We start from the raw sequence: 115343 nt of genomic DNA on the forward strand, positions 1-115343 counted from the left end.
GTCCACCGCGTTGAAGCACAGATTCGTGCGGCCGCCGCAGAACCAGCGCGCGAACGGCGGGTTCGAACGGTCGAGCACCGCGTCGAACGGTGTTTCCCAATGAATGCGCGAGGCTTCGCGGCGCCAAAAGTCCTCGGGGTGGGCGATCGATTCGCGGTGAAAGTCGCGGTAACGGCGCATGGCAACCATCCTCCGTGGCGGCCGGCCGCCTGGGGCCGGCAGGGTTCGGTCCGGCTCGCGTCGCGCGTGCTGGCTTCGCGCGTGTCGGTCACCCATCGAGGGCCGGATTCACCGCAGCATAGGGCAGCGCCGCTAATGCGGACAACGCGGGTTCTCCATGATGCCGCGCTTCGCCTTATCCTGTCGCGCCCCGCACGTTCCGTGCCGGGGATCGGCGCACCCAGGCGCACCCAGACGCGCCCAATCAGGTTCCGGGCTTCACGACCACCGTGCAGGTCGTGCCCGCGGAGAGGATCATGCCGTCGGGCACTGTGTCGATGTGAATGCGCACCGGCACGCGCTGCGCGAGGCGCACCCAGTTGAAGGTGGGGTTCACGTCGGCCAGCAGTTCGCGGCTTTGCGGATTGTCGCGGTCGTAGATGCCGCGCGAGATGCTCTCGACGTGGCCCTGCAGCGTGCCGCCGCTCATCAGCTTGATCTCGGCCTGGTTGCCGATCCTCACGTGCGGCAGCTTGGTCTCCTCGAAGTAGCCGTAGACCCAGAACGAGTGGCTGTCCACCACGGCCAGCTTGGCCTGACCCGCGATCGCATAGTCGCCCTTGAACACCTGCAGGTTCGTCACGTAGCCGTCCACCGGCGAGATCACGCGCGTGCGTTCGAGATTGAGCTTCGCGGCGTCGAGCGCGGCGGTCGCCTCCTCGTACTGCGCCTGGGCCGAATTGGCGGCATGCGAGGCGTTTTCGCGGCTCTCCTGCGAAACCACGAGGCTGTCCACGTCGGCGCGGCGCTTCGCGTCGTCCTGGCGCATGGTCAGCTCGGCACGGCGCGCGGCGACGGCGGCCTGGGCCTGCTCCACGGCGATCTGGTAATGCGACGGGTCGATCTGCATGAGCAGGTCGCCCTTGTGCACGAACTCGTTGTCGTGCACGGGCAGCTCGACCACGGCGCCCGAGACGTCGGGGGCGATGTTGACCACGTCGGCGCGCACGCGGCCGTCGCGGGTCCACGGGTCGTCCATGTAGTGGACCCACAGCACGCGGCCGACCAGGATGGCGACGACGAAGATGATGGCCGTCGCGATAAAGCCGATGATGTTTCGCAGTGTCATGATGCTTCGAATCCGGTTCAACGATAGACGGCGAGACCGAGCACGCAGCACACGACCACGAGCAGGCTCACGCGAAAGAGGGAGGGGTGCCAGACGACCCGGTACAGGCCCGTGCGGGCCAGCAGCGAGTCGAGCACCCAGGTGATCGCCGCGCCCAGGATGAAGAGCAGCACGATCGCGGGAATGTAGGCGTCCAGTAACGCAACGTCACGAGGCATGGTGGGCTCCAGGGCTTGCGCCGGGATGCGCGCCCTCGCTTTCGGCCCAGCTCGCGAACGGCGACTGCGGGTCGATGAGGGCGGTACGGATGAAATGCAGATGGCTCAGGATGCGCTGCAGCTGGCGGCGTTCTTCGCGCGGCGGCTCGAAGCCGTTCAGCACGCCCTGCACCGCGTCGATGGCCGTGCGCGTGGCCGCGAGCGCGGCGGCATGGCGCGGCGCGGCCGGGCGGTCGAAGAGGGCGCTCACGGATTGGAGCGTCGCGTCGATCGCGTCGCGCCATGCCGTGCCCTTCGCGTAGCGCGGATGGGCCGGCAGCGTCGCGAGTTCGTCGCGCAGGTCGAGCGCGGCATTGCCGACTTCGAGCGTAGCGAACAGCCAGCGCAGCGTGTCGCGGCGTTGGGCCTGATCGTTGCCGGCCAGCGCGCTCAACTGGAACACGAGGTCGCGCGTGCCGCTCTCGAAGCGGTTGCGCAGGCCCGGCAGTCCCCGCCGTTCCCGCGGTTCCCGCAGTTCCGTCAAGCGTGCGCGGCACGCTTCCACCACCGCGCGGCGCAGGTCGGCGAGCAGGCGCTCGCGCAGCCAGCGCGCGGAAGGCGGCAGGAACGCCGCGAACGCCGCGGCCGTGACGCCCATCGACATCGCGAGCGCGAGCGCGTCGTTCATGTAGCTGTCGGGGTTGTACTGCATGACGTTGTCCGGGCCCGCGAGAAAGCACAGGAAAATGCAGTAGCCCATGCCGTAGCCCGCATACGGCGGCCGCGTCGTGAGGAACACGCCGAACGCGAGCGCCGGCGTAAGGGCGACGCACAGCATCGGAAAGCCGTCGATGTGCGGAAACACGCCGAACACGAGAATCATGCCGACGAGCGAGGCGAGCACCGTGCCGATGGCCATCTGGGTCGCCATGCGCGCGGGCTGCGGCGCGGAGGAGGCCAGCGCGCAGGTGGCCGCCGCGGTCAGCACGAGGGTCGTGCCGCTCGGCCAGGCGGTCGCGAGCCAGAACGCGCCGAGCAGCCCGATCACGATCGCCGCGCGCAGGCCCGCGACGCCCGCCGCGATCCCGTTCGTTTTCGGCACGTAACGGGCGATCCATTTTTCGCGCGAGTGCGTGTCCACCGCGAGCGACGCGTAGGTCGCCGTGTACTCGTGCATGTCGCGGATGAAGCGGTACAGGAGTTCCGTGGCGGTGTCGAAGTCGAGCAGGGTGGCCGTGCCGCCGGTGCTGTGCGCGTCCTGCGAGGGCGTTGCGCGCAGCTCCTTCTCCAATGCGGCGCGCGTTTCGCGCGCGCGCACAGGCAGCGTCTCGCGCCAGGCGTCGAGCTGCCGAGCGACGTGCGCCGCGTCGGCGGCCGTGAGCACCGGCTCGCCGGCCTTGGCGAAGAGCGGCGCGATTTCCCGGAAGTACGGTTCTAGCGCGTCGACGGTGGCCGAGGCGCCTTCGCTGCGCAGGCGGTTCATCAACTGGTGCAGCGCGTGAAAGCGCGTCGAGGCGCTCATGAACTCGGTGTTCAGGCGCGCGAGACGCCCCGAGCGCATGCGCGCGTCGGGTGCTTCGAACACGGCCGTGCTGCGGCTGGCCTCGAGCCCGACGATATCGGCCACGAAGCGCAGGTTGGTTGCTTCGATCTGCGAACGATCCACCTGGCCCGCGAGTGCCGCCGAAATGTAGTCGACGAACGACGAGAAACGCCGGCGCACCGTCGAGCGCAGCAGATCGCCCGTGTATTGCGGAAACACGACCGCGCTTACGAAGCCCGACGCGAGAATGCCCACCGAGATCTCGCATACGCGCGTGGTGGCCGACATGAACGCGCCGTCCGGATGCTGCGAGGCCGGAATGCCGATCAGCGCGGCGGTGTAGCCCGCGAGCACGAAACCGTACGAGCGGAAGTTGCGGTTGCGCGCGGCGCCCGCGGTGCAGATGCCGACCCAGAGCGCGGTCGAAGCGATGAAGAGCTCGGGCTGCTGCGCGAAGAGGCCGATCAGCGCGAGCATCACGACGAGGCCGACGAGCGTGCCGCAAAGCCGGTAGAAGCTCTTGGCGAACACGGGGCCGCTTTGCGGCTGCATCACGATGAATACGGTGGTCATCGCCGTGCGCGGCTGCGGCAGGTCGAGCTTCATCGCGATGGCGAGCGAGAGCAGCGCCGCGGCGATGGCCTTGAACACGTAGATCCAGACGAGGCCGTCCGTGCGCGCCCAGTCGGCCAGCGCGGCGAAGGTGCGCTCGGCGGCGGGCTGTGCGGGGGGAGAGGACGCTTGCATCGTGGCTTGCCTCAGTTGACCGCGGGAGCCGCACGGCCGGCGCCGGGCGTATTCGCGCCTTCGGTAGCCGACGAACGCGGCGCCAGCAGGGCGGCCGGCGCGAGCGGTATGTCACGAGTCTTCCTGCCGTGCGCGGGCAGTTGCTCGGCTTCGGTGGGCGTGGCGACCGCCGGATCGCGCGCCGCGTCGATCACCCCGCCGCCCAACGCGGCGACGAGCGTGGCTTGCGCAGTCAAACGCGCCGCCTGGATGCGGGCGACGCCCTGCTGCGCCGTCAGCAGTTGCTGCTGCGCGATCAGCACGTTCACGTAGTCGGTGAGGCCGCGGCGATAACCTTCCTCTGAGAGATCGAAGTTGCGCTGCGCGATCGTCACCGAACGGTGGGCATCGTCTTCCTGCGTGGCGAGCGAGCGCATGCGCACCACCTCGTCGGCGATCTCCTTGAGCGCCGTGACGATGGTCTGGTTGTACTGATCGACGGCGATGTCGTAGGCGGCCGATTGCGCGCCGAGCTGCGCGCGCAGGCGTCCGCCGTCGAAGATCGGCAGCGAGAGGGCCGGCCCCGCGGAGTAGCTGCCGCTCAGCGACTTGAGGAACTGGAAGAGCGGACCCGCGGCCGCATAGCCGCCCATCGAAACGAGCAGGTTCACGTTCGGATAGAAGTCGGCCCTGGCCACGTCGATGCCGCGCGCCTGCGCGGCCACGGTCCAGCGCGCCGCGACGATGTCGGGGCGATGGCCGATCAGCTCGGCGGGCAGCGCCGAGGGCAGGCCCGCCGGGCTCGCGAGCGAGAGCGCCGGGCGCGTGATGGCTTCGCCGGCGCCCGGCCCCTTGCCCGCGAGCGCGGCGAGCTGGTTCTTGCCGAGCGCGATGGCCTCTTCGAGCGCGTCGATCTGGCGCTCGTACTCGGGCAGCGGCGTTTGCGCCTGCGTCACTTCGAGTTGCGTGCCGAGCCCGCCCGCGAGGCGCCGCTGGGCCAGCACGAGCACCTTCTGCTGCTCGGCGAGCGTTTGCTTCGCGATGTCGAGCAGGGCGTAGTTCATCGAGAGTTCGACATACGCGCGCGTGACGTTCACTTCGAGTTCGAGCTGCGCGGCGCGCGCGTCCGCGGCGCTCGCGTGCGCGAGGTCGAGCGCGCGCTCGGCCGTGTTCTTGTCCTGGCCCCAGAGGTCGAGGTGATAGGAGAGGCCGAGCGCGGCCGTGTTGTTCCAGGTGTTCGCGTCGGCGAGCGGGCCGGGGCCGTAGAACACGTTGTCGGGCCAGTGCTCGCGCTGGACCGACATGTTGCCGCTGATCTGCGGAAGCAGCCCGGCCTGCGCGACGCCCGCCATCGAGCGCGCCTCGCGCACGCGCGCCTGGGCAGCCGCGAGCGACGGATTGCCCGAGATCGAGTCTTCGATCCAGGCATTCAGCTGCGGGTCGTTGTAGCGCTTCCACCAGTCGCTGGCGGGCCACTGGGCGTCGGTGTCGGCGGCGCGGATGGCCGATCCGGCGTCGAGTTGCGAAGCCTCGGTCTGCTTCGCCTGCGGTGCGACGCCCCCGGTACTGGCGCAGCCTGCGATTATCAACGAGAGCGTAAGAACCGTGAGCGCGGCGAGTCCTTTCGGTACCGGAGACTGCACGATTTACTCCTTTTATTGGCTATAGATCAGTGTGTGTCATTATATTTTTCGATCTATTCCCGAATAACCGGTAAAGGTGCAAGGCATTTTTACGAGATTTGAGATAATCCGTCTTACGAAATATGTAACAATGCCTCCGTCATAGAGAGGATGGCTATGGATACGCTCCAAAACATGCGGGTATTTGTGCGGGTGGTCGAGGCAGGCAGCTTCACGGGCGCCGCGCAGCACCTGAATACGACGACGGCTTACGCCTCGCGCGCCGTCTCGGATCTGGAGGCGCATCTGCGCACGCGCCTCCTGAACCGCACGACACGCCGCATCGCGCTGACCGAGGCCGGCGAGCGTTACCTGCAGCGCTGCGAGCAGATCCTCGCGTATGTGGACCAGGCGGAAGCGGAGGCCGGCGACGCGCACGCGCGGCCCTCGGGCAAGCTGAAGATCTACTCGATGACGAGCTTCGGCCAGCACTATGTCGTGCCGGCCGTGGGGCAGTACCAGCAGCTCTATCCCGACGTGAGCGTCGAACTGACGCTGGCCGCGCAGCGCATGCCGGACCTGCTCGACGAAGGCTACGACGTGGCGCTCATGCTCGCGACCGATCTGCCCGATTCGGGCTTCGTCTCGCAGCGCATTGCGAGCACGTTCAGCATTGCCTGCGCCTCGCCCGCCTACCTGGAGCGCCACGGCGTGCCGCAAACGCCCGCCGATCTCGCCCAGCACGCATGCCTGCAGATGGTGACGCCGATCTTTCCCGCGTCGCAGTGGCACTTCACCGGCCCGGAAGGCGACCAGGTCACCGACCTCGGCCCCTCGACGTTCCAGGTGAACGTGGCCGAGGCCCTGGCGGTGGCACTGCGCGAGGGGATGGGGGTGGGCGTCCTGCCGATGTACTCGGCCATCAGCGGGCTGCGCAGCGGCGAACTCGTGTGGATCCTGCCCGAATACAAGTCGCAGGAAATGAACATCTATGCGATGTATCCGTCGCGCCAGTATCTCGACGCGAAGATCCGCACGTGGATCGAACTGCTGCGCGAGACCTTGCCGTCTACGCTGGCGACCGACGAGGCTGAACTGCGCCAGTTCGCGCGCACCTAGCCGGTCGCACCTGAGCGGCGGCACGTGATCGGCCCCGCGTTGTGACAGGCTGTTACACCTGCGGCCGATCGCAACACTTCCTTACGCCCGGCTGCGCGGCGGTTTGCTAACGTAGCGGAACGCTTTTTCGCCAACGTTCAATTCGCCAGCACCCGAGGACTTCCATGGATACGCATCTGATGATCGGCATCGCCGTGATGATGGGCCTGATCGGCATCGCGGCTTCGCGCGATCTGCTGCGCATGCGCCGCGCACAGCTTCAACCGGTGTCGCTGCGCGCGCAGCGCATCGACGGCGCCGTTCGGGACACGCGCGGCGACCTGCGCTAAACGCGCCAGCCGCATTCTGCGTTGCCGCCGGCCCAACGGGCCGTATCAATCCCCCAGCTCCACCACCTTGTCCCATGCGAACGCCGGGTTTTCCGGCGCGCCGCTGCGGCGATCGCGGTAGCCGCGCGGATTGCAGACAACTTGCGTGCCATTGACCGTGTAGTCGAAGCACGTATGCGTGTGCCCATGCACCCATAGCGCCACGGGCGGGCGCACGAGCGCGTCGAGATCGTTCACGAAGCCCGCGGACACCGGATCGGTCGCGTAGCGCGCCGCAAGGCTCAGCCGGTGCGGCGCGTGGTGCGTGACGACGATCGTCTTGCCCGCGAACGGCTTCGCCAGCTCGCCCTCGAGCCACGCGAGCGCGTGGGCATGCAGTGCGAGCGAATCCGCGGGCGTGAAGTCCCGCGCCAGCGCGGCGGGGCTGCCGGGCCACGACACCTGGATCAGGCCGCGAAAGTCGAGCATCACGCGTTCGGCGGCGGCGATCGCATGGTCGCGTGCCGCGTCGTCGGCGCCGAACAGCGCGAAGTCGGCCCACAGCGTCGTGCCGAGCACGCGCCAGCGCCCCGCGGGATCGACGAGGGTCGCATTGTTCAGGAAGTGCACGTGATCGAGCGCCGAGGCCGCGTCGTGCATCGCGGTTTCGAGGGCGCCGAATTCGCCGTCGTAATACTCGTGATTGCCAGGCACGTAGACCACGGGCACCTGCGGATCGAAGGTTTCCGCCGCCCATCGCAGGCCGAGCGCGTGATTGTGAATGTCGCCCGCGAGGATGACGAGATCGGCTTCGGCGTGCGGGATCGTGTCCGGCTCGTCGTACTCCAGATGCAGGTCGGACAGCACGCGAATCTTCACGCCGAGGCCTCCCCCGTACTGCGCGGCGTGCGCAGCACCTTGCCCGGATTCATCAGGTTCAGCGGATCGAGCGCCGCCTTGATCGCCTGCATCAGCCTCAATTCCACCGCGCTCTTGTAGTGCGCCGCTTCATCCACCTTCAGTTGCCCGAGGCCGTGTTCCGCGCTGATCGTGCCGCGATGGCGATGTACGCTGTCATACACGATGCGGTTCAGCGTTTTCTCGTTTTCGGCGAGGAAGGACTTCGGATCGACACCTTCTGGCGCCTGCACGTTGTAGTGCAGGTTGCCGTCGCCGAGATGGCCGAACGTCACCATGCGCGCGCCCGGCACCGTGCGGGCGATTTCGGCGTCGGTTTCCTCGATGAAATGGCCGATGCGCGAGATCGGCACGCCGATGTCGTGCTTCACGTTCAGCCCCTCCTGCGCCTGCGCGAGCGGAATGTGCTCGCGAATATTCCAGAACGCCTGCGATTGCGCGAGGCTTTCGGCCACCACGGCGTCTTCCACGAGGCCTTGTTCCAGAGCCGCTTCCATGAGGCGCTCGAACAGGGCGCGGGCGTGTTCTTCGCTCTCGTTGTCCGAAAGTTCGAGCAGCACGACCTGCGCGTGGTGCGTCTGGAACGGATAGCGCAGCTGCGGGAAATGGCGCCCCACGAGCCGCATGCAGAAGTCCGACATCAGCTCGAAGCCGGTGAGGAGGGGGCCCGCATAACGCTGCGCCAGCGCGAGAAAGTCGAGGGCGGCATGCGCGGAGCCGAGTGCCGCGAGTGCCGTGACGCGCGCGGCCGGCTGCGGATGCAGCTTCATGACCGCAGCCGTGATGATGCCGAGCGTGCCTTCCGCGCCGATGAAGAGGTCGCGCAGATCGTAGCCCGTGTTGTCCTTGCGCAGGCCGCGCAGACCGTCCCAGATCTCGCCTTCGGGCGTGACGACTTCGAGGCCGAGGCACAGCTCGCGCGTGTTGCCGTAGCGCAGGACGCCGGTGCCGCCCGCGTTCGTCGAGAGATTGCCGCCGATCGTGCAACTGCCCTCGGCCGCGAGCGAGAGCGGGAACAGGCGCCCGGCTTCCGCGGCGCGCGCCTGGACCTCGGCGAGGATCACGCCCGCTTCCACGGTGATCGTATTGTTGTGCGGATCGATCTCGCGCACGCGGTTCAGGCGGCGCAGGCTCAGCACGGCTTCGCCGCCGGCCGCGTCGGGCGTGGCGCCGCCCGCGAGTCCCGTGTTGCCGCCCTGCGGCACGAGCGCGATGCGGTGGGCGTGCGCGAGCTTCACGACGGCGGCCACTTCGCGCGTGTCGGCGGGGCAGAGCACCGCGCGCGCGGCGCCCTGATAGCGCTTGCGCCAGTCCGTGACGAAGGGGGCGGTGTCGTGCGCGTCGGTGAGGACGTGCTGGGCGCCGAGCGCCGCGATGCAGGCGTCGAGGAAGGCGGTGGAGGTATCGGGGTGAGCCTGACTCATGATCGTTTGGGAGCGGTCCGCGGGTGCGCGCTGCTGTCGCGGACCCGGCGTTTGTCGGTGGGCTGGAAGGGTTCAGTGTGACACGGTGCGCGCGCCAGCGGTGCGTGGACGGGCAACCGGCAGGTCATGCGGGCGTCATGCGGGCGTCATGCGGCTTCGCGCTTCGCCCGCCGCGCCGCGCGCTTGAACGGCGCGACATAGGCGAGCGCGCAGACGAAGAAGGCCAGCGCGAGCGCGACCTCGATCCAGCCCAGGCGGTTTTCCGGCGCCGGGTCGCTCATGCCGCGCACGATGCCCTCGGCGAAATAGAGCAGCACCAGCATCGACGCCCACTGCAGCGTGTAGAGGCGGCGGCGCAGCACGCCGGGCAGCGCGATCAGAAGCGGCAGCGCCTTGAGCACGAGCGCACTGCCGCCGGGCCGCAGCGGCGCGAGCCGCCATTCCCAGGCGACGCAAAAGAGCGCGAGCGCGGCGAGCGTGACGAAGGCGCCGAGCGCGGCGGCGCGGCTGGCCGTGGCGGGCTGCGGCGTTGGCCTGTTCACGGCCGCTCGCCGTGCGCGAGCGCGAGCGCCGCGCGCGCGAGCCGCGCGCCAAGCGCGACCGCGAGCGCCTTCTCTTCGGCGGTGAGCCCGTGGCTGCGGCCGTCTGCGCGCGCGTGGTGCGACGCGCCGTAGGGCGTGCCGCCGCCGTCCGTGGTCGTGAGCGCGGTCTCGGTGTAGGGGATGCCCACGAGCAGCATGCCGTGATGCAGCAGCGGCAGCATCATCGAGAGCAGCGTGCTTTCCTGGCCGCCGTGCAGGCTGCCCGTCGACGTGAACACGCAGGCGGGCTTGCCCGCGAGCGCGCCCGAAAGCCACTGCGGCGTGGTGCCGTCGAGGAAGTACTTGAGCGGGGCGGCCATGTTGCCGAAGCGCGTGGGCGAGCCGAGCGCGAGGCCCGCGCATTGCTCCAGGTCGCGCAGTTCGACGTAGGGCGGGCCGTCGTCGGGGATGTCGGGCTGGGTGGCTTCGCAGACCGTCGAGACGGCCGGCACGGTGCGCACGCGCGCCTCGGCGCCGGGGACGCTGTCGATGCCCTGGGCGATGGCGCGCGCGAGTGCGAGCGTCGCGCCGTGCCGGCTGTAATAGAGCACAAGGATGGGTTTCATCGGGCCTCGTCGGTTGACGGGATATTATAGGGGTTGGGTTTGCCGCTCCCATTCCTGCCCGGGCGGCGCTTTGTTCGACGTTTTGCTTTCAGGTGCGCAGGCCGATGGACGTGTTGTCGAAAATCCGTTTCGATCTGGATGTGGTGAAGCGCCTTGCGCGCTTTGCCGCGCGGCGCAGCCGTGAGGACCGCATTCCGCAGGTCGCGGGCAGTCTCACGTTCACGACGCTGCTTTCGCTCGTGCCGCTCGCGACGGTGGCGTTCGCGCTTTTCACGGCTTTCCCGATCTTCGCGTCGTTCCAGAATTCGCTGCAGGCATTTCTTGCCGATCACCTGATGCCGGCGCAGATCAACAGCCAGATCTTCATGTATCTCAACCAGTTCGCGTCGAAGGCCAAGGGTCTCACGACGATGGGCATGATCGTGCTGTTCGTCACCTCCGTGATGACGATGATGACGGTCGAGTCCGCGTTCAACGTGATCTGGCGCGTGCGCAAGCCGCGGCCCTTCGCGCAGCGCGTGCTCGTGTACTGGGCGATCCTCACGCTCGGGCCGATCCTGATCGGCGTGAGCCTGTCGATTTCGTCGTATCTGTTCACGCATTCGTTTGCCGTCGCCACGGAGCAGCACGTCTCGATGATGTTCGCCTGGGCGCTCATGGGCGCGGCGCTGCCGCTCACCGCGCTCGCGTTCACGATGCTCTACGTCTATCTGCCGAACTGCCGCGTGGAGTGGCGCGACGCCGTGGTGGGCGGCCTTGCCGCGGCGATCGCCTTCGAGCTGGCCAAGCGCGGCTTCGGCTACTACGTGCGGCGCATTCCTACCTATACGGCCGTGTACGGCGCGTTCGCGGCCGCGCCGATGTTCCTGCTCTGGATGTATCTGAGCTGGTTCATCACGCTCGTGGGCGCGATGATCGTGTCGGCCTTGCCGGAGATCCGCAGCGGGCGCTTCGACCGGCCGCGCTTTCCGGGCAGCGATCTGCTCGACGCGCTGGAGCTGCTTGCGCGGCTCGACGAGGCGCGCGACGCGGGCCAGCCCGGCCGCACGGCGGACCAGCTCGCGCAGGTCTTGCGGCGCGACCTTTCGACCGTGACGCGGCTCCTCGGCGGCATGGAAGAGGACGAACTCGTGGCGCGCCTCGAAAGCGACGGCGCCAAGCCGCATTTCCTGCTGCTCGCGAACCCGGCGCGGATCAGCGTGGCGAGCCTGTTCGGGCGCTTCGTGATCGACCGCAAGGAGCTGGCCTATCAGCTCAATCTGAGGACGAGCGCCATCGACGCGGCGATGCTGCTGGGCGCGCTCGACAACGACAAGCTCGCGGTCTCGTTAGCCACGTTGCTGGCGGCGCGGCGTGCCCATGCGGACGCCGCCGGGGAAGCCGGGCAAGCGCACGCGCCGATGCCGCATCAGCCGGCGTAACAACAACGCCGGCAGGCGCCAGCAGGGCCGCTAAGGCGGCGGGCGGCTACAGCGAGATTCTTCCGCGGCAGATATCCGAGAACATGACCCAATCGCCCATCAGACTGTAGACGGGATGGCGGAAGGTGGCGGGCCGGTTCTTCTCGAACGCGAAGTGGCCGACCCAGGCAAAGCCGTAGCCGCAGACCACAGCCAAGGGCAGCCAGAACCAGCTGCCGGTGGCGATGGCCATGGCGACGCAGCCGATCACGCCGAGCGATCCGATGAAATGCAGCCGCCGCGACATGAGGTTCTGGTGCTCGCTCAGATAGAACGGATAGAACTCCGCGAAATTCGCGAAGTGTTCGGTGTGGGCGGTATGGCTCATGGTCTCCCCCTTTGCGCGATGGCCTCGATGGCCCGCTTCGCGCACCGTCCGGACGCCGCGCCTCGGGTCCGTGGACGCTTCCATTTTCCGGCGATCCGCGAGGCGCTGCAACCCGGCGGCGCGAGGTCTCGCGGAGCCCCCCGCCGCAAAGCAGAGCAAGCTGCCCTAGCGCCCTGATGCGAACGCGTACAGCGCGTCGAGCGTGGCGTCGGGCTGCTCGGTCATCAGGGCGTGGCCCGCGTCGAGCGTCACCGTATCGACCGGCACGCCAGCCTGTCCCAGCGCGTCGGCAATCGCGCGCGCCGCGCGCGGCGGCGTCATCGCATCGCGCCGGCCCACCACGAGCCGCACCGGGCAGCGCACCTTCGCCGCGCTCGCGAGACCGTCGGCGTAGGCGTTGCAGGCCGCGAAATCGGCATGGAAAAGCTGCGGCTCGCCGCGCGCCGAGACGCGCTCCATCAGCCGCCGGTTCATGCCGCGCAGCCAGAAGCCGGGGCCCGGGCTCGAGGGCTTCGGCGCAAGCGTGGAATGCGACCACTGGTTCACGAGCGCGATCGCCTCGGCTTCGCGCTCGCGCGCGGCGTCGAGCAGCGCGGGCGAGACCGTCATTGGGAAGGCCGTGGCCAGCAGCGCGACGCGTCGCGCGCGCTCGGGATGGCGCGCCGCGAATTCGAGCGCGACGAGCGAGCCCATGCTGTGCCCGGCCACGAACGCCTGCTGCACGCCGAGCGCGTCGAGCAGCGCGGCCAGCCAGTCCGCGAGCGCGCCGATGCTCGTGAGGGCCGGGCCCGCGCTGCGCAGGTGGCCGGGCAGGTCGACCGCGAGCACGCTGAAGCTGTGATGCGCGAAGTAGCGCGACTGCAGGCCCCAGACGCTGTGATCGTGCTGGGCGCCGTGCACGAACACGGCCACCGGCCGCGCCGGGTCGAACGGGCGACCGCCCGTGTAGGCATAGGCCGGCTTGCCCTGAACGTCGACGATCATGAGGCCTCCTTGCCGGCGGCCTGCTTCGGTATCTGCTGCGACGCTTTCAAAGCGCGCTTGAGATCGTCGATCAGATCGTCGGGGTCTTCGAGTCCGATCGAGAGCCGGATTGTCCCTTCCGCGATGCCGGCGGCGGCGAGGGCGGCGGCGTCCATGCGGAAGTGCGTCGTGGAGGCGGGGTGGATCACGAGCGAGCGCGCGTCGCCCACGTTCGCGAGATGCGAAAAGAGCGCGAGCGACTCGATGAAGCGCTTGCCGGCTTCGCGGCCGCCTTTCAGGTTGAAGCTGAACACGGCGCCCGCGCCGCGTGGCAACAGGCGCTTCGCCAGCACGTGATCGGGATGGCCCGGCAGCTCGGGATACGCTACCGACTCGACTGCTTCGTGCGCCACGAGAAATTCGACGATGCGCCGCGTATTGGCGACATGCCGCTCCATGCGCAGCGGCAGCGTCTCGATGCCCTGCAGCAGTTGCCACGCGGCCTGCGGATGCAGGCATGCGCCGAAGTCGCGCAGGCCCTCGCGGCGCGCGCGCAGCAGGAATGGCGCGACCGTGCTCTCCTCGGTGAAGACCATGCCGTGAAAGCCCGCGTAGGGTTCTGTGAACTCGGGAAAGCGCCCCGACGCCTCGAAGTCGAACGCGCCGCCGTCCACCAGCACGCCGCCGATGGTCGTGCCGTGGCCACCGAGGAATTTCGTCGCCGAGTGATAGACGAAGTCCGCGCCGTGCTCGAACGGGCGCAGCAGGTAAGGCGTGGTGAAGGTCGAATCGACGAGGAGCGGCACCCGGTGATCGTGCGCGATCTGCGCAACGGCGGCGAGGTCGAGCACGTCGAGGCCCGGATTGCCGAGTGTTTCGCCGAACAGAAGGCGCGTGTTCGGCCGCACGGCGGCGCGCCAGGCGTCGAGATCGCCGGGTTTGACGAAGGTGGTCTCGATGCCGAAGCGCCGCAGCGTGTAGTCGAGCAGGTTGTGCGAACCGCCGTAGAGCGCCGCCGAAGCGACGATGTGCGCGCCCGCGCCCATCAGCGTCGCGATGGCCAGATGCAGCGCCGCCTGGCCGCTCGCGGTGCCGATCGCGCCCGCGCCGCCCTCGAGCGCGGCGACGCGTTCCTCGAACACGGCGACGGTCGGGTTCGAGATGCGCGAATAGACATGCCCCGCGCGCTCCATGTTGAAGAGCGCGGCGGCGTGGTCGGTGTCGCGGAAGCTGAACGACGTGGTCTGATAAATCGGCGTCGCGCGGGCGCCGGTGGCGGGGTCGGGCGCCGCGCCGGCGTGCAGCGCGAGCGTGTCGAAACGGGTGTCGGGCATCGTGGCGGCGCGGCCGGCGTCGAACCGGCGCTGGATCAAGGGTCCGGCCATCGTATAACACCGTCCGCTGTCCGTGAAAGCGCCGCAGCGGCCGGGCGACCCGCGTGCGCCGTCCGTCCGGTCGGCCCTGCTCGCGCTTTTTCGTGCCGGATGGCTGCGCCGCGCGGCTTTTCCGCTCGCGCCGTTGCTTGATCCCTGCTTTCCCTGGTTGCTTTCCCGGGGTTGCTTTCTTTTTGGCGGTCTTTCCGCTAGGATCGAAAACAGGTAGGCATCTTTCCAGCATCTCCCCCCATCTACAAAGCATTTCAGGAGACACATCATGCGCGTGAGCGACATTCTCAAGGTCAAGGGCAGCACGCTCTTCACCGTCACGCCCGACACTTCGCTGCACGAAGCCGTCAACAGCATGGCCGAGCACGACATTGGCTCGCTCGTCGTGATGGAGTACGGCGACCTCGTCGGCATGCTGACGTTCCGCGAAGTCATCCTGACGCTGCACAAGAACGGCGGCAGCGTCGGCACTTCTACGATCCGCAAGGTCATGGACGACCATCCCATCACCTGCACGCCCGAAACCGACGTGAACGAAGTGCGCCGCATGATGCTCGAGCATCACGTGCGCTATCTGCCCGTGATGGAGAGCCGCGCGCTGATGGGCGTGATCTCGTTCTACGACGTCGCGAAGGCGGTCGTGGAAGAGCAGGGCTTCGAGAACCGCCTGCTGAAAGCGTATATCCGCGACTGGCCCGACGAGGAGCGCCAGCCGGCGCGCTGAATGAAGCGCGGCTCATGCCCGCTAACGTCACGTTTCGTCCATAGTATGAAAAAGCGCGCGTCAGGCGCGCTTTTTCGCGTCTGGTCTCCACGCCTTCCCTCCCATCCCGTTCCACTCGATGAGCGACCGTCCGATGTCCGCTGTCCGAAGTTCCCCGCGCGAGCGTGAGGGCCACACCTCGCACTCGCAGTTCGCCCTGCTGCGCGAGCGCCGTTTCGCGCCGTTCTTCTGGACGCAGTTTCTGGGCGCGATGAACGACAACGTCTTCAAGATCGGGTTCACGTCGCTCGTCACGTATCAGGCCGCGCGTTTTTCCGGCGTCGATCCGAAGACCGTGGCGTTCCTGATCTCCGCGATCTTCATCGTACCGTTCGTGCTGTTTTCGGCCACCTCGGGCCAGGTCGCCGACAAGTTCGACAAGGCGGTGCTCACGCGCTGGGTCAAGACCTTCGAGATCGCCGTGATGCTGCTGGGCGCGACGGGCTTCTGGCTGCACAACGTGCTGCTGCTGTACACCTGCACGTTTCTGATGGGCGTCCATTCGACCGTGTTCGGTCCGGTGAAGTATGCGTACCTGCCGCAGAAGCTCGGCACGGACGAGCTGGTGGGCGGCAACGGGCTCGTCGAGATGGGGACTTTCGTTGCGATTCTGCTCGGGACGATCGTGGGCGGCGTGGCGGCGGCCTCGGGCGCGGGGGAGGGCGTGAACGGTGGCGCAGGCAGCGGCGCGGCCCCGGCGGGCGTCGTGTGGCTCGGCGGCATCTGCATTGCGGTGGCGCTCGCCGGGCGGTTCGCGTCGGCGTTCGTGCCGACCTGCCCGTCGTCGCAGCCCGATCTGCGCATCAACTGGAATCCGTTCTCCGAGACCTGGCGCAATCTGCGCCTTGCGCGCGGCGACCGCACCGTGTTCCTGAGCCTGCTCGGCATCTCGTGGCTCTGGTTCGTCGGCGCGACCTTCCTCGCTTCGTTTTTCAACTTCGCGAAAGACGTGCTCTCCGCCGATCCCGACGTCGTCACCGTGCTGCTCGCCATGTTCTCGCTCGGCATCGGCATCGGCTCGCTGCTTTGCGAGCGGCTCGGGCGGCGGCGTATCGAGATCGGGCTCGTGCCGCTCGGCTCCATCGGCATGAGCGTGTTCGGCATCGATCTGTTCTTCGCGAGCCATGCCTTGCCGGCCGCTTCGCATCTGCTCACCGTGGGCGAATTCCTGCGCGTGGGCGCGCACTGGCGCGTGCTCGCCGACCTGTTCCTGCTCGCGATGTTCGGCGGCTTCTACAGCGTGCCGCTCTATGCGCTGATCCAGAGCCGCAGCGCGCCGAGCCACCGCGCGCGCATCATCGCCGCCAACAACATCCTCAACTCGCTGTTCATGATCGTCTCGGCGCTGATGGCCATCGCCCTCAGCAAGGCGGGCGTGGGCATTCCGGGCATTTTCCTCACGACCGCGCTGCTCAATATCGTGGTCGCGGCCTACATCTATGCGCTCGTGCCGGAGTTCCTGCTGCGCTTCGTCGCATGGGTGCTCGTGCACACCGTCTATCGCGTGCGGCTCGTGAACGTCGAGCGCATTCCGGCCGAGGGGCCGGCCGTGCTGGTCTGCAATCACGTCAGCTACGTCGACGCGATCGTGATCATGGCCGAAAGCCCGCGGCCGATCCGCTTCGTGATGGATCACCGCATCTTCCGGCATCCCGTTTTCGGCTGGGTGTTCCGCCACGCGAAGGCGATTCCGATCGCCCCCGCGCACGAAGACGCCGGGCGTCTTGCCGCCGCCTACGACGCCTGTGCGAAGGCGCTGGCCGAGGGCGATCTCGTCTGCATCTTTCCGGAGGGCAAGCTCACGCGTACCGGCGAGATCAATCCGTTCCGCCACGGCGTGACCGAGATCCTGCGCCGCTCGGCCGTGCCCGTCGTGCCGATGGCGCTGCGCGGGCTGTGGGGCAGCGCGTTTTCGCGTCACGCCGATTCGGGCCAGGAGCGTCCCGTGCGCCGAGGATTCACGAGCCGGCTCACGCTCGCGGTGGGCGAGCCGTTCGCGCCCGGTGAGGCGACGCTGGAACGGTTGCAGGACGCGGTAGCCGGGCTGCGGGGGGCGCGGCGCTGAACTTTGTAACGGAGCCGCAACCGTGGCAGGCGCTCGGAACCGGCCGCCCGGGCGTGGCGTACCGCAGGCTGGCATAATGCTGGATTCCCCGATTCACTTTGGACGACCGCCATGTCCGGCAACACGCTCGGTACGCTTTTCACCGTCACTACCTTCGGCGAATCCCACGGTCCCGCCATCGGCTGCGTCATCGACGGCTGCCCGCCCGGCATGGCGCTCACGGAAGCCGACATCCAGCGCGACCTGGACCGCCGCCGTCCCGGCACGTCGCGTCACGTCACGCAGCGCCAGGAAGAAGACAAGGTCGAGATCCTTTCGGGCGTGTTCGAAGGCACGACCACGGGCACGCCCATCGCGCTCCTGATCCGCAACACCGACCAGCGCAGCAAGGATTACGGCAACATCGCCGAGACCTTCCGTCCGGGCCACGCGGACTACACCTACTGGCAGAAGTACGGCATCCGCGATTATCGCGGCGGCGGCCGCTCGTCGGCGCGTCTGACCGCGCCGACCGTCGCGGCGGGCGCGGTGGCGAAGAAGTGGCTGCGCGAGCGCTTCGGCGTGGAGGTGCGCGGCTATATGGCGGCGCTGGGCGAAATCGACGTGCCCTTCGTGGACTGGCAGCATGTGCCGGAAAACCCGTTCTTCGCGCCGAACGCCGATATCGTTCCGCAGCTCGAGGCCTACATGGACGCGCTGCGCAAGGACGGCGACTCGATCGGCGCACGTATCAACGTGGTGGCGTCGGGCGTGCCGGTGGGCTGGGGCGAGCCGCTCTTCGACCGGCTCGACGCCGACATCGCGCACGCGATGATGGGCATCAACGCGGTGAAGGGCGTCGAGATCGGCGCGGGCTTCGCCAGCATCGCGCAGCGCGGCTCCGTGCATGGCGACGAGCTGACGCCGAATGGTTTCCACGGCAACCATGCGGGCGGCGTGCTCGGCGGTATTTCGACGGGGCAGGACGTGACGGTATCGATCGCCATCAAGCCCACTTCGAGCATTCGCACGCCGCGCCGCTCGATCGACAAGGGCGGCGAGGCGGCCACGGTCGAGACCTTCGGCCGCCACGATCCGTGCGTGGGGATCCGCGCGACGCCGATCGCCGAGGCGATGCTCGCGCTCGTGCTGATCGACCATGCGTTGCGTCATCGCGCACAGTGCGGCGACGTGACAGTGACGACACCGAAGATTGCGGCCAGCGACGTCTGAGACGGGTAGAAAGGCAAAGAAAAACGCCGCTTCGTTGTGAAGCGGCGTTTTTTTGTTGATTCTCTGCTTTACATGTTCGGATAGTTCGGTCCGCCGCCGCCTTCGGGCGTGACCCACACGATGTTCTGCGTCGGGTCCTTGATGTCGCAGGTCTTGCAGTGCACGCAGTTCTGCGCGTTGATCTGCAGACGGTCTTCGTTTGAATCGTCCTTCACGAACTCGTACACCGCGGCCGGGCAGAAGCGACCCTCCGGACCCGCATAGGTACGCAAATTCACGTTCACCGGCACCGATGCGTCTTTCAGCGTCAGGTGCGCCGGCTGGTTCTCCTCGTGGTTCGTATTGGAAATGAACACCGACGAGAGCCGGTCGAACGTCAGCTTGCCATCGGGCTTCGGATACTCGATCGGCCGGCACTGCGACGCGGGCTTGAGCATCTCGTTGTCGCGATGCTGGTGATGCAGCGTCCACGGCACCTTGCCGCCAAGGAGCTTCTGCTCGATGCCCACCATCAGCGTGCCCAGATACAGGCCCTTGCTCATCCACTGCTTGAAGTTGCGCGCCTTGTACAGTTCCTCGTACAGCCACGACTTCTGGAACGCTTCGGGGTAAGCCGTCAGCTCGTCGCCCTGGCGGCCCGCCTGCACGGCTTCGAACGCCGCTTCCGCTGCCAGCATCCCGGTCTTGATCGCCGCATGGCTGCCCTTGATGCGTGCCGCGTTCAGGAAACCCGCATCGTCGCCCACCAGCGCGCCGCCCGGGAACACGAGCTTCGGCAGCGACATCAGCCCGCCCGCCGTCATCGCCCGCGCGCCATACGACACGCGCTTGCCGCCTTCGAGGTACTGGCGGATGGCCGGGTGCGTCTTGTAGCGCTGGAATTCCTCGAACGGCGAAAGATACGGGTTCGTGTAGGCGAGACCCACGACGAAGCCCACCATCACCTGGTTGTTGTCGATGTGATAGAGGAATGAGCCGCCGTAGGTGTCGTTTTCCAGCGGCCAGCCCGCCGTATGGATCACGAGGCCCGGCTGGTGCTTCGCGGGATCGATCTCCCACAGCTCCTTGATGCCGATGCCGTAGACCTGCGGATCGGCGTCGCGGTCGAGCTTGAGCTTCTCGTTCAGTTGCCGGCCCAGGTGCCCGCGGCAGCCTTCGGCGAACAGCGTGTACTTCGCGTGCAGTTCCATGCCGAGCTGGAAGTTCTCGGTGGGCTCGCCGTCCTTGCCGATGCCCATGTTGCCGGTGGCGACACCCTTTACCGATCCGTCGTCGTGAAAGAGCACTTCGGCCGCCGGAAAGCCCGGGAAGATCTCCACGCCCAGCGCCTCGGCCTGCTGGCCCAGCCAGCGCGTGACGTTCGCGAGGCTGATGACGTAGTTGCCGTGGTTTTTGAAGTTGTCGGGCAGCGCCCAGTTCGGCACGGCCTTCGCGCCGGTTTCCGAAAGGAAAAGGAATTTATCCTCGGTCACGGGCACGTCCAGCGGCGCGCCCTGTTCCTTCCAGTCGGGCATCAGTTCGTTGAGGGCGCGCGGGTCCATGACCGCGCCCGAGAGGATATGCGCCCCGATCTCCGAGCCCTTTTCCAGTACGCACACGCCCATCTCGACGCCTTTCTCTGCCGCGAGCTGCTTCAGGCGGATCGCCGCCGACAGCCCCGCCGGGCCGCCGCCTACGATCACCACGTCGTATTCCATCGACTCGCGTGGGCCGTATTGCTCCAAAAGACTTGCGGGGGTCATCAAAGCTCCTCTTGCCATTAGAATGCTTTTTTCGGGTTCGTATTGTCGGGTAACGCTCCCTGGCCCGCAACCCAATGAGTTAAATTTAGCACGATCGTTCTATTTTATGCCAGGATGCCGGGCTGACCGGCGAAAATACGTTCTGGTGTTTCCTCATACTTGAACAGGAACCGCAAATGGGCCGTTCGATCAATCTGGAAGGCAAGGTGGCGATGATCACTGGCGCGTCGAGCGGGCTCGGCAAGCGCTTTGCCCAGGTGCTCTCGCAGGCCGGCGCAAAGGTCGTGCTGGCGAGCCGGCGCGTGGAGCGGCTCAAGGAGCTGCGCGCCGAGATCGAAGCCGAAGGCGGCGCGGCGCATGTCGTCTCGCTCGACGTGACGGACTATCAGAGCATCCGCTCGGCCGTGGCCCACGCCGAAACCGAGGCGGGGACCATCGACATCCTCGTCAACAATTCCGGCGTCTCCACGACACAGAAGCTCGCGGACGTCACGCCGGCCGACTTCGAGTACGTGTTCGACACCAATGCCCGCGGCGCCTTTTTCGTGGCCCAGGAGGTCGCGAAGCGCATGATCATGCGCGGCAACGGCGGCGGTCCGAAGCCGGCGTACCGGATCATCAATATCGCATCGGTGGCCGGGCTGCGCGTGCTGCCGCAGATCGGTCTCTACGCGATCAGCAAGGCGGCGGTCGTGCACATGACGAAGGCGATGGCGCTCGAATGGGGCCGCTACGGCATCAATGTGAATGCCATCTGCCCCGGCTACATCGACACCGAGATCAACCATCACCACTGGGCGACCGAGCAGGGCCAGAAGCTCGTTTCGATGCTGCCGCGCCATCGCGTCGGCACGCCCGAAGATCTGGACGGCCTGCTGCTGTTGCTGGCCGCCGACGAGTCGGCTTTCCTGAACGGCTCGATCATCACCGCCGACGACGGTTTCGGGCTTGCCTGAAGCAAGAAAAAGTGCAATGAGCGACTACCACCCCGTCTTCGAGATGACCATGCCGATTCGCTGGGGCGACATGGACGCTTTTGGCCACGTGAACAACACGGTCTATTTCCGCTACATGGAGCAGGCGCGGATCTCCTGGTTCGAGCAGCTGGGCGTGGCCGGCCGCAACGCCGAGGGGCAGGGGCCCGTGATCGTCAATGCGTCGATGGAGTTTCTCAGGCAGTTGCACTATCCGGGCGACGTGATCTGCACGTTGACGGTCGGCCAGCCGGGCCGCAGCAGCTTCGATACCGGTTTCGAGCTGCGCCGCACCGACGAGCCGGACACGCTCTATGCGCGCGGCAGCGCCCGCTGTGTCTGGATCGACTACGACGCGGGCAAGTCCGTGCCGATTCCCGATGCGTTGCGCGACACGCTTGAGCACGCTCCGTTCGTGAGAGCCGGCCGAACGGGCTGAACCGCCGCGTTTATCCCGCGCTCAGGCGGGGCGCTGTGGTCGCGGCCGTCCTCCGGCGCGAACGCGCCCGAGCTTCTTATTGTCCCAGCAGCCGCTGCAGCAGTTCCGTCGCGTTGCCCGTGTCGTACTTGCGCATGAGCCGGGCGCGGTAGACGTCCACCGTGCGCGAGCTGATATCCAGAATCCGCCCGATCTGCTTGCTCGTCTTGCCCGTTACCAGTTGCGCGGCGATTTCGCGCTCGCGCGGCGTGAGCTCCACCGCGACGCGACGTGTCGCGCTCAGATCCTCGAAAGTCCAGACGCCGGCGCCGTGGGGCGCCGCGCGGTCGAGCGAGCGGCCCGTCACGTGACACCAGAACAGCTCGCCGTCGGCGCGCTTCATGATGCGGTCGTCCGCGTAGCTGCCCTGCGCCGTCATGATGGGCGGGATGCGCGCGCCGATGCGCTCGAACTCGTCCGCCGACGGATACAGCACCTGGAACGACTGGCCGATCAGCGCCTCGCGCGCGCAGCGAAAGATGGCCGCCACCTCGTCGTTGCAGTCCTCGATGATGCGCTCGCGCGCGAGCACGAGACCGATGGGCGCGAGATGGAACGCGGTCTGGTAGTCGAGCGCGGCGGGCGCGAGCGGGGCGGACGTGGCGGATGGGGGTGGCATGGCGGCGGTGCGGGTATTGCTTTATGTAGTTTTGCGTATTGTGCCGTATCGGGCCGCGAGCGTACGCTTTGCACCCATCGGAGGGACGCTTGCAGGGGCAATCCGGCGCGTGTCAGGTTCACGGCAACGCCACCTCTGCGTGGATAGAATGAGGGTTTGCCGGGACGTGCCCGACGCCCGGTGCGCCAGGGCCGGAATAGCCGGGATAGCCAGGACAAAGCGGATCGACGGATTTCCATTCGAGGAAGGGACACACTGATGAACAAAGTCTATGCAAGCGCGGCCGCCGCGCTCGAAGGCATCGTCGAAGACGGCCAGACCTTCGCGGTCGGCGGCTTCGGGCTGTGCGGCATTCCCGAGGCGCTGATCGGCGCGCTGCGCGATTCGGGCGTGAAGGGGATTACCTGCATCAGCAACAATGCGGGCGTGGATGGCTTCGGCCTCGGCCTGCTGCTGGAAACGCGCCAGATCAAGAAGATGATCTCGTCGTACGTGGGCGAGAACAAGGAATTCGAGCGCCAGTATCTCTCCGGTGAACTCGAACTCGAATTCACGCCGCAGGGCACGCTGGCCGAGAAGCTGCGCGCGGGCGGCGCCGGCATTCCGGCGTTTTTCACGAACACGGGCTACGGCACGTTGATCGCCGAGGGCAAGGAAACGCGCCAGTTCGGCGAGAACCACTACGTGCTGGAGCACTCGCTCACGGCCGACGTTGCGCTCGTGAAGGCATGGAAGGCCGACAAGTCGGGCAACCTGATTTACCGCCGCACGGCGCGCAACTTCAACCCGATGTGCGCGATGGCGGGCAAGGTGACGGTCGTGGAAGTGGAGGAGATCGTCGAGAACGGCGCACTCGATCCGGATTCGATCCATACGCCAGGTATCTTCGTGCAGCGCATCGTGCTCAATGCGCACCCGGAGAAACGCATCGAACAACGCACCGTGCGCGCTTCGGCGAGCGCCTGAGAGGGGAGAGCGATCATGGCATGGAATCGTGACGAAATGGCCGCGCGCGCGGCGAAGGAACTGCAGGACGGCTTCTACGTGAACCTCGGCATCGGTCTGCCGACGCTCGTGGCGAACCACGTGCCCGCGGGCGTGGAAGTGTGGCTGCAATCGGAAAACGGCCTGCTCGGCATCGGCCCGTTCCCGACCGAAGCCGAAGTGGACGCCGACATGATCAACGCCGGCAAGCAGACGGTGACGACGCTGGCCGGCTCGTCGATTTTCTCTTCGGCGGACTCGTTCGCGATGATCCGCGGCGGCCACATCAATCTGGCGATCCTCGGCGCGATGCAGGTGAGCGAGAAGGGCGACCTCGCGAACTGGATGATTCCGGGCAAGATGATCAAGGGCATGGGCGGCGCGATGGATCTCGTGGCGGGCGTCAAGCGCGTGGTCGTGCTCATGGAGCACGTGGCGAAGGGCGACCAGCACAAGATTCTCGAAGCCTGCACGCTGCCGCTCACGGGCGTGGGCGTGGTGGACATCATCATCACCGACCTCGGCGTGATCGAAGTGACCGACTCGGGCCTGAAGGTGACCGAGCTGGCGCCGGGCGTGAGCGTCGACGAGATCCAGGCCAAGACGGGCGCACCGCTGGATGTGAGCGCCGTGGGCTGATTCGCGCTGGCCGTCGCGGTATGGCTTGCTGCACGCGGGCGGGACTTCGGTCTCGCCCGTTTTGTTTTCCGGCGTCGGTATTCGGGCGGACGCATTGGCCGCGCCGGCGCATCCCATGGCGCAAAGCCGTTTACAATCGCCCCACAGCCCTCAATGAAAACCCAGCGATGAGCGTACCGTCTGCCGTGCCGCGTCAACACCACGTCCAGTGCCTCAGCCCCTCGGGTCTGCATCGCATTGCCTATACCGAGTGGGGCGAGCCCGCCAATCCGTGCGTGCTCGTCTGCGTGCACGGGCTCACGCGCTCGGGCCGCGACTTCGACCGGCTCGCCATTGCCTTGTCCGACACGTATCGCGTCGTCTGTCCCGACGTCGTGGGGCGCGGGCTGTCGTCGTGGCTCGTCGATCCGCGCGGCTACGGCGTGGCGCAGTACGTCGCCGACATGGTGACGCTGATCGCGCGCACGGGCGTCAAGACCGTGGACTGGTTCGGCACGTCGATGGGCGGATTGATCGGCATGGCGCTGGCCGGTCTGCCCGATACGCCGATCGGGCGCATGCTGCTCAACGACGTCGGCCCGCATATCGAGCCCGAGGCGCTTGCGCGGATCGGCGAATACGTCGGCCGCGACGAGCGTTTCCCTTCGCTGCAGGCGGGCATCGATCGCGCCGCGTTGCTCGCGGCGTCGTTCGGTCCGCTCACCGCCGAGGAATGGCGCGAGATCAACACGCCGCTGCTGCACGAAGCGGATGGCGAGTGGCGCTTCCGCTACGACCCGCGCATTGCCGAGCCGATCAAATCGGTCACGCCCGAGCAGACCGGGCAGGGCGAGCAGTTCCTGTGGCGTTCGCTGGCGGCATTCAAGGGGCCGGTGCGGGTCGTGCGCGGCGCGCAGTCGGATCTGCTGTCGCGTGAAACGGTCGCGAAGATGGTCGAGGTGGGGCACAGCGTGTCGAGCGTCGAAATCGCGGGCGTGGGTCACGCGCCGGCATTCTTGTCGGCCGACCAGATCGAGGTGGCGCGGGCTTTCTTTTCCGGAGCCGGTGCCGACGCGTCATAATACGAGATTGGCCGGCGCCAGCCTTGCTCGAGCGGCTGGCGCATGCATTCAACTTCTACGGGAATTTTCATGGCAGTCATTCGTCACCACGTCGGTCCGCGTCTTTCGGAAACCGCCATTCACAACGGCACCGTGTATCTGGCAGGACAGATCGCGGAAGACACGAAGCAGGACATCACCGGCCAGGCGCGCGAGGTGCTCGGCCATATCGATCGTCTGCTGGGTGAAGCGAACAGCGACAAGTCGCTGCTGCTCTCGGTGCAGATCTATATCGCCGACATGAAGGACTTCGCGGGCATGAACGCCGTGTGGGATGCCTGGGTCGCGCAGGGTGCGACGCCGCCGCGCGCGACGGTGGAAGCGAAGCTCGCGAATCCGGAGTGCCTCGTCGAAGTCGTCGTGGTGGCCGCGCAGCGCGACTGATCGCGGTTCATTGTTGTTCGTTCGTTTTGCCGTAGCCCGTCCCGTTACCCGGCGGGCACTGTCTCATGAGTAGCGATACCCTTCCGCCCCCGCCTGCCGCGCTGCCGTCGATCGAAGACGCGCTTGCGTTCGTGCACGAGCACGCGGGCGATGCACGCCTGTCCACGGGCGAGTTGCTCGTCGAGCACGCGCGCGGCACGGCTGCGGCCGTGGGGCGCCTGAACGTCGATCCGCCCGCGGTGCTCGCGGCGGCGCTCTTCAATCTCGCGCCGCATCTCGACGATCCGGAGACGATGCTCGAAGCGCGTTTCGGCGCGGAAGTGACGAAGCTCGTCTTCGACGTGCGCAAGCTGTTGCGGCTCGGCACCGTGAGCGTGCGCGTGGCGCAGAACGCCGCGGCCGACACCGGCCGCGACGCTCAGGCCGAGCGCCGGGCCCAGGTCGAGTCGCTGCGCAAGATGCTGCTGGCGTTCGCGCAGGACATCCGCGTCGTGCTGATACGCCTCGCGTCGCGGCTGCAGTCGCTACGCTATTACGCCGCGGCGAAGATCACGCCCGCGCCCGAGGTGGCGCGCGAGACGCTCGAGATCTACGCGCCGCTCGCGAACCGGCTCGGCATCTGGCAGCTGAAGTGGGAGCTCGAAGACCTCGCGTTTCGCTTCGAGGAGCCCGCTACCTACAAGCGCATCGCGAAGCTGCTCGACGAGAAGCGCGTCGAGCGCGAGAGTTATGTGGCCGAGGCCATCTCGAGGCTTCAGCAGGAACTCGCGGCCGCGCACATCAAGGCCGAAGTGAGCGGGCGGCCCAAGCACATCTACAGCATCTGGAAGAAGATGCGGGGCAAGGACCTCGACTTCTCCGAGCTCTACGACGTGCGTGCGTTTCGCGTGATCGTGCCGGACATCAAGGATTGCTACACGGTGCTCGGCATCGTGCACAACCTCTGGCAGCCGGTGCCGAAGGAGTTCGACGACTACATCTCGCGGCCCAAGCCGAACGGCTATCGCTCGCTGCATACCGTCGTGATCGGCGACGACGGCCGTGCGTTCGAAGTGCAGATCCGCACGCAGGAGATGCACCAGTTCGCGGAGTACGGCGTTGCGGCGCACTGGCGCTACAAGGAAGCCGGATCGAAGGGCTATGGCGGCCAGTTCAGCGCGAGCGGCAGCTACGACGAGAAGATCGCGTGGCTGCGCCAGCTGCTTGCGTGGAAAGACGACGTTGCGGATCACCGTCGGCCATGGGAGGAGTTGCGCAAGGCTTCGCTCGACGACGACCACATCTACGTGCTCACGCCGCAGGCGCGCGTGATCGCGCTGCCGCAGGGCGCGACGCCGCTCGACTTCGCCTATCACCTGCACAGCGAGCTCGGGCACCGCTGCCGCGGCGCGCGCGTGGACGGTGCGATGGTGCCGCTCAACACGGCGCTGCAGAACGGCCAGACCGTCGAGATCGTCGCGGTGAAGGAGGGCGGTCCTTCGCGCGACTGGCTCAATCCGCAGCTGGGTTATCTGCACAGCACGCGCGCGCGGCAGAAGGTGCGCGCGTGGTTCAACGCGGTGGACTCGCAGGAGAACATCGCCAACGGCCGCGCGATGGTCGAAAAGACGCTGCAGCGCGAGGGCCGTACCTCCGTCAGCCTCGACCAGCTTGCGGCCAGGCTCGGCTTCAAGACGCCGGACGATCTGTTCGCCGTGGTCGGCAAGGAAGAGTTCAGCCTGCGCAACGTCGAGCAGGCGCTGCACGACGCGCCGGCTGCCGAGCCGGAGGAAGAGGCGACGCCCGAGCAGTTCACCAAGCGCGCGAGCGGGGCCAATGTGGCGCACGGTGCGTCGTCGGGTGTGCTCGTGGTGGGCGTGGATGCGCTCCTGACGCAGCTTGCGCGCTGCTGCCGGCCGGCGCCGCCGGACGGCATCTGCGGCTTCGTGACGCGCGGCAAGGGTGTGTCGATTCACCGCAGCGACTGTCCGACCTTTGTGCGCATGGCGCGCCGTTCGCCCGAACGCGTGCTGCACACCACCTGGTCGGCCGACGTGATGGGCGGGCGCGGCCAGTCGGTCTATCCGGTCGATATCTCGATCGAGGCGAGCGACCGCCAGGGGCTCTTGCGCGACATCTCCGAAGTGTTTGCGCGCGAGAAGATGAACGTGATCGGCGTGAAGACGCAGTCGCGGCGCAATGCAGCGTACATGCAGTTCACGGTCGAAGTGTCGAGCTCCGCCCAGATCCAGCGCGCGTGCGTGCTGCTGGGCGAGGTGGGCGGCGTGGTGAGGGCGTCGCGCAGGGGGTGAGGGCGCGTCGGCGGCGCCCTGCGAAATGCCGCGCTGCAAAAAATGCTTGTCAGGTTCGCCGGGACTTCATATAATCTCACTTCTTCAGGCTCGTAGCTCAGCTGGTTAGAGCACCACCTTGACATGGTGGGGGTCGTTGGTTCGAGTCCAATCGAGCCTACCAACGAAATCGAAGCAGCGTCTGAGCACCGGCGAAGCTTCAAATGCAGTAAAGCGCTAAGCGCCACGGCGCAAGAAAAGGCGAATACGGTTATGACACCGCGAACGTTTACCGAAACCACTTCGGAACGACGCTAGTCGAGGACCTCTTTCGCCCCTGCAGTCTGGTTTGAAAAGTGAATGCGGCCCCTCGAAAGCGGGGCCGCATTTTTTTTCGCCGCGAGTTTTTTGCGCGGATCTGTTCGACGAACGAAACGATGTGCCATTGCGGCACTTCTGGAGAAAAACATGGTTGCGATACGTTTGCCCGATGGTTCGGTTCGACAGTACGATCATCCCGTCACGGTCGCCGAAGTGGCGGCCTCGATCGGCCCCGGTCTCGCCAAGGCGGCGCTCGGCGGCAAGCTCGACGGCGAACTGGTCGATACGTCGACGCTGATCGATCGCGACGCATCGCTCGCCATCGTCACGGAAAAAGATGCCGACGGCCTCGACATCATCCGTCACTCCACGGCACACCTTTTGGCCTACGCGGTGAAGGAGCTGTTCCCGGAAGCGCAGGTCACGATCGGCCCGGTCATCGACAACGGTTTCTACTACGACTTCGCCTACAGCCGCCCCTTCACGCCCGAAGATCTCGAGAAGATCGAAAAGCGCATGCAGGAACTCGCGAAGAAGGACGAGCCGGTGTCGCGCCGCGTCGTTTCGCGCGGCGACGCGGTGGACTACTTCAAGAGCATCGGCGAAAAGTACAAGGCCGAGATCATCGAGTCGATTCCGGGCGACCAGGACATCAAGCTGTACTCGCACGGCGGCTTCACGGACCTGTGCCGCGGCCCGCACGTGCCGTCCACGGGCAAGCTGAAGGTCTTCAAGCTCATGAAGGTCGCGGGCGCCTACTGGCGCGGCGACGCGAAGAACGAGCAGCTGCAGCGCATCTACGGCACGGCCTGGACGAAGAAGGAAGACCAGGACCAGTACCTGCACATGCTCGAAGAAGCGGAAAAGCGCGACCATCGCAAGCTCGGCAAGCAGCTCGACCTGTTCCACATGCAGGACGAGTCGCCGGGCATGGTGTTCTGGCATCCGAAGGGCTGGACGCTCTGGCAGCAGGTCGAGCAGTACATGCGCGGTCGTCTGCGCGTGGCCGGCTACGACGAGATCAAGACGCCGATGATCATGGACCGCTCGCTGTGGGAAGCGTCGGGCCACTGGCAGAACTACCGCGAGAACATGTTCACGACGGAGTCGGAAAAGCGCGACTACGCGATCAAGCCGATGAATTGCCCGGGCCATGTCCAGGTGTTCAATCACGGCCTGCGCTCGTACCGCGATCTGCCGCTGCGCTACGCGGAGTTCGGCTCGTGCCACCGCAACGAGGCATCGGGTGCGCTGCACGGCCTGATGCGCGTGCGCGGCTTCGTCCAGGACGATGCGCACATCTTCTGCACGGAAGACCAGATCATCAGCGAGTCGATTGCGTTCAACACGCTCGCGATGAGCATCTACAAGGATTTCGGGTTCGATCACATCGACATCAAGCTCTCGCTGCGCCCCGATTCGCGCGCGGGGACGGATGAGACGTGGGACCACGCCGAGCAGGGCCTGCGCAACGCGCTGACGGCTTGCGGCCTGCAGTGGGAAGAGCTGCCGGGCGAGGGCGCGTTCTACGGCCCGAAGGTCGAGTACCACATCAAGGACGCGCTCGGCCGCTCGTGGCAATGCGGCACGCTGCAGCTCGACATGGTGCTGCCGGAGCGCCTGGGCGCCGAGTATGTGGCGGAGGACAACAGCCGCCGCCGCCCGATCATGCTGCACCGGGCGATCCTCGGTTCGATGGAGCGTTTTCTCGGCATTCTGATCGAGCACCATGCCGGTGCGATGCCGCCGTGGCTCGCGCCCGTGCAGGCCGTCGTGATGAATATCGCGGAAAGTCAGGCCGAATATGCCGCGAATCTGGCCCAATCGTTGCAAAAACAAGGGGTTAGAGCGCAGGCCGATTTGCGCAACGAGAAAATTAGCTATAAAATACGCGAGCACACGCTCGAAAAGGTTCCCTACCTGCTTGTCGTCGGCGACAAAGAGCGTGAAGCACAAACGGTAGCCGTGCGTGCCCGTGGCGGTGTCGATCTGGGCGTGATGCCTGTCGATACCTTCCTGGAGCGCCTGCGCGAGGACGTGCAGACGTTCCGGTGAGCCACTCCGGCAGCGCGGCTCTTTTTAATTTTTAGAGGAAACGTAACATCGCTACTGATAAGCCGCATCGCATCAACGGTGAAATTACTGCACCCGAGGTGCGTCTCGTCGGAATCGACAATGAGCCGCTCGGCATCGTAAAACTCGCTGATGCGTTCCGCCTGTCGGAACAACAGGACGTCGATCTGGTTGAAATTGCCCCGCAGGCTGCGCCCCCGGTTTGCCGTTTGATGGATTACGGCAAGTTCAAGTACCAGGAGGCGAAGAAGCAGCACGAGGCCAAGCTCAAGCAGAAGGTCATCCAGGTCAAGGAAGTCAAATTCCGCCCGGGTACCGACGACGGCGATTACAACGTCAAGCTGCGCAATCTCGTCCGCTTCCTCGAAGACGGCGACAAGACGAAGATCACGTTGCGTTTCCGGGGCCGCGAAATGGCCCACCAGGAAATCGGCATGCGCATGCTCGAACGTCTGCGCACCGACCTCGAAGAGGTGGGCCAGGTCGAGCAGATGCCGAAGATGGAAGGGCGCCAGATGATCATGGTGCTCGCTCCGAAGAAAAAGAAGTAAGCGTGTGCTGTGCGCGTTCGCGCGGCACGGCAGATGCAGGCAGTTGAGGTTCGAAGTACGCCGCGGCGAGATTTGCAGCCGCGGCGGGAAGCAGGTTCCGGAACGGCGCCCGCGCGCCGCACGAGCGTGCGGCAAACGGGCGCTTTTCCTGAAAGCGGCGGTTAGCAGAATGCTTTTTAAAAGCGGCCAGCTGCGAAAACAAGTGGAGTGGGTTTCGAAGGGCGGTCAGAGGGCAAGGTGTCCTGAACACTGAGCCAGCCGCACACCCATGTCCATCAAATAATGGAGTAGTCGTCATGCCGAAGATGAAGACCAAGAAGAGCGCCGCAAAGCGCTTCGTGGTCCGTCCGGGCGGTACCGTCAAGCGCGGTCAAGCCTTCAAGCGTCACATCCTGACCAAGAAGACCACCAAGAACAAGCGTCATCTGCGTGGTGCCACGGCCGTTCATGATTCCGATCTGAAGTCCGTGCGCGCAATGCTGCCGTTCGCGTAACTCAACCGATAACTCACAGGAGCTAAACATGCCTCGAGTCAAACGTGGGGTTACCGCACGGGCCCGTCACAAGAAGATCATCAAGCTGGCCAAGGGTTACCGCGGCCGTCGCAATAACGTCTATCGCATCGCCAAGCAGGCGGTCATGCGCGCGGGCCAGTACGCCTACCGCGATCGCCGCAACAAGAAGCGTGTGTTCCGCGCACTGTGGATCACGCGTATCAACGCGGCGGTGCGTCAGCACGACATGACCTACAGCGTGTTCATCAACGGCCTGAAGAAGGCGTCGATCGAACTCGACCGCAAGGTCCTGGCCGATATGGCAGTGTTCGACAAGCCTGCATTTGCTGCAATCGTCAAGCAAGTGAAGGCCGCCGTCGCCGCCTGATCGTTACCCCGTCAAACGGGTATTGCGCAGGTTCGTTGCAGCAGACATTCCGGTTGTTTCGGTGATGCTGCAACAAAAACGGGGCTCCTCACCGAGCCCCGTTTTTGTTGGTGAATCGCTACCTGCGCGCTTCATGCGCATGCTTCATGCCGTGCCTTGTCTTTCGTCTGGCGCGGCTCAAGACTCAAACACTGACGCTGAAAAGATGGGATCAATGGATCTGGACCAGATTGTCGCCGACGCGCAAAGCGCCTTCGCCGCCGCCCTTGATGTCAACACGCTCGAGAACGAGAAGGCGCGCTTTCTCGGCAAGTCGGGCGCGCTGACCGAACTGCTGAAGGGACTCGGCAAGCTCGATCCCGAGACGCGCAAGACCGAAGGCGCGCGCATCAACGCCGTGAAGCAGCAGGTCGAGGCCGCGCTCACGGCGCGCCGCCAGGCGCTGGCCGACGCGCTCCTGAACCAGCGCCTCGCCGCCGAAGCGATCGACGTCACGCTGCCGGGCCGCGGCACGGGCACGGGCAGCCTGCATCCGGTGATGCAGACGTGGGAGCGGGTCGAGCAGATCTTCGGCTCGATCGGCTTCGACGTGGCCGACGGCCCCGAGATCGAGACCGACTGGTACAACTTTACGTCGCTCAACAGCCCCGAGAACCATCCGGCGCGCTCGATGCAGGACACGTTCTACGTGGACGGCAAGGACGCCGATGGCCGTCAGCTTTTGTTGCGCACGCACACGAGCCCGATGCAGGTGCGCTACGCGCGCACGCACACGCCGCCCATCAAGGTGATCGTGCCGGGCCGCACCTACCGCGTGGACAGCGACGCCACCCACTCGCCGATGTTCAATCAGGTCGAAGGCCTGTGGATCGAAGAGAACATCAGCTTCGCGGACCTGAAGGGTGTCTACACCGATTTCCTGAAGAAGTTCTTCGAGCGTGACGATATCAAGGTGCGCTTCCGTCCGTCGTACTTCCCGTTCACGGAACCGTCCGCCGAAATCGACATGATGTTCGAAGAAGGGAAGAACGCGGGCAAGTGGCTCGAGATTTCGGGCTCGGGCCAGGTGCATCCGACGGTGATCCGCAACATGGGCCTCGACCCGGAGCGCTATATCGGCTTCGCGTTCGGCAGCGGCCTCGAACGTCTGACGATGCTGCGTTATGGCGTGCAGGACCTGCGCCTGTTCTTCGAAGGCGACTTGCGCTTCCTGCGTCAATTTGCTTAAAGAAGCCACGCATCCGCGGTTCGCGTTGCGGACGCAGCACTGAATGACGAGTGCGCGGGAACCCGCAACGCGACGGTCTCAATCTGTCTGGAACGTAAAACGAAATGCTATTTCCCGAATCCTGGCTGAGAAGCTTTGTCGATCCGAAGCTCACGACCGAAGAGCTGGCCCACGCGCTCACGATGTCGGGCCTCGAAGTCGAAGGCCTGCGCGCTGCCGCGCCGCCCACCTCGAAGATCGTGGTCGGCCGCGTGCTCGAAGTGGTCAAGCACCCGGACGCGGACAAGCTGAACGTGTGTCAGGTCGACGCCGGCACCGGCGCGACGCTGAATATCGTCTGCGGCGCGCCCAATGTGGCGCCCGGCATCAAGGTGCCGGTGGCGCTCGTCGGCGCGGAACTGCCTCCGGCCGAAGAGGGCGGCAAGCCGTTCGCGATCAAGCTCTCGAAGCTGCGCGGCGTGGAAAGCCAGGGCATGTTGTGCTCGGCACGCGAGCTCAAGCTTTCCGAGGACCATAGCGGCCTCCTGATCCTGCCGGAAGACACGCCCATCGGTCAGGACATTCGCGAGACGCTGAATCTCGACGACACCATCTTCGAAATCAAGCTCACGCCGAACAAGGCCGATTGCCTTTCGGTGTACGGCGTCGCGCGCGAAACCGCCGCGATCACGGGAGCGCCGTTGAAGGCGCCGGTGTTCCCGAAAGTCGAAGTGAAGCTCTCCGAAACATTGCCCGTGAAGATCTCGGCGCCGGACCTCTGCGGCCGCTTCTCCGGCCGCGTGATTCGCGGCGTGAACGCGCATGCGAAGACGCCGCAATGGATGGTCGAGCGTCTGGAGCGTTCGGGGCAGCGCAGCATCTCGGCGCTCGTCGATATTTCGAACTACGTGATGCTCGAACTGGGCCGCCCGTCGCACGTGTTCGATCTCGACAAGATCCACGGCTCGATGGACGTGCGCTGGGGCAAGAAGGGCGAAACGCTGAAGCTGCTCAACGGCAACACCGTCGAAGTCGACGAAACCGTGGGCGTGATCGCCGACGATCGCGAGATCGAAAGCCTCGCGGGCATCATGGGCGGCGACAGCACGGCCGTCTCGCTCGACACGAAGAACATCTATCTCGAAGCCGCGTTCTGGTGGCCCGACAGCATTCGCGGCCGTTCGCGCCGCTACAACTTCTCGACCGATGCGGGCCATCGCTTCGAGCGCGGCGTGGATTGGTCCACGACCGTCGAGCACATCGAGCGCATCACGCAGCTGATTCTCGATATCTGCGGCGGCGAAGCCGGCCCGATCGACGACCAGACCGTGAATGTGCCCAGGCGCGAGCCGGTGAAGATGCGCGTTGCGCGTGCGGCTCGCATCATAGGCGTGCCGATCGGCGCGGACGAGATCGCCGGGATCTTCACGCGCCTGGGCCTTGCTTTCGAACGTGACGCCGAGACCTTCAGCGTGACGCCGCCGCCGTACCGCTTCGACATCGAGATCGAGGAAGACCTGATCGAAGAAGTCGCCCGTATCTACGGCTTCGAGCGGATTCCGGCGAACCCGCCTGTTGCACGCAGCGAGATGCGCGCGACGAACGAGACGCGCCGCTCTATCCACGCGATCCGTCATGCGCTTGCCGCGCGCGACTATGCCGAGACGATCAACTTCAGTTTCGTCGATGCCGAGTGGGAGCAGGACTTCGCGGGCAACGACAAGCCGGTGCGCCTGCTGAACCCGATCGCGAGCCAGCTTTCGGTGATGCGCACGACGCTCTTCGGCAGCCTCATCAACGTGCTGCGCCACAACCTCAACCGCCGCGCGGACCGCGTGCGCGTGTTCGAGGCAGGCCGCGTGTTCCTGAACGATCCGTCGATCAAGGCCGGCGAGATGGCCGTGGAAGGCTTCGCACAACCGAAGATGATCGGCGCGCTCGCGTATGGTCCCGCGCTCGAAGAGCAGTGGGGCGCTGCCACACGCGACGTGGACTTCTTCGACGTGAAGGGCGACCTTGAAGCGCTGTTTGCCCCGAGAGCGGTGCGATTCGTGAAGGCGGAGCATTCGGCGCTGCACCCGGGCCGCAGCGCGCGCGTGGAAGTAGACGGTAAAGCCGTGGGCTGGATCGGCGAACTGCATCCGCGCTGGATGCAGAAGTATGACCTGCCGCACGCGCCGATCCTGTTCGAAGTCGAAGCCGAGGCGCTGATGGCGCGCGAGCTGCCGACGCCTTCGGAAGTCGCGAAGTTTCCGCCGGTACGACGCGATATCGCGCTGGTCGTCGATCAGGCGATCGAGGTGCAGGCGCTGCTGGACGAGTTCCACAAGGGCATGCAGGACGAGCCTTGCCGGATTGTCCAGAGGGTTGCATTGTTCGATGAATTTCGTGCAAAATCAAATACTTCCGGACTTGGCGCGGACGAGAAAAGCCTTGCCTTCCGGGTGACCCTGCAAGATACTGGCGGGACCCTTCAGGACGAGACGGTCGATGCGGCCATCAAGTCCCTGGTGGATCGCCTGGCTCGAGTGTATGGCGCCCGGCTGCGCGGCTGAGGCTTTGGCACGATCTCAAGGTCTCTGGGTCAAGGCCTCCAAGGCTTACGCGTTCCGTTGACAGGCTTCCGGCATGTAACTTCGTTGCAACCGGAAGCGCGCCATTTCAAAGATAGATGAACGAAATGAACTCGAGTGATTTCGAAGCCCTCCTTGCGGCACAGCGTAGCGCCATGATTCGCGAAATTCCTGCCTCGTCGTCGAACACCACGACGGACACGCCCACGCTGACCAAGGCCGAACTGGCGGAGCTGCTGTTCGACAACGTCGGGCTCAACAAGCGCGAAGCGAAGGACATGGTCGAAGCGTTCTTCGAAGTGATCCGCGACGCACTGGAAAGCGGCGACAGCGTGAAGCTGTCGGGCTTCGGCAATTTCCAGCTGCGCGACAAGCCGCAGCGTCCTGGCCGCAATCCGAAGACGGGCGAGGCGATTCCGATCGCCGCGCGCCGCGTGGTGACGTTCCACGCGAGCCAGAAATTGAAGGCGCTGGTGGAAAGCGGCGCCGAAGCAAGCTTTACCCGTTAGCGCCACAGCGGCGCTCCCGCCGCGGGGCAGTGAGGCGGGGAGCATGACGAAGCGGCCACGCGATATTGCGCAACCACCACGACGGCAACCCGGCGATGACATCGACAAGCGAAAAGGTCGTCCTGCCTCCGATCCCCGCCAAGCGCTACTTCACGATAGGCGAAGTGAGCGAACTCTGCGGCGTGAAGCCCCATGTACTGCGTTACTGGGAGCAGGAGTTCACGCAGTTGAAGCCGGTGAAGCGGCGCGGCAATCGCCGCTATTACCAGCATCACGAGGTTCTGCTGATCCGGCGTATACGCGAGCTGCTGTACGAGCAGGGTTTCACGATCAATGGCGCGCGCAACCGTCTGGATGCGCACGGCGGCATGGTCGAGGAGCCGGCGCAGCAGGAGGTGGTGCAGGCACCGGCAGGCGCGCAGGGGACGATGGCGATGGTGGACGTCGATCAACTGCGCAAGGAGTTGCTGCATGTGCTCGACCTGCTTGGGCAATGAAGCGCCCGGCGCGAATTTTCTCTGTGACGGTTCTAATTGGGCATAGGCTCTGTTATACTGTTTAGCTCTTTCGGGGCGTAGCGCAGCCTGGTAGCGTACCTGCATGGGGTGCAGGTGGTCGGAGGTTCAAATCCTCTCGCCCCGACCAGATCAAACCCGCTTGGCGTAAGGCTAAGCGGGTTTTTCGTTTGTGCTGAAAAAAGTGCGAATTGGAGAACATTTTGGAGACTCTCTAATATTCACGCCGTTTTTATCGCCGGAAGGTGCAGTATGACAGTCGAAACTGGCACCTCCCGGGACTTGATGTAGCCCTCGGTCGTCGAGCGATCGGTATGGGCTCCAGCCACCTGCAGCGCGTCAATGTTATAGCCGGCGCGCTTCGCATCCGTCAGCGCCTTCCCGCGCAACATCACGCCCAGCCAGGAGCAGGTGATCGAGCTTGCGGCCTGTGCGCCAACGGGCGCCGAGCTCCGGCGCGCCTACGAGCTCGCCGTGGAAGCGCGCGATAACGCGAGCGACCCGGCTGCAATCAACGCCGCGTTTGTGCGCTCGAAGCTTGAGCAGTTGCGCCGACCGACGCCCAAACGCGAGGACAACGCGTGGAAGCGAAGCCCTGCGGGGATCGAGCGCAAGGCGTCTGAGCTTGGCATCGTTTGCCCACCCGGGCGAGACCACGCGTGGCTCGCCGAGAAGTGCGAAAGCGTGCTGCGCCAGCGCGCACCCAAAGCGAACAAACGCTCAACCGCGTAAGCACTATCGCGGTCGAACACAACGGAATTGTCAAACCGCTTGGAAATTGGTGCGACGAAAAGGGAATTCCGCGATGGAAAGCATATGACATGGTTGAAGAAGGTATCCGGCCAGAGGCTGTACTTGGTTTTTTTCCGCCCTTAAAGGAGGCCGAATGAACACCGACCATCGCCACGACCAGACGCGCGCCATTCGCGAAGACCACGAGAAGCGGCCCGCGGCGCGCAACGAAACGCCGCGCGAGGCCCGTTGGAGGCGCGAGCGCGAGGAAGCCGCAGCGCGCGCCAAGGCGAAACCGCACGAAGGGTACTGAGCGATGATCATCGCGGGAATCGACCCGGGCCTCACTGGCGCCGTCGCCTTTGTCGATCACCATGGCCTGCGCGCCGTGTTCGATCTGCCGACAATGCCCCGGCCAAACATTGGCCCCGCAGCGCGCGTAAAGCGCCAGTGTGACGGCCGCGCGCTTGCGGCAATGCTGCGAGAGCAGCACGACCCGCGGGAGCCCTTGCTGGTCGTGCTGGAGGACGTGCGCATGATGGGCGGCCAGAACAACGCCATGCAAGCGCAAGAAGCGCTCGTGCACACGCGTGGGGTGGTGGAGGGTGTGCGTGGCGTAGTGATGGTGTATGCGACAGATGCAAGCGGCGATGGCGCGCCCCGTGACTACACCCTGTACAGCACCGATGCAGGCAAATCGTGGTCGGAATCGGATGACGGCACGATGATGGGCGGCTATTTCGATCCTGATACGAACACCTTGTATTCACTGTTTGCCTACACGTTGAAAAAGCGAAAGCTGTAGCTGGGTGTAGTTGCCGCAAAGTACCGTTTCGTTTGCGCGGCGGCCATGAGTTCGAGATGTCGGCGGCGACGGTTCTGGACGTTCGCTGGTGCGCGAAATGCACGACTCAAGGAATCGCCGACGATCGTCGTCAGCGGGGCGGCCTGTGCCTCTCCGCTTTGCAGCCCGCTTTGCCGTCCGCTTTGCCGCGTCGCTCGAATGAGCGAGCAAGAAACGGCTGTCAATTTTTCTCACATATCGGTGAGAATCCTTCGTTATGAACCCAGCGCCGCGCGCCGTAGGATATGCGATGCGCTCCGCGCGCACCCGCCCGCGTCCAGCAAGCTTTCCTCGAGCCCCTACGTCATGAACCCCGCCAATCTCGCGCAACTACTCTTTCTCGCCGCCGTATGGGGCGGTTCGTTCCTGTTCATCCGTGTTGGCGTGACCGGCTTCGGTGTGGCGCCGCTCATGGCGCTGCGCGTCGGCATTGGGGCGTTGTTCCTGCTGCTCGTGCTGTTTTCGCGCCGCAACGCGCGCGAGGCAATTGGCACTTTGCGCGAGCGCGCCTGGCCGCTTCTGGTCGTCGGCATCCTCAACTCGGCGGCGCCGTTCTGTCTCTTTGCGTGGGCCGAGTTGACGCTTTCGGCCGGCGTGACGTCGGTGATCAATGCGACCACGCCGCTGTGGGGCGCGGTCGTCGCCTGGCTGTGGCTCAAGGACCGTCTGAGCGGTTTGCGTGTCGCGGGCCTCGTGATCGGCTTCGCAGGTGTGCTCGCACTCGTTGGCGATCAGATCTTCACGCATGCGGGCGACGGCGCGTCTTCGACGGCCACTGCGCTCGCGGCCCTCGCCGCGCTGGCCGCCGCGCTGCTCTACGGCATCGCCGCGAGCTACACGAAGCGCCACCTGACCGGCGTCGATCCGCTGACTGTCGCGGCGGGCACCATGACTGGCGCGACGATCGTGCTTTTGCCGTTCGCCGTCGCTACCTGGCCCACCGCGTCCATTTCGCTCACCGCGTGGAGCTCGGTGCTTGCGCTCGGCGTTGTCTGCACGGGTATAGCGTACCTGCTTTACTTCAAGCTCATCGCCGCTATCGGCCCTGCGCGGACGATCACAGTCACGTTCGTCATCCCGGTGTTCGGCATCCTGTGGGGTGCGCTCTTTCTCGGCGAGCGCGTATCGCTGGGGATGGTCGAGGCGTGTCTTGCGATTCTCGCCGGTACTGCGCTCGCGACGGGCTTCGTCAAGCGCTTGCCCGGCTTCGGTGCACGCCGGAGCGAGGCCGGCGCGAAGCAATAGGCGCAGGATCTCAACCGCCGTTTGACCGTCTCAAGCCGCCGCGCTTCGTAGTGCGGCGGTATCTTTCGTGCTCCCGACCATGCTTGAACGGCGCACTATTCCCTTGCACTTAAACACGTGAATACACGGCACTTTTCATCCGTCGGCCGTGATATTGCACGCTATGTGCAGCGTGATACAGACATCCGCGATTTAATGTGAGGCAATCGGTAAATCGGAATGCAATGTCTGCACTCGCAAGAAAAAACTACCTCGAAATACGGAATTAATACGCTATTGGCGCACTCCATAATGCGTATTTGAAAGCCATTGGTCAGGCGGGGGCGAGCAGTTTCGTATGACCTCTGGCTCTTCCCAAGGCCCTCTGGCGGCAAGCCGTGGTCACGTCCGGGCAGGCATGGGGATTCGCGTTTAAACTGGGTTAATGTCGTTGGGTTAGCGGTGTAATCTGCAGCCATCTACTGCGGCTTTCACATTGAGGCGGGCCGTGCTTATGTGCCTGCATCAATTGCGTAACGCTGAATTGCGGTATTGAAGATTTATCGGGAAGAGAAGAACCGGTAGTTTAGCCCCGCGCCGGGCAGGGGGACGCATTGTCCATGTGTGTGGCGCGAATGAGCAAGCTTGAACCGACACACGGCGGGCCGCGCAGGCGGCGAGCCTGAGCGAGCGTCGCACCGACCGCCCATGCGCGGGACGGCCGATGCGATGGCGTCGTGCGGTCGACATTCGTCTCGGGGACTTATATGACTGACAAACAATCGGTCTGGCGAGGGCGTGCCGTGCGCGGCGCGCTGACTGCGCTGCTGGCGTTCGGGGCCGCTGGCGCGCAGGCGGACCAGTTCGGCATTCAACTGGCGCCAGGTGTAGCCGACCACGATGTGAAGAAGCTCGATCTCGGCCTCGTCTGGGATCCGGGTCTGCAGTGGTGGCATATCGGCGGATTCCATTTCACGGTGGTGGGCGAAGCTCACGTGGCGTATTGGGACCTGCAGGCGCAGGACGCCGTGCGTCCGAACATCTGGGAATTCGGTGCGACACCGGTGTTCCGCATCATCAAGGACACGGGCTGGTTCCGGCCGTTCTTCGAGGCCGGCGTGGGCGTGCGGATGCTTTCGCATACGCGTCTGACGCCCGATAGGACGTTGTCGACGTCGTTCCAGTTTGCCGACATGGTGGGCATTGGCGCGCAGTTCGGCGAGCATCAGAACTATCAGGCCGGGTTTCGCTTCCAGCACATCTCGAATGCGGACATCAAGCAACCGAATCCCGGCGAGGACTTCAGCGAGATCTATATCCAGTACAACTTCTAGACCCGGTCGCCGGCGGCGGCCGGCAGCACCTCGATCGTCGCGCGATGGCGCGAAGAGGAGACGTTATGGCAACTGGCAGTCAGCTCACGCTCTACGCGAGCCGTAGTCTGAAGCACGGTCATCAATCCGCGGTCGACTGGATTCTCGACGCGGCCAAGGCCGCGGGCGTGCAGGGCGCGACGGTGATGGAGGGCGCCGAGGGCGTCGACGCGCGCGGGCGTTTGCATGCCGCGCGCTTCTTCGAGCTGGCGGACGAGCCGGCCATGGTCGTGCTCATCGCCGAAGACGCGGTGATCGACGGATTGCTCGCCACGCTCGGCAAGGGCGGCGTGCCGCTCTTCTATACGCGCACGCCGCTCGAATTCGGGCACATTGGCGGCGCGTGAAGGCCTGCCGGGCGTTCGGCGACAGGCTGGAGCGATGCCGGAACTCCGATGGGACCCTGCCGGAGCCCTGCCGGAACCCCTGCGGCACCCACCCGACACGCGAGTTCCAGCCGCATCCCGCAACCCGCTAAACTGTCGGCTATTGATGCGGTGCAGCACGCATCGCCTCGCCGGCATTCATTCCGATACGCGATCGGCCGGCGTCGCAGACCCAGGAGCGAGGACGAGGATGGCAATCGAAACAGTAGGGATCGTGGGTGCCGGCACGATGGGCAACGGCATCACGCAGGCCGTGGCGGTGGCGGGCCTGAAGGCCGTGATGATCGACGTGACCGACGCGGCGCTCGCCAAGGGCATGGCGACGCTTGCGCACAGCATGGAGCGGCTCGTCTCGAAGGGCAAGCTCGATGCGGCGGTGCGCGATGCCGCGCTCGCGCGCGTCGAAACCTCCACCGACTATCAGCGCCTCGCCGCCGCGGACCTCGTGATCGAGGCCGCCACCGAGAACGCCGAACTCAAGACGCGCATCCTCAAGCAGATCGAAGCGGCCGCGCGCCCGGACGCGATCATCGCGTCGAACACCTCGTCGATCTCCATCACGGCGCTCGCCACGACGCTGGCCGACCCGTCGCGCTTCATCGGCATGCACTTCTTCAACCCCGTGCCGATGATGCCGCTCGTCGAGGTGATCCGCGGTCTGCAAACGCGCCCGGAGGTGGCCGAGGACGTGCGGCAGCTCGCGCTGCGCCTCGAAAAGACGCCCATTGCCGTGAAGAATGCGCCGGGCTTCGTCGTGAACCGCATCCTCGTGCCGATGATCAACGAAGCGTTCTTCGTGCTCGCGGAAGGCATTGCGAGCCCCGAGGAGATCGACGCGGGCATGAAGCTCGGCGCGAATCATCCGATCGGGCCGCTCGCGCTGGCGGACCTGATCGGACTCGACGTGTGCCTTTCGGTGATGGACGTGTTCCTGAAGGACTTCGGCGATTCGAAGTATCGCGCCTGTCCGCTGCTGCGCGAGCTGGTGGCCGCGGGCCATCTGGGCCGCAAGACCGGCCGCGGCGTGTATCAGTACGACAAATGACGGCGTGAAATGACGGCATGAAGCGCGGGGCGCCCCGCGCTGCCTTCGTTGTTCCCTCGGTCTGTCTGCTTTTCAGCCCCTCAAGCCCACGCGGTACTGCGTCACCTGGCGGTAGGTCGAGCCCGGGCGCAGGACCGCGGCCTCGCGTTCGGGCTCGCCCATGTTGATCTGGTTCGGAAAGCCGCCGGCCTCGAGGCACAGGCCCGCGTGGCGCACGCAGGCCGCGCCGTGGCGGCCGGGCGTCCCCTCCAGATAGTTTCCCGTGTAGCACTGCAGCCCGCACTGGTCGGTCGCGACGAAAAGTTCGCGCCCGCTCGCGGGTTCGTAGACGCTCGCCACGGCGCGCAGCGCCGCTTGACTTCCGGGCTTATGCAGCCGGTAGCAATGATCGAAGCCGCCCGCCCGCGCAAGCTGCGCGTGCGGCCAGTCGAGCCGCGCTCCCAGCGGCGCGCCGTGGCGAAAATCGAACGCGCTGCCCGAGACATCCGCGATGCCGAGCGGAATCATCTGCGGATCGACTTCCAGGTATGCGTCGGCGTCGATGGTGAGAACGTGGCCGCGGATATCGGAGCCGGGTTCCCCCGAAAGATTGAAGTAGGGATGGCTCGTGAGATTGAGCGGCGTCGGCGCGTCGGTCTGTGCTTCGTACTCCAGCGTGAGGGTGCCGTCGTCGTCGAGCGTATAGCGCACCTCCACGCTCACGTTGCCCGGAAATCCCGCGTCGCCCTCGGGCGAGTCGAGCCGCAGCGTGAGCGCCCCGTGGTCGTCCACGACCTCCCACATCGCTCGATGAAAACCTTGCGCGCCCCCGTGCAGCAGATTGCCGTTTTCGTTGCGGTCGAGCGTGTAGTCGACGCCGTCGAGCGTGAAGCGCGCGCCGCCGATGCGGTTCGCCCAGCGGCCGACCAGGGCGCCCATGTAGGTGCTGGCCGTGTAGTAGGCCGCGGGCGTGTCGTGGCCGAGCAGGATATCGGCGAGACGCCCGGCGCGGTCCGGCGCGAACCATGAAACGAGGGTCGCGCCCAGATCGCTGATGGTGACTTTCATGCCCTGCGCGTTGCGCAGCGTGTAGAGCCGGACGGGGTCGCCGCCGGGCAGGGTGCCCCAGGATTCGGAAGGCAGATGGGCGAGGCTGTTCATGAGGCGCGGTTCGGTTGAATTTTCATGGGTGGCCGGGGCCTGAGCGGGCGCGGGCGTCAGGTTCGGGGCTGTGCGGCAGGCGCGGGCGCGGCACTGTCCTGGTACTCGCGCGGCGTGCAGCCCAGCTCGCGTTTGAAGACGGCATACATGTACTGCAGCGACGTGAATCCGCAGCGGATGGCCACTTCGGCGCTCGACGCGTCGCGGCTCGCGAGCATGGCCTTCGCGGCGTCGAGCTTGTGGCGCAGGATTTCCTGATGCACGGTGCACTGGCGCTCGCGCCGGAAATACTCTTCCAGCGAGGAGCGCGAGATGCCGACATAGTCCGCCACCTGCTCGGTCTTGATGCCCTGGCACGCGTACTGGCGGATGAAGTGGCGCGCGCGCATGACGTGCGGGCTCGAGAGCGGCTCGTGCTTCGTCGATTCGAGCACGTTGATGCCGACCGGCGGCACCAGAATGCGCCGCCCCGGAAAGCGCGCGCCGCGCAGCATCTGATGCAGCAGGTGGGCGGCGGTCTTGCCCATTTCTCCCGTGCCCTGGATCACCGACGACAGCGGAATGCGCGTGAGCGTGCGCGTGAGCGGATCGTTGTCGATGCCGAGAATCGCAACCTGCTCGGGCACGGCGATACCGTGAATCAGGCAGGCCTGGAGCAGATGGCGTGCCCGCGCGTCGGTCACGGCGATGATGCCGACCGGTTTCGGCAGGCTGTGCAGCCAGACGCTCAACTGCTCGATGGCCTGGTTCCACGAAGGGGCGCTCGTCGCGAGTCCGCGGTAGACGGGCGCGTCGAGCCCTTCGTCGTGCGCGAGCTTCTGGAAGGCGAGCTCGCGCTGCTGGGCCCAGCGGTTTTCCTCGGCCTCGGGCAGGCTGTACATCGCGAGATGCGGCAGCCCCGCGCCGATCAGGTGGGTCCACGCGAGCGAGACGAGCTTGGCGTTGTCGGTGGCGATGTAGGGGACGTCGGGCGGGTACTGCGCGGCGTCCTCGAACGACGAGCCCACCGCGACCACGGGCAGCCGGCAGCCGGCGAGCGCGTCGGCCACGGCGGGGTCGTCGAAGTCGGCGATGATGCCGTCGCCGTCGAAACGCTCGATGCCCACGAGGCGGCAGCGGAAGTCCTCCTCCAGAAAGAGATCCCACGCCACGCGCGTGGAGCTCAGATATTGGCCGATCCCCGCGATGATCTCGCGGTCATAGACCTTGTTCGCGTTGAACAGCAGCGCGATGCGGTGCGACGTCTGGGAAGCGGAAGGGCGGCTCATGGGGGCGCGAAGGGCTGGCGGCGCGGGGCGTCTCGTCCGTTGTCTCGTGTTTTAAGCGTGCGGCTATTTTAGGCCGACATCGCGTCCGGCGTGCAGGGAGCGAGGTCCGGCCGGCAGGAAACATTATCGGTATCCCGCAATTTCGCAATTGCCGCTCATCGCGCGCGGCGGGCAGTATGGCGTCACACAGCAAGGCGCGCACCGCTGCGCCGCAACATGACTGGAGACACCATGTCGTATTTCGAATCCATTCCCGCGCTCCGCTACGAGGGGCCGCAGTCCGACAACCCGCTCGCTTTCCATCACTACGACCGCACGAAGAAGGTGCTCGGCAAGACGATGGAAGAGCATCTGCGCATTGCGGTGTGCTACTGGCATACGTTCGTGTGGCCCGGCAACGACATCTTCGGCCAGGGCTCGTTCCACCGGCCGTGGCACCAGCCCGGCGACGCCATGGAGCGCGCGCGCCAGAAGGCCGACGCCGCTTTCGAATTCTTCTCGAAGCTCGGCACGCCGTTCTACACGTTCCACGACACCGACGTCGCGCCCGAAGGCAAGGACCTGAAGGACTACACAGAAAACTTCTCCCGCATGGTGGACTACCTCGGCGAGCGCCAGCAGGCGAGCGGTGTGAAGCTGCTATGGGGCACGGCGAACCTCTTTTCGAATCCGCGCTATGCGGCGGGTGCGGCGACCAACCCGAATCCCGAGGTGTTTGCCTACGCGGCGACCCAGGTGTGCCACGCGCTCGACGCCACGCGCAAGCTGGGCGGCGAGAACTATGTGCTGTGGGGCGGCCGCGAAGGCTACGAAACGCTGCTCAACACCGACCTCGTGCGCGAGCGCGAGCAGTTCGCCCGCTTCCTTTCGATGGTCGTGGAGCACAAGCACCGCACGGGCTTTACGGGCACGCTGCTGATCGAGCCGAAGCCGCAGGAGCCCACCAAGCATCAGTACGACTACGATGTCGCGACGGTGCACGGCTTCCTGACGCAATACGGTCTGCAGAACGAAATTCGCGTGAACATCGAGGCGAATCATGCCACGCTCGCGGGCCATTCGTTCCACCATGAAATCGCGTCGGCGTATGCGCTCGGCGTGTTCGGCAGCGTCGACGCCAATCGCGGCGACCCGCAAAACGGCTGGGATACCGACCAGTTCCCGAACAGCGTGGAAGAACTCACGCTCGCGTTCTATGAAATCCTGTGCCACGGCGGCTTCACGACCGGCGGCATGAACTTCGACGCCAAGGTGCGGCGTCAGAGCGTGGACCCCGAAGACCTGTTTTACGGCCACGCCGGGGCGATCGACGTGCTGGCGATCGCACTCGAGCGCGCCGCCGTGCTGGTCGAGAACGAACGCCTCGATCAGTTGCGCAAGCAACGTTACGCGGGCTGGGACACGGAGTTCGGCCGCAAGATCCTGGCCGGCGGTTACTCGCTGTCTTCGCTCGCCGCGGACGCCGTCGCGCACGGCACGAATCCTCATCATGTGAGCGGCCAGCAGGAGCGGCTCGAGAACATCGTCAACCAGGCGATCTACGGGCAGCGCTGAGCCTCCGCGCACGCCTTGCCGCCACGGCAGGGCGTGCGGGTGCGCGACAAAGAAGGATGGAGACATGTTCATCGGAATCGACCTCGGCACGTCCGGCGTGAAGGCCGTGCTGCTGGATCGCGCGGGCGACGTGCGCGGCAGCGCGAGCGCGCCGCTCACGGCGAGCCGCCCGCAGCCGCGCTGGTCCGAGCAGGCGCCGCAGGACTGGTGGCAGGCCGCGCGGTCGGCGCTGCGCGCGCTGATTGCCGAAGCGGCGGGCGCGGGTATCGCGGCCGCGAGCATCGAGGCGATCGGCCTCACGGGCCAGATGCACGGCGCCACGCTGCTCGATGCGAACGGCGCAGTGCTGCGCCCGGCCATTCTCTGGAACGACGGTCGTTCGGATGTCGAATGTATCGAGCTCGAGCATGCGGTTCCCGAACTGCATGCCGTGGCGGGCAATCTGGCGATGCCGGGTTTCACGGCCCCCAAGCTGCTGTGGGTGCGCAAGCACGAGCCCGAGGTGTTCGCACGCATTGCCCACGTGCTGCTCCCGAAGGACTACCTGCGCTATCTGCTGACGGGCGAGTTTGCCACCGACGCTTCGGACGCCGCAGGAACCCTCTGGCTCGACATTGCGAAGCGCGACTATGGCGATGCCTTGCTCGCCGCCTGCGGGCTGACGCGCGAGCAGATGCCGCGCGTTTTCGAAGGCAACCAGATCACGGGTACGCTGCGCCCTGAACTGGCGCGCGAGTTCGGCCTGCGCGAAGTGCCGGTGGTGGCGGGCGGCGGCGACAACGCGGCGGGCGCGGTCGGCGTGGGCATCGTGCGTCCCGGCGACGCCATGCTCTCGCTCGGCACCTCGGGTGTGTATTTCGCGGTGTCGGACGGCTTTCGCGCCAATCCCGATTCGGCCGTGCACAGCTTCTGCCATGCACTGCCGCACACCTGGCATCTGATGTCGGTGATGCTGAACGCGGCCAGTTGCCTCGACTTCACGGCCCAGTTGACGGGCTACGAGAACGTGGCGGCCCTGCTCGCCGATGCCGAGGCGCATGCGAACCCGCAGACCGACGCGCGCCGCCCGTGGTTCCTGCCGTATCTGAGCGGCGAGCGCACGCCGCACAACAACGTCAACGCCAAGGGCGTGTTCTACGGCATGACGCCGCAGACTACGCGCGCGGATCTCGCGAACGCGACGCTCGAAGGCGTGGGCTTCGCACTGCTCGACGGCATGGATGCGCTGCATGCCGCGGGTCTCGTGCCGGACTCGGTCACGGTGATCGGCGGCGGCTCGCGCAGCGCGTGGTGGACGCAGATGCTCGCCGATATCAGCGGGCGCGCGCTCACGCTGCGCGCGGGCGGCGAAGTCGGCCCCGCGCTGGGCGCGGCGCGCCTCGCGCATCTCGCGCTCGAACCCGGCGCCGTACTCGCCGACGTCTGCCCGCAACCGCCCGTGATTGCCGTGCGCGAGCCCGACGCCGCTCGCCACGCGTGGTATCGCGAAGCGCGCCGGCCCACTTTCGGCGCGCTCTATCGCGCACTCGAACCGGTTTTTGCAACCGGCGCCTGATTCATCCCGCGCCGGTGACGCAAAAAGAACGCGCGGCCAAAGCAGCCGCGCATGCCTGGCAGTCCTGTGGTTATGCCGAAGCGCCGCATTGTGCCGACGCGGGCGTCCAACCACCATAGCCGTGCTGTTTCCGCGCATTGCGCGGGGATGGCCTTCGACCATCAAGAGGAGTGGAGACATGAAATTCGCCAAACGCCGTTCGGTTCTGGGTTCGCTGGTATGCGGGGCCGTGCTCGCGAGCCTGTCGCTGGCGGCGCCGCTTGCGCACGCAAGCAAGGATCATCCTGAGATCGGCTTCTGTATCGACGACCTGCGCGTCGAGCGCTGGTCGCGCGATCGCGACTACTTCGTCGCGGCCGCGGAAAAGATGGGTGCGAAGGTGTCGGTGCAGTCGGCCGACGCCAGCGAGGAGCGCCAGATCTCGCAGATCGAAAACCTGATTTCGCGCGGCGTCGACGTGATCGTGATCGTGCCGTTCAATTCGAAGACGCTCGGCAACGTGGTGGCCGAGGCGAAGAAGGCCGGCATCAAGGTCATCTCGTATGACCGCCTGATTCTGGATGCCGACATCGACGCCTACATTTCATTTGACAATGAAAAGGTAGGAGAACTACAGGCTCAGGGCGTCTATAACGTGAAGCCGAAGGGCAATTACTTCCTGCTGGGCGGCGCGCCGACCGACAACAACGCGAAGATGCTGCGCGCAGGCCAGTTGAAGGTGCTCCAGCCCGCCATCGACCGCGGCGACATCAAGGTGGTCGGCCAGCAGTGGGTGCCGGAATGGAGCGCCTCGACCGCGCTCAGCATCATGGAAGACGCGCTCACGGCGAACAACAACAAGATCGATGCGGTCGTGGCCTCGAACGACGGCACGGCGGGCGGCGCGATCCAGGCGCTCGCCGCGCAGCATCTGGCGGGCAAGGTGCCGGTATCGGGCCAGGACGCCGATCTCGCAGCGGTTCGCCGCGTGATCGCCGGCACGCAGACGATGACGGTCTACAAGCCGCTCAAGCTGATCGCAGGCGAGGCCGCGAAGCTTGCCGTCGAACTCGCAAAGGGCGAGCAGCCCGCTTACAACGCCCAGTACGACAACGGCAAGAAGAAGGTCGATACGGTCCTGCTGCAGCCGACGCTGCTCACGAAGAGCAATGTGGACATCGTGGTCAAGGACGGCTTCTATACGCAGCAACAACTGGCCAGCCAGTAACGGCAGCCGGCCCGCGCGCCTGCCGCCACGGCGGCGGCAGGCGCGCGGGCCCTAGCAGCGAGGCGTAAACCGTATGACTGAACCATTGCTGACGATGCGCGGCATCGTCAAATCCTTTGCCGGCGTGAAGGCGCTAGACGGCATCGATCTCACTGTGCGGCCCGGCGAGTGCGTGGGCCTGTGCGGCGAGAACGGCGCCGGCAAGTCGACGCTCATGAAGGTGCTCTCGGGTGTCTATCCGCACGGCAGCTGGGATGGCGAGATCCGCTGGGAAGGAGAGACGCTGAAGGCGGCGAGCGTGCGCGACACGGAACGTGCCGGCATCGTCATCATCCATCAGGAACTGATGCTCGTGCCGGAGCTTTCCGTTGCCGAGAATATTTTCCTGGGCAACGAGATCACGCTGCCGGGCGGCCGCATGAACTACGCGGCCATGTACCGGCGCGCGGACGAACTGCTGCGCGAGCTGAAGATCGACGCCATCAACGTGGCGCAGCCCGTGATGAACTACGGCGGCGGCCATCAGCAGCTCATCGAGATCGCCAAGGCGCTCAACAAGCGCGCGAAACTGCTGATTCTCGACGAGCCTTCTTCGTCGCTCACCGCCGCCGAAACGAAAATCCTGCTCGACATCGTGCGCGACCTCAAGCGGCGCGGCGTGGCCTGCGTGTACATCTCGCACAAGCTCGACGAAGTCGAGGCCGTGTGCGATACCGTCACGGTGATCCGCGACGGCCGGCACGTGGCCACCGAGCCGATGGCGACGATGACCACGAATCGCGTGATCTCCATGATGGTGGGCCGCGAGATCCGCAACCTCTTTCCGCGTGAGCCGCACGATGTCGGCGAGGTGGTGTTCGAGGCGCGCAACGTCACCTGCTACGACGTGACGAATCCGCGCCGCAAGCGCGTGGACGACGTGTCGTTTACGGTGCGGCGCGGCGAGATTCTCGGCGTGGCCGGGCTCGTGGGCGCGGGGCGCACGGAAACGATGCAGGCCATCTTCGGCTCGTACCCGGGTGCCTGCTCGGCGACGGTGCTGCTGGAAGGCAAGGCGCTGAAGATCCGCTCGCCGCTCGAAGCGATCCGCGCCGGCATCGCCATGGTGCCCGAGGACCGCAAGCGCCACGGCATCGTCCCGCAGCTGGGCGTGGGCCACAACATCACGCTTTCGGTGCTGGAGCGCTATACGAAGGGCGGCCGCATCGACACGGCGGCGGAGCTCGATACGATCCGCACGGAGATGCAGCGCCTCTCCGTGCGCGCGGCTAACCCGATGCTCTCGATCGCGAGCCTTTCGGGCGGCAACCAGCAGAAAGCAGTCCTCACGAAGATGCTGCTCACCGATCCCAAGGTGCTGATTCTCGACGAGCCCACACGCGGCGTGGACGTCGGCGCGAAGTACGAGATCTACAAGCTCATGTTCGAGCTGGCGAGGCGCGGCGTTGCCATCGTGATGGTGTCGTCGGAGCTGCCCGAGGTGCTTGGGGTCAGCGATCGCGTGCTCGTGATCGGCGAGGGCGAACTGCGCGGCGATTTCGTCAACGAGGGCCTGACACAGGAACACATACTGGGCGCGGCGATCCAGAGCGCGCGCCCTCCATCCAACCGAGCGAGTGCAGCATGACCCCCGACGTCACTTCCCAACCCGCGCGCGAAAGCGCGCCACACGGCGGCAGCGGCTTCGCCCTGCGTTTTCAGCAACTCTTCGCGCGCTACAAGATCCTCGCGCTGCTCATCGCCGTGGCGGCGATCTGGGCGTTTTTCTCGGTGCTCACGCACGGCGCGTTCGTCACGCCGCGCAACGTCTCGAACCTGCTGCGGCAGATGTCGGTCACCGGCATGCTTGCGTGCGGCATGGTGTTCGTGATCATCGCGGGCGAGATCGATCTGTCGGTAGGCTCGTTACTGGGCCTGCTGGGCGGCGTGGGCGCCATCCTCGACGCCAATCACAACTGGCCGATCGTGGCGACCGTCCCGGCCGTGCTCGCGCTCGGCGTGCTGGTCGGGCTGTTCAACGGCTGGTGGTCCACCTATCGGCGCGTGCCGTCGTTCATCGTGGGGCTGGGCGGCATGCTCGCGTATCGCGGCATCCTGCTCGGCATCACGGGCGGATCGACGATTGCGCCGGTCTCGGACAACTTCGTCTTCATCGGCCAGGGCTATCTGCCGCGCCTCGTGGGTGACGTGCTCGCACTGGCGCTGTTCCTGCTGCTGGCGCTCCTTACGGTGCGCCAGCGCGCGAACCGGCGGCGCTATCAACTGCCGGTCGTGCCGGTCTGGCAGGATGGCGTGAAGATTGCGGGCGCCGGCGCGATCGTGCTGGCGTTCGTCGTGACGCTCGACAGCTACGGCGGCATTCCCGTGCCCGTGCTGCTGCTGCTCGCAATGCTCGGCATTTTCACGTGGATCGCGACGCAGACGGTGTTCGGCCGCCGCATCTACGCGGTGGGTTCGAATCTCGAAGCCACGCGTCTTTCGGGCGTCAACACGAACCGCGTGAAGCTCGCGATCTTCGCGCTCATGGGGCTCATGTGCGCGTTCGCCGGCATCGTCAACACGGCGCGTCTCGCAGCGGGTTCGCCTTCGGCGGGCACGATGGGCGAGCTCGACGCGATCGCGGCGTGCTTCATCGGCGGCACTTCGATGCGCGGCGGCTCCGGCACGGTTTACGGCGCGCTGATCGGCGCGCTCGTGATGGCGAGTCTCGACAACGGCATGTCGATGCTCGACGTCGATGCTTACTGGCAGATGATCGTGAAGGGCGGCATTCTCGTGCTCGCCGTCTGGATCGACGTGGTTTCGGGGTCGAACCGGCGCTGATTGTGCGATTGCAAAAGCCGATTGCAAACGCATTGCTATGAGGTATCGGTAGAAGAGATTCTTCTTGTTTTGCGTATGAGGGCGTTGCACGCAGCGCGCGTGCAACGCCAATTCCTGCCAGAATATTTTCGACCTGTGCTGCCCGGTTCCTGCGCACGCGCGCGATCCCGCCGGCGGCACGGGGCTCGTCCGCCGCAGCGCCGCGCTCCCCGCGCGCCGCCTGCCGCTTCGTCACTTTTCCGGCGCACCGTTGCGTTGCGCCGGGCCGCATGGCCGCGCGCCGTGCGGCTCCGAACCGGAGACAAGTCGACCATGCCAGCCCTATGTGAAATCTGCAATGCCCGGCCCGCCGTCGCACGTGTGACTGTCGTGCAGGACGGCCAGCGCAAATCGCTGTCGATCTGCGATTACGACTACCGGCAACTGATGCGCCATCAAAGCATGCTCAATCCGTTCGATTCACTGCTGGGCGGCAACGGGCTGTCGCGCTTCTTCGGCGGACTCGGCGGCGAAGGAGTCCACGACGACGAGGGGCCGGGCCTTGCGGCCGAAGTGCCGCGCGAGTCCGTGGATGCTACGGACGCCTTCAGCGAACAAACGATGGAACTGCTGCAGCGCGCGGCCGAAAAGGCCCACGAACTGCACCGCAAGGAGCTCGATACGGAGCATGTGCTGTACGTGCTGGCCGATACGGATGTCTGCGCAGCACTCCTCAAGGAACTGAAGCTCTCGCCCCAGGACATCAGGAACTATATCGATGAGCACGCGAGACAAGGCACCGCCGGCGACGACGCACTCGACAAGATGACCGTCTCGCCGCGCCTGAAAAAAGCGTTCCAGTTCGCATTTCAGGCTTCGCGCGATCTGGGGCACTCGTACGTCGGGCCCGAGCATCTGCTCATCGGTCTCGCGGCCGTGCCCGACAGCATCGCGGGCACGCTGCTGAAGAAGTACGGCGTGACGCCCGAGGCGCTGCGCCAGAAAGTCGTGAAAGTAGTGGGCAAGGGCGCGGAGGACGGCCGCGTGGAGGCGCCCACGGGCACGCCGAATCTCGACAAGTTCGGGCGCGACCTCACCGCCATGGCGCGCCAGGGCAAGCTCGACCCCGTGCTCGGCCGTGCGCAGGAGATCGAAAACACGATCGAAGTGCTCGCGCGCCGCAAGAAAAACAATCCGGTGCTGATCGGCGAGCCGGGTGTGGGCAAGACGGCCATCGTGGAAGGGCTCGCGCAGCGCATCGTCAATGGCGACGTGCCGGAAGTGCTGCGCGGCAAGCGCCTTGTCGAGGTCAACATCAACTCGATGGTGGCGGGCGCGAAGTATCGCGGCGAGTTCGAGGAGCGCGCGAAGCAGCTGATCGACGAGGTGAGCGCGAAGAACGACGAGCTGATCCTTTTCATCGACGAACTGCACACGATCGTCGGTGCCGGACAGGGCGGCGGCGAAGGCGGCCTCGACATCGCGAACGTGCTCAAGCCCGCGCTCGCGCGCGGCGAGCTGAGCCTCATTGGCGCGACGACGCTCAACGAATACCAGAAGTACATCGAAAAGGACGCGGCGCTCGAGAGGCGCTTCCAGCCGGTGCTCGTGCCGGAGCCCACGGTCGAGCAGACCATCGTGATCCTGCGCGGCCTGCGCGACAAGCTGGAGGCCCACCACCAGGTGACCTTCGCCGACGACGCATTCGTGGCCGCCGCCGAGCTTTCGGACCGCTACATCACCTCGCGCTTCCTGCCCGACAAGGCCATCGACCTGATCGACCAGGCGGCGGCGCGCGTGCGCATCAGCGCCACGTCGCGGCCCGCGGACATTCAGGAGCTCGAAGCGGAGATCGCGCAGCTCAAGCGCGAGCAGGACTACGCGGCCTCGCGCAAGCGGTACGACGCGGCGAAGGGCTTCGAGGAACGCATCGGCGAGAAGCAGAAGCAGCTCGACGGGCAGATGGAAGCGTGGCAGCGCAAGACCGGTTCCGAGACGCTGGAAGTGACGGTGGCTTCGATTGCCGAAGTGGTGTCGCGCCTCACCGGCATACCGGTTGCGGACCTCACGCAGGAAGAGCGCCAGAAGCTCTTGAAGATGGAGGACAAGCTGCGCGAGCGCGTGGTGGGCCAGAACGACGCCGTGGTCGCCGTGAGCGATGCGGTGCGTCTCTCGCGCGCGGGTCTCGGCCAGGAGCACCGGCCGATCGCGACGTTCCTGTTCCTCGGGCCGACGGGGGTGGGCAAGACCGAGCTCGCGAAAGCGCTGGCGGAAAGCGTGTTCGGCGACGAGCAGGCCATCATCCGCATCGACATGAGCGAGTACATGGAGCGCCATGCGGTCGCTCGCCTCATTGGCGCACCGCCGGGCTACGTGGGCTACGACGAGGGCGGGCAACTGACCGAGCGCGTGCGGCGTCGGCCCTATAGCGTGATCCTGCTCGACGAGATCGAGAAGGCGCACCCGGACGTCTACAACGTGCTGCTGCAGGTGTTCGACGACGGGCGGTTGACCGACGGCAAGGGCCGCGTGGTGGACTTCAGCAACACGATCATCATCGCCACGAGCAACCTGGGCGCCTCGATCATCATGGAGAACCTGGAGCAGCCCGAGGCGCAGCGCAAGAGCGACAAGGCCGTGCGCGACGAACTCATGAAGGTGCTCAAGGGCCACTTCCGGCCGGAGTTCCTGAACCGCATCGACGAGGTCATCGTGTTCCATGCGCTCTCGAAGGAGAACATCCGCTCGATCGTGCAGATCCAGCTCGACCGGGTGGTGCGCACGGCGGCGGCGCAGGACATCACGCTGAAGATGAGCGAGGCGCTCGTCGATCATCTGGTGGAGGCCGGCTATCAGCCCGAGTTCGGCGCGCGCGAACTGAAGCGGCAGATCCGGCAGCAAGTGGAAACGCGGCTGGCGAAGGAGATTCTGGGCGATGCGCTGCAGTCGGGCGACACCGTCGAGATCGGCTACGACAAGACGAGCGGCGAGACCACGTTCAACAAGCTCACCGTGCCGGCCGACGTGAAGGAGGGCAAGCCCGCCAAAAAGGCGAAGGACGGCGCCGCCGATCCGGTGCCGGACGGCAAGGCGATTGCCGCGGATATCGCCGCCGACGACGTGACGGCAGAGCCGCCTGCGCCGCCGAAGAAAAAGAACGGCAAGGGCGCGGGCAAGGCGAAGTCCGCCTGATCGGGCGGCGCATGAGCGTGAGTGGCCGGCCGTCCTCGCGGGTCGGGCGCTATCCTTCGCGCCGGTGGATTTCGTATTGCAGACGATGGCAGGCCTGCGCGCGGTGAAAACGCGCGGCCGCGCTGCGGGGCGCCGCAGCGTGCCATGGCCCTTCGGCTACAATTGCGGCAGCCTGAATACGGAATCGCGATGAACAAACGGAAAGCCTGCTTCGTCGGCCTTGCGGCCGTTGTCACCCTGCTGGCGGGATGCGTTGCGCAATACCGCAACCCCAGCACGTGCGAAGACGAGATGCGGCACCGGTTCGCGGAAGCGTCGCTTGGTGCGCTTTCCGTGACGAGCAGCGGGGTCTCCTATCGCGGCCAGCGTGTCGTGGTCGAAGGGCACTTCGACAAACCGCTGAAGCCGGCGGTCGAGGCCTCGGGCGCATCGGCGGCTTTCGCGGCCGAAGCTGCGTCGGGTGCGTCGGCGGTATCGGTCGCGTCCGCGGCATCCGCAGCATCGGGCACGCCGGCCGCGGCAGCGCTGGGCGCGTCCTCGCCCGCGGCGGCGAGCGGGGCGGCGGTGGCGGCTGCGGCATCGGGCGCTTCGGCGGTCAAGGCCGAGCCCAAGCCTGGCACGCCGGTCGCGGCGCTCGCCCAGAAGCTGGGCATCAAGAAGCCGGCGCATACGCCGGCCGCCGCCGAATGTCTCTTCAACGAATCCGGCCTCGTTTCCTTCCGTTGGCTTGCTCCCCCGGAACTCGCCAAAACGACGCCCGACCCGCACGCGGCCGAGGACTGACGCCGCCTGGCGTTGCCTCGCGCCGCCGCTTCTCTTTAATGCTTTGAAATAAAAAGAAAAAATCTCCGCGAAAGGAGGGGGAGAGGGGTTTTCTGGATGTTGAGAAACGTTAGAATACCGAGCTTCACCTCCCTGGGAGGCGTCCGACAGACCTGGCGATGCCGCGCCGCACGGCGGTTTTTGCACAGGGTGCCCCTCGCCCGGTAAAATGGCTGGTTGATCCACGGAAACTGGCCGTGGCGTAGCCGAAGGATTACCCGAACATGAGTGATTTTCATCAACGTCTTGCCATCCGCGCCGTCGCGCTTCTGATGGCGGGCGGGCTGGTCGCCGGCTGCAGCACGCCGTCGCCGACCAAGATCGATTACCGCAGTGACCAGAAGGCGAAGGAGTCCTCGCTTGCTGTGCCGCCGAATCTGCTCGACGAAACGCCGGACCAGCGTTCGACGGCTCCGCAGGGCGGCGAGACCTCGCTTTCCACGCTCAAGCAAGTTCAGAGCGACGCGCCGCCGTCGGACGTGAACCAGGTGCTGCCGCAGGTGCCCGGCATGCATATCCAGCGTGACGGCACGGAAAGCTGGCTCGTCATCGACGATAAGACGCCCGACCAGGTCTGGGCTCAGGTGCGCCGCTTCTGGCAGGAGCAGGGCTTCCTGCTGGTGGTCGACCAGCGCGACAAGGGCTTGATGGAAACCGACTGGAACGAGACGCGTCCGAAGATCTCGGACGGCATCATCCGCAATTCGCTCACGTGGGCCATGGGCAACTCCTACGTCGGCGCGGAGCGCAACAAGTACCGCACGCGTCTCGAAACGTCGCCGACCGGCGGCACTTATATCTTCGTCAGCCAGAAGGGCCTCACCGAGGAAATTTCGGGCACCAACGACGAGAGCAGCAAGTGGGTGCCGAAGCCCAACGATCCCGCACTCGAAACCGAGTATCTGAAGCGCCTCATGCTGACGCTCTCGCGCGCGAAGCCGGGCGTGCCCGACGTGCAGATCGCCGACGCGGCCGACGCGACCGCCAAGAGCAAGGCCAATGGCGCGATCGGTTCGCAGTCGGCCGCTCCGGATACGGCCGCGGCCGCCGTCGCCGCGCAGAACGTGGCGGCAGCGGGCCAGCAGTCGGGCACCGGCCAGCAGCCCGGCAAGGGTCAGGCGCAAGCGGCCGAAACGGGCGGCCATTACACGTCCACCGAGCTCACGCTCGGCGAGCCGTACGACAACGCCTGGCTGCGCGTGGGCCATGCGCTCGACCGCGCGAACTTCACGGTGGACGACAGCGACCGCTCGAAGGGCATCTACTACATTCGCTACGTCGATCCGAAGGACATGACGTCCGACGAACAGGGCTTCTGGAACCAGGTGTTCCATGGCCGCAAGGAGAAGGAAGCGAAGCAGTACATGCTGAACGTGCGCGCCGTCACCGAGAACCAGACGCGTATCGCCGTCGTCGACGACAAGGGGCAGGTCGACACCTCGCGCCCCGCTCAGGAGATCATGAGCCTCGTGGTCTCGGAACTGCAGTAAGAGTTCGGGCTCGACTCCCGGCGCCCGAAGTAAGCCCGCCTGCGCAATGCGCGCAGGCGGGCTTTTTTACGTCCTCGACAACGCCCCCGCTGCGGGCTTGCTGCTCAGTGCGGGATCATCCACGTGAACACGTTCTGCTGCAGCCAGACGAGGACGCCGAGCAGCACCGTCAACAGGATCGAGTGCCGGAAGGTGCGGGCGAACACGTGGCCTTCCTTGCCTTTGAGCTCGGTCGTGGCGACGCCCGTCGAGATGTTCTGCGGCGAGATCATCTTGCCCATCACGCCGCCCGACGAGTTGGTCGCGGCCATCAGCACGGGGTTCAGGTTGAGCTGATGCGCGGCGACCACCTGGAGGTTGCCGAAGAGCGCATTGCCCGAGGTGTCGCTGCCCGAGAGGAATACGGCCACCCAGCCGAGGAACGCCGAGACGAGCGGGAAGAACGCGCCCACCGAAGCGGCGCCGAGACCGAGCGTATAGGTGAGCCCCGAGTAGTTCATCAGATACGCGAGTCCGACGATCGCCGCGACGGTCAGGATGGCGATGCGCGTCTGCACCCAGGTATCGACGATGGCGCCGCAGAAATCGGCGAGCTTGAGGCGCACGACGAGGGCCGTGATGATCGCCGCCACGAGGATTGCCGTGCCGGTGGCGAGCGGCTGGAAGTCCCAGACGGCACCGTAAGGCACCTTGTAGAGCGTGATGTACACGGCCTTGTCGAGGCCGGGCCAGGGCAGCTTCACGTCGCCGATCGCGAAGACCTTTGCGATGGTCCAGAGGATCACGACCACCGAGACGATCAGCCACGGATACCAGCCTTGCACGCCCGGCACGTTGCCGCGCACTTCCTTGGCGCGGTCGACGCGGATCTCGAACTGCGGATCGGGCGCCGGTTTCCATACGCGCAGGAACGCGATGGTGACGATCAGCGAGACGAGCGACGAGAGCACGTCGGTCAGGCTGTAGTTGACGTAGTTCGAGGTCACGAACTGCGTGAGGGAGAAGCTGCCGCCGGCCACGAGCAGCACGGGCCAGATGCGCAGCATGCCGCCCACGCCCGCGTAGATTGCGATCACGTAGAACGGCAGTGCGAGCGCGAAGAACGGCAGCTGGCGGCCCACCATCTGTCCGAGCACGTCGGCGGGCAGGTGCGTGACCGCGCCGAGCACGGTGATCGGCACGCCAAGCGCGCCGAAAGCCACCGGCGCCGTGTTGAAGATCAGCGTGAAGGTGAGCGCCTCGAGGGTCGGGAAGCCGAGCATGATGAGGAGCGAGCTCGTGATCGCGACCGGGGTGCCGAATCCGGAGATTCCTTCGAACAGCGCCCCGAACGAGAAGCCGATCACCACGAGCACGATGCGCCGGTCGTTGGGCAGGTTGTCGAGCATCCACATGCGAAAGGCGGCGAAGCGCCCCGAGCGCAGCGCGATGTTGTAGAGCAGGATTGCCGCGACCACGATCCACATGACCGGCCACAGCGCGAACACGATGCCGGCGGCGACGGAGTCGAAGGCGAGGCCGGCCGGGAACTGCCAGCCGAAGATGGCGACGATGAGGCCGACCACGAGGCCGGCGAGCGAGGCCTGCCACGCCGGGCGCCGTGCCCAGCCCAGCAGGACGAGCACGGTGACGATGGGGAGTGCGGCGACGATGAACGAAGGCAATAGCGAATTACCGATGGGAGTCAACAGCTGGTGAAACATGGCGTCTCCTTTGTGCTGTCTGGAATCGGCGCAATCGATGCGGCTCATTGCGCCGGGGCGCTTGCGAAGGTGGGCGTGAACATGAATTAAGGCGGTGTTTCAATCCCCGATGCCCACGTCGAGCATAGAAAATGCAGGTGGAGTGTCAAGCAGGGAAAATACGGTCCGGCACCGAATAGTACGCGCGGGGGAATGCGATGGGCACGCAATGGGCAGTTCCAAATGAAACGCGGCGCATCCCGTAACCGGGTATGCGCCGCGCTGCCTCTCTGATTGCCGATATTGCCTGTCGTTGTCGTTGTGTGGGTCCGGCGCAGTCCACCGCGCCGACAAACCCATCGTATCGGCCGATCCCGTATCTGGTTGTTCGCGTTTGTCAGCGAGTCGTTGGAATCGTAAGAGAGTGTTTCCAGGCTCGCGCAAGGCGCGTTACTGGCGCTGGTAGATCTCGCCGCCCTGCTTGATGAACTCCACGGCCTTCACTTCCATGCCCTTCTTCAGCGCTTCGTCGTCGCTCATGCCCTGCTTCGCCGCGAAGTCGCGCACGTCCTGCGTGATCTTCATGGAGCAGAAGTGCGGGCCGCACATCGAGCAGAAGTGCGCGACCTTGGCCGAGTCTTTGGGCAGCGTCTCGTCGTGGAATTCGCGCGCCTTGTCCGGATCGAGGCCGAGGTTGAACTGGTCTTCCCAGCGGAACTCGAAGCGCGCCTTCGACAAAGCGTTGTCGCGCACCTGCGCGCCCGGGTGGCCCTTCGCAAGGTCGGCCGCGTGCGCCGCGAGCTTGTACGTGATGATGCCTTCCTTCACGTCGTCCTTGTTCGGCAGACCCAGGTGTTCCTTCGGCGTGACGTAGCAGAGCATGGCCGTGCCGAACCAGCCGATCATCGCCGCGCCGATGCCCGAGGTGATGTGGTCGTAGCCCGGCGCGATGTCGGTGGTGAGCGGCCCGAGCGTGTAGAAGGGCGCTTCCTTGCACCAGTCGAGCTGCAGGTCCATGTTCTCCTTGATGAGCTGCATCGGCACGTGGCCCGGGCCTTCGATCATCACCTGCACGTCATGCTTCCACGCGATCTGCGTGAGCTCGCCGAGCGTTTTCAGTTCGCCGAGCTGCGCTTCGTCGTTGGCGTCGTAGATCGAGCCGGGACGCAGGCCGTCGCCGAGCGAGAAGCTCACGTCGTAGGCCTTCATGATTTCGCAGATATCCTCGAAATGCTCGTAAAGGAAGGATTCCTTGTGATGGGCGAGGCACCACTTGGCCATGATCGAGCCGCCGCGCGAGACGATGCCCGTCATGCGGTTGGCCGTGAGCGGCACGTATTGCAGGCGCACGCCCGCGTGGATCGTGAAGTAGTCCACGCCTTGCTCAGCCTGCTCGATGAGCGTGTCGCGGAAGATTTCCCACGTGAGATCCTCGGCTTTGCCGTTGACCTTTTCGAGCGCCTGGTAGATCGGCACCGTGCCGATGGGCACCGGCGAGTTGCGGATGATCCACTCGCGCGTTTCGTGAATGTGCTTGCCGGTGGAGAGATCCATGACGGTGTCGCCGCCCCAGCGGATCGCCCACGTCATCTTGTCGACCTCCTCGCCGATCGACGAGGTCACGGCCGAATTGCCGATGTTCGCATTGATCTTCACGAGGAAGTTGCGGCCGATGATCATCGGCTCGCTTTCCGGGTGGTTGATGTTCGCGGGGATGATCGCGCGGCCGCGCGCCACTTCCTCGCGCACGAACTCGGGCGTGATCGCCTGGAGCGCGTCGGCGCCGAAGGCCGCGGCACCGAACGCCTGGCCCGCGTGCTGGCGGCCCATCATCGCGGCGAGTTTCGCGCCGTTCGGCCCGCTGGCCTTGAGGCTCTCCAGATACTCGGCGCGGCGCTGGTTCTCGCGGATCGCGATGAACTCCATCTCGGGCGTGACGATGCCCTGACGCGCATAGTGCATCTGCGTCACGTTCTTGCCGGCCTGCGCGCGGCGCGGCGTGCGGTGCAGGCCCGGGAAGCGCAGCTCGGCCGTGGCCGGGTCGGCGGCACGCTCGAGGCCGTACTGCGACGAGAGGCCGGGCAGCGATTCGGTGTCGCCGCGCGCTTCGATCCAGCGCTGGCGCAGTGCGGGCAGGCCCGCGCGAATGTCGATCTTCGCTTCGGGGTCGGTGTAGGGACCCGAGGTGTCGTAGACGTAGATCGGCGGATTCTTCTCGCCGCCGAAGCCCGTGGGCGTGTCCGACTGCGTGATCTCGCGCATCGGCACGCGAATGTCCGGCTGCGAGCCGGTGACGTAGATCTTGCGGGAATTGGGCAGCGGCGCGACCGCGGCTTCGTCGACGTGCGCGTTGGCGGAAACGAACTTCGGGTTCGCGTTCATGTATCTCTCTCCAAAGCAATATGGGAACAGCAGCTTCGCAGGAGACGAGACGGAACGTGGACGGACTTCGCTGTGGTGGGTGAGTAGCGATGCTGCGAAGTCCGGACGCTTCCCTGCGCTGGCATTATCCAGATCAGGTTCAAAGGGTATTTCTCACCCGCGCGATACGCCGCTCGACTTTCGTTCAGACTCGTTCAAAGCGGCGCATGACGCAGGACCCCCGCGTAAGCAGGCCAAACAATACACCGCGCTGCGACGATCTGGCAAGTGTGCGGCGCTGCAATTCGCGGTATAGCGGCGCGAGGCGCTACGCGCGAAATGAATGAAGCGGCGAATCGTAAAGTAGATGACAGCGGCGGATGACTGGAGCGGACTACAGCGTGAAATCGTCTGATGCTTCGGGCTGGTACAGGATGCGATCGATCTTCAGCGTTTGCTGAGCGCCGCTGGGCGGCGTGAAACTTACGGTATCGCCGCGTTCCGTCTCGATCCAGGCGATAGCCACTGCGCATAAAACGTCTCGCGCGCGACCATGGCCGACCGGCTTGCTGCATAATTCGTGGCGCGCGGCTTACGGTTACCCGACCGTCGCCGCCGCACCCGCTTGCCGTCGTGCTGCGGGCCGCGCACTACCGTTTCTTCGCCACTCCAACATGCCGTCGAGTTCCACCCGCCTCGCAGTGCGTTTGCGCGGCTCCAAGGTGTGCGCGTCGCGTTCTTCCGCGACGCCATGACCACGCCGCCCCGTTTGCCTGCAGGGCCTCTGATGTCCGCCGCCGGTGCCGTGTGGCGGCTCTGCCGCGCCGTGCGGTTGCCGCAATCGCGCGGCGGCCGCGTCGCGCTTTCGCTGGCCGTCGTCTATTTCGTGTGGGGCTCGACCTACCTCGCCGTACACGTGGCGCTCGGCTCGTTTCCGCCGCTGCTGCTTTCGGGCCTGCGCAATTTGCTGGCCGGCATCGGGCTCTTCGTGTTCGCCATGCGTCGCCGTCCCGTCACGCCGACGCTCATGGAGGTCCGTAATGCGGGCATCGTCGGGACGACGCTCGTGGGGCTGTCGAGCGGCATGCTCGCGTACGGCATGCGCACCGTGGGCACCGGCACGGCGGCCGTGATGGTCGCCACGGTGCCGCTTTTCGCGACGATCATCGCGGCCGCCACGGGCCGCCGCGTCGCGAGAGCGGAGTGGCTGGCCGTAGCGCTGGGTCTCGCCGGTATCGGCATCCTGAGCCATGGCGGCGGCGCGTCGGGCACCGCGGGCGGCTGTCTCGCGATTCTGGCCGGCGCGCTGTTCTGGGCGATCGGCGCGCACCTCGCCGGGCGGCTCAAGCTGCCTTCGGATCTGTTCCTCGCCACGGCGCTGCAGATCGGGCTGGGCGGCGCGATTTCCACGCTCATCGCGTGGGTCAGCGGCGAACGCATGATGCCGCTCCATTTCCTGCCGGCCGTCGCGTTCCTCTATCTCATGCTGATCGGCACGATGGCGGCTTATGTTGCCTACGGCTACCTGATCCGCCACACGAGTCCGCTCGTCGCGAGCAGCTGCATGTACGTGAATCCGGTCGTGGCCGTTGCGCTGGGCGCGCTGCTGCTGGGCGAGCCCGTGACCACCGGCACGATCGTGGCGACCGTGCTGATACTCGGCAGCGTGGGACTTTCGTTCGTGTTCGACGACCGGCGCCGCGGCGCTTGACAGGCACCCGCAGACTTACGCCGGCCGCCGGCCACCCGCGTGCGCTACTTCGCCTGCTCGGCGCTATTCGTGATGGCGTGGCCGCCCGCGGACATATCTTCGCCCGCGCCCGCGACGGTATTGCATGCGGCAAGCGCTCCAACCGAAGCGGCAACGAGCAGCAGGGCAATCAGGCGTTTCATGAGCGATCTCCACCGTGGTCAAGAGATTGCCTGCCCAGCACGTAGCGTGCCCGGGCATTTTTGCCTGATCCGCAGGGTTGTCGCGCGGGGTGTGGCTCGCGCCCCTGACCCGCCGCGCGGGCGTTTCAGGCGGCGCGCGGGCGCGTGCTGGCGTGAATCCAGCCGGCCAGCGCGGTAAACGCGAGCCCGGCCACGCACACGCCGATCCAGCCGAACGCGTGCCACATGGCGGCGCCGACGGCGGAGCCGGTCGCGCCGCCGATGAAATACGCGACCATGTAGACGGTGTTGACGCGGCTGCGCGCTTCCGGACGCAGCGCGTAGATGCGCGACTGGTTCGATATCTGCGCGGCCTGCACGCCGATATCGAGCACCACCACGCCGATCACGAGCCCGACGAGGCTCTTGCCGGAGAACGCGAAGATCACGAAGGCGAGCGCAATGAGCGCGATCGACAGCGTGATGACGGAGCGCGGTCCGCGCCGGTCTGCGGACCGGCCCGCCCAGGGCGCGGCCATCGCGCCCGCCGCGCCGACGACGCCGAAGAGGCCCGCAACCTGCGGCCCGAGATGGAACGGCGCGCCGGCCAGCAGCAGGGTGAGCACCGGCCAGAACAAGCTGAATGCGCCGAACAGGCATGCGCCGGTCAGGGCCGCCTCGCGCAGCCCGCGCAGTTCGAGCGTGAGGTGCCACATGGAAGCGAGGAGCCGTCCGTAGCCGAGCCGGGAGGTCGGCTGGCTGCGCGGCAGTTTGAGCACGATCACGACGGCCAGCACGAGCAGCGCGACGATCGAGGCGCCGAACACGGCGCGCCAGCCGAAGTATTGGCCGACGAAGCCGGCGGCCGTACGCGCGAGCAGGATGCCGAGCAGCAGCCCGCTCATGACCGTGCCGACGGCATGGCCGCGCGCTTCGGGCGGCGCGAGTTCGGCGGCGAAGGGCACGGCCTGCTGCGCGATGGTCGACAGCACGCCGATGGCAAGACTTGCGCCGATCAGCACGCCGAGCGTGGGCGCCGTGGCCGCGAAGAAAAGCGCGATGCATACGCCGGCGATCTTCAGCAGGATCAGGAGCCGGCGGTCGTAGCGGTCGCCGAGCGGAGCGAGCAGCAGCATCCCTGCGGCATAGCCCAACTGGGTGGCGGAGGGCACGGCGCCGATCCAGGCGGCTCCCGAGGGGAACGACTTGCGGAAGTCGTCGAGAAGCGGCTGGTTGTAGTAGATGTTCGCGACCGAGACGCCGGCAATGGTCGCGAGCAGGAGCAGCAGGCCGCGCAGCGACGGGCTATCGGCTGCGGTGGTGGTGGAGTCGGGTGTGGACATGAGCAGGAGCGGGCGGCGCCCGGCAAGACACAAAGGCAACGGCGGACTGCATTCGAGGGTGCCGATCATACCGGAGCATGTCGGATCGTGCTGACGCCGGACCGCGGCGCGCAGGTAGGGGGCGGCCTGGTCCGGATAGCTGGCGTGTCAGGCGCCGACGTTGCCTGATGGGTTGCCCGAGAGGCCGCCTGATGGTTCCATAACCGGCGCCTGGAGCGGCTCCCGGAACGGATAAGGACCGTCCGATTCGTCGACGTAGACGTGGTGCGTGACGAGTCCGCCTTGCGGATCGTAGCGATGCAGCGCGAACGCGGGCGGCTCGAGCGTGAAGCTCGAAGGTGCGCCGGGCGCGAGGTCGAGCGTGACCTGATGCGCGGGCGAGGGCACCGCCGAAGCGACGGTGCCGCCAAAGCGCACGAACATCGAGCGATGCACGTGGCCGCACATGACGCGCTCGACATTCGGATGCCGCGCGACGAGCGTTTCGAGCGCCGCGGTCGCCTGCGGATCGAGGCGGATCGCATCCAGAGTGTCGACGCCGCTATCGAACGGCGGGTGATGGAGCGCGACGATCACCGGCCGTCCGCGTGCGGTATCGAGCTGCTGCTCGAGCCACGCCAGCCGCGCCGCGCACAGCATGCCCGCGCTCTGGCCCGGCTGCAGGGAGTCGAGCGCGACGAGACGCAGCGGCCCAACATCGACGGCATAGTGCACGAACGGGCCGCCCGTGCGCAGCTCGTCCCGCTCGGGAAACACCTCGCGCAGCGCCTCGCGCGTGTCGTGATTGCCGATCAGCAGCCAGTACGGGATGCCGAGCGCTGCCAGCAGCGACTTCAGGTGCCGATACTCGTCGGCCGAGCCTTGGTCCACGAGGTCGCCGGTGATGATCACGGCGTCCGGGCGCGGCACGAGCGCGTTCAGCCGCGCGACGGTCTGCGCAAGACGCGCGGCGGTATCGACGCGCTGGTAAGCGAGCGCGCCCGGTCGCTTGACGTGCAGGTCGCTGATCTGGGCGAGCAGCATGGGAGCCTCTCGAAGGGAATGACGGGTGGCGGCAGCTTTATGTTACGCGAGCGCGCAGGGCCCGGCAGGAGCGTCACGGGAGTTCGAATTCGCCGTCTTCGTGCGATACCCGCGCGAGGTGCGCGATGTGCGTGATATGGGCGACATCGGCGAGGGGCGCGCTGGCGATGGCGGCGATCGTGCCGCCCTCGCACAGCGTGTGCGGCAGCACGAGCCGCGGCGCGGCGCCCGTGCACTCGCCGCCGATGGATGCCGTCAACTGCCGCCACGCCATACGGCCTGTCTCGCGGTTCGGCGTGCCAATGCTCGCGAGCGGCGGAGCGAGCAGCGCGCCCATCGCGAGGCCGTCGAAGCCGAGAATCGACATCTCCTGCGGCACACGCACCCGCGCGTGGCGCAGGCCGCGCATCACGACCATGGCCAGCAGATCGTTGCAGCAGAAGAGGGCGGTGGGACGCCGCGCACCGTTCGTGAGCCGCGCGAGCACGGAGGGCGGGAGTGCGTCGGCAGCGGTGTCGATTTCGAGCATGGGCTCCGGGGCGAGGCCCGCCTGCTGCATGGCATGCACGTAGCCTGCGTGACGCTGGCGGACGCGGTCGGAGGCCGGGAGCGGGGTCGACAGCATCAGGATGCGGCGGTGCCCGTGCGCGATCAGCATGCGCACGCCGTCGCTGGCTGCCTCGCGGTTATCGACCGAAACCGCCGGGCGGTGCTGCGTGTCGTTGTGCATGAGCACGTAGGGCGGGCCGTCTGCGTCGAGCTCGTCGAGCAGCGGGTGGGAGTCCGCATCGGCCACGGTGAGGATCAGGCCCTCGACTCGTTGTGCTCGCAACATATCGACTGCGCGGCGCTCGCGCCCGGTGTCGTACTGCGTGGTCGTGAGCATGAGCCGGAAGCCCGCGGCGGCGGCCAGTTCGTCGATGCCCTGCAGGCATTCGGCGAAGACGGGATGGGCGAGCGTCGGCAGCACCACGCCGACAAGCCGCGTGCGCTCGCCGCGTAGCTGGCGGCCGAGCGGGCTTGGGCGGAACCGGAGCGTCTCGACGGCCTCGCGCACTTTCGCGAGCGTGGCCGGATTGACCGTATGCGGCGCGTTGATCGCTCGAGAAACGGTGGCGATCGAGAAACCGGCGTGTGCGGCGACATCCTTGATGGTTGGCGTCATGCTGGCGGCCCCGAACGTCGTACACGTTTTCGACGGGCCGATTATGGAAAGCACGTGTGACCGCGCGATGACCTCGCGCGCTTGGGGAGGGGGCGGGGCAATGGTAGAATCCCGTCCGCCCTTGCCGGGGTGATGAAATTGGTAAACATAGCGGACTTAAAGAGAGATTGAGTGCCCGGCCGGAAACGACCGGTGCAGAACCCCTCAAATTCGGCGAACCCCCTGGGCCGTGCGTGCGCGGCGCCGAGGCAACGCCGAGCCAAGCCCGCCGCTGCGCGACGTGCGGCGGCGTGGAAGGTGTAGAGACTAGACGGGGGGCGCCTGGGGCTTCGCGCGGCGTATAACGCGGTGTGATGCTACGGCGAAGGCATAGTCCAGCGCACGAACGCGCGCCCAGACTCGGCGTGCGGCGTCGAAAGACGTGGTGTGACGAAAATCCGCCGCCTCACGGCTTGCCGGTTCGAGTCCGGTCCCCGGCACCATCCGTTGTCCGGATGTCTACGAGATTGCCCGAAAGCCCCAGCGTGGTTGCCTACCATGCCGGGGCTTTTGTCTTGCGCGGCGCCCGGGTTTGCGCCTCGCCGCGTTGTTTACTCCCCGTTGACTGCCATGAAAAGCAGGGGCATAACGGGGCATCTTGGGAGCAGGTCATGAAATCCAGTGTTTCGATGAAAGTGTTGGCGGCCGCGGTGCTCGGGGTTGCCTTGCTTTTCTGGCTCAAATATCGCGCCTCATGGCTCGATTCCGGCAACGTCTCGATCAAGGCCGGGGGCACCTATGCGATATCGTCGACGATCCTGGCGTGCCCCACCGGCGGTCGGGCTGCCGCACCTTCCGCCGGCAATCAGGGGGCTTCGGCGGCTCAGAGCCCCGGGGCGTGCCTGACACTGCAGCCCGGCACGCGCATCAAGGTGATGCATATCGACGCTGCCGCCAACGGTGCGAGAGCCGTCGTCTTCAACCTGCCCGACGCACCGGCGCAAGGCGAGCTTTGGTCGACGGATGCGCCGGTCGCAAGATAACTCCGGGCCGCTTTGCGCGCTTCATGAAGTCGGCAGCGCTTGGGATGTCGCACAGGCTGCAGGGAATCGGGTGGGGTGAGGGGGACAACGAAGAGCGGGTGAAGTCCGGACCCGCTCCAGTACGCCTGGGTGCTGGGCCTGGTTCGACGCCGGCGATCTTGCGCCCGCTGTGGGCGAAGCAACGGGGGGCCAGCAGCCAGGCTGGCGCATGAGCCGGCGGAAGGTGAGGGTTATCAGCCCGTCAACGGCTGCCGATTTGTCCGGTGCGCGGATTGATCAGCTTGGCGAAGCCGAACAGAGCCACGATACCGAACGGGCACGCTATGAAGAATGCGGTCAACATGATCCGAACCCGGTGAAGACGTAACAAAATGTTTCGTCAGTGTAGTCCGGCCATGCGAATTGGGTACTGGGGAGAACGACAACAAACTATTTCGCCAAAGCGGGAAATGGGCCGTTGCGGGCACAGCTGGCGGCCTTTCCCCGCATTGGCTCAGATGCAGTCGAATACTACCTCTACGGTTTGCGGTGTCACGCCGCGTAACCCTTCGCTGTGTATCTCGACGGTGTGCAGCTCTTTGCGGCGCTTGCGGCAATAGGCCTGCGCTTCCTTGAGACCAGCGCTGCGCACGCGGTTCCAGGAGACCATGTCCCAGCGCGCACGGCTCGTGAGTGTCAGATGTCCATCCTGTCTTGAATTTACGTCGGTGACCGACGTGCATGCTGCCAGCACACTGAGCCCTGCCCACAGGATGCGTTTCTTCATGAATTCCCCCGGATACCGGGAGCATTGTCGCTGCCTCCCCGCGGCATTGGCAACCGGAAAGAACGCCGGGGGGGCGCTGCCAGCAAGGATCGGCCCAAGTTAGGCCAAGGTAGGGCGGTAGGCGCGGCGGCGGTGGGAGCGTGTAGCCCTGGGCGGCTGCCCGACGGACGATGCGCAAGCAAAGTACCTTGGGCATCATCCAGACGCCCAAGAATGGCCGGCACCGCTGCCGGTTAGCGAAACGACTCGACAAGCCTGCCCGTCGTGGCGCGAGAAACCGCCACGACGCCACTTAAGGCGACTCGTCAGGCGGGTGGCGCTCTAGTCGTGGGCGACGTGAGCGCCGACCTGGCCTTGGCCGGAAACCAGGCAGTTCGACATGAAGTTCTCGCCCTGGCTGCGCGCGCCCAGTTCGGTGAAGCCGCGCGCCAGCGCCTCGGCCTTCACGAGCAGGGAGCCTTGCGCGCAGGTGAGCGAACTACCGCCGTGCGCCTCTACGCGGGTGATGACCCGGTTCGCGACGAGGAGTGCAAGGATGATGACGACGCCGACATTGAATGCTTGTCTCATGATTTCGTCTCCTTTAGCGATCAAGACTAGCTCACACGCGAGGCGCGTGAATCCAGGAGTTTCCCGGCGATGCAGCGCAGCACATGCGGCGCGAAAAAAGCCCTTTAAATGCGTACTGCGTAATGGTTCGGTAACCTGAGCATACGGAGTCCAGTGCATAGCGCCTTTGCTGGCGCGGCGCTGCGCGACGCAGCCCCGGAGCGAGGCGTCGCATTGCGTCGCAGCAATGCCGCGTCGCGTCACACGGGACGTCTGCAAACGACTGTAACTTTGTTGTGCTGAATCATCGGGAAGAAAAAGCGCGACAGATCGACACGGCCGCTTGAAGGTGCGCTCGGGGTGCATTCAGGGAGCATTCGGCCCGGTTTTCGAGGGTGCAGTCAGTGTTCGGAGTGCTGGCTAATTTCGGATGTTGATGCGGGATCCTGAGCAGTTGGCTTGCCCACCACTACGTCTCGCGTCAAACGCCGGACTATGGCTATGGCGCCGATAGCCGCAATGTCGTGCCAGCCCCGTGCGGCGATTATTCGCCTGTGGCGACAAGTGACTTCATTTCCAGGCTATTTATCGGCAGGGGCCGTATTCCTAAAATGACATTCATCGAAATGCCATAGCGTTCCGTAGGAAGCGATGGCGAGCAGCCGGAGCCATCATGAAATCCTTCATCGAACGACAGCTTTATCAGCCTGTGTGGGTACTGCCTATGGTGGACCTCATGCAGATGATGGTGGCGGTCGACTTCAATCTCAGCCAGGTCGGATTGCTGGTCGCCACGCGGGGCGCGCGCGTCGCGTTGCAGCGTTCGCGCGCGCTGATTGCGTGCTCTCAGGGCGAATGCGTTCACTGAATCCGCGAGTTTCCGGGACGCAACATCGGAAAACACCGTAACGGGCCGCCATCGCCATACACCGCAGTACACCGATCCCCCGACGCGCGGCAGCATTGCCCGTTTGCTGTTGTGACGTCACTTACCGAGCCGTCTCGCGTTGCGCGACGGCTCTTTTTTTCCCGATTTCCCCTGATTTCCAATAAGCAACAGCGAGCAACAGCGCCCCCGTTTGAGGGGTATCGTGCGGACCTGTTCGCACAGGCGTGCCGCGATGCCGGCGTAATATGGTGCGAGAGGGTGAAGCGGCACAAAGCGCGAATGGCGCAGCGCGAGGAAGCCGCGATTTCACGCTGTCACGAAGGAGAGGCGGCATGGCACAACGATTCGATGCGATCGTGATCGGCACGGGGCAGAGCGGCCCGCCCCTCGCGGTGCGGCTGGGCAAGCGCGGTCGCAAGACAGCGGTGATCGAGCGCGCGTCGTTCGGCGGAACCTGCGTGAATGTCGGCTGCACGCCGACGAAGGCCTACGTCGCATGCGCACGTGCCGCGCATGTCGCGCGTCATGCGGCCGCGTACGGTGTACACGTGGAGGGCGCGAGGCAACCGGGTGACGTGCGCGTCGATCTCGCCTTCGTGAAGGCGCGCAAGGACAGCATCATCGGCGCGTCGCGCAGCGGCGTCGAGCAATGGCTGCGCAAGGCGCCCAATGTGACGGTGTTTCAGGGTCATGCTCGCTTCGTCGGGCCGCACGCGGTGCGCGTCGAGGTGGCGGGTGGGCAGACGCAGGAACTGGAAGCGCCGGAGATTTTCATCAATACCGGCACGCGCGCGCTGATTCCCTCGATTCCGGGCGTGGAGCGTATCCGTTACGAAACGAATTCCACGATCCTCGAACTGGACACGCTGCCGTCGCACCTCGCGATCGTGGGCGCCAGCTACATAGGGCTCGAATTCGCGCAGATTTTCCGGCGTTTCGGCAGCCGGGTCACGGTGCTCGTGCGCGGTTCGCGGGTGCTTTCGCGCGAGGACGACGATGTGGCGCGCGCGGTGCAGGACGTGCTGGCACGGGAAGGCGTGGAATTTCGCTTCGGCGCCGAACCGCGCAGTGTCGCGCCGCTCGACGGCGGCGGTGTGCGCATCGCGCTCGACGAGGGTTTGCTCGACGCCTCGCACCTGCTGTGCGCCACGGGCCGCATTCCCAACACCGACGACCTCGGCCTCGACGCTGCCGGCATCGTGCGCGACAAACACGGCCTGATTCCGGTGGACGGGCAGTTGCGCACGAATGTCGAAGGCGTTTGGGCGCTCGGCGACGTGAATGGACGCGGCGCGTTTACGCACACCTCATACGACGATTTCCAGATCGTTGCCGCCAACCTGCTGGACGGCGCGAGCCGCAGCGCCGACACGCGCATTCCGGCCTACGCGGTGTTCGTCGATCCGCCGCTCGCGCGCGTGGGGCTCAGCGAGCGCGAGGTGCGCGAGCGCCACTTGCCGGCGCTGATCGCGACCATGCCGATGTCGCGCGTCGGCCGCGCCCGCGAGCGTGGCGAAACCGACGGCTTCATGAAGGTGCTCGTGAACGCGCAGACGAAGCGCATACTGGGTGCGTCGATCGTCGGCATCGAGGGCGACGAGGCGATCCATACCTTCATCGACACGATGACCGCCGACGCGCCCTGCACGACGCTGCAGTTCGCCATACACGTGCATCCGACCGTGAGCGAGCTGGTGCCCACGCTGCTCGACGGCTTGAGGCCGCTGTCATGAACGTGGCGCGAGGCGGCGCATTCGGCAACGTGTTTGCCGGCATCGACCGTGCAGCGAGCGCTGAACGGGTCGATAAGCTGGTCGCGCAAAGCGGGGTTGTGATCGAGCGGATCGTTTCGACGGGGCAGGTGAGTCCCGCGGAATTCTGGTACGACGATCCTCGCGACGAATGGGTGGTGCTGCTGACCGGCGCTGCCGCGCTGCAGTTCGAGTCGGAGGGCGGCGCGAGACGACCGATGCTGCCCGGCGACTACGTGCATATTCCGGCGCATTGTCGGCACCGGGTTGCGTGGACCGACAAGTCGGCGCAGACCATCTGGGTCGCCGTGTATTTCGGCGCGGAGGGCGAGGCGACCTGAGACGGGTCGCTGGCCCGGCGCTGTCGGCGATAATCGCGCGTGTGTCCAACCGCTTCGCCCTTGCGCCCCGAACATGTCTTCACGAATTCCGCTTCGCGTCGCCCTGGTTTCCGATACGCACAATCTGGTGCGCCCGGAGCTGCTGCGTTTCGTCGAGGGCTGCGACGCGATCGTTCATGCCGGCGACATCTGCGATCAGGCGGTTCTCGACGCGCTTGCCGCGATCGCGCCGCTGACTGCCGTGCGCGGCAACAACGATCGCGGCGCATGGGCGGAATCGCTGCCGGCGCAAACCGCGCTCGAGATCGGCGGCGTGAAGATCGCGGTCGTGCACGAGTTGCCCGATTTCCGCGGCGATCCGGCGCGGGAGGGGATCGCGCTCGTGGTGAGCGGCCATTCCCACAAGCCGTCGTGCGAGACGCGTGACGGCGTGCTCTACGTGAATCCGGGCAGTGCGGGGCCGCGGCGGTTCAGATTGCCCGTGACGGCGGCCATGTTGACGATCGGAAACCCGGGTGGCCCGAGCGTCGAGCACACCCATCTGATCTGATCAGACCCGCACCGCGGCGGCGGGGTACTGCTCCTCCTCTTCCTCGAGTTCTCGGGCGAGGCGCACGCCGCGCAGCACCGCGTGCGCTTCCGCCTTGGTGCCCACGCTAGGTGCTGAGCCCGGCAGCGGGCGGCGCGCGGTTTCGTGCAGCGCGAGTACCGCGACGATGCCGATCACGGCCGCGCCCATCAGGTAGTAGGCCGGCATCATCAGGTTGTGGGTGCTGTCTACCAGCCACGCGGCGACGAGCGGCGTGGTCCCGCCGAACAGCGACACGGACACGTTGAAGCCGATGGCGAGTGCGCCGTAGCGGATCGGCGTGGGGAACAGCGCGGGCAGCGCCGAGGGCATCACGCCCGTAAAGCACGACAGCAGCGCGCCGAGAATCAGGAGTCCGCAGAATACGGGCAGCACCGCCGCGGTCTGGATCAGCATGAGCGCGGGAATCGAGAGCACGATGAGCCCGACGCAGCCCGCGAGCATCACCGGCTTGCGGCCGATCGCGTCGGACAGGCGGCCGGCCGCGAGCGTCATCGGCATCATCAGCACCATCACGATCAGCACGAGGGAAAGGCCCCAGGTCTCGCTGAAGTGCAGCGTCGCCGAGAGGTAGCTCGGCAGATACGAGAGCGCCATGTAGTCGGTCACGTTGAAGATCAGCACGAGGCCCACGCACAGCAGGAAGGGGCGCAGATGCTGCTTCACGAGCGAAGCGAGCGTCATCTTCGGGCGCGCTTTTTCGTCGGCTTCGCGGGCCTCGGCCTCGCGCTTGAACGCCGGCGTTTCTTCGAGCTTCAGGCGGATGTAAAGGCCCACGAGCCCGAGCGGCCCCGCGATCAGGAACGGGATGCGCCAGCCCCAGTCGAGCAGCGCCGCATGCGGGAGCGTCGCGGTGAGCAGCGCCACCGTGCCCGCGCCGAATACGTAGCCGATCAGCGTGCCGAATTCGAGGAAGCTGCCCATGAAGCCGCGGCGCTTGTCGGTGGCGAATTCGGCGATGAAGGTGGCCGCGCCGCCATACTCGCCGCCCGTCGAGAAACCTTGCACGAGGCGCGCGGCGAGCAGCAGCACGGGCGCAGCGATGCCGATGGACGCGTACGAGGGGATCAGGCCGATCGCGAAGGTGCCGCAGGCCATCAGGATCATCGTCATCGCGAGCACGCGCTGGCGGCCGATGCGATCGCCAAGCGGGCCGAACACCATGCCGCCGATCGGCCGCACGAGGAACGCGGCGGCGAACGTGCCGAAAGTTGCGATGAGCTGCGCCGAGGGGCTGCTCGAGGGGAAGAACACCTGGCCGAGCGTCACGGCGATGTAGCTGTACACGCCGAAGTCGAACCATTCCATGGCGTTGCCGAGCGCCATGGCGCCCACGGCGCGTTTGAGAAGAGTTTTATCGACGATCGTGATGTCGTCGAGTTGAAGTTCGGACGAGGCTGCGGATCCGGAGAGGGAAGCGGTCACGGTGTGCATCTCCAATGACTGCGGGGGCCGCGCGAGCGGTCCGCCACGGTTTTGCCGGGAGAGTGCGGTTTCGCGAAAAGGCGTGCCTTCCCGTGACGCGTGCTACGGCGTGATGGGGACAGGCGTGCCGATGCGTCGCGAAACGACACTCGGGCGAATTGTGCGTAAGCGTTGCACCTGCGTGGCCTGGCATGGGGGGCAGGGTGCATGAGGACGCTGGACGGGCACGGGCGTGCCTGTAAAGCGCCGCTGAAACGAAAAAGAACGGCCGCGTGGCGGTCTGTTCTCTTTGTATGAAAACGTTCAATCCGGGCGCACAGGTTGCACGTTAAATTGAACGCAATTGATGGCTAAAGCCTGTTGAACGAAGCGACATGATAGCACGATGGCGGAAGATCGCGCAAACGGCCCGGGCGTCGCGGGGGGCGGCGGCGCGCTGCAGGCCCCGTGTGGCGGGGGATTGCGCCGATTTCGCGCGGCGGCTGGAATCCGGTAAATGCATAAAAAAATCCGCGCACCTGGCGCGGATTCTTACGCTTTGGGGTAGCCCGTGAAGAAGGCCGAAGGGGGAAATCAGCCCTCGGTCGGCGGCACGTAGCCGGACGCCTGGTCGGCGCCTTCGCCGAAGAAGAACTTTTCGGTCTGCTTCATGAGGTACTGGCGCGCGCGCGGGTCGGCCATGTTCAGGCGGTTCTCGTTGATCAGCATGGTCTGCTGCTTCAGCCAGGCCTGCCAGGCTTCTTTCGAGACGTTTTCGTAGATGCGCTTGCCGAGTTCGCCCGGCAGCGGCGGAAAGTCGAGACCTTCGGCTTCCTTGCCGAGCTTCGCGCATTGAATCATACGGGCCATGCTGTGCTTCTCCTGTAGTCGTATGGGGGCGGCGGCGCTCAGAGCTGCTTCATCAGCACGAGCGATTTGCGCTGCCAGTTATAGAGTCGGCGGCGGTCTTCGGGCAGGTCGTCGACCGTGGCCTTGACGAAGCCGCGCTTGAGGAACCAATGCTCGGTGCGGGTCGTCAGCACGAAAATGCGCGTGAGGCCGCGCGCGCGGGCGCGCTGCTCGATCCGGCGCAACAGGCGTTCCCCGTCGCCGGAACCTTGCGCTTCGGGCGCGACGGTCAGGCACGCCATCTCGCCGATGCGCTCCTGCGGATAGGCGTACAGCGCCGCGCAGCCGAACAGCACGCCATCGTGCTCGATCACCGAGAAGTGGTCGATGTCGCGCTCGATCTGGTGGCGGCCGCGCCGCACGAGCGTGCCGTCCGTTTCGAGCGGCTCGATCAGCGTGAGGATGCCGCCGACGTCGTCGGGCGTCGCTTCGCGCAGGCTCTCGAGGTTCTCGTACGAGATCATGGTGCCCACGCCGTCGTGCAGGAACAGTTCGAGCAGCAGGCTGCCGTCGAGCGCGTAAGGCAGGATGTGCGCGCGGCCCACGCCGCCGCGGCAGGCGCGGATCGAGTGCTTCAGGTAGAACCCCGCGTCGCCGAGCACGGTGCCGCCTTCGTGCAGCTTGTAGGCGTCGTCGAGCGACATTTCGCGGATCAATTCGCCTTCTTCGTCGTTGAGGCCCGGCGTTTCCGTGAGGAAAATGATCTTGTCGGCGCGCAGCGCGATCGCCGCCGCCGAGGCCACGTCTTCCATCGAGAGATTGAACGCCTCGCCCGTGGGCGAGAAGCCGAGCGGCGAAAGCAGCACGAGCTTGCGGCTCGCGAGCGAATGGCGGATCGAGTCGGCGTCGATCTTGCGCACGACGCCCGTGTGCTGGAAGTCCACGCCGTCCAGGATGCCGACCGGGCGCGCAGTCACGAAATTGCCCGAAACGACGCTGATGTGCGCGTGCGCCATGGGTGTGTTCGGCAGACCCTGGCTGATCGCGGCCTCGATGTCGAGACGCACTTCGCCGGCCGCTTCCTTTGCCGATTCGAGCGCGCGGGCATTCGTGATGCGCATGCCGTGCGAGAACTCGGACTCCACGCCGTGCAGGCTCATCTGCTCTTCGACCTGCGGGCGCGAGCCGTGCACGAGCACGATCTGGATGCCCATGGCCTGCAGCAGCGCGATGTCGGCCGCGAGCGCGTTGAGCAGATTCTGGTGCACGACCTCGCCGCCGAAACCGACGACGAACGTCTTGCCCTGGAAGGCATGGATGTAGGGCGCGACCGATCGCATCCAGTCGACGAACTGCGCGTGCTGTGCCACTTCCTGCGAAGCGGAATCCGCGGCTGCGACGGAAGCCGGCGAGCCTGCGGGCGTGGGGACGAGGTCGGTTTGGGAATTCATGCCCGGGATTATAATGCGCCCCCATGTCGAATGTACCCAAAAGACCTGCGTCGGAGCAGGGCAGCAACACACGCGGCGAGTCCGGCGCGGCGCACGGTGGCGCGCCGGAAAAAAGCGCGGCGCAGAAGTATGGCGATGCTCAGAAACCTGCGTCCGCGGAGCGGCTTGCGGCGCTCGTGAGCGGCGGCGCACGGGATGGCGCGCGCGTGCAGGAAAAGCGTGCGCAACAGGCGCCGCAAACGCCGCGCTCGGCGAAGGAAGAGCCGGCCGCCACGCCGGCGCCCGCGCGCGGCGCTCGAAATCCCGAACGCGCTGCGCGCGCGAGCGACGAACGCAAGGAGCGCGGGGAGCGTCCCGCGCGCCGCGTGATCGAGCCCAATCCGGTTCCGCCGGTCACCTTCCCCGAAGCGCTGCCCGTTTCCGGCCGCCGCGAGGAAATCGCACGCGCGATCGCCGGTCACCAGGTCGTGATCGTGAGCGGCGAGACCGGCTCGGGCAAGACCACGCAGCTGCCGAAAATCGCGCTCGCGCTGGGGCGCGGACTCGGCGCGGGCGGCACGGGCCTGATCGGCCACACGCAGCCGCGCCGGATCGCGGCCTCGGCCACAGGGCGCCGCATTGCCGAAGAACTCGGCACGCCGTTCGGCGAAGTCGTGGGCTACAAGGTGCGTTTCACGGACAATCTTTCGCCGGGCGCGTCGGTCAAGCTCATGACCGACGGCATCTTGCTTGCCGAAACGCAGACCGATCCGCTGCTGAAGGCCTACGACACGATCATCATCGACGAGGCGCACGAGCGCAGTCTCAACATCGACTTCTTGCTCGGCTACCTGAAGGAGATCCTGCCGCGCCGGCCCGACCTCAAGCTGATCGTGACCTCCGCGACGATCGACGCCGACCGCTTCGCGCGCCACTTCGGCAGCGAGGAGAAGCCGGCGCCGGTGATCGAGGTGAGCGGGCGTCTGTATCCGGTGGAGGTGCGCTATCGGCCCGTGCAGGAAGACAGCCCCGCGGTGAAGGCCGCGCAGGGCACGACGGGCCGCGAGAAAGGCGAAAGAGGCAAGTCGCAGCGAAACGCGGACCGCGACCTGATGGACGCCATCGTCGACGCCGTGGACGAGCTGTGCCGCGAAGGCCCGGGCGACGTGCTCGTGTTCCTGCCCGGCGAGCGCGAGATTCGCGACGCCGCCGAGGCGCTGCGCAAACACCATCCGCCGCACACGGAAATCCTGCCGCTCTTCGCACGGCTCTCCGCGCAGGAGCAGGAGCGCGTGTTCAAGTCTTCGAACGCGCGCCGCATCGTGCTGGCTACGAACGTGGCGGAGACTTCGCTCACGGTGCCGGGCATCCGCTACGTGGTCGACACGGGCCTGGCGCGCGTGAAGCGCTACTCGTACCGCAACAAGGTCGAGCAACTGCAGATCGAATCGATTTCGCAGGCCGCGGCGAACCAGCGCGCGGGCCGCTGCGGCCGCGTCGCGGACGGGGTCTGCATTCGTCTCTACGAAGAGCAGGATTTCCTTTCGCGGCCGAAATTTTCCGATCCGGAAATTTTGCGTTCGTCGCTTGCGGCCGTGATTCTGCGCATGAAGTCGCTGCACCTCACGGCGATCGAAACGTTTCCGTTCATCGAGCCGCCGCCCGGCCGCGCCATCGCGGACGGCTATCAGTTGCTCAACGAGCTGGGCGCCGTGGACGACGACAATGCGCTCACGCCGCTGGGCCGCGAACTCTCGCGCCTGCCGCTCGATCCGCGCGTGGGCCGCATGATCCTCGGCGCGCGCGACGAGCAGTCGCTGCGCGAGGTGCTCATCATCGCGAGCGCGCTTTCGGTGCAGGATCCTCGCGACCGGCCGATCGAGGCGCAGGAGCAGGCCGACCAGGCGCACCGGCGCTTTGCCGACGAGCGCTCCGAATTCCTTCAGTGGCTGAAGATCTGGGCGTGGTTCGAAGAAGCGGTGGCGCACAAGAAGTCGAACCGGCAACTCGTGGATGCGTGCCGGGCGAACTTCCTTTCGCATCTGCGGCTGCGCGAATGGCGCGACGTCCACTCGCAGCTGCTCACGGTGGTGCGCGAACACGGCTGGCGGCTGAACGAATCGGAAGCGACCTACGAGCAGATTCATCACGCACTGCTTACGGGCCTGCTCGGCAACATCGGCTTGAAAGCCGACGACGATCCGCATTACCTCGGCGCGCGCGGCATCAAGTTTCATCTATGGCCCGGTTCGGCTCTCGTCAAGAAGGCGGGGCGCTGGGTCGTGGCCGCGGAACTCGTTGAAACGAGCCGTCTTTACGCGCGCTGCATCGCGAAGATCGAGCCGGAATGGCTGGAGAAGGTCGGCGCGCATCTGTTGAAGAAGTCGCTTTCCGAGCCGCATTGGGAAAAGCGTGCCGCGCAGGTGAGCGCGTTCGAGCGCGGCGTGCTGTACGGTTTGCCGGTTTATCAACGCCGCCGCGTGGCGTTCGGCCGGCAGGACCCGGCGCGTGCGCGCGAACTCTTCATTCGCGGCGCGCTCGTGGAGGGCGAGTTCGACACGAAGCTCGCGTTCTTCGCGCACAACCGCAAGCTGCTTGCGGACATCGAGCAGCTCGAGCACAAGTCGCGGCGCCAGGACGTGCTCGTGGACGACGAATTGATCTACGCGTTCTACGATCAGGCGCTTCCCGACGGGATCTATTCGGGGGCGTCGTTCGAGCGCTGGTATCGCGACGAGGTGAAGAAGAGCGGGCAGCCCGAGGACAAGCTGCGCCTCCTGTACCTTTCGCGCGACGACTTGATGCGCCACGAGGCCGCGGGCGTCACGACCGAACTGTTTCCGAAGCGCATGACGATGTCGGGCGTCGCGATGGCGCTCACCTATCACTTCGAGCCGGGCTCGCCGCGCGACGGCGTGACGCTCGCGGTGCCGCTCTACGCGCTCAACCAGGTCGATGCGCGGCGCTGCGAATGGCTCGTGCCGGGCATGGTCAAGGAAAAGGCGCAATTGCTGCTCAAGTCGCTGCCGCAGAAGCTGCGCCGCCACTGCGTGCCGCTGCCCGAATACGCGGCCGGCTTCGCCGAGCGGACGGGCGGCGAGCGTTTCGGCGCGGGCGGGCTGCTCGAAGCGCTGATTGCCGACGTGCGCGAGCAGACGCAGATCGCGATGAAGTCGTCCGACTTCAAGCTCGAGACGCTGCCCGCGCATCTGTTCATGAACTTCAAGGTGATCGACGAGCACGGACGCCAGCTCGCCATGGGGCGCAATCTTGCGCAACTGCGCGCGGAGCTGGGCGCTCAGGCGCAGCAGCAGTTCCAGAAGCTGGCCAGTGCGACGGCGCTGGCGGCACTCGAAACGCGCGCGCAGGACGGCGGTGCGGAACCGCAGCCGGGCAAGGTCGGTCCCGTTGCGGTGCCGGGCAAAGGCAACGCGCCCCAGATGCCGCATACGGCGCCCGCCGCCGAAGGATCGCCGGCCACGGCGCTCTACGAGAACCTCACGACCTGGAATTTCGGCAAGCTGCCCGAATTGCTCGAGATCCGCCGCGGCGGGCAGACGCTATTCGGTTATCCGGCGCTCGTGGACCGCGGGACGCACTGTGACGTGGAAGTGTTCGATTCGCCCGAAGAGGCGGCGCGCATCCATCGCGCAGGATTGCGGCGCTTGTTCGCGCTGCAGTTGCGGGAGCCGGTGCGCTACCTCGAGAAGAACCTGCCGGGCCTGCGCGAGATGGCGATGCATTTCATGGCGCGCGCCACGCAGGAGGAGCTGCGCGATCAACTGGTGGAGCTGGCGCTCGATCGCGCCTGCCTGCAGGATCCGCTCCCCGACGACGACACGAGCTTCCACGTGCGCCGCGACGAAGGGCGCGGGCGGCTCTCGCTGCTCGCGCAAGAGATCGCGCGGCTCGTGGGCCAGATCCTTGCCGAATATGCGGCGGTGACGAAGAAGCTCGTGCAGGCGAAGGCGTTCGGTCCGGCCGCCGCCGACATGCAGGCGCAGCTTGACGCGCTGATCGGCAAGCGCTTCGTACTCGATACGCCTTACGCGCAGCTCGTGCATTTTCCGCGTTACCTGAAGGGCATCGCGCTGCGCATCGACAAGCTGCGCGCCGACGCTGCCCGGGACGCCCGCCTCGCCGCCGAACTGCAGCCGCTGCAGCAGCAGTATCAGCGCGCGCTGTCGCAGCGCGGCGGCGTGTTCGATCCGCGGCTCGGCGAATTCCGCTGGCTGTTGGAGGAACTGCGCATCTCGTTATTTGCCCAGGAGCTGCGCACGCCGATGCCCGTATCGATCAAGCGCCTGCACAAGGTCTGGGAATCGATGCAGCGTTAGCGGCATAACGACGGCTGACGCGCAAGGCGTGGTTTTCTGACGCATGCCCTTCATTTCACAGGGCCTACGTCAACCTTGCTAAAGACTGGACGTTCTACAATCACGAATCCTTCCGGAAGTGAGTTCCCATGCGTCCCTCTGAATCTCGCCGCGCGTTTTGCCGCACGGCCGGCCGTCTTGCTGCCGCCGGCGCGCTGGCGTGCACTGCGCTTTTTTCGCTTGCCGCGCACGCGAACACCGTCAACAACGTGATCGTGCTCAATTCCGGCGAGGCCACGCTCAGCCTGATCGATCCGCAAACGCAGCAGGTCGTCGGCACCGTGCCTACCGGCAAGGAGCCGCACCACCTCTTTCCCACGCCGGACAACCAGTCGCTGATCGTCGCGAATTCGGTCTCGAACAACCTCTTGTTCGTCGATCCGAGAACGGGCAAGCCTCAGCGCTGGGTCGAGAACATCGAGGACCCGTACCAGCTGGGCTTTTCGCCGGACGAAAAGTGGTTCGTCACCACCGGCCTGCGCCTCGACCGGCTCGACATCTATCACTACGCCGGCGGCGGCAACGTCACGCTCGCGAAGCGTCTGCCGCTCTCGGCCATGCCCAGCCATATGGCGTTCACGAAGGACAGCCGCATCGTGTTCGTCTCGCTGCAGGTCTCGGGCGAGCTCGCGGCCGTGGATCTGCCCACGCAAACGGTGCTCTGGAAGATGAAGGTCGGGCCGGCGCCGGCGGGGCTGTGGCTCACGCCCGGCGACAAATACCTGCTGGTCGGCATGACGGGCGCGGACTACGTCGCCGTCGTGGACTGGCGCAACCAGAAGATCGTCAAGCAGATCCAGGTGGGCAAGGCGGCGCACAACTTCCGCTCGCTCGTGGACGGCCGCCACGTGCTGGTGTCGAGCCGCGTGTCGAACACGATCAGCATCGTCGACGAAGAAACGCTCGAGAAGACCGGCGAGATCAGCGGCCTGATGCCGGGGCCCGACGACATGGAGCTCACGGCCGACAAGCGCTACCTGTGGGTGACGTTCCGCTTCGCGAAGCACGTGGGCATCGTCGACATGCAGACGAAGAAGCTCGTCAAGACGATTCCCGTGGGGCGCTCGCCGCACGGCATCTACTTCTACGACCGCGCGCCGGTCGCGGCGCCCAACGGCGCGTAAGCGGGGTTCCCCGGGGCGCGCTCCGGGCCTTGTGTGCAGGGGCGGCTGCAGCGCCCGCCCGCGCGGTGGTTTATGCTTGCGCTGTAGCCGCCATGCTGCGGCGTTTGCGTTCTCTACCACACTGGTCGTTGCCACCCCAAGCCCGCATGAATGATCTGCTGCGCTCGTTCGGACGCGCACTCGCAAGCGTGTTCCATCCCGTCATGCTGTTCCTCACCTTCGTGCCGTTCCTGCTGGCGGCGTTCGCGTGGGGCGCACTGCTATATGCCTTCTGGCAGCCGTTGATCGAAACGGCCCGCGTCTGGCTCGGCAGCTGGTCGTTCACCGCCTCTCTCTATCACCTGTTCGACTGGCTCGGCTTCGGCGGCCTGCGTGCCGTCGTGGCGCCGTTCGTCGTGGTTGCCGTCGCGATCCCGCTGATTGTCGTGACCGTGCTGCTGTTGATCGTTGCGCTCGCCATGCCGCGCGTGATCCGCTATCTGTCGAACCGGCAATACGCGGCGCTGGAAATGCGCCGCGGCGGCAGCTGGTACGGCAGCCTGGCGCACTCGCTGTGGACCACGCTCGTCTGCCTCGTTCTGATGGTGGTGACGTTGCCGCTATGGCTCGTGCCGCCGTTCTTCGCATTGATCCCGCCGCTGCTGTGGGGTTGGCTCACGTATCGCGTGATGACCTACGACGCGCTCGCGCTGCACGCGAGCGCCGAGGAGCGCCGCGCCATCGTGCGCCGCTATCGTCTGCCCTTGCTGACGATCGGCGTGGTGAGCGGGCTGCTTGGCTCGCTGCCCACCGCGATCTGGGTGTCGTCGGCGTGGCTCGTGGTGCTCTTTCCGGTGGTCGCCGCGCTGACCATCTGGATCTACGCGTTCATTCTGGTGTTCACGGCCCTGTGGTTCGGCAACTATTGTCTGCGCGCGCTCCAGCGCATGCGGGCGGAAACTCCGCATCATGCGGTGCCCGCGCGCTGACATCCCCTATTCAGCCCATACAACGAGACGAGGCGATACATGGCATTTGGCGTCATCATCATCGGCGACGAGATTCTCTCCGGGCGCCGTCAGGACAAGCATCTGCCGAAGGTTATCGAGCTGCTCGGCGCGCGCGGGCTCACGCTCGAGTGGGCCGAGTACGTCGGCGACGACCCGAAGCGGATCACCGCCACGCTGCGCCGCAGCTTCGCCTCGGGCGACGTCGTGTTCTCGACCGGCGGCATTGGCGCGACGCCGGACGACCATACGCGGCAGTGCGCGGCGGCGGCGCTCGCCGTGCCGCTCGCGCTGCATCCGGACGCCGAGGCCGCGATCCGCGAGCGCATTCGCGACATGCATACGGGCAGCGATCCCGTGAATTTCGGCTCGCCGGAGAATCAGCATCGATTCCAGATGGGCACGTTTCCGGTGGGTTCGGAGATCATCCCGAACGGCTACAACAAGATCCCCGGTTTCTCGATTCGCGATCACTACTTCGTGCCGGGCTTTCCGGTGATGGCTTGGCCAATGATCGAATGGGTGCTCGACACGAAGTACGCGCATCTGCATCACCAGACGCCGCACGCCGAGAAGTCGCTGCTCGTGTTCGAGTTGCCCGAGTCCACGCTCACACCGCTCATGGAGCGCATCGAGCGGGACTTCCCGGGCGTGCGCGTGTTCAGCCTGCCGAGCGTCGGCGACGCCGAGCGCGGCGGCATCTACGCGCGGCGGCATATCGATCTGGGTGTGAAGGGCGAACCCGAGGCGGTGGCGGCGGCCTTCGTGAGGCTGCGCGAAGGCGTGCATCTGCTGGGCGGCGATGTCGTGGAACCGCAGGAAAGCGGCGGCCGCAGCGAGCCGCGCACGGGCGCCTGAAGGGCACGCCACGGCTTCAGCACATCATCGGCCTGTCACACACGGCGCTCAAAGTGGCCAATCGGCCTGCGCCCGAGGTGGGGCGCAGGCCGTCGCGCAGCGGGCGCGGGCGGCACGAGATGCGTCAGGCGCCGATCCAGGGCAGGCCGCGGAAGCACCAGCCCGTGACGGTTTTGCGGTGGCCCCGGCTGTCCTTGTCGCCCTCGAAGCCTTCGAGCAGGTCGTAGGCGCGCGTGTAGCCCACCTTGGCGGCTTCCACGGCGGCGAGCTTCGAGCGCGCGGCGCTGCGGCACAGAAATAGCACCGGCGCGTCCGGTTCGACGGCCTCGCGCAGCTGGGCGAGAAACTCGGCGTTCGGTACGCCGCCGGGATAGCGGGTCCACTCGATATGGGCGTATTGGCCGTCGCCGATGACGGGGCGGCCCACCCAGTCGAGTTCGGCACGCGTGCGCACGTCCACGAGGCGCGCTCGCGGATCGAGTTGCAGAAGCTCGAATGCCTCGGCGGGCGATACCGCGCCCGCGTAGGCCAGGTGATTCTCGACGCGGCGCTTCCCGGCCTGGGCATACAGCTGTTCGAGCGTACTCATGACAACGGATCTCCTGTGTCGGTCGGAGCGGGAGCGTTAGCGCCCGACTCCGGACTCGTGAAGGTTACTGTTTGGCGTTGGGCTAGGAGACCATTCTAGCGCGCGGCACTTCGGCGGGACGGGCGTGTCCGACAAGACGGCAGTCGAGAGGCGAACGGGCGCAAAGGCAGGAATGCATCCAAATGGTGCATTCCTGCCGGCTTGCACCATAATGGAGTAAATTCGGCGCGCCAATTTCGGGATTGCACGAAATCGGTGCTTCGAGTGGACCGGCGCCCGCCGCAGGGCGACGAAGAGGTCAGACGTTTTCACTCTAACCGCGCGTCGCCAAAGGGATTTGCGCCAGCTTGGCGCATGCATGGCACGGAAGCTGCTTTATACGTCGCGATCGATTCGCAGCCGGCCGGCCGATCGCGGCCAGGGACGGCGCCGGCGAGGATCAACAGATTCGGGACGGCGACGCAAGGGTGTTTGCCGAAATCATCAATCAGGAGAAAAGGTTATGAGTAAATCCGTGGCCGACGTCATGCAACTCGTCAGGGACGAAGACGTCAAGTTTGTCGACTTCCGCTTTACCGATACGCGCGGCAAGGAACAGCACGTTTCGGTGCCGGTTTCGGCATTCGAAGAAGACAAGTTCGAGAGCGGCCATGCGTTTGACGGTTCGTCGATTGCCGGCTGGAAGGGCATCGAGGCGTCGGACATGCTGCTCGTGCCGGACCCCAACACGGCCTTCATCGACCCGTTCTACGAAGAATCGACGCTCGTGCTGACCTGCGACGTGGTCGAGCCGGCCGACGGCAAGGGCTACGAGCGCGACCCGCGCTCGCTCGCGAAGCGCGCCGAAGCGTACCTGAAGAGCACGGGCCTCGGCGACACGGCCTTCTTCGGTCCGGAACCGGAATTCTTCATTTTCGATTCGATCCAGTGGAACACGGACCAGTCGGGCTGCTTCGTCAAGATCGGCTCGGAAGAAGCACCGTGGTCGTCGGGCAAGGAATTCGAAGGCGGCAACACGGGTCACCGTCCGGGCACGAAGGGCGGCTACTTCCCGGTCGCGCCGGTCGATTCGTTCCAGGACATCCGCTCGGAAATGTGCCTGCTGCTCGAGCAGATCGGCATTCCGGTTGAAGTGCACCACCACGAAGTGGCGGGCCAGGGCCAGAACGAAATCGGCACGAAGTTCTCGACGCTCGTGCAGCGCGCGGACTGGACGCAGCAACTGAAGTACATCGTGCACAACGTTGCGCACACTTACGGCAAGACGGCCACGTTCATGCCGAAGCCGGTCGTCGGCGACAACGGTTCGGGCATGCACGTGCACCAGTCGATCTGGAAGGACGGCCAGAACCTGTTCGCAGGCAACGGCTACGCCGGCCTCTCGGAATTCGCGCTGTTCTACATCGGCGGCATCATCAAGCACGCTCGCGCGCTGAACGCGATCACGAACCCGGGTACGAACTCGTACAAGCGTCTCGTGCCGCACTTCGAAGCACCGGTCAAGCTGGCCTACTCGGCGCGCAACCGTTCGGCATCGATCCGTATTCCGCACGTCAGCAATCCTAAGGGTCGCCGCATCGAAACGCGCTTCCCGGATCCGCTGGCCAATCCGTACCTGTGCTTCTCCGCGCTGATGATGGCGGGTCTGGACGGTGTGCAGAACAAGATTCACCCGGGCGAAGCCGCCGACAAGAACCTGTACGACCTGCCGCCGGAAGAGGATGCAAAGATCCCGACCGTCTGCGCGGGCCTCGACCAGGCACTGGAAGCGCTCGACAAGGATCGCGAGTTCCTGACGCGAGGCGGTGTGTTCACCGACGGCATGATCGACGCGTACCTCGAACTGAAGGAATCCGAACTGCAGCGCGTGCGCATGACCACGCACCCGGTCGAGTTCGAACTGTACTACTCGCTGTAAGTCGAAGATGGCGCAACGCATGCTGCGGCATGGCGTTGCGCTGCTTCGATCTGCTTCGAATGTTTGCCGCGCGCGACGATCGCGACCGGTCAGGAAGGGACGGCGGCGCCGTCCCTTTTTCGTTGTGCCGCCGGGCCCTGCCCGAGGCGCCGCACGACCAGCGCGAGTGCCGTTGCGCATAGCCCTCGATATCGATATTGCCGGCGTGCCGCACGGCGCCCGGACGGATACATGGTGCTCAAGAATCTGATCAAGGCCAGGAAGGGCCACGCCGAACCGCTCTCGGACGACGCGCCGCTCGTCGTTTCGGGCCTTCTGCCGGGCTTCGAGGCGCTGCCGACGGTTGTGCTCGTGCTCGACAAGCGCACGCTGCGGGTGGCGTTCGCCAATCCGTCGGCCGAGGCCATGCTCGATCTGTCGCGCCGGCAGCTCGCGCAGATGGCGTGGTCCGATCTCTTCACCAATGCCGACGAGCTGGTCGCGACGATCGCCTCGATCGCCGAACACCGCTTTCACGCCACGCGTCTTGACGCGACGCTCGAACGCCCGGGCCGCGAGGCGCTGCACGTGCACGCGATCGTCGGCTTTCTGGAGAGCGCGCCCGACTACGTGCTGCTCGAACTGTTCGAGAACGAGCGGCACATCCGCAGCGACCGCGAGGAGCGCATCCAGGACCTCACGGCCGTCAACAAGCATTTGATCCGCAATCTCGCGCACGAGATCAAGAACCCGCTGGGCGGCATTCGCGGCGCGGCGCAGTTGCTCGAATTCGAGCTTGGCGCGCTGCAACGCGACGAGTTGCGCGAGTACACGCAGGTCGTCATCAAGGAGTCCGACCGCCTGCAGACGCTAGTCGACCGGCTGCTCGAACCGCACCGGCATCCGCATATCGTCGGCGACGTGAACATCCACGAGGTGTGCGAGCGCGTGCGCGCCGTGATTCTTGCCGAGTTTCCGCGCGGCCTCACGATCGAGCGCGACTACGACGTGAGCGTGCCCGACCTGCGCGGCGACAAGGAGCAGCTGATCCAGGCACTGCTCAATATCGTGCGCAACGCGGCGCAGGCGCTGCGCGAGCGCATCTCGCAGGGCGACGCGCGCATCGAGCTGCGCACGCGCATTGCCCGCAAGGTCACGATTTCAAAACGCCTGTGCAAGCTGGCACTGGACTTGCATATCACCGACAACGGGCCCGGCATTCCGGAGGATATCCGTGACCGCATCTTCTATCCGCTCGTGTCGGGGCGCGAGGATGGCAGCGGCCTCGGACTCACGCTCGCGCAGACTTTCGTGCAGCAGCACGAAGGTTTGATCGAGGTGGACAGCCGTCCTGGACATACCGAGTTTCAGATCCTCCTGCCGCTCGACTGCTGACAAGATTGCCGACAGGACTGCTGAAAAGCGCACGCCAACAAGACTTCTGACCGACCTTATGAAGCCGATCTGGATAGTAGACGACGACCAATCGATACGCTGGGTGCTCGAAAAGGCACTCGCGCGCGAGAACTTCACGACCCGCAGCTTTTCGAACGTGCGCGATGCCGCGGGCGCGCTCGAACACGACAGCCCCCAGGTGCTGGTGTCCGATATCCGGATGCCGGGCGGCTCGGGCCTCGAACTGCTGCAGACGGTGCGCGAGCGCGTGCCGGGCCTGCCCGTCATCATCATGACCGCGTTTTCCGACCTCGACAGCGCGGTCGCCGCGTTTCAGGGCGGCGCGTTCGAATATCTCGCGAAGCCGTTCGATGTCGACAAGGCCGTCGAGCTGATCCGCCGCGCCGTGGACGAGAGCGTGCGCGGCGAGCATCCATGGGACGACCGGCCCGCCGAAGCGCCCGAGATGCTCGGTCAGGCGCCGGCCATGCAGGACATGTTCCGCGCGATCGGGCGGCTTTCGCATTCGGCCGCGACCGTGCTCATCACGGGCGAGTCGGGCACCGGAAAGGAGCTCGTCGCGCGTGCGCTGCACCGTCATAGCCCACGCTCGAATGGTCCGTTCATCGCGCTCAATACCGCGGCCATTCCGAAAGATCTTCTGGAATCCGAACTGTTCGGCCACGAGCGCGGCGCGTTCACGGGCGCGCAGGCCATGCGTCAAGGCCGCTTCGAGCAGGCCGAGAACGGCACGCTCTTTCTCGACGAAATCGGCGATATGCCGTTCGATCTGCAGACGCGTTTGCTGCGCGTGCTGTCGGACGGACAGTTCTACCGCGTCGGCGGCCACAATCCCTTGCGCGCGAACGTGCGCGTGATCGCGGCGACGCACCAGAACCTGGAGACGCGCGTGCGCCAGGGGCTCTTCCGCGAGGATCTCTATCACCGGCTCAACGTGATCCGCCTGCGCCTGCCCGCGCTGCGCGAGCGCAGCGAGGACATCCCGCTGCTCACGCGCCACTTCCTGCAGAAGAGCGCGCGCGAACTCGGCGTCGAGCCCAAGCGCGTTTCCGACGAGGCGCTTGCGTACCTTTCGTCGCTGCCGTTCCCGGGCAACGTGCGCCAGCTCGAGAATCTCGCGAACTGGCTGACCGTCATGGCGCCCGCGCAGACCATCGAGACCAAGGACTTGCCGCCGGACCTCGTGCCTGCTCAGGGCACGCCGGTCGAGGCCGGTGTCGCGACGGCCAGCGTGGAGACGTCCGGCGCGCTCGCTACGGCCGGCGCGGCATCCGGCATGGCGGGTGCGAGTACCGGATTCGCGCCGGGTGCGCACCCGGCGGCCAGCCCCGGCGCCGGAGCAGCGGCGCTCGCGCTGTGGGAATCCGGGTTGCGGACCGAGGTTGCGCGCCTGTTGCGCGAGAACAGTGCCGACGTCATGGACGAACTCTCGCGCCGCTTCGAAGCCGCGGTGATCCGCGAGGCGCTCGACTTCACGCGCGGCCGCAAGGTCGAGGCGGCCGAGCGTCTCGGTATCGGCCGCAACACCATCACACGCAAGATCCAGGAGCTCAACCTGGAGTGAGCGCGGCGCGCGCCTCGCGAAGGCAGGCGCGCGTACAGGGCATAATCGACGCTGTTTCCCGCAAGCCACCGACTATGCCTCTGACTTCCCCCTGGCCCGCCGAGGCCGATCCCTTTCTTTCGCTCGAATCGCTCGACGACCCGGCCGCAAGCGCCTGGGTCGAGGCACAGAACGCCCGCACGCATGCCGCATGGCAGGGCGGCGAGCGCTTCGAGGCGTTGGAGAAGCAACTCGCGCAGGCGTATTTGCCGCACGAGCGCCCGGTGATCCCCAGCCGCTGGCAACAGTGGGCCTACGATCTCTGGGAGGACGAGGGCAATCCGAAGGGCATCTGGCGCCGCGCGCTGTGGGCCGACTGGCGGGCGCACCGGCCGCAGTGGCAGACGCTGATCGACTTCGATGCCCTCGGCGAGGCCGAGGGCGTGCCCTGGGTTTGCGCCGGCATCGACATCCTCTATCCGGATGGCGATCGCGCGCTGATCCAGCTTTCGGACGGCGGCGCCGACGCCGTGACGGTACGCGAGTTCGACCTCGAGCGCCGCGTATTCGTGGACGAGGGCGTGGACGAGGGTTTCGTCGTCGCGAAGGAAGGCAAGCATACGATTTCGTGGATCGACCGCGACACCGTCTATGTGGGTTGGGACAACGGCCGCCGTTCGCTCACGCGCTCGGGCTATCCGCGCGAGGCGCGGCGCTGGACGCGCGGGACGCGGCTTGCGGATGCGCCTGTGGTGTTTCGCGGAGACTTCGACGACGTCAGTGTCGAAGCCGACTACGATCCTGTCGAGCGGCGCCATGACCTCGTGCGCAGCGTCGACTTCTTCGACGCGCGCAACTACTGGCTCGACGACAAGGGGGCATGGCAGCAGTACGATCTGCCGTCGCACGTCGCGGTCGGTGCGTGGCAGGGCTGGCTGCTGCTGGAGCCGCGCCTCGACTGGGCGTGCGCAGGCGCCACGCATGCGGGCGGCGCGCTGCTCGCGATCCGCGAGGACGCCTTCCTCGCCGGCGAGCGCACCATGACGGCGCTCTTCACGCCGACGCCCGTGACGTCGGCGTGCGACTGGACCAATACGAAGCACTATCTCCTGGTGTCCTGGCTCGACGACGTGCAAAGCCGCACGATGTTGTGGCAGCCCGAGATCCAGGGCGGCACATGGACCTGGCGTTCGCGAGCGTTTCCTGTGCGCGCGAGCTCGCAGGTGGAGGTGTCGCCCGTCGAGGACACGCTCGATGACGAAGTGTTCGTCGATGTCGACGATTACCTGCAGCCGCCCGAGTACTGGCTCGCGGATCTGGCGAAAGCCGATCTTCAGGACTGGGAACTACTTGACCGCTGGCCCACGCAATTCGACGCGACCTCGCTCACGGTGATGCGTTTATACGCACATTCCGCGGACGGCACGCGCGTGCCCTTCACGGTGATTGGCCCGCGTGCGGCGCTCGAAGGCGATGCGCGCAAGCCGCTGCCGTGTCTCCTCACGGCCTATGGAGGATTCGCGATCGCGCTGACGCCGCAGTATCTCGTGAGCTCGGGCATCGGCTGGCTGGAGCAGGGCGGTATCGTTGCGGTCGCGCATATTCGCGGCGGCGGCGAGTACGGCAACGCCTGGCACGTTCAGGCGCAGTGCGAGCATCGTCAGCGCTCGTTCGACGACTTCATCGCCGTTGCGCAGCAACTCGTGGCCGAGGGCTGCACGACGGCCGCGCAGCTTGGCATCAAGGGCGGCAGCAATGGCGGACTGCTCGTCGCCGCCTGCATGGTGCAGCGGCCCGAGCTGTTCGGCGCCGTCGTGTGCGAAGTGCCGCTGCTCGATATGCGGCGTTACCCGCTGCTGCACGCCGGCGCGTCATGGCTCGACGAGTACGGCGATCCCGACGATCCGGTGCAGGGGCGCGCGATGGCGGACTGGTCGCCGTATCAGCGCGTGCAGGCCGGCGCGCCGTATCCGCCTTCGCTCTTCACGACCTCGACCAGCGACGACCGTGTGCATCCCGGCCACGCGCGCAAGATGGTGGCGCGCATGCAGGAGCAGGGGCACGCCAACGTGTGGTATCTGGAGAACACCGAGGGCGGGCACGGGCCGGGCAGCGATGCGCTGGAGCGTGCGGAGTACGACGCGCTCGTGTTCCGCTTTCTGTGGACGACGCTTGCCGGAACGTGGTGAGCGTTTCCGGCAGCGTCGTTGTGGTCAGGCGCCGGCGCCGAGTTGCGCCACGACCGGCGTGTGATCCGAAGGCTGTTCCCACTTGCGCGGCGTCTTGTCCACCTCGCACGACATGAGCTGCGGCGCGAGCACCGGCGAAAGCAGGATGTGGTCGATGCGCAGCCCCGCGTTACGGCGGAACGCGAACATGCGGTAATCCCACCACGTGAAAGTTTTCTCGGGCTGTTCGAACTGCCGGAAGGCATCGACGAAGCCAAGCTCGACGAGCCGCGCGAACTGCGCGCGCTCTTCGGGCGAAACGAGGTTCTGGCCTTCCCAGGCCTTGGGATCGTGGACGTCGCGATCTTCGGGCGCGATGTTGTAGTCACCGAGCAGCGCGAGTTTCGGGTAGCGCTGCAGTTCCGCGGCGAGCCAGTCGTGCAGCGCATTCAGCCACTGCAGCTTGTAGGCGAATTTGTCGGTGCCCGGCGCTTGGCCGTTCGGAAAGTAGGCGCTCACGATGCGCGTGTCGCCGACCGTGGCGGCAATCACGCGCTGCTGCGGATCTTCGAACGCGGGAATGTTGCGCACGACTGTGGCTTCGTCCACGAAAACGCCGTCGCGCACCAATATGCCCACGCCGTTATAGGTCTTTTGGCCCGTGAACCAGCTGCGGTAGCCATGCGCTTCGAGTTCGGCGCGCGGGAACTTCTCGTTCGGAAGCTTCAGTTCCTGGAGGCACAGCACGTCGGTCTGGCTTTCGGTGAGCCAGTCCATGACGTGCTGCAGGCGGACTTTAAGGGAGTTGACGTTCCAGGTGGCAATCTTCATGAGCGGCTCGGTCTGCTGACGGCGGTGAATCAGGATGCGCGCCGCACAGGCGGGCGCGCGACGCGTCATTATGACCCGCTTCAGCCTGCCGGAGGGATTCGCCTCACCATTCCTCGATCCATGGCCGCAGGTCGAGCTCGTGCGTCCATGCGTCGCGGGGCTGCTGGTGCAGCATCCAGTAGGCGTCGGCGATATGGTCGGGGTTCAGGATGCCGTCGCGCTCCTTGAGCTTGTAGCGCTCGGGAAAGTTCTCGCGAATGAACTCCGTGTCGATCGCGCCGTCCACGATGAGCTGCGCGACATGGATACCCTGCGGCCCGAGTTCGCGCGCCATCGACTGCGCAAGCGCGCGCAGCGCATGTTTGGCCCCCGCGAATGCGCTGAAGCCTGCGCGTCCGCGCAGGCTTGCGGTTGCACCGGTGAAGAAGATCGAGCCGTGGCCGCGTGGCAGCATGACCTTTGCCGCTTCGCGTCCCATCAGGAAGCCCGCGAAGCAGGCCATTTCCCAGACCTTGTGATAGACGCGGGCCGTAGTTTCGGTAACCGTGAAGCGCACGTTCGCGCCGATGTTGAAGACGGCCGCCTCGATGGGCGCGATCTTCGTCTCGATCTCTTCGAAAAGCGCGATGACGTCCTCTTCCTTGCGCGCGTCCGAGCCGAATGCGTGGGCTATGCCGCCTTCGGCTTCGATTTGCTCGACGAGCGGCGCGAGCTTGTCGGCATGACGGCGCGTCACGCAGGCGATGTAGCCTTCACGCGCGAAACGGCGCGCGATCGCACCGCCGGTGGCGTCGCCCGCGCCGATCACGAGCACTGCTTTCTTTGAAGTCATGGCCGGGTTGTCTCCTGTCACAGTATGAATTGCATTGCGGAATAAAAAGCTGCCTGCCGGTTCAATCTCATGGGGTACTGAGGGTGAGTCAAAAAATGGATCGGCTCAACGGAGGGACTCATCGGTTGCCGGGCAAACCGACTATCAGTATATTGACCTGCGTTGGGTCGGATGAGTAGGCAGCGCCGCTCGCGCTGCCGCGGACGAATCAAGGAGGAGACACGATGAGCGATGTTAAGGTGGCGTTTCTGTTCGACTTTGGCAGTCCTAACGCTTATTTGAGCCACAAGGTGATCGGCGAGGTCGAGCGGCGCCAGGGCGTGCGTTTCGACTATGTGCCGGTCCTGCTGGGCGGGCTCTTCAAGCTGAGCGGCAATCGCTCGCCGGCGGAGGCGTTCGCGGGTATCGCGAACAAACAGAAATACATGATGGTGGAAATGCAGCGCTTCATCGCGCGGCACGGACTCACCGCGTATCGCCACAACCCGCATTTCCCCGTCAATACGCTGCAACTCATGCGCGGCGCGATCGCGGCGCAGCGTAACGGAACCTTCGAGCGCTACGTCGACCGCGTGTTTGCGCATATGTGGGAGGACGGCCTCAAGATGGACGACCCGGCGGTGTTGCGCGCAACACTCGAAGCCGATGGCTTCGATAGCGCGGCATTCGAAGCTGCCGTCGGCGATCCGCAAGTGAAGGGCGCTTTGCTCGCGAATACGCAGGCTGCGTTCGACCGCGGGGCGTTCGGCTCGCCGACGTTTTTTGTCGGCGACGAGATGTTCTTCGGCAAGGACCAGTTGCGCGACGTGGAGGAAGAAATCGTACGCGTCAGGGCGCTGAAGGGTTGAATGCGAAGCCGGCGCGCGGAGGGCGTGCGGCGGCTTCGCGGGCACGGGCAGGCGGGTGTCGTCCACGCTTGCCTCGTGTCGCGCAGAGGGTCTGCGATGCTGTGCGGCTTAGGCTTCGACCGCTTCGGCCGCCATGCCGAGGCGCGTGCGCGCCGCCTCGTATTCGCGCTTCAGTCGCGCGATCAGTTCGGCGGCGGGCAGAATGCTCTTGACTGCGCCAATCCCCTGGCCCGAGCCCCAGATGTCCTTCCACGGCTTCACGCGCGTGGAGCCGAAATTCATCGCCGACGGATCCGATTCGGGCAGCGCATCCGGATCGAGGCCGCTCGCCACGATGCTCTGGCGCAAATAGTTGCCGTGTACGCCCGTGAAGAGATTCGAGTAGACGATATCGCCCGCGCTGCCGTCGACGATCATCTGCTTGTACGCGTCGACTGCGTTGGCCTCGTTCGTCGCAATGAACGCCGATCCGATATAGGCGAGGTCGGCACCCGCAGCCTGTGCCGCGAGAATCGCATTGCCGTTGCCGATGGCGCCCGAGAGCAGCAGCGGGCCGTCGAACCATTCGCGGATCTCGTGGATCAGCGCGAACGGCGAGAGCGTGCCGGCGTGGCCGCCCGCACCCGCGGCGACGGCGATCAGACCGTCGGCGCCCTTCTCGATCGCCTTCTTCGCGAATGCATTGTTGATGATGTCGTGCAGCACGATGCCGCCCCACGCGTGCACCGCGCGGTTCACTTCCTCGCGCGCGCCGAGCGACGTGATGACGATCGGCACCTTGTATTGCGCGCAGACACCAAGATCGTGTTCGAGCCGGTCATTCGACTTGTGGACGATCTGGTTCACGGCGAACGGCGCGGCCGGATTATCCGGATGCTTCGCGTTGTGCTCGGCGAGCTCGGTCGTGATGCGGTCCAGCCACTCGCCGAGCACGTGCTCGGGCCGGGCGTTGAGCGCGGGAAAGGAGCCGACGACGCCCGCCTTGCACTGCGCGATGACGAGATCGGGGTTCGAAATGATGAAAAGCGGGGAGCCTACGACCGGAATCGACAGGCCGCGGCGCAGCACGGCGGGGAGGGACATCCAGATCTCCTGATGGGGACGGAGCCGCCCGGATTCGAGGCGGCCGCCGTCGCGGTCTTCGTTGCGTCTCAATGGCACCGAAACCGCAGCGTGACGCGTACCACGGCTCGACAGGCTTAAACATAGCAAAGCGAGGCGCACTATGCAACTAGTTGCATAGTGCGCCTGCTCGAGAGGATTAAGGGTCGGCGTGGTCGAAGCGGTGATTTAGAATCGCCGCATGTCGACCCCCCACGCCATCCTGATTGCCCTGCTGGAGAAGCCCTCCAGCGGCTATGACCTTGCGCGGCGCTTCGACCGCGCGATCGCCTATTTCTGGCAGGCCACCCACCAGCAGATTTATCGCGAGCTCGGCCGCATGGTCGAGGCCGGGTGGGTTGCCGTGATCGAGAACGAGGCGCCGGCCGCGACACGCCGAAAGGTCTATTGCGCGCTGCCGGTGGGGCGCGAAGAGGTGATCCGCTGGGTGCGCGAGACGCCGCTCGGGGCGGATGACCGGAATGTGTTTCTGCTGAAGCTGCGTGCCGATGCGGTGATCGGGCCGTTAGGTCTGGGCGAAGAGCTGCTGCGGCTGATCGACGATAATCAGGCGCGGCTAGACCTGTATCGGGAGATCGAGCAGCGCGATTTCGGCGCGCCGTCGCTCACGCGTGCGCAGCAGGTTCAATACGCGATTCTCAAGGCAGGGATACAGGCGCAGGAGATGTGGCTCGAATGGGCCGAGGAAGTGCGGCCGTTGCTGAATGTGTAGTGGTGAGATGGTTTGATCGGGAATCCGAAGTAATGGTCATCGCTTCGCTTGAACGTGCCTCATCTTGTACGCGGCCTTGGCGTTCGATTCTGCATTTGGCTGTGCACGAGAAAAATGTTTGACGTGACGGCGGCGAGGCCCTATAATCTTTTCTTCGACGGACGCGGGGTGGAGCAGTCTGGCAGCTCGTCGGGCTCATAACCCGAAGGTCGTAGGTTCAAATCCTACCCCCGCAACCAAGCATCACAAGGCTTCCAGCCGATTTCGCGTGTCTTCCGGAATTGTCTGGTTCGTCGAGTAGAAAATTCTCAGGACAATCGCCGCACATTTTAGGCGGATTTGTCGAGCAAATGAACCCGCCGCGAGCGGGTTTTTTGTTGTCCGTTGGTCCAGCGCACCCCACGCGCATCGGCCGCACTCGCAACATTCGAGACCTATTTAGGGAAACGAAACAAATAACCGACTCACCGGTTTCCAGACTCGTTCGCTTTCTCCGACAGGCGCATCGGTCTAATCTGGCTGTCCATGCCACTGTCCTTTGCGCGAGCAACTCATGCGCCCAATCATTCTTAGTCACGCTTCTCGTGAGTTTGTCAACGACCACGCATCGCAACACATTGACGGCCTCTCGGTCGTTGGATCCGTCGTGTTGCTCGTATTTGCGGTTGTCATTTTCGCGACTACGTCCGGCCGTCTCTGGTCTGCGCTCAAGGGCGACACGCGTTTGCGCTAGATTCCGCGCCGGTCAGCAGTTCAGCCTTCGATCGCCCAATCCACAGCCGCCTGCGCGTGCAGCGCGGTGGTATCGAATACCGGCAGCGCCGAATCGCCCGCGCCGATCAGCAGCGTGATTTCCGTGCAGCCCAGAATGACCGCCTGCGCGCCGCGCGCCTCGAGATCTTCGATTACGCGTTGATAAACGCGCCGCGACTCGTCTTTCACGATACCGTGACAAAGCTCGTCGTAGATGATGCGATGCACGTCTTCGCGATCCTGCTTGCCGGGCACGACGGCTTCGATGCCGTGTCGCCCATGCAGGCGCCCGACGTAGAAGTCCAGCTCCATCGTATAGCGCGTGCCGAGCAACCCGGCGCATGTGACGCCCGCTGCCTTGAGTGCGGCGCCGGTCGGATCGGCGATGTGCAGGAAGGGCACCGCAATGGCCGCTTCAATCGCGGCACACACGCGATGCATCGTATTCGTCGCGAGCAGGACGATTCCGGCGCCGCCGCGCTCGAGCTGCATGGCGGCTTCGGCCATCTGCGCGCCCAGCGCATTCCAGTCACCCGCGCGCTGCAACGCCTCGACCCCCGCGAAGTCCACCGTCACCATGAGGCTGCGTGCGTTGTGATGGCCGCCAAGGCGTGCCTTGGTGTTGCGGTTCAGCAGCCGGTAATACTCGGCGGACGACTCCCAGCTCATGCCGCCGATCACGCCTATCGTCTTCATCACCATGGTTCTGTCCGTAACGGGTTCGAGCGGACGAGTATAGGCCGCTGCCCGCCCGCGTACAGATACGGTGCTGTCTCACCGTGGCGGTACAGCCAGGGGACAGATCGAAGACAGCCGTCTTGAAAAGGATACTGTGCTTTTGTACAGTATCGATACCTTGAACGCGTCATCCTTCGCCCCGCCGCAGCCGGCCACGAGCAGCGCCATGCGCAAGATCATCCATTGCGATTGCGACTGCTTCTACGCGTCGGTCGAAATGCGCGACGATCCGTCGTTGCGCGGGCGTCCGCTCGCCGTCGGCGGGCGGCCCGACCAGCGTGGTGTCATCGCTACCTGCAACTACGAGGCCCGGCGCTTCGGCATTCATTCGGCGATGTCGTCCGCGCTCGCCATGCGCAAGTGTCCCGATCTGCTGATCCTGCCCTCGGCGATGGAGAAGTACCGCGTCGCGTCGCGGCAGATCATGGCGATCTATCGCGACTACACGCCTGACGTCGAGCCGCTTTCGCTCGACGAAGCCTATCTCGACGTCACGCATGCCACGCGCTGCAAGGGCAGCGCCACGCTGATCGCGAAGGAGATTCGCGAGCGCGTGCATGCCACGGTGGGGGTGACGGTCTCGGCGGGCGTTGCGCCGAACAAGTTCGTCGCGAAGATCGCTTCGGACTGGAACAAGCCCGACGGCCTCTTCGTCGTGCGACCGGAGGAGGTCGATGCGTTCGTCGCCGACCTGCCGGTGCGCAAGATTCACGGCGTGGGCAAGGTCACGGCCGCGAAGCTCGATAAGCTCGGGCTCGCGACCTGCGCGCAACTGCGCACATGGTCGCTGATCGATCTGCATCGCCAGTTCGGCGTGTTCGGCAAGCGGCTTTACGAGCTGTCGCGCGGTTTCGACGAGCGGCCCGTGTGCGCGGACCAGGAGCGCAAATCGGTGAGCGTCGAAACGACTTACGTGAACGATCTGCTCACGCTCGAAGCCTGCAGCGAAGAGCTCAAGCCGCTCGCGGCCCAGCTCGATGCCCGCATCGAGCGCGCGGGCTGTGCGCACGCGGTGCGCAAGCTCTACGTGAAGATTCGGTTCGCCAATTTCCAGCGCACGACGGTCGAGTGCGTGCGTGATGCCACCGATCTGCCGACCTTTCTTGCACTCCTCGAAAAGGGGCTCGCGCGGCGCAATCTCGGAGTGCGGCTTCTCGGTGTGGGCGTGCGGCTCGAAGAGGACAACCCCGCGCTGCACGGTCAGTTTCCGCTCTTCGACAAAGACTCCGAAGACGGCCGTGCGCCCGGCGCCTGAGCGGCACGCGCCGTTATGCCGGCGGCGCCTGGCTGGCACGGCTTTTCTGGCGCCGATAGAATCGGCGCAACGAGGAGGAGCCGCTCATGGACTTGATCATCCGCCACGCAACGCTCGCGCACGGGCATCCCGCTGGCCATTCCACGGTCGATATCGGCATCGAGGCGGGTCGCATCGCCGCCGTCGAGCCGCAGCTTGCCGCCGGTGCGCGCGAGGAGATCGACGCGGCCGGCTCGCTTGTCACGGCGCCGTTCGTCGACGCGCACTTTCACATGGATGCGACGCTCTCGTACGGCCTGCCTCGCGTGAACGCGTCGGGCACGCTGCTCGAGGGCATCGCGCTGTGGGGCGAGCTCAAGCCCCATCTCACGCAGGAGGCGCTGGTCGAGCGCGCGTTGCAGTATTGCGACTGGGCCGTCGCACGCGGGCTGCTCGCCATCCGCAGTCACGTCGACGTCTGCGACGAGCGGCTGCTGGCGGTCGAGGCGCTGCTGGAAGTGAAGCGCCGTGTCGCGCCGTATCTCGATCTGCAACTGGTGGCGTTTCCGCAGGATGGGCTGTTGCGCAGCCCCGGCGCATTCGAGAGCCTCAAGCGCGCGATTGCAATGGGTGTGGACGTGGTGGGCGGCATTCCGCACTTCGAGCGCACGATGGCCGACGGCGCCGCGTCGGTGCGATTGCTGTGCGAGTTTGCGGCCGAGAAGGGCTTGCGCGTGGACATGCACTGCGACGAGTCCGACGATCCGCTCTCGCGGCACATCGAGACGCTGGCGGCCGAAACGCACCGGCTGGGTTTGCATGGCCGCGTGGCGGGTTCGCATCTCACCTCCATGCATTCGATGGACAACTACTACGCGAGCAAGCTGCTGCCGCTGATGCGCGAGGCGGGTGTGGCGGCGATCGCGAATCCGCTCATCAACATCACGCTGCAAGGCCGTTCGGACACCTATCCGAAGCGGCGCGGCATGACACGCGTGCCCGAGCTGATGGCGGCCGGCATCGACGTCGCGTTCGGCCACGATTGCGTGATGGATCCGTGGTACAGCTTCGGTTCCGGCGACATGCTCGAAGTGGCGCACATGGGGCTGCACGTCGCGCAGATGACGGGTGTGGCCGCCTCGCGCGCGTGCTTCGATGCCGTAACGGTGAGTCCGGCTAAGATCCTTGGTCTCGAAGGCTACGGCCTCGCAGCAGGTTGCGCGGCGAACTGCGTGGTGCTCGACGCGAGCGATCCTGTCGAGGCGATCCGTCTGCGCGCGCCGCGGCTCGCGGTGGTGAGTCGCGGCCGGGTGGTGAGCCGGCAACCGGCGCAGCGTGCGGCGCTGGCGCTTGAAGGGCGGCCCGGTAGTGTCGATTTCAAGCTGCATCGCTAGCGCAGCCGTAGCGGCAAACCAGCGCCGCGGAAGAACAGCAAAGGAACGGCAAGAAAAAACCGCGCACGGGAAAGATCCCGTGCGCGGTTTTCACATCGCGCCCAATGTGCCCGGCGGTCGCGCTCAGTGCTGCGCGGGCGGCTGCTCCATGCCGTTGTGGCGCAGCAGGGCGTCGATACTCGGCTCGCGCCCGCGGAACGCCTTGAACGATTCCATTGCCGGGCGGCTGCCGCCCACCTCCAGAATCTCCTTGCGATAGCGCGTGCCCGTGTCCGCGTCGAGCACGCTCGACTGCGCCGCCTGGGCCGCTTCCTCGAAGGCCGCGTAGGCGTCGGCGGAGAGCACCTCGGCCCACTTGTAGCTGTAGTAGCCTGCCGCATAGCCGCCGGCGAAGATATGGCTGAACGTGTCCGGCCAGCGCGAGAACGGGGCCTGCGGAATCACGTGATAGCGCTCGTTGATTTCGCGCGCGAGGTCGTTCACGCTCTTGCCCGCCGACGCTTCGAAGTCCACGTGCAGCGCCATGTCGAACATCGAGAACACGATCTGGCGCAGCGTGCCGAGGCCGCTCTGGAAGTTCTTCGCGGCCAGCATCTTGTCGAAGAGTTCGCGCGGCAGCGGCTTCGCGGTATCGACGTGCGAGCTCATGTCGCGCAGCACGTCCCACTCCCAGCAGAAGTTCTCCATGAACTGCGAGGGCAGTTCGACCGCGTCCCACTCCACGCCGTTGATGCCCGATACCGCGAGCTCGTCCACGCGCGTGAGCATGTGGTGCAGACCGTGGCCGAACTCGTGGAAGAGCGTGATGACTTCGTCGTGCGTGAAGCACGCGGGCTTGCCGCCCACCGGCGCCGAGAAGTTGCAGGTGAGGTAGGCGACGGGCGTTTGCACGCGGTTGTCGTCGAGCTTGTGGCGCGAGCGCGCATCGTCCATCCATGCGCCGCCGCGCTTGCCTTCGCGGGCGTAGAGGTCGAGATAGAACTGTGCGACGAGCGTGCCGTCGGTGTTCTCCACGCGGAAGAAGCGCACGTCGGAATTCCACACGGGCGCGCTGTCCTTGCGGATGCGCACGCCGAAGAGCGTTTCGGTCACCTTGAAGAGGCCCGGCAGCACGAAGTCTTCGGGGAAGTACTGCTTCACTTCGTTTTCGGAAAACGCATAGCGCTGCTGGCGCAGGCGCTCGGACGCGAAGGCCATGTCCCACGGCTCGAGTTGCGCAAGACCCAGCTCCTTCGCGGCGAATTCGCGCAACTCGTCCCAGTCCTGTTCGGCGTGCGGGCGCGCGCGCGTCGCGAGGTCTTCGAGGAAGCTCATCACCTGTTGCGGAGATTCGGCCATCTTCGGCGTGAGCGACACTTCGGCGAAGTTGTCGTAGCCGAGCATCTTCGCTTCCTCGGCGCGCAGCTTGAGCTGGTCGGCGATGATTTCCGTGTTGTCCCACTCGGCTTTGCCGCCGCCATAGACGGGGCCCAGTTCCGATGCGCGCGTGACGTACGCGCGGTACATCGTCTCGCGCATCGCGCGGTTTTCCGAGTATTGCAGCACCGGGAAGTACGACGGGAAGTGCAGCGTGAACTTCCAGCCCTCCTTGTTCTCGCGCTCGGCCGCCTCGCGGGCCGCGGCGATCACGTCTTCGGGCAGGCCGGCGAGTTCCGCTTCGTTCGCGGCGTAATACGCGTAGCCGTTGGTCGCGTCGAGCACGTGGTCGGAGAACGCTTTCGAAAGGGCGGCCTGGCGCTCCTGCAGTTCGGCGAAGCGCGGCTTCTGGTCTTCAGGCAGCTCGGCGCCCGAAAGGCGGAAGTCGCGCAGCGCGTTGTCGAGGATCTTCTTGCGTTCGCCCGAGAGCAGTTCGAACGAGTCGTGCGTGGTGATCGCCTTGTACTTCTCGTAGAGCGCGAGGTTCTGGCCGACGCTCGCCCAGAACTCGGTCACGCGCGGCAGGTTCTCGCCGTAGACGGTGCGCAGCTCGGGCGTGTCGGCCACGGCGTTCAGGTGGCCGACTATGCCCCAGGCGCGTGCGAGCGGCTCGGTGGCGTGCTCGACCGGATCGACTACGTCGCTCCATTGGGCGGGCGTCATGGGCTGGGCGGCGCGGTCCACGGCCGCTTTCGCGTTCGCGAGCAGCACGTCGAGCGCGGGCGTGACGTGTTCGGGGCGGATTTCGCCGAAGCGCGGCAGGCCGGAGAAGTCGAGCAGCGGATTGTCGGAGGGAGTAGTAGCCATGGTGCGTCCTGTTCCTGTCTGTCGCGGTTCGTGGGTGTAGGGGGCCGGGGGTATGCCCCGCCATATCGAGTATTGGGGCGCGGTGCACGCATCTCAACCGGGCCGATGCCTGCAAATTATCAGATGTCGGCACCCGCTGACGAAACGGTGGCGCAGGCGGCTCCCTCATATGAGACGGATGCTACTGCATCGTGGAGCGCGCCGCGCATGACACCGGCACAAAAGCAAAGCGGCCCGCAAGGGGCCGCCCGGAACTGGCTGCGCGCGTGTCGAGTGCGCCCGCCGCACCTTACGCCGCGTGAGCGGCAGCGCGCTCCGCCGCTTCGATCGTATTCACGAGCAGCATCGTGATGGTCATCGGGCCGACGCCGCCGGGCACCGGCGTGATGTGGCCGGCCACGTCCTTCAGGCCGGCGAAGTCGACGTCGCCGCACAGCTTGCCGTTGTCGTCGCGGTTCATGCCCACGTCGATCACCGTGACGCCGGGCTTCACCATGTCGGCGGTGAGGATGTTGCGCTTGCCCACGGCCGCAACGACGATGTCAGCCTCGCGCGTATGCGCCGCGAGGTCGCGCGTCTTGCTGTGGCAGATCGTGACGGTGGCGCCCTGTTCGAGCAGCAGCATCGCCATCGGCTTGCCGACGATGTTCGAGCGGCCGATCACCACCGCATTCGCGCCCGTGAGCGGAATCTCGTAAGCCTCGAACATCTTCATCACGCCATAGGGCGTGCAGGGGCGAAAGAGCGGCTGGCCCGTCATCAGCGCGCCGGCGTTGGCGACGTGAAAGCCGTCCACGTCCTTCTCGGGCGCGATCGCCTCGATGACCTTGTGGCTGTCGATGTGCCTGGGCAGCGGCAACTGCACGAGAATGCCGTGGATTTTCGGATCGCGGTTCAGTTCGTCGATGCGCTTGAGCAGGTCCGCTTCGGAAAGCGTGGCCGGATAGCGGTCGTAGGACGAATGCAGGCCGTTGTCCTCGCAGGCTTTGACCTTGTTGCGCACATAGACTTCGCTCGCCGGGTTGTCGCCGACCAGCACGACGGCGAGGCCGGGCTGATGGCCGCGGGCGGTGAGGGCGGCGGCGCGCGTGGCGACGTCGGCGCGCAGTTGTTTGGAGAGGGCGTTGCCGTCGATGAGAGTGGCTGTCATGGTCGGTCGGGCTCGAGAGTGGGGATGCGGCGGCAAGGGCGCCTGCAAGCGGCTGCGTGGCCGCCAGGGGCTCTTGCGAAGGCCGACATTATACCGTCGCGCGGCCAGCGCTTCTCGACGGCTTCGGCGGGGCGTGCGGCTGGCGGGGGGGCGCGCGCCGCGCGAAAACGCCGCGTCCCGCGCGCGGGCCCGGCCCATGAGGGCGGCCGGCGCGCGGGACGCAGTGGGAAGCGGCTGGGCAGCGGTAGAGAAGCAGCCGAAAAGCGGCGCTTACTGTTGCGCTTGCTGCGGCTTGTTGGAGAGCGCGAGACGCAGCAGGTCGGCGACCGTGTTGACGTTCAGCTTTTCCATGATGTTCGCGCGGTGCGCTTCGACGGTCTTGATGCTGATGCCCAGATCGTCGGCGATCTGCTTGTTCAGGCGCCCCGCGATGATGCGCTCGAGCACCTGATGCTCGCGCGCCGTGAGCTTGCCGAGGCGTTCGGCCGCGGCGCGCTGCTGCTGCACGTTGGTGCTTTCGCTGCGCGCCTTGTCGAGCATGCGCTCGACGAGCTTGCGCAGTTCGGCTTCGTCGAACGGCTTTTCGATGAAGTCCATCGCGCCCTTCTTCATGGTCGAGACGGCCATCGGCACGTCGCCGTGGCCCGTCACGAAGATGATCGGCAGCGCGGTGTTGTCGGCGATCAGGCGCTCCTGCAGTTCGAGCCCGCTCATGCCCGACATCCGCACGTCCAGGATGAGGCAGGCGATCTGTCCGGCTTGCGCCGGCTGGTATGCCTCGAGGAACTCCTCCGCGCTGTTGAAGCACTGCACGCGGTAGCCGTTCGCTTCGAGCAGCCAGCGCAGGGAGTCTCGTACAGCCTCATCGTCATCGACGACAAAGACGGTTTCCTGGGTGGTGACTGGGCTGTTCATGGCTCTCCCGTAACGGTTGTTGGAGTCGGCTCGTGGGAGCCGTCGCGAGACGGCGTATCCGCTTCGCCGATCGGCAGACTGCAATGGAACGTGGCGCCGCTGATGTGGCCGTCGACTTCGACGTTGTTGACCACCCACAGGCGCCCGCGGTGCGATTCGATGATCGAACGGCAAATGTTCAGCCCCATGCCCATGCCGTCGGACTTGGTGCTGTAAAACGGTTCGAAGAGGCGCTCGGCCGTGGCTTCGTCCACGCCCGGCCCCTGGTCCACGACGCTGATGCAGACGTTGCCGCCTTCGCGCTTCACGACCACGCGGATCACGGGGTCGACGAGATTCGGGCGGGCACCGGCCATGGCCTCGGCGGCATTCTTCAGCAGATTGACGAGCACCTGCTCGATCAGCACCGGGTCGACGTAGATCACGGGCATGCGCGAGCGCATGTCGGTCACGATGCGGATACGGCGCTTGCGCGCTTCGATCTCGGCGAGGCCCACGGCGTCGGCGACGATGTCGGCCACGCGCGTGGCCTGGCGCTTCGGTTCGGAGCGCTTCACGAATTCGCGGATGCGCTTGATGATCATGCCCGCGCGCACGGCCTGCTGCGCGGTCTTCTCCAGCACGGGCAGCAGATTGTCGGGCGCGGCGCGTCCCGACTTCACGAGCGCCACGGTGCCCGAGGCATAGTTGTTGATGGCGGCGAGCGGCTGATTCAGCTCGTGCGCGAGCGAGGAGGCCATTTCGCCCATCGTCATCAGGCGGCTCGTGAACTGCAGCTTTTCGTCCTGCTGGCGGGCGAGTTCCTGGGCCTGCTTGCGCGTGGTGATATCGGTCGCGATCTGCATCTGCGCGAGATGGCCGTCCACCCATTGGATGTACTGGCGGCGCACCTCGAACCACTTCTGGATGCTTTCGACGTAGACCTCCTGCGCATCCGCCGTGCTTTCGGTGAGCGCGGTGGCCGGCAGGCCCGCGAAGGCGTCGACCATGTCGATCGAGTCGGACGAGGCGTTCGCGGAATCGAAGCCGCCGCCCCCCGCGAGTTCCAGATGGCCGTCGGGGCGAATGCCGAAGAGGTGCCGGTAGTAGCGGTTCGCAAACAACAGTTCGGCTTCGTCGGCGGCGAGCACGGAAACCGCGGCGTCGAGGCTTTCCAGGACCGTGGTGAAGCGCTCGTGCGCGGCGGCGAGTTCTTCGCGCGCGCGCCTGGGTTCCGTGATGTCGGTCATCGACGACATCCACCCCGTCTGGCGGCCCGAGCTGTCGATGAGCGGCGAAACATAAAGGCGCGCATGGAACTGCGAGGCGTCCTTGCGGCGCACGCGCAGCTCGAACCCCGAGGAGGGCGCCTTGCCGCGCAGCGTCATGTCGAGCTGGCGCTGCATTTCCGGGTAGGCGTCGCGGGGCCAGTACGGGAACGGCGCGTTCTTGCCGACGAGGTCGCTTTCGTCCCAGCCGGTCATGCGGCAGAACGCCGGATTCACGTGGGTGATGCGGCCGTGCATGTCGAGCACGCGCATGCCGATCAGCACCGAGTTTTCCATCGCGCGGCGGAAGAACGCTTCGGCGTAGAGCGCCTGCTGCGCCTCGAAGCGCTGGCGCGTGTGCTTCCAGAGGCTCCAGAGGCTCCACAGCACGAAGCACGACAGCCCCGCCACCAGCCACACGAGCGTATTGTTCGTGAAGTTGGTCATCTGCGGGTACGAGTACACGCGCACCGAAACGCCCTGGCCCGGCGGATCGAGCGGCAGGTCGTAATAGACGTCGCGCGGCAGGCGCGGGCGCGTCGAGGTGGTGGCGAGCTCGCGGTCGCTTGCGTCGAGGATCGAGATCTTGTACTTGGCCGAGAGCTCGGGCGGGATGTCGTGCTTCAGGATGCCTTCGACCGAGAACACGGCCGCGATCGACCCAAGAAAATCCCGATCGCGGTATACCGGGGTCTGCAGCGTGATGTAGCCGTTGCCCAGATCGTCGTAGATGAGCGGCGAATAGACCTGGCGGCGCGTGTCGCGCGCTTCCGTGAAGGCGGCCTTGACGGCTTCGTCCATCTGTTCGTCGTTGGGCTTGGCGAGGCGCTGGCCGAACACGGGCATGGCCGTAGCCGGCCAGCGCGGCTCCTGCGCGCTCGTGTACCAGTTGAGATAGAGGATCTCGGGATGCCCCTGCATGATGTCCGTGGTGGACGTCTGGAAATATTGCGGGTCCGAGTGGCCGGCGGCGAGATCGCGCGCGAGCGCCTGCAACTGCTCCTGCGCGCCTGTCATCGAGAGGCGGATCTGCTGCTGCGCCCATGCCACATTGCGGTAAAGCGTGTCTTCCTGCTGCTGCTGTTCGCGGCGGTTCAGGCTCCACAGGATCAGGCTCATGACGATCAGGAACACGAGGATCGACAGGAGCGGCGTCAGCAAATAGGAATTGGACCACCAGGGTCCGTGGTGCCAGCGGGACGGCGCCGAGTCGCCGGGCGTACCGGGCGGCCGCGCCGAGCGTGCGAAAAGCCGTTCGGTCAACATGGCAAGGATTGTAGCGCAGCGTAAGACACGGAATTGCCGCGAAAAAAACGGTAAATCGCCGATAAACGGGCGCAAACTGACCGTTATCGCCACAAGGGCGCGAACGATTCAGCGTGCGCCGCAACAATTTTCCACATTATAAAATTCAATCTCGCAATTCGAAAATTTTGTTGCGCGAGGCCCCTGGGGGTCATTACAATCGCCCGAAAGATGCTGCGGTCGGCCTGGCTCGTCCCGAACAGTCGCCCGCATGGTCCGTTCAACAGCGTTCCCCCAATCAGGAGACGAGCATGTCCGCAGTACCCGACGAAGTCCTGAAGTACGTAGCCGCCGACAAGGACGAAGATCCGCAGGAAACCGCCGAATGGCTTGAAGCGCTGGACGGCGTCATCTCGGCAATCGGCCCCGACCGTGCCCACTACCTGATCGAAAAGCAGATCGAGTTCGCCCGCGTGCATGGCGAACACCTGCCGTTCTCGGCCAACACGCCGTACATCAACACGATCCCCGTCGCCAACCAGGCGAAGAATCCGGGCGACCAGGACATCGAACACCGCATCCGCTCGTACACGCGCTGGAACGCCATGGCCATGGTGCTGCGCGCGGGCAAGCACACCAACGTGGGCGGCCACATCGCCTCGTTCGCCTCGGCCGCCACGCTCTACGACGTCGGCTACAACCACTTCTGGCGCGCGCCTTCGCCCGAGCATGGCGGCGACCTCGTGTTCGTGCAGGGCCACTCGTCGCCGGGCGTCTACTCGCGCGCGTTCCTGCTCGGCCGCCTCTCGGAAAACCAGCTCGACAACTTCCGCCAGGAAGTGGGCGGCGAGGGCATCTCGTCGTACCCGCACCCGTGGCTCATGCCGGACTTCTGGCAGTTCCCGACCGTCTCGATGGGCCTCGGCCCGATCATGGCGATCTATCAGGCGCGCTTCATGAAGTACCTGCAGGCGCGCGGCATCGCGAAGACCGACGGCCGCAAGGTCTGGGCCTTCCTCGGCGACGGCGAAACCGACGAACCGGAATCGCTCGGCGCGATCGGCATGGCCGGCCGCGAGCGTCTGGACAACCTCGTGTTCGTCATCAACTGCAACCTGCAGCGTCTGGACGGCCCGGTGCGCGGCAACGGCAAGATCATCCAGGAACTCGAAAGCGAGTTCCGCGGCGCCGGCTGGAACGTCATCAAGGTCCTGTGGGGCAGCCGCTGGGACGCGCTCTTCGCGCGCGACAAGTCGGGCGCGCTGATGCGCCGCATGATGGAAGTCGTGGACGGCGAGTACCAGACCTACAAGTCGGAGTCGGGCGCGTACGTTCGCGAACACTTCTTCAACACGCCGGAACTGAAGGCGCTGGTCGCCGACTGGTCCGACGAGGACATCTGGAACCTGAACCGCGGCGGCCACGACCCGCACAAGATCTACGCGGCGTTCCACGAAGCTTCGAATTCGAAGGGCCAGCCCACCGTCATCCTCGCGAAGACGATCAAGGGCTACGGCATGGGCGAAGCCGGCCAGGCCATGAACATCACCCACCAGCAGAAGAAGATGCAGGTGGATCAGCTCAAGAAGTTCCGCGACCAGTTCCGCCTGCCGCTCACCGACGAGCAGATCGTCGACGTGCCGTACCTGACGTTCGAGGAAGGCTCGAAGGAACTCGAATACATGCGCCAGAAGCGCATGGATCTGGGCGGTTACCTGCCGGCTCGCCGCCAGAAGGCCGAGTCGCTGCCGGTGCCGGCGCTCGACGTGTTCGAGCCGCTGCTCAAGGGCACGGGCGAAGGCCGCGAGATCTCGACGACGATGGCGTTCGTGCGGATCCTGAACATCCTGCTGAAGGACAAGGCGCTCGGCAAGCGCGTCGTGCCGATCGTGCCGGACGAGTCGCGTACCTTCGGCATGGAAGGCCTGTTCCGCCAGATCGGCATCTGGAATCAGGACGGTCAGAAGTACGTGCCGGAAGACTCCGACCAGCTGATGTTCTACAAGGAATCGCAGACCGGCCAGATCCTTCAGGAAGGCATCAACGAAGCCGGCGGCATGTGCGACTGGATCGCGGCCGCGACGTCGTACTCGACGCACGGCGAGATCATGGTGCCGTTCTACATCTTCTATTCGATGTTCGGCATGCAGCGCATCGGCGACCTCGTGTGGGCCGCGGGCGACATGCGTTCGCGCGGCTTCCTGCTGGGCGGCACGGCGGGCCGTACCACGCTCAACGGCGAAGGCCTGCAGCACGAAGACGGCCACTCGCTCCTGTGGGCCGCTTCGGTGCCGAACTGCCTGAGCTACGATCCGACCTTCGGCTACGAGCTCGCCGTGATCATGCAGGACGGCCTGCGCCGCATGGTGCAGGACCAGGAAGACGTGTTCTATTACATCACGGTGATGAACGAGAACTACGAGCACCCGGCGATTCCGCAGGGCGAGCATGTGGCTGCCGACATCATCAAGGGCATGTACGCGTTCCGCAAGGGCGCGGACAACGCCAGGGCGCCGCGCGTGCAACTGCTGGGCGCTGGCACGATCTTCAACGAAGTGATCGCCGCCGCCGACCTGCTGAAGAACGACTGGGGCGTCGAAGCCGATCTCTGGAGCGTGCCGAGCTTCACGGAACTGGCCCGCGAAGGCCACGAAGTCGAGCGCTGGAACCTGCTGCACCCGAGCGAGCCGCGCCGCGAATCGCACGTCGAGAAGCTGCTCAAGGACACGCAAGGCCCGATCATCGCGTCCACCGACTACGTGCGCGCGCTGGTCGACCAGATCCGCGGTCTTGTTCCGCGCAAGTTCGTGGTGCTCGGCACCGACGGCTTCGGCCGTTCGGACACGCGTGAAAAGCTGCGTCACTTCTTCGAAGTCGATCGCTACTGGACCACGGTCGCAGCGCTCAACGCGCTCGCGGACGAAGGCAAGATCGAGCGCAAGGTGGTTGGCGACGCGATCGCCAAGTACAACCTCGATCCGTCCAAACCCAACCCGATGACCGTCTAACGCATCACCCCCTGTGCATGGCAAGCGCGCCTCCCCGAAGCGGGGAGGCGTTCTTATGCGGCCCCGGAGACACTAACAATGAGTCAAGCGATCGAAGTCAAAGTGCCGGACATCGGCGATTACAAGGACATTCCTGTGATCGAGGTGCTGGTGAAGGCGGGTGACACCGTCGAAAAAGAGCAGTCCCTCATCACGCTGGAGTCGGACAAGGCGACGATGGACGTGCCGAGCCCGGCCTCGGGCGCGGTGAAGGAAGTGAAGGTCAAAGTGGGCGACAACGTGTCGGAAGGTTCGCTCGTGCTCGTGCTGGATGGCGCGGGCGCTGCGGCGGCTCCGGCACCTGCATCCGCGCCCGCTGCCGCGGAAAAAGCGGCAGCGCCCGCGCCGGCTGCTGCACCGGCCCCGCAGGCCGCTCCTCAGGCCGCCCCGGCGGCGAGCGGCGGCGCGCAAAGCGTCAAGGTTCCCGACATCGGCGACTACAAGGACGTGCCGGTGATCGAAGTCGCCGTGAAGGTGGGCGACCGGGTGGAGAAGGAGCAGTCGCTCGTCACGCTCGAATCCGACAAGGCGACCATGGACGTGCCGAGCCCGGTGGCCGGCGTCGTGAAGGAAGTCAAGGTCAAGGTGGGCGATGCGGTTTCCGAAGGCACCGAGATCTTCGTGATCGAAGCCGAAGGCGCCGCCGCTCCGGCCGCCGCACCCGCGCAGAAGGCCCCGGTCGAAGTGCCGTCGGATGCGCCTGCCTCTGCCGCACCGGCCAAGGCCGCGCCGGCGGTTCCGTCCGCGCTCGCGCAGGCGCCGAGCATCCAGGCCGGCGAAGGTGGCGCACGCCGTCCGAGCCACGCTTCGCCTTCGGTGCGCAAGTTCGCGCGTGAGCTGGGTGTCGACGTGGCGCGCGTCGCGGGTACGGGTCCGAAGGGCCGCATTACCCAGGACGACATTACGGCGTTCGTGAAGGGCGTGATGTCGGGCGCGCTGGCCGCACCGGCTGCCGCCGCGGCACCGGCCGGCGGCGCAGGCGCGGGGCTGAACCTGCTGCCGTGGCCGAAAGTCGACTTCACGAAGTTCGGCCCGATCGACACGCAGCCGCTGTCGCGCATCAAGAAGATTTCGGGCGCGAACCTGCACCGCAACTGGGTCATGATCCCGCACGTCACGAACAACGACGAAGCGGACATCACCGACCTCGAAGCGCTGCGCGTGCAGCTGAACAAGGAAAACGAGAAGGCGGGCGTGAAGTTCACGATGCTCGCGTTCGTCATCAAGGCCTGCGTCGCGGCGCTGAAGAAGTTCCCGACCTTCAACGCGAGCCTCGACGGCGACAATCTCGTCTTCAAGCAGTACTACCATATCGGTTTTGCCGCCGACACGCCCAACGGCCTCGTCGTTCCGGTGATCCGCGACGCGGACAAGAAGGGTCTCGTCGACATCGCGAAGGAAATGGCCGAGCTCTCGAAGCTCGCGCGCGACGGCAAGCTCAAGCCGGACCAGATGCAAGGCGGTTGCTTCTCGATCTCGTCGCTCGGCGGTATCGGCGGCACGCACTTCACGCCGATCATCAACGCGCCGGAAGTGGCGATCCTCGGCCTTTCGAAGAGCGCGATGAAGCCCGTGTGGGACGGCAAGCAGTTCGTGCCGCGTCTCACGCTGCCGCTCTCGCTCTCGTACGACCACCGCGTGATCGACGGCGCGGCTGCCGCGCGCTTCAACGCGTACCTGGGCTCGATCCTCGGCGATTTCCGCCGCGTGATTCTGTAAAACCGCTTCATCGACCGGCTTGCGCCGCCGCGCTGCACGCGTTTCCCGCGTGCGCGCCGCGGCGGGCGCAGCCGGTTATCTCTCAGGGGACACCATGAGTCTCGTCGAAGTGAAAGTGCCGGACATCGGTGACTTCAAGGACATCGACGTCATCGAAGTCAATATCAAGGCGGGCGACGTCATCGAGAAAGAGCAGACGCTGCTCTCGCTCGAGTCGGACAAGGCCACGATGGAAGTGCCGAGCGATGTCGCGGGCACCGTCAAGGAAGTGAAGATCAAGCCGGGCGACAAGGCTTCGCAGGGCACCGTGATCGCGCTGGTCGAAGCCTCCGAAGGGGCGGCTGCGCCGGCTCCGAAGGCCGAAGCGCCCAAGGCGGCGGAAGCGCCGAAGGCTGCCGAGGCTCCGAAAGCCGCGGCGCCTGCGCCGCAAGCGGGCAGCTACAGCGGTGCCGCCGATGTCGAGTGCGACATGCTCGTGCTCGGCGCGGGCCCCGGCGGCTACTCGGCCGCGTTCCGCTCCGCCGACCTCGGCATGAAGACCGTGCTGGTCGAGCGCTACTCGACGCTTGGCGGCGTGTGTCTGAACGTGGGCTGTATTCCGTCGAAGGCGCTGCTGCACACGGCGCTCGTGATCGACGAAGCCGAAGCACTCGGCTCGCACGGCATCACGTTCGGCAAACCGCAGATCGATCTCGACAAGCTGCGCGATTTCAAGTCGGGCGTCGTCAAGAAGCTGACGGGCGGCCTGGCCGGCATGGCGAAGGCGCGCAAGGTGGAAGTCGTGACGGGCGTGGGCACGTTCGTCGATCCGAACCATATGGAAGTGGTGGGCGAGAACGGCAAGAAGGTCGTCAAGTTCAGGCAGGCGATCATCGCTGCGGGTTCACAGGCCGTGAAGCTGCCGTTCATGCCGGAAGATCCGCGCGTGGTCGATTCGACCGGTGCGCTCGAACTGCGCCAGATCCCGCAGAAGATGCTCGTGATCGGCGGCGGCATCATCGGTCTGGAAATGGCCACCGTCTACGCAACGCTCGGCGCGCAGATCGACGTCGTGGAAATGCTCGACGGCCTGATGGCCGGCGCGGACCGCGATCTCGTGAAGGTCTGGGAGAAGTACAACGCGAAGCGCTTCGCGAACGTCATGCTCAAGACCAAAACCACGAAGGCCGAGGCGAAGGACGACGGCATCTATGTGTCGTTCGAGGGCGAGAAGGCGCCCGCCGGGCCGCAGCGCTACGACCTCGTGCTGGTCGCCGTGGGCCGCTCGCCCAACGGCAAGAAGATCGGCGCCGACAAGGCCGGCGTGGCGGTGACCGACCGCGGTTTCATCGAGGTCGACAAGCAGATGCGCACCAACGTGCCGCACATCTTCGCGATCGGCGACGTGGTCGGCCAGCCGATGCTGGCGCACAAGGCGGTGCATGAAGGGCACGTGGCGGCGGAGGCGGCGCACGGCGAGAAGGCGTACTTCGACGCGCTGCAGATTCCGTCGGTGGCCTATACCGATCCGGAAGTGGCGTGGGCCGGCAAGACCGAAGACCAGTGCAAGGCCGAGGGCATCAAGTACGGCAAGGCGGTGTTCCCGTGGGCCGCTTCGGGCCGCGCGATCGCCAACGGCCGCGACGAGGGCTTCACGAAGCTGCTCTTCGACGAAGAGACGCATCGCGTGATCGGCGGCGGCATCGTCGGCCTGAATGCGGGCGATCTCATCAGCGAAGTGTGTCTTGCCGTCGAGATGGGCGCGGACGCGGAGGATATCGGCAAGACGATCCACCCGCACCCGACGCTCGGCGAATCGATCGGCATGGCTGCCGAACTGTACGAAGGCGTGTGTACGGATCTGCCGCCGCAAAAGAAGAAGTAAGCGGCGCGCTTGTCGCGCGATTCTTTGCGTGAAAGCAAACGGCGCACCCCGCGAGGGGTGCGCCGTTTTTCGTTGGGGACTGCGAGAGGCGCCGGAGCGTAAAAAATCCCGGTCGAAGCAACCGGGCGAGTGGCGTGCCCGCAAAGGGCACGCCCGAGCGTCAGATCCGGCAATCAGGTACGCGTCACGCCATGCGCGTACCCGCAATCGTTACTGGGCGTTCAGACCGCCTTCTTGGCCGAAGCGGCGGCAGCCGACGAGCGCGAAGCTTGCGCGGCAGCCTTGCTTGCGGCAGCCGTAGCCGCGTTGAAGTTGCTTTCCGCCATTTCGACGGCTTGCTTCGTGGCTTTTTGCACCGTTTCGTAGGTCGTGTTCGCGGCGTTGATGGCCGACTTGAGCACGGCAACGGCCGTTTCCGAACCGGCCGGCGCGTTCTTGGCGACGTTGTCGACGAGCGACTGCACCTTGCGGTTCTGCTCTTCGTAATGCGCTTCGGCGACCTTCGCGAATTCGGCTTGCGTGGCCGACGTGATTTCATACACGTGGCGGCCGTACGACAGCAGCTTTTCGGCGAGCGGCTGGGCAAAGCTTGCTTGCAGGGCCAGCAGTTCCTGCGCGTCCTTCACGGACAGTGCGCGCTGGGCCTGCTCCTGCGATTCCGCCAGATTCGAGCGGACGGCCTGAAGGTTCAATTCGACGAGCTTTTCCACACCCTCGAATGCCTTGCCGGTCAGACCGAAGAGGGTTTCGAGATTGGCTTTCTGGGCTGCGGCGAATTGCTCAGGGGTCAGCAGACTCATGTTTACGCTCCTGGATGGATGACGGATCGTCTGATGCGGTCCGTATAAATAGGTGGCGAGACTCAGGATGATCTGCCGGACGTTTGTGCGTCGCAGCATTGACATCGATTTTAGGATGGCTTGGCGGAAAGTCAAGCCCTGTTTGTGCGTCGCACAATGTCGATAAATTGTTATTAAACAGGTGCTTATGCACGTTGATTAGGGACGTAACGTCGCGCCTGCGATGGAGCCTGCGGCAGCGCTTGCCTGACCGCGGCGGACGGCGGCGGTAACCCATGTGGGATGGGGGGCGGCAAATCCACTCCGCATATGGCAAGATTCGGATCCTGGAATCCCGTCTTCTTGTAAGAGTTGGTGGCCATCTATGCGGGAATGATCCAGGTCGGTCCACCGGAATCGTCCTGGGAACGTTAAAGACTGACTACGGTCGAATGCGCGTTCCGTTCGCGATCGTTCCCCCCGGCATTTCCCTATTCAAGTTTGACCGGACTCGGGCCGTAATCTCCGTGCAAACGCGATTGCCGCCTTGTTGGCCGCGCGGGGCCCGTTGCTTCGATGGTTATGTTCTATCGAAAACTTGCACATCATCAGTGAATTTGATCGAAAGTTAGACTTCGGTTTAATGTGCACTGATAAGTGCTTAAATTTGCGAAATTTTCGTTGTTTTACTACACTTGGCGAACGATCCCGCCGCTTCATCCAGAACACCAATGAAATCCGACAAGCTCCTGTCGTTCAAACTGATGCACGGTGCCATGGTCAGCACCGCGCTGTCGGTGGCTGTCTCCGTAGCCATCAGTGCGACGATCGCCGTACCTTCCAGCGCTTTCGCTGCGGCGCAAGACACCACTTCGACCTCGTCGACCCCGCCGGCCAAGGCGAAGTCCAAAAAGGCAAGGAAAAAGGTCGCGAAGCCCGCCGACGCACCGGCCAAGGTTTCGCAGAAGTCGTCGAAGGCGGCCCGCACCGTTGCGGCCGACGACGACGCCCGTCCCGTCGTGAAGAGAAAGCGCGTCACCTACACGATGAACGGCCGCCATCACGCCGTGCGCGTGGCATATGAGCCGCGCCAGCCGACCGTGGGCCAGGCCTTCGGCCTGCACGACACGCCGGACGCGCTGATGCTGCGCTCGAGCGTGGCCTACGTTGTCGATCAGAACACCCTCGAACCGCTGTTCGACAAGAACTCGCACGCCGTCGTGCCGATTGCCTCGATCTCGAAGCTGATGACCGCGATGGTCGTCCTCGACTCGAAGGCGCCGCTCACGGAGTCGATCGAAGTCACCGACGAAGACCGCGACTACGAGAAGAACACCGGTTCGCGTCTGTCCGTGGGTTCGGTGCTCTCGCGCGAGGACATGCTGCATATCGCGCTGATGGCCTCCGAGAACCGCGCCGCGGCGGCGCTCTCGCGCTACTACCCGGGCGGCCGTCCGGCCTTCATCGCGGCGATGAATGCGAAGGCGAAGCAGCTCGGCATGACCGACACGCACTTCGAGAACTCGACGGGTCTCTCGAGCCAGAACGTGTCGAGCGCGCGTGACCTCGTGAAGATGGTCAATGCGGCCTATCAGTACCCGATGATTCGCCAGTTCTCGACCGATCACAGCTACACGGTGTTCACCGGCAAGCGCAACATCGCCTACAACAGCACGAACGCGCTGGTCCGCAACCCGTCGTGGGACATCGGCCTGCAGAAGACCGGCTTCATCAACGAAGCGGGCGAATGTCTCGTGATGCAGGCGACCATCCA

The 115343-nt window shown here is 65.7% G+C and carries 95 protein-coding genes and 3 tRNA genes (2 of these 98 running past the window's edge); 61 read left to right on the forward strand and 37 right to left on the reverse strand.

Features of this window, described 5'->3' with window-relative positions; all coding sequences use genetic code 11:
* The 5 genes from BAC01S_RS02900 to BAC01S_RS02920 form a co-directional block, all read right to left on the reverse strand.
* Positions 1–180: the 5' end (the start) of a propionate--CoA ligase gene (locus tag BAC01S_RS02900; RefSeq protein ID WP_027793408.1), read on the reverse strand. It extends 1737 nt beyond the left edge of the window; the window shows 180 of its 1917 coding nt (coding positions 1–180); the start codon lies at positions 178–180; its stop codon lies beyond the left edge, outside the window.
* 244 nt (positions 181–424) lie between these two features.
* A complete protein-coding gene (locus BAC01S_RS02905) occupies positions 425–1288 on the reverse strand; it encodes an efflux RND transporter periplasmic adaptor subunit (protein ID WP_027793409.1) in 864 nt (287 codons plus the stop codon).
* Between the two features lie 17 nt (positions 1289–1305).
* The gene (locus BAC01S_RS02910) at positions 1306–1506 is read right to left on the reverse strand and encodes a DUF1656 domain-containing protein (protein ID WP_027793410.1); all 201 of its coding nucleotides are present in this window, start codon (positions 1504–1506) and stop codon (positions 1306–1308) included.
* A complete protein-coding gene (locus BAC01S_RS02915; RefSeq protein ID WP_027793411.1) occupies positions 1496–3775 on the reverse strand; it encodes an FUSC family protein in 2280 nt (759 codons plus the stop codon). The genes BAC01S_RS02910 and BAC01S_RS02915 overlap by 11 nt, the downstream gene beginning before the upstream one ends.
* A gap of 11 nt (positions 3776–3786) precedes the next feature.
* Entirely contained in the window at positions 3787–5397 is a 1611-nt protein-coding gene (locus BAC01S_RS02920; RefSeq protein WP_027793412.1) for an efflux transporter outer membrane subunit, read from the reverse strand.
* A gap of 156 nt (positions 5398–5553) precedes the next feature.
* On the opposite strand from BAC01S_RS02920, the gene BAC01S_RS02925 reads away from it, so the two are divergent.
* Together BAC01S_RS02925 and BAC01S_RS35000 are read left to right on the forward strand one after the other, a co-directional pair.
* Positions 5554–6495 (forward strand): LysR family transcriptional regulator, encoded by a 942-nt coding sequence (locus BAC01S_RS02925; RefSeq protein WP_027793413.1) that lies wholly within the window; start codon positions 5554–5556, stop codon positions 6493–6495.
* 164 nt (positions 6496–6659) lie between these two features.
* Positions 6660–6824 carry a hypothetical protein gene (locus BAC01S_RS35000; RefSeq protein WP_169740094.1) on the forward strand — a complete coding sequence of 55 codons (165 nt, stop codon included), beginning with the start codon at positions 6660–6662 and terminating at the stop codon, positions 6822–6824.
* A gap of 45 nt (positions 6825–6869) precedes the next feature.
* On the opposite strand, the gene BAC01S_RS02935 is transcribed toward BAC01S_RS35000, so the two are convergent.
* From BAC01S_RS02935 to wrbA, 4 genes are all read right to left on the reverse strand, one after another.
* A complete protein-coding gene (locus BAC01S_RS02935; RefSeq protein WP_027793414.1) occupies positions 6870–7682 on the reverse strand; it encodes a metallophosphoesterase in 813 nt (270 codons plus the stop codon).
* On the reverse strand, positions 7679–9145 hold the full coding sequence (locus tag BAC01S_RS02940) for an FAD-binding oxidoreductase (RefSeq protein WP_027793415.1): 1467 nt from the start codon (positions 9143–9145) through the stop codon (positions 7679–7681). The genes BAC01S_RS02935 and BAC01S_RS02940 overlap by 4 nt, the downstream gene beginning before the upstream one ends.
* Before the next feature lie 146 nt (positions 9146–9291).
* Positions 9292–9687 carry a DUF2069 domain-containing protein gene (locus tag BAC01S_RS02945; RefSeq protein ID WP_027793416.1) on the reverse strand — a complete coding sequence of 132 codons (396 nt, stop codon included), beginning with the start codon at positions 9685–9687 and terminating at the stop codon, positions 9292–9294.
* On the reverse strand, positions 9684–10292 hold the full coding sequence (wrbA, locus tag BAC01S_RS02950) for an NAD(P)H:quinone oxidoreductase (RefSeq protein WP_027793417.1): 609 nt from the start codon (positions 10290–10292) through the stop codon (positions 9684–9686). The genes BAC01S_RS02945 and wrbA overlap by 4 nt, the downstream gene beginning before the upstream one ends.
* A gap of 104 nt (positions 10293–10396) precedes the next feature.
* On the opposite strand from wrbA, the gene BAC01S_RS02955 reads away from it, so the two are divergent.
* Positions 10397–11713 carry a YihY family inner membrane protein gene (locus BAC01S_RS02955; RefSeq protein WP_174442430.1) on the forward strand — a complete coding sequence of 439 codons (1317 nt, stop codon included), beginning with the start codon at positions 10397–10399 and terminating at the stop codon, positions 11711–11713.
* Positions 11714–11759: 46 nt separating this feature from the next.
* Here BAC01S_RS02955 and BAC01S_RS02960 read toward each other — a convergent pair whose 3' ends face one another.
* The 3 genes from BAC01S_RS02960 to BAC01S_RS30160 form a co-directional block, all read right to left on the reverse strand.
* Complete coding sequence (locus BAC01S_RS02960) at positions 11760–12080, reverse strand: DUF962 domain-containing protein (RefSeq protein WP_027793419.1); 321 nt, start codon at positions 12078–12080, stop codon at positions 11760–11762.
* Between the two features lie 165 nt (positions 12081–12245).
* Positions 12246–13064, reverse strand: a complete 819-nt coding sequence (locus BAC01S_RS02965; RefSeq protein ID WP_027793420.1) for an alpha/beta fold hydrolase — start codon at positions 13062–13064, stop codon at positions 12246–12248.
* Positions 13061–14377: an O-acetylhomoserine aminocarboxypropyltransferase gene (locus tag BAC01S_RS30160; RefSeq protein ID WP_043201164.1), complete on the reverse strand. Its 1317-nt coding sequence runs from the start codon at positions 14375–14377 to the stop codon at positions 13061–13063. The genes BAC01S_RS02965 and BAC01S_RS30160 overlap by 4 nt, the downstream gene beginning before the upstream one ends.
* Before the next feature lie 319 nt (positions 14378–14696).
* Between BAC01S_RS30160 and BAC01S_RS02975 the strand changes: the two genes are divergently transcribed.
* The 3 genes from BAC01S_RS02975 to aroC all read left to right on the forward strand — a co-directional run bounded on the left by BAC01S_RS02975 (position 14697) and on the right by aroC (position 18468).
* Positions 14697–15152 carry a CBS domain-containing protein gene (locus tag BAC01S_RS02975; RefSeq protein WP_027793421.1) on the forward strand — a complete coding sequence of 152 codons (456 nt, stop codon included), beginning with the start codon at positions 14697–14699 and terminating at the stop codon, positions 15150–15152.
* Positions 15153–15270: 118 nt separating this feature from the next.
* On the forward strand, positions 15271–17256 hold the full coding sequence (locus tag BAC01S_RS02980; protein ID WP_027793422.1) for an MFS transporter: 1986 nt from the start codon (positions 15271–15273) through the stop codon (positions 17254–17256).
* Positions 17257–17367: 111 nt separating this feature from the next.
* Positions 17368–18468, forward strand: coding sequence for a chorismate synthase (gene aroC / locus BAC01S_RS02985; RefSeq protein ID WP_027793423.1), 1101 nt, complete (start codon positions 17368–17370; stop codon positions 18466–18468).
* Positions 18469–18536: 68 nt separating this feature from the next.
* On the opposite strand, the gene BAC01S_RS02990 is transcribed toward aroC, so the two are convergent.
* The gene (locus BAC01S_RS02990) at positions 18537–20210 is read right to left on the reverse strand and encodes an electron transfer flavoprotein-ubiquinone oxidoreductase (RefSeq protein WP_027793424.1); all 1674 of its coding nucleotides are present in this window, start codon (positions 20208–20210) and stop codon (positions 18537–18539) included.
* A gap of 176 nt (positions 20211–20386) precedes the next feature.
* Between BAC01S_RS02990 and BAC01S_RS02995 the strand changes: the two genes are divergently transcribed.
* A complete protein-coding gene (locus BAC01S_RS02995) occupies positions 20387–21166 on the forward strand; it encodes an SDR family oxidoreductase (RefSeq protein ID WP_027793425.1) in 780 nt (259 codons plus the stop codon).
* 16 nt (positions 21167–21182) lie between these two features.
* Complete coding sequence (locus BAC01S_RS03000) at positions 21183–21623, forward strand: acyl-CoA thioesterase (protein WP_027793426.1); 441 nt, start codon at positions 21183–21185, stop codon at positions 21621–21623.
* A 76-nt stretch (positions 21624–21699) separates the two neighbouring features.
* Here the strand turns inward: BAC01S_RS03000 and BAC01S_RS30165 are convergent, their stop codons facing one another.
* Positions 21700–22281 (reverse strand): LuxR C-terminal-related transcriptional regulator, encoded by a 582-nt coding sequence (locus BAC01S_RS30165; protein WP_043201024.1) that lies wholly within the window; start codon positions 22279–22281, stop codon positions 21700–21702.
* Between the two features lie 258 nt (positions 22282–22539).
* On the opposite strand from BAC01S_RS30165, the gene BAC01S_RS03010 reads away from it, so the two are divergent.
* The 22 genes from BAC01S_RS03010 to BAC01S_RS03120 all read left to right on the forward strand — a co-directional run bounded on the left by BAC01S_RS03010 (position 22540) and on the right by BAC01S_RS03120 (position 41893).
* Positions 22540–23247, forward strand: coding sequence for a CoA transferase subunit A (locus BAC01S_RS03010; RefSeq protein WP_027793427.1), 708 nt, complete (start codon positions 22540–22542; stop codon positions 23245–23247).
* A 15-nt stretch (positions 23248–23262) separates the two neighbouring features.
* Positions 23263–23904, forward strand: coding sequence for a CoA transferase subunit B (locus tag BAC01S_RS03015; protein ID WP_027793428.1), 642 nt, complete (start codon positions 23263–23265; stop codon positions 23902–23904).
* A gap of 167 nt (positions 23905–24071) precedes the next feature.
* Positions 24072–24965, forward strand: coding sequence for an alpha/beta fold hydrolase (locus BAC01S_RS03020; RefSeq protein WP_027793429.1), 894 nt, complete (start codon positions 24072–24074; stop codon positions 24963–24965).
* Positions 24966–25034: 69 nt separating this feature from the next.
* Positions 25035–25388, forward strand: a complete 354-nt coding sequence (locus BAC01S_RS03025; protein WP_027793430.1) for a RidA family protein — start codon at positions 25035–25037, stop codon at positions 25386–25388.
* A gap of 65 nt (positions 25389–25453) precedes the next feature.
* Positions 25454–27679: a RelA/SpoT family protein gene (locus BAC01S_RS03030; RefSeq protein ID WP_027793431.1), complete on the forward strand. Its 2226-nt coding sequence runs from the start codon at positions 25454–25456 to the stop codon at positions 27677–27679.
* Between the two features lie 86 nt (positions 27680–27765).
* A tRNA-Val gene (locus BAC01S_RS03035) sits at positions 27766–27842 on the forward strand.
* 284 nt (positions 27843–28126) lie between these two features.
* Positions 28127–30034 (forward strand): threonine--tRNA ligase, encoded by a 1908-nt coding sequence (gene thrS, locus BAC01S_RS03040; protein ID WP_027793432.1) that lies wholly within the window; start codon positions 28127–28129, stop codon positions 30032–30034.
* Between the two features lie 47 nt (positions 30035–30081).
* Complete coding sequence (gene infC / locus BAC01S_RS03045; RefSeq protein WP_084168161.1) at positions 30082–30603, forward strand: translation initiation factor IF-3; 522 nt, start codon at positions 30082–30084, stop codon at positions 30601–30603.
* Positions 30604–30899: 296 nt separating this feature from the next.
* Entirely contained in the window at positions 30900–31097 is a 198-nt protein-coding gene (rpmI, locus tag BAC01S_RS03050) for a 50S ribosomal protein L35 (RefSeq protein WP_027793434.1), read from the forward strand.
* Positions 31098–31125: 28 nt separating this feature from the next.
* Positions 31126–31485, forward strand: coding sequence for a 50S ribosomal protein L20 (gene rplT, locus BAC01S_RS03055; RefSeq protein ID WP_027793435.1), 360 nt, complete (start codon positions 31126–31128; stop codon positions 31483–31485).
* 214 nt (positions 31486–31699) lie between these two features.
* Positions 31700–32713, forward strand: a complete 1014-nt coding sequence (pheS, locus tag BAC01S_RS03060) for a phenylalanine--tRNA ligase subunit alpha (protein ID WP_027793436.1) — start codon at positions 31700–31702, stop codon at positions 32711–32713.
* Between the two features lie 104 nt (positions 32714–32817).
* Positions 32818–35247, forward strand: coding sequence for a phenylalanine--tRNA ligase subunit beta (gene pheT, locus BAC01S_RS03065; protein ID WP_027793437.1), 2430 nt, complete (start codon positions 32818–32820; stop codon positions 35245–35247).
* A 116-nt stretch (positions 35248–35363) separates the two neighbouring features.
* The gene (locus BAC01S_RS03070) at positions 35364–35774 is read left to right on the forward strand and encodes an integration host factor subunit alpha (RefSeq protein WP_027793438.1); all 411 of its coding nucleotides are present in this window, start codon (positions 35364–35366) and stop codon (positions 35772–35774) included.
* Positions 35775–35869: 95 nt separating this feature from the next.
* Positions 35870–36271, forward strand: coding sequence for a MerR family transcriptional regulator (locus BAC01S_RS03075; RefSeq protein WP_027793439.1), 402 nt, complete (start codon positions 35870–35872; stop codon positions 36269–36271).
* Between the two features lie 71 nt (positions 36272–36342).
* Positions 36343–36419 (forward strand) — tRNA-Pro (locus tag BAC01S_RS03080).
* 281 nt (positions 36420–36700) lie between these two features.
* Positions 36701–37021, forward strand: a complete 321-nt coding sequence (locus BAC01S_RS03090; protein WP_027793440.1) for a hypothetical protein — start codon at positions 36701–36703, stop codon at positions 37019–37021.
* Positions 37022–37175: 154 nt separating this feature from the next.
* Positions 37176–37334, forward strand: coding sequence for a hypothetical protein (locus tag BAC01S_RS34365; protein WP_156954291.1), 159 nt, complete (start codon positions 37176–37178; stop codon positions 37332–37334).
* A 3-nt stretch (positions 37335–37337) separates the two neighbouring features.
* A complete protein-coding gene (locus BAC01S_RS35440; RefSeq protein ID WP_245616496.1) occupies positions 37338–37826 on the forward strand; it encodes a RuvC family protein in 489 nt (162 codons plus the stop codon).
* Between the two features lie 345 nt (positions 37827–38171).
* Positions 38172–39110, forward strand: a complete 939-nt coding sequence (locus BAC01S_RS03105) for a DMT family transporter (protein WP_027793442.1) — start codon at positions 38172–38174, stop codon at positions 39108–39110.
* 746 nt (positions 39111–39856) lie between these two features.
* A complete protein-coding gene (locus BAC01S_RS03110) occupies positions 39857–40423 on the forward strand; it encodes an acyloxyacyl hydrolase (RefSeq protein WP_027793443.1) in 567 nt (188 codons plus the stop codon).
* Positions 40424–40488: 65 nt separating this feature from the next.
* The gene (locus BAC01S_RS03115; protein WP_027793444.1) at positions 40489–40809 is read left to right on the forward strand and encodes a DUF190 domain-containing protein; all 321 of its coding nucleotides are present in this window, start codon (positions 40489–40491) and stop codon (positions 40807–40809) included.
* A 229-nt stretch (positions 40810–41038) separates the two neighbouring features.
* Positions 41039–41893 carry a 3-hydroxybutyryl-CoA dehydrogenase gene (locus BAC01S_RS03120; protein WP_027793445.1) on the forward strand — a complete coding sequence of 285 codons (855 nt, stop codon included), beginning with the start codon at positions 41039–41041 and terminating at the stop codon, positions 41891–41893.
* A gap of 72 nt (positions 41894–41965) precedes the next feature.
* On the opposite strand, the gene BAC01S_RS03125 is transcribed toward BAC01S_RS03120, so the two are convergent.
* Both BAC01S_RS03125 and BAC01S_RS03130 read right to left on the reverse strand, forming a co-directional pair.
* Positions 41966–43033 carry an aldose epimerase family protein gene (locus tag BAC01S_RS03125; RefSeq protein WP_027793446.1) on the reverse strand — a complete coding sequence of 356 codons (1068 nt, stop codon included), beginning with the start codon at positions 43031–43033 and terminating at the stop codon, positions 41966–41968.
* 56 nt (positions 43034–43089) lie between these two features.
* Complete coding sequence (locus BAC01S_RS03130) at positions 43090–44301, reverse strand: XylR family transcriptional regulator (RefSeq protein ID WP_027793447.1); 1212 nt, start codon at positions 44299–44301, stop codon at positions 43090–43092.
* A gap of 231 nt (positions 44302–44532) precedes the next feature.
* Here BAC01S_RS03130 and xylA point away from each other — a divergent pair, with 231 nt between their 5' ends.
* The 8 genes from xylA to bamC all read left to right on the forward strand — a co-directional run bounded on the left by xylA (position 44533) and on the right by bamC (position 56923).
* On the forward strand, positions 44533–45855 hold the full coding sequence (gene xylA, locus BAC01S_RS03135; protein ID WP_027793448.1) for a xylose isomerase: 1323 nt from the start codon (positions 44533–44535) through the stop codon (positions 45853–45855).
* A gap of 64 nt (positions 45856–45919) precedes the next feature.
* A complete protein-coding gene (gene xylB / locus BAC01S_RS03140; protein ID WP_027793449.1) occupies positions 45920–47410 on the forward strand; it encodes a xylulokinase in 1491 nt (496 codons plus the stop codon).
* Positions 47411–47588: 178 nt separating this feature from the next.
* Positions 47589–48617, forward strand: a complete 1029-nt coding sequence (gene xylF / locus BAC01S_RS03145; protein ID WP_027793450.1) for a D-xylose ABC transporter substrate-binding protein — start codon at positions 47589–47591, stop codon at positions 48615–48617.
* Positions 48618–48702: 85 nt separating this feature from the next.
* Positions 48703–50244, forward strand: coding sequence for a D-xylose ABC transporter ATP-binding protein (xylG, locus tag BAC01S_RS03150; RefSeq protein ID WP_407667906.1), 1542 nt, complete (start codon positions 48703–48705; stop codon positions 50242–50244).
* Positions 50241–51440 (forward strand): sugar ABC transporter permease, encoded by a 1200-nt coding sequence (locus BAC01S_RS03155; RefSeq protein WP_027793452.1) that lies wholly within the window; start codon positions 50241–50243, stop codon positions 51438–51440. The genes xylG and BAC01S_RS03155 overlap by 4 nt, the downstream gene beginning before the upstream one ends.
* 312 nt (positions 51441–51752) lie before the next feature.
* The gene (locus BAC01S_RS03160) at positions 51753–54611 is read left to right on the forward strand and encodes an ATP-dependent Clp protease ATP-binding subunit (RefSeq protein WP_027793453.1); all 2859 of its coding nucleotides are present in this window, start codon (positions 51753–51755) and stop codon (positions 54609–54611) included.
* 189 nt (positions 54612–54800) lie between these two features.
* Positions 54801–55394, forward strand: coding sequence for a hypothetical protein (locus BAC01S_RS30170; RefSeq protein ID WP_043201030.1), 594 nt, complete (start codon positions 54801–54803; stop codon positions 55392–55394).
* 263 nt (positions 55395–55657) lie between these two features.
* Positions 55658–56923 (forward strand): outer membrane protein assembly factor BamC, encoded by a 1266-nt coding sequence (gene bamC, locus BAC01S_RS03170; protein ID WP_027793454.1) that lies wholly within the window; start codon positions 55658–55660, stop codon positions 56921–56923.
* 104 nt (positions 56924–57027) lie between these two features.
* Here bamC and BAC01S_RS03175 read toward each other — a convergent pair whose 3' ends face one another.
* The gene (locus tag BAC01S_RS03175) at positions 57028–58626 is read right to left on the reverse strand and encodes an L-lactate permease (protein ID WP_027793455.1); all 1599 of its coding nucleotides are present in this window, start codon (positions 58624–58626) and stop codon (positions 57028–57030) included.
* 429 nt (positions 58627–59055) lie between these two features.
* Positions 59056–60987 (reverse strand): phosphomethylpyrimidine synthase ThiC, encoded by a 1932-nt coding sequence (thiC, locus tag BAC01S_RS03180; protein WP_027793456.1) that lies wholly within the window; start codon positions 60985–60987, stop codon positions 59056–59058.
* A 766-nt stretch (positions 60988–61753) separates the two neighbouring features.
* On the opposite strand from thiC, the gene BAC01S_RS03190 reads away from it, so the two are divergent.
* Entirely contained in the window at positions 61754–62677 is a 924-nt protein-coding gene (locus BAC01S_RS03190) for an EamA family transporter (RefSeq protein ID WP_043201031.1), read from the forward strand.
* A 44-nt stretch (positions 62678–62721) separates the two neighbouring features.
* On the opposite strand, the gene BAC01S_RS03195 is transcribed toward BAC01S_RS03190, so the two are convergent.
* From BAC01S_RS03195 to BAC01S_RS30190, 4 genes are all read right to left on the reverse strand, one after another.
* Positions 62722–62859, reverse strand: a complete 138-nt coding sequence (locus BAC01S_RS03195) for an entericidin A/B family lipoprotein (RefSeq protein ID WP_027793458.1) — start codon at positions 62857–62859, stop codon at positions 62722–62724.
* Between the two features lie 125 nt (positions 62860–62984).
* The gene (locus tag BAC01S_RS30180; RefSeq protein WP_043201171.1) at positions 62985–64181 is read right to left on the reverse strand and encodes an MFS transporter; all 1197 of its coding nucleotides are present in this window, start codon (positions 64179–64181) and stop codon (positions 62985–62987) included.
* Positions 64182–64328: 147 nt separating this feature from the next.
* Entirely contained in the window at positions 64329–65204 is an 876-nt protein-coding gene (locus BAC01S_RS30185; protein ID WP_043201034.1) for a phosphodiesterase, read from the reverse strand.
* Between the two features lie 73 nt (positions 65205–65277).
* Positions 65278–66369 carry a substrate-binding domain-containing protein gene (locus BAC01S_RS30190; protein WP_043201036.1) on the reverse strand — a complete coding sequence of 364 codons (1092 nt, stop codon included), beginning with the start codon at positions 66367–66369 and terminating at the stop codon, positions 65278–65280.
* Between the two features lie 524 nt (positions 66370–66893).
* Here BAC01S_RS30190 and BAC01S_RS03215 point away from each other — a divergent pair.
* A complete protein-coding gene (locus BAC01S_RS03215) occupies positions 66894–67391 on the forward strand; it encodes a hypothetical protein (protein ID WP_156954292.1) in 498 nt (165 codons plus the stop codon).
* Between the two features lie 493 nt (positions 67392–67884).
* Here the strand turns inward: BAC01S_RS03215 and BAC01S_RS33610 are convergent, their stop codons facing one another.
* The gene (locus BAC01S_RS33610; RefSeq protein WP_084168162.1) at positions 67885–68157 is read right to left on the reverse strand and encodes a hypothetical protein; all 273 of its coding nucleotides are present in this window, start codon (positions 68155–68157) and stop codon (positions 67885–67887) included.
* Between the two features lie 321 nt (positions 68158–68478).
* Positions 68479–68727 (reverse strand): hypothetical protein, encoded by a 249-nt coding sequence (locus BAC01S_RS03225; protein ID WP_027793460.1) that lies wholly within the window; start codon positions 68725–68727, stop codon positions 68479–68481.
* Between the two features lie 652 nt (positions 68728–69379).
* On the opposite strand from BAC01S_RS03225, the gene BAC01S_RS03230 reads away from it, so the two are divergent.
* From BAC01S_RS03230 to BAC01S_RS30195, 4 genes are all read left to right on the forward strand, one after another.
* Positions 69380–69574: a hypothetical protein gene (locus tag BAC01S_RS03230; protein WP_027793461.1), complete on the forward strand. Its 195-nt coding sequence runs from the start codon at positions 69380–69382 to the stop codon at positions 69572–69574.
* 353 nt (positions 69575–69927) lie between these two features.
* Positions 69928–71328, forward strand: coding sequence for an FAD-containing oxidoreductase (locus BAC01S_RS03235; protein ID WP_027793462.1), 1401 nt, complete (start codon positions 69928–69930; stop codon positions 71326–71328).
* Positions 71325–71687 (forward strand): cupin domain-containing protein, encoded by a 363-nt coding sequence (locus tag BAC01S_RS03240; protein ID WP_027793463.1) that lies wholly within the window; start codon positions 71325–71327, stop codon positions 71685–71687. Before BAC01S_RS03235 ends, BAC01S_RS03240 begins: the two co-directional genes overlap by 4 nt.
* A 73-nt stretch (positions 71688–71760) precedes the next feature.
* A complete protein-coding gene (locus tag BAC01S_RS30195; RefSeq protein ID WP_043201039.1) occupies positions 71761–72237 on the forward strand; it encodes a metallophosphoesterase family protein in 477 nt (158 codons plus the stop codon).
* Here the strand turns inward: BAC01S_RS30195 and proP are convergent, their stop codons facing one another.
* The 3 genes from proP to argA all read right to left on the reverse strand — a co-directional run bounded on the left by proP (position 72238) and on the right by argA (position 75980).
* On the reverse strand, positions 72238–73710 hold the full coding sequence (proP, locus tag BAC01S_RS03250; protein WP_027793464.1) for a glycine betaine/L-proline transporter ProP: 1473 nt from the start codon (positions 73708–73710) through the stop codon (positions 72238–72240). It abuts the gene before it with no gap.
* A gap of 564 nt (positions 73711–74274) precedes the next feature.
* The gene (locus BAC01S_RS03255; RefSeq protein ID WP_027793465.1) at positions 74275–74550 is read right to left on the reverse strand and encodes an oxidative damage protection protein; all 276 of its coding nucleotides are present in this window, start codon (positions 74548–74550) and stop codon (positions 74275–74277) included.
* A 38-nt stretch (positions 74551–74588) separates the two neighbouring features.
* Positions 74589–75980 (reverse strand): amino-acid N-acetyltransferase, encoded by a 1392-nt coding sequence (gene argA / locus BAC01S_RS03260; protein ID WP_027793466.1) that lies wholly within the window; start codon positions 75978–75980, stop codon positions 74589–74591.
* A 23-nt stretch (positions 75981–76003) separates the two neighbouring features.
* Between argA and hrpA the strand changes: the two genes are divergently transcribed.
* The 4 genes from hrpA (at position 76004) to BAC01S_RS03280 (ending at position 83303) form a co-directional block, all read left to right on the forward strand.
* On the forward strand, positions 76004–80296 hold the full coding sequence (hrpA, locus tag BAC01S_RS03265; protein WP_084168163.1) for an ATP-dependent RNA helicase HrpA: 4293 nt from the start codon (positions 76004–76006) through the stop codon (positions 80294–80296).
* Between the two features lie 128 nt (positions 80297–80424).
* Positions 80425–81459, forward strand: coding sequence for a YVTN family beta-propeller repeat protein (locus BAC01S_RS03270; protein ID WP_027793468.1), 1035 nt, complete (start codon positions 80425–80427; stop codon positions 81457–81459).
* A gap of 146 nt (positions 81460–81605) precedes the next feature.
* On the forward strand, positions 81606–82427 hold the full coding sequence (locus BAC01S_RS03275) for an EI24 domain-containing protein (protein WP_027793469.1): 822 nt from the start codon (positions 81606–81608) through the stop codon (positions 82425–82427).
* Positions 82428–82466: 39 nt separating this feature from the next.
* The gene (locus BAC01S_RS03280) at positions 82467–83303 is read left to right on the forward strand and encodes a competence/damage-inducible protein A (RefSeq protein WP_027793470.1); all 837 of its coding nucleotides are present in this window, start codon (positions 82467–82469) and stop codon (positions 83301–83303) included.
* A 124-nt stretch (positions 83304–83427) separates the two neighbouring features.
* On the opposite strand, the gene BAC01S_RS03285 is transcribed toward BAC01S_RS03280, so the two are convergent.
* On the reverse strand, positions 83428–83892 hold the full coding sequence (locus tag BAC01S_RS03285; protein ID WP_027793471.1) for a rhodanese-like domain-containing protein: 465 nt from the start codon (positions 83890–83892) through the stop codon (positions 83428–83430).
* Between the two features lie 502 nt (positions 83893–84394).
* Between BAC01S_RS03285 and glnA the strand changes: the two genes are divergently transcribed.
* The 4 genes from glnA to BAC01S_RS03305 all read left to right on the forward strand — a co-directional run bounded on the left by glnA (position 84395) and on the right by BAC01S_RS03305 (position 90937).
* Complete coding sequence (gene glnA, locus BAC01S_RS03290) at positions 84395–85810, forward strand: type I glutamate--ammonia ligase (RefSeq protein ID WP_027793472.1); 1416 nt, start codon at positions 84395–84397, stop codon at positions 85808–85810.
* Positions 85811–86041: 231 nt separating this feature from the next.
* The gene (gene glnL, locus BAC01S_RS03295; protein WP_027793473.1) at positions 86042–87184 is read left to right on the forward strand and encodes a nitrogen regulation protein NR(II); all 1143 of its coding nucleotides are present in this window, start codon (positions 86042–86044) and stop codon (positions 87182–87184) included.
* Positions 87185–87242: 58 nt separating this feature from the next.
* Positions 87243–88769, forward strand: coding sequence for a nitrogen regulation protein NR(I) (gene ntrC, locus BAC01S_RS03300; RefSeq protein WP_027793474.1), 1527 nt, complete (start codon positions 87243–87245; stop codon positions 88767–88769).
* A 74-nt stretch (positions 88770–88843) separates the two neighbouring features.
* On the forward strand, positions 88844–90937 hold the full coding sequence (locus BAC01S_RS03305; RefSeq protein WP_027793475.1) for a prolyl oligopeptidase family serine peptidase: 2094 nt from the start codon (positions 88844–88846) through the stop codon (positions 90935–90937).
* A gap of 24 nt (positions 90938–90961) precedes the next feature.
* On the opposite strand, the gene xth is transcribed toward BAC01S_RS03305, so the two are convergent.
* Positions 90962–91747, reverse strand: a complete 786-nt coding sequence (xth, locus tag BAC01S_RS03310) for an exodeoxyribonuclease III (RefSeq protein ID WP_027793476.1) — start codon at positions 91745–91747, stop codon at positions 90962–90964.
* A gap of 103 nt (positions 91748–91850) precedes the next feature.
* Positions 91851–92579 (reverse strand): SDR family oxidoreductase, encoded by a 729-nt coding sequence (locus tag BAC01S_RS03315; RefSeq protein ID WP_027793477.1) that lies wholly within the window; start codon positions 92577–92579, stop codon positions 91851–91853.
* A 224-nt stretch (positions 92580–92803) separates the two neighbouring features.
* On the opposite strand from BAC01S_RS03315, the gene BAC01S_RS03320 reads away from it, so the two are divergent.
* A complete protein-coding gene (locus BAC01S_RS03320) occupies positions 92804–93427 on the forward strand; it encodes a 2-hydroxychromene-2-carboxylate isomerase (RefSeq protein ID WP_027793478.1) in 624 nt (207 codons plus the stop codon).
* Positions 93428–93535: 108 nt separating this feature from the next.
* On the opposite strand, the gene BAC01S_RS03325 is transcribed toward BAC01S_RS03320, so the two are convergent.
* On the reverse strand, positions 93536–94510 hold the full coding sequence (locus BAC01S_RS03325) for an NAD(P)H-dependent flavin oxidoreductase (RefSeq protein ID WP_027793479.1): 975 nt from the start codon (positions 94508–94510) through the stop codon (positions 93536–93538).
* A 220-nt stretch (positions 94511–94730) separates the two neighbouring features.
* Here BAC01S_RS03325 and BAC01S_RS03330 point away from each other — a divergent pair, with 220 nt between their 5' ends.
* Positions 94731–95261, forward strand: coding sequence for a PadR family transcriptional regulator (locus BAC01S_RS03330; protein WP_027793480.1), 531 nt, complete (start codon positions 94731–94733; stop codon positions 95259–95261).
* Positions 95262–95423: 162 nt separating this feature from the next.
* A tRNA-Met gene (locus BAC01S_RS03335) sits at positions 95424–95500 on the forward strand.
* Positions 95501–96014: 514 nt separating this feature from the next.
* On the opposite strand, the gene BAC01S_RS03340 is transcribed toward BAC01S_RS03335, so the two are convergent.
* Entirely contained in the window at positions 96015–96710 is a 696-nt protein-coding gene (locus tag BAC01S_RS03340) for an aspartate/glutamate racemase family protein (RefSeq protein ID WP_027793481.1), read from the reverse strand.
* 136 nt (positions 96711–96846) lie between these two features.
* Between BAC01S_RS03340 and dinB the strand changes: the two genes are divergently transcribed.
* Positions 96847–98007 carry a DNA polymerase IV gene (gene dinB / locus BAC01S_RS03345; RefSeq protein WP_407667903.1) on the forward strand — a complete coding sequence of 387 codons (1161 nt, stop codon included), beginning with the start codon at positions 96847–96849 and terminating at the stop codon, positions 98005–98007.
* 86 nt (positions 98008–98093) lie between these two features.
* Entirely contained in the window at positions 98094–99380 is a 1287-nt protein-coding gene (locus BAC01S_RS03350) for an amidohydrolase family protein (RefSeq protein WP_027793483.1), read from the forward strand.
* A gap of 123 nt (positions 99381–99503) precedes the next feature.
* Here the strand turns inward: BAC01S_RS03350 and BAC01S_RS03355 are convergent, their stop codons facing one another.
* The 4 genes from BAC01S_RS03355 to fixL all read right to left on the reverse strand — a co-directional run bounded on the left by BAC01S_RS03355 (position 99504) and on the right by fixL (position 106181).
* Entirely contained in the window at positions 99504–101603 is a 2100-nt protein-coding gene (locus tag BAC01S_RS03355) for a M3 family metallopeptidase (RefSeq protein WP_027793484.1), read from the reverse strand.
* A gap of 289 nt (positions 101604–101892) precedes the next feature.
* On the reverse strand, positions 101893–102753 hold the full coding sequence (folD, locus tag BAC01S_RS03360) for a bifunctional methylenetetrahydrofolate dehydrogenase/methenyltetrahydrofolate cyclohydrolase FolD (protein ID WP_027793485.1): 861 nt from the start codon (positions 102751–102753) through the stop codon (positions 101893–101895).
* Between the two features lie 270 nt (positions 102754–103023).
* Positions 103024–103668 carry an oxygen response regulator transcription factor FixJ gene (fixJ, locus tag BAC01S_RS03365; RefSeq protein WP_027793486.1) on the reverse strand — a complete coding sequence of 215 codons (645 nt, stop codon included), beginning with the start codon at positions 103666–103668 and terminating at the stop codon, positions 103024–103026.
* Positions 103665–106181 carry an oxygen sensor histidine kinase FixL gene (gene fixL, locus BAC01S_RS03370; protein ID WP_027793487.1) on the reverse strand — a complete coding sequence of 839 codons (2517 nt, stop codon included), beginning with the start codon at positions 106179–106181 and terminating at the stop codon, positions 103665–103667. The genes fixJ and fixL overlap by 4 nt, the downstream gene beginning before the upstream one ends.
* A gap of 290 nt (positions 106182–106471) precedes the next feature.
* Between fixL and aceE the strand changes: the two genes are divergently transcribed.
* The 3 genes from aceE (at position 106472) to lpdA (ending at position 112790) form a co-directional block, all read left to right on the forward strand.
* Complete coding sequence (aceE, locus tag BAC01S_RS03375; RefSeq protein ID WP_027793488.1) at positions 106472–109168, forward strand: pyruvate dehydrogenase (acetyl-transferring), homodimeric type; 2697 nt, start codon at positions 106472–106474, stop codon at positions 109166–109168.
* Positions 109169–109246: 78 nt separating this feature from the next.
* Positions 109247–110926 carry a dihydrolipoyllysine-residue acetyltransferase gene (aceF, locus tag BAC01S_RS03380; protein ID WP_027793489.1) on the forward strand — a complete coding sequence of 560 codons (1680 nt, stop codon included), beginning with the start codon at positions 109247–109249 and terminating at the stop codon, positions 110924–110926.
* 94 nt (positions 110927–111020) lie between these two features.
* Positions 111021–112790, forward strand: a complete 1770-nt coding sequence (gene lpdA / locus BAC01S_RS03385) for a dihydrolipoyl dehydrogenase (RefSeq protein WP_027793490.1) — start codon at positions 111021–111023, stop codon at positions 112788–112790.
* A 221-nt stretch (positions 112791–113011) separates the two neighbouring features.
* On the opposite strand, the gene BAC01S_RS03390 is transcribed toward lpdA, so the two are convergent.
* On the reverse strand, positions 113012–113590 hold the full coding sequence (locus tag BAC01S_RS03390) for a phasin family protein (RefSeq protein ID WP_027793491.1): 579 nt from the start codon (positions 113588–113590) through the stop codon (positions 113012–113014).
* A 710-nt stretch (positions 113591–114300) separates the two neighbouring features.
* On the opposite strand from BAC01S_RS03390, the gene pbpG reads away from it, so the two are divergent.
* On the forward strand, positions 114301–115343 hold the 5' portion of the coding sequence (gene pbpG / locus BAC01S_RS03395) for a D-alanyl-D-alanine endopeptidase (RefSeq protein ID WP_027793492.1). The gene runs 151 nt beyond the window's last position; only the first 1043 of its 1194 coding nucleotides appear in the window; the start codon lies at positions 114301–114303; its stop codon lies off the right edge, out of view.

It is taken from the genome of Paraburkholderia acidipaludis NBRC 101816 (assembly GCF_000684975.1).
In the GTDB taxonomy this organism is placed as follows: domain Bacteria; phylum Pseudomonadota; class Gammaproteobacteria; order Burkholderiales; family Burkholderiaceae; genus Paraburkholderia; species Paraburkholderia acidipaludis.

Bases quoted from the DNA above. Each gene is read 5' to 3' on its own strand.
- BAC01S_RS02905 (WP_027793409.1), bottom strand. From the start codon at position 1,288: ATGACACTGCGAAACATCATCGGCTTTATCGCGACGGCCATCATCTTC.
- BAC01S_RS02910 (WP_027793410.1), bottom strand. From the start codon at position 1,506: ATGCCTCGTGACGTTGCGTTACTGGACGCCTACATTCCCGCGATCGTG.
- BAC01S_RS02915 (WP_027793411.1), bottom strand. From the start codon at position 3,775: ATGCAAGCGTCCTCTCCCCCCGCACAGCCCGCCGCCGAGCGCACCTTC.
- BAC01S_RS02925 (WP_027793413.1), top strand. From the start codon at position 5,554: ATGGATACGCTCCAAAACATGCGGGTATTTGTGCGGGTGGTCGAGGCA.
- BAC01S_RS35000 (WP_169740094.1), top strand. From the start codon at position 6,660: ATGGATACGCATCTGATGATCGGCATCGCCGTGATGATGGGCCTGATC.
- BAC01S_RS02940 (WP_027793415.1), bottom strand. From the start codon at position 9,145: ATGAGTCAGGCTCACCCCGATACCTCCACCGCCTTCCTCGACGCCTGC.
- wrbA (WP_027793417.1), bottom strand. From the start codon at position 10,292: ATGAAACCCATCCTTGTGCTCTATTACAGCCGGCACGGCGCGACGCTC.
- BAC01S_RS02955 (WP_174442430.1), top strand. From the start codon at position 10,397: ATGGACGTGTTGTCGAAAATCCGTTTCGATCTGGATGTGGTGAAGCGC.
- BAC01S_RS02960 (WP_027793419.1), bottom strand. From the start codon at position 12,080: ATGAGCCATACCGCCCACACCGAACACTTCGCGAATTTCGCGGAGTTC.
- BAC01S_RS02965 (WP_027793420.1), bottom strand. From the start codon at position 13,064: ATGATCGTCGACGTTCAGGGCAAGCCGGCCTATGCCTACACGGGCGGT.
- BAC01S_RS30160 (WP_043201164.1), bottom strand. From the start codon at position 14,377: ATGCCCGACACCCGTTTCGACACGCTCGCGCTGCACGCCGGCGCGGCG.
- BAC01S_RS02975 (WP_027793421.1), top strand. From the start codon at position 14,697: ATGCGCGTGAGCGACATTCTCAAGGTCAAGGGCAGCACGCTCTTCACC.
- BAC01S_RS02980 (WP_027793422.1), top strand. From the start codon at position 15,271: ATGAGCGACCGTCCGATGTCCGCTGTCCGAAGTTCCCCGCGCGAGCGT.
- aroC (WP_027793423.1), top strand. From the start codon at position 17,368: ATGTCCGGCAACACGCTCGGTACGCTTTTCACCGTCACTACCTTCGGC.
- BAC01S_RS02990 (WP_027793424.1), bottom strand. From the start codon at position 20,210: ATGACCCCCGCAAGTCTTTTGGAGCAATACGGCCCACGCGAGTCGATG.
- BAC01S_RS02995 (WP_027793425.1), top strand. From the start codon at position 20,387: ATGGGCCGTTCGATCAATCTGGAAGGCAAGGTGGCGATGATCACTGGC.
- BAC01S_RS03000 (WP_027793426.1), top strand. From the start codon at position 21,183: ATGAGCGACTACCACCCCGTCTTCGAGATGACCATGCCGATTCGCTGG.
- BAC01S_RS30165 (WP_043201024.1), bottom strand. From the start codon at position 22,281: ATGCCACCCCCATCCGCCACGTCCGCCCCGCTCGCGCCCGCCGCGCTC.
- BAC01S_RS03010 (WP_027793427.1), top strand. From the start codon at position 22,540: ATGAACAAAGTCTATGCAAGCGCGGCCGCCGCGCTCGAAGGCATCGTC.
- BAC01S_RS03015 (WP_027793428.1), top strand. From the start codon at position 23,263: ATGGCATGGAATCGTGACGAAATGGCCGCGCGCGCGGCGAAGGAACTG.
- BAC01S_RS03020 (WP_027793429.1), top strand. From the start codon at position 24,072: ATGAGCGTACCGTCTGCCGTGCCGCGTCAACACCACGTCCAGTGCCTC.
- BAC01S_RS03025 (WP_027793430.1), top strand. From the start codon at position 25,035: ATGGCAGTCATTCGTCACCACGTCGGTCCGCGTCTTTCGGAAACCGCC.
- BAC01S_RS03030 (WP_027793431.1), top strand. From the start codon at position 25,454: ATGAGTAGCGATACCCTTCCGCCCCCGCCTGCCGCGCTGCCGTCGATC.
- thrS (WP_027793432.1), top strand. From the start codon at position 28,127: ATGGTTGCGATACGTTTGCCCGATGGTTCGGTTCGACAGTACGATCAT.
- rpmI (WP_027793434.1), top strand. From the start codon at position 30,900: ATGCCGAAGATGAAGACCAAGAAGAGCGCCGCAAAGCGCTTCGTGGTC.
- rplT (WP_027793435.1), top strand. From the start codon at position 31,126: ATGCCTCGAGTCAAACGTGGGGTTACCGCACGGGCCCGTCACAAGAAG.
- pheS (WP_027793436.1), top strand. From the start codon at position 31,700: ATGGATCTGGACCAGATTGTCGCCGACGCGCAAAGCGCCTTCGCCGCC.
- pheT (WP_027793437.1), top strand. From the start codon at position 32,818: ATGCTATTTCCCGAATCCTGGCTGAGAAGCTTTGTCGATCCGAAGCTC.
- BAC01S_RS03070 (WP_027793438.1), top strand. From the start codon at position 35,364: ATGAACGAAATGAACTCGAGTGATTTCGAAGCCCTCCTTGCGGCACAG.
- BAC01S_RS03075 (WP_027793439.1), top strand. From the start codon at position 35,870: ATGACATCGACAAGCGAAAAGGTCGTCCTGCCTCCGATCCCCGCCAAG.
- BAC01S_RS34365 (WP_156954291.1), top strand. From the start codon at position 37,176: ATGAACACCGACCATCGCCACGACCAGACGCGCGCCATTCGCGAAGAC.
- BAC01S_RS35440 (WP_245616496.1), top strand. From the start codon at position 37,338: ATGATCATCGCGGGAATCGACCCGGGCCTCACTGGCGCCGTCGCCTTT.
- BAC01S_RS03105 (WP_027793442.1), top strand. From the start codon at position 38,172: ATGAACCCCGCCAATCTCGCGCAACTACTCTTTCTCGCCGCCGTATGG.
- BAC01S_RS03110 (WP_027793443.1), top strand. From the start codon at position 39,857: ATGACTGACAAACAATCGGTCTGGCGAGGGCGTGCCGTGCGCGGCGCG.
- BAC01S_RS03115 (WP_027793444.1), top strand. From the start codon at position 40,489: ATGGCAACTGGCAGTCAGCTCACGCTCTACGCGAGCCGTAGTCTGAAG.
- BAC01S_RS03120 (WP_027793445.1), top strand. From the start codon at position 41,039: ATGGCAATCGAAACAGTAGGGATCGTGGGTGCCGGCACGATGGGCAAC.
- BAC01S_RS03125 (WP_027793446.1), bottom strand. From the start codon at position 43,033: ATGAACAGCCTCGCCCATCTGCCTTCCGAATCCTGGGGCACCCTGCCC.
- BAC01S_RS03130 (WP_027793447.1), bottom strand. From the start codon at position 44,301: ATGAGCCGCCCTTCCGCTTCCCAGACGTCGCACCGCATCGCGCTGCTG.
- xylA (WP_027793448.1), top strand. From the start codon at position 44,533: ATGTCGTATTTCGAATCCATTCCCGCGCTCCGCTACGAGGGGCCGCAG.
- xylB (WP_027793449.1), top strand. From the start codon at position 45,920: ATGTTCATCGGAATCGACCTCGGCACGTCCGGCGTGAAGGCCGTGCTG.
- xylF (WP_027793450.1), top strand. From the start codon at position 47,589: ATGAAATTCGCCAAACGCCGTTCGGTTCTGGGTTCGCTGGTATGCGGG.
- BAC01S_RS03155 (WP_027793452.1), top strand. From the start codon at position 50,241: ATGACCCCCGACGTCACTTCCCAACCCGCGCGCGAAAGCGCGCCACAC.
- BAC01S_RS03160 (WP_027793453.1), top strand. From the start codon at position 51,753: ATGCCAGCCCTATGTGAAATCTGCAATGCCCGGCCCGCCGTCGCACGT.
- BAC01S_RS30170 (WP_043201030.1), top strand. From the start codon at position 54,801: ATGAACAAACGGAAAGCCTGCTTCGTCGGCCTTGCGGCCGTTGTCACC.
- bamC (WP_027793454.1), top strand. From the start codon at position 55,658: ATGAGTGATTTTCATCAACGTCTTGCCATCCGCGCCGTCGCGCTTCTG.
- BAC01S_RS03175 (WP_027793455.1), bottom strand. From the start codon at position 58,626: ATGTTTCACCAGCTGTTGACTCCCATCGGTAATTCGCTATTGCCTTCG.
- thiC (WP_027793456.1), bottom strand. From the start codon at position 60,987: ATGAACGCGAACCCGAAGTTCGTTTCCGCCAACGCGCACGTCGACGAA.
- BAC01S_RS03190 (WP_043201031.1), top strand. From the start codon at position 61,754: ATGTCCGCCGCCGGTGCCGTGTGGCGGCTCTGCCGCGCCGTGCGGTTG.
- BAC01S_RS03195 (WP_027793458.1), bottom strand. From the start codon at position 62,859: ATGAAACGCCTGATTGCCCTGCTGCTCGTTGCCGCTTCGGTTGGAGCG.
- BAC01S_RS30180 (WP_043201171.1), bottom strand. From the start codon at position 64,181: ATGTCCACACCCGACTCCACCACCACCGCAGCCGATAGCCCGTCGCTG.
- BAC01S_RS30185 (WP_043201034.1), bottom strand. From the start codon at position 65,204: ATGCTGCTCGCCCAGATCAGCGACCTGCACGTCAAGCGACCGGGCGCG.
- BAC01S_RS30190 (WP_043201036.1), bottom strand. From the start codon at position 66,369: ATGACGCCAACCATCAAGGATGTCGCCGCACACGCCGGTTTCTCGATC.
- BAC01S_RS33610 (WP_084168162.1), bottom strand. From the start codon at position 68,157: ATGAAGAAACGCATCCTGTGGGCAGGGCTCAGTGTGCTGGCAGCATGC.
- BAC01S_RS03225 (WP_027793460.1), bottom strand. From the start codon at position 68,727: ATGAGACAAGCATTCAATGTCGGCGTCGTCATCATCCTTGCACTCCTC.
- BAC01S_RS03230 (WP_027793461.1), top strand. From the start codon at position 69,380: ATGAAATCCTTCATCGAACGACAGCTTTATCAGCCTGTGTGGGTACTG.
- BAC01S_RS03235 (WP_027793462.1), top strand. From the start codon at position 69,928: ATGGCACAACGATTCGATGCGATCGTGATCGGCACGGGGCAGAGCGGC.
- BAC01S_RS03240 (WP_027793463.1), top strand. From the start codon at position 71,325: ATGAACGTGGCGCGAGGCGGCGCATTCGGCAACGTGTTTGCCGGCATC.
- BAC01S_RS30195 (WP_043201039.1), top strand. From the start codon at position 71,761: ATGTCTTCACGAATTCCGCTTCGCGTCGCCCTGGTTTCCGATACGCAC.
- proP (WP_027793464.1), bottom strand. From the start codon at position 73,710: ATGCACACCGTGACCGCTTCCCTCTCCGGATCCGCAGCCTCGTCCGAA.
- BAC01S_RS03255 (WP_027793465.1), bottom strand. From the start codon at position 74,550: ATGGCCCGTATGATTCAATGCGCGAAGCTCGGCAAGGAAGCCGAAGGT.
- argA (WP_027793466.1), bottom strand. From the start codon at position 75,980: ATGAATTCCCAAACCGACCTCGTCCCCACGCCCGCAGGCTCGCCGGCT.
- hrpA (WP_084168163.1), top strand. From the start codon at position 76,004: ATGTCGAATGTACCCAAAAGACCTGCGTCGGAGCAGGGCAGCAACACA.
- BAC01S_RS03270 (WP_027793468.1), top strand. From the start codon at position 80,425: ATGCGTCCCTCTGAATCTCGCCGCGCGTTTTGCCGCACGGCCGGCCGT.
- BAC01S_RS03275 (WP_027793469.1), top strand. From the start codon at position 81,606: ATGAATGATCTGCTGCGCTCGTTCGGACGCGCACTCGCAAGCGTGTTC.
- BAC01S_RS03280 (WP_027793470.1), top strand. From the start codon at position 82,467: ATGGCATTTGGCGTCATCATCATCGGCGACGAGATTCTCTCCGGGCGC.
- BAC01S_RS03285 (WP_027793471.1), bottom strand. From the start codon at position 83,892: ATGAGTACGCTCGAACAGCTGTATGCCCAGGCCGGGAAGCGCCGCGTC.
- glnA (WP_027793472.1), top strand. From the start codon at position 84,395: ATGAGTAAATCCGTGGCCGACGTCATGCAACTCGTCAGGGACGAAGAC.
- glnL (WP_027793473.1), top strand. From the start codon at position 86,042: ATGGTGCTCAAGAATCTGATCAAGGCCAGGAAGGGCCACGCCGAACCG.
- ntrC (WP_027793474.1), top strand. From the start codon at position 87,243: ATGAAGCCGATCTGGATAGTAGACGACGACCAATCGATACGCTGGGTG.
- BAC01S_RS03305 (WP_027793475.1), top strand. From the start codon at position 88,844: ATGCCTCTGACTTCCCCCTGGCCCGCCGAGGCCGATCCCTTTCTTTCG.
- xth (WP_027793476.1), bottom strand. From the start codon at position 91,747: ATGAAGATTGCCACCTGGAACGTCAACTCCCTTAAAGTCCGCCTGCAG.
- BAC01S_RS03315 (WP_027793477.1), bottom strand. From the start codon at position 92,579: ATGACTTCAAAGAAAGCAGTGCTCGTGATCGGCGCGGGCGACGCCACC.
- BAC01S_RS03320 (WP_027793478.1), top strand. From the start codon at position 92,804: ATGAGCGATGTTAAGGTGGCGTTTCTGTTCGACTTTGGCAGTCCTAAC.
- BAC01S_RS03325 (WP_027793479.1), bottom strand. From the start codon at position 94,510: ATGTCCCTCCCCGCCGTGCTGCGCCGCGGCCTGTCGATTCCGGTCGTA.
- BAC01S_RS03330 (WP_027793480.1), top strand. From the start codon at position 94,731: ATGTCGACCCCCCACGCCATCCTGATTGCCCTGCTGGAGAAGCCCTCC.
- BAC01S_RS03340 (WP_027793481.1), bottom strand. From the start codon at position 96,710: ATGAAGACGATAGGCGTGATCGGCGGCATGAGCTGGGAGTCGTCCGCC.
- BAC01S_RS03350 (WP_027793483.1), top strand. From the start codon at position 98,094: ATGGACTTGATCATCCGCCACGCAACGCTCGCGCACGGGCATCCCGCT.
- BAC01S_RS03355 (WP_027793484.1), bottom strand. From the start codon at position 101,603: ATGGCTACTACTCCCTCCGACAATCCGCTGCTCGACTTCTCCGGCCTG.
- folD (WP_027793485.1), bottom strand. From the start codon at position 102,753: ATGACAGCCACTCTCATCGACGGCAACGCCCTCTCCAAACAACTGCGC.
- fixJ (WP_027793486.1), bottom strand. From the start codon at position 103,668: ATGAACAGCCCAGTCACCACCCAGGAAACCGTCTTTGTCGTCGATGAC.
- fixL (WP_027793487.1), bottom strand. From the start codon at position 106,181: ATGTTGACCGAACGGCTTTTCGCACGCTCGGCGCGGCCGCCCGGTACG.
- aceE (WP_027793488.1), top strand. From the start codon at position 106,472: ATGTCCGCAGTACCCGACGAAGTCCTGAAGTACGTAGCCGCCGACAAG.
- aceF (WP_027793489.1), top strand. From the start codon at position 109,247: ATGAGTCAAGCGATCGAAGTCAAAGTGCCGGACATCGGCGATTACAAG.
- lpdA (WP_027793490.1), top strand. From the start codon at position 111,021: ATGAGTCTCGTCGAAGTGAAAGTGCCGGACATCGGTGACTTCAAGGAC.
- BAC01S_RS03390 (WP_027793491.1), bottom strand. From the start codon at position 113,590: ATGAGTCTGCTGACCCCTGAGCAATTCGCCGCAGCCCAGAAAGCCAAT.